Raw genomic sequence first — 113582 nt, forward strand, 5'->3', positions numbered from 1 at the left:
TCGGCTCGGCGCGACCCACGAGGTCGGCCTCATAGCTCAGTAGATTTGAACCGGGGAGCGTCAGCGACCGGGGTTCAAATCTACCTCCCGCTATTCTCCTGAAAACTACACCCCAAGCAGCGCGGTTTATCGCGTTGCGGCGGCCCGTTTTACGTGGCAATCGCAACAGGTAGTTTGAACCAGAGAATCGAGCGAAGCGAGATTCGCGTCGTTCAAATCTACCTCCCGCTATTGTTTTGCCGACCGCAACTCCTGAGCGCCGAGTCTCGGCTCGGCGCGACCCACGAGGTCGGCTTCATAATCAGTCAGTCGAACCGGTGAGCAACACCTCATGTTCCGAGTGAGGTCCGCTCTCCCCGACCATCAAGAGAAGACCGGGTTCGGAACGAGGAGACTGGCAACTCAGTTGTCGGCCAACTTACCGTGTTTCTCGGAGACGACCGACCCAACTGCCGACCGCAACGCCTTCCAATCGACTCGACCGGAGTCGAGTCGGGCGTACTCCTCTCGGACGACCATCTCGAACACGCGTGCGTGAATCTCGGCGGTTGTGGGTGTCTTTTGGGACGTTTCGACGGCTTTGATAGCGCGACCGACTCGCGCGTCGGTGACGAACTCGTCGGCGAGTTCCGCTGGCTCGCCTCGTATCGGCTCGTGGTCGTCCATCTCGTCGAGGACGGGGCCTTCGATGAGCGCGCATCCGCCACGCCGGTTCTCGATGACGACACCTGCGGCGGGTCCGGCGTACCACGCGGATTCGGGGATGTCGAGTCGCTCCGGGTGGAAATCTCGGACGTGTAGTTCCTTCTGGAAGGTGTTCACCGGTGTCAGACCCAGCCGTTCGAACACCTGCTCGGCTTTGTCGATGGGGAACAGCCGCTCTTTGGTCCCGTTCCAGATGGCCCAGCCGAGAACTGCCGGGAGTCGCTCCCAGTCGTAGTCGATACCGACATTGCACGGTGCCACACCGAAGAAGACGTACGCTCCCGGCTCGTCAACCGCGTCGTGGAACGCGTCGCGGTCGAACTGCTCTCGAACGTGCCGAACGGCGTATTCGTACGGCGGAGGCACGTCATCGAAGACTCGGTCTCGGTCGCCGAACAGTAGACGCCCCGACGGTTTCATCTGAAACCGTAACCGAGGACCAGCGACGTACTCACGGAGCCACAGGTGACCGCTCGACAGCAACTCATCTGGGGCATCTTCGAGATGAGGCGTCGATGGATACGGTTGCATGAGTGATTCGTTCCACTACGAGACGGATAGTCTTGGGTGTGCGCGCTGGCACACCTTGCACACCGTGTGCCGCGTTCCGAGCACCCACGGGGAGCGCCTTCGCCGTCGAGCTCTCCCGAGCCGACTGACTCGCCAGTACACCTGAAGGGATTATCCCGCTCGACGACTGAGAACGGGTATGCAGTTGTTGGACGAACCGACGAGGGCGTCCGAGAGCGAGGCTGTGACGGCTCGGAACGGAGGCCGAACGGAGGTCCCGGTGGCGTGACCGAGAAGTCACTCCCTTCCGAATACCTCTCGCCGCTCGCCACGCTCGTCGACGAGGTGCTTGCAGGGGTCGGTTACGAGATGGCCGCCGCCACCGACGCCATCGACGACGCCGTGCCCGGTTACGGCGGCCTGTTCGACCCCACGACGACCCCGGGCGAGTTGCGGCGCGCGCTCGATGAACTGCTGGCGTCGGAGCTCGCTCAACCACCCGTTTCTGAGCCGACCGACGACTCGTTCATCCTGTACGTCGACGGCAGTTCGCGCGGCAACCCCGGCCCGGCGGGTGCGGGCGCGGTCATCATGGACTCGGGAGATACCCAGCTCGCCCGACTCGGCCGTCCCGTCGGCTCCCGGACGGGGAACAACACTGCCGAGTACGTCGCGCTCCAACTCGGGCTTTCCGAACTGCTGGCGCGCTACGAGCCGCACCACCTCGAAGTGCGAATCGACTCGATGACCGTCATCCGAGACGTATGGGGCGGTGACGACCCGACGGAGCCGGGAGTCGACGCGTACAGCGAGGCCATCGCCGCGGCACTAGCGAACGTTCCGAACCACCGCTACACGCACCTGGCCGACAGCGACCCGAACCCCGCCGACGCGCTGGCGACGGTTGGTGCCGACATCGCGGCGTTGGGGCCCGGGTAGCGACGACACAACCAGTTGTCCTTGAGCGGTCGTTGACCGCCAGAGTTCCTTTCAAAAAAGAACGATTTTGACAGTCCGGACAGAGGTGGCTAGTCGTGCCCTCCGAAACAACCACGCGGCGACGACTCTTAGCGACCGGCGGCGCGTTGCTGACGGCGACGTTTAGCGGCTGTTCGCAACTCAGACCAGAGTCAGAGACCGACGCTCGACAACTCGTCCTGTCGCTGTCCCCGCTCGACGGGCCGCTCCGCGAGCGATACGTCGTCGACCTGACCGAGACGCGGCCGCCGTGGGACGAAACGGCATTCAACATCACCCTCGACGGCGAGGAATACACGACCCAACATCACACGCCGTTCCTCGCTCGAGGGGACGACACCCCGACCTACGCGCGACGAAACGGGACGTACTACCACCTCGATTCACTCGTCGTCGGCGAGGAGACCGTCACCCACCCAGTGCTCCGGCTGTTTGAAGTCGGCCGCCCCGACGAACTCGAAACCGTCCCAGACCACGTCACACACTCGTCGCTCCCCGAGGCCGACCAACGAGCGGTGCGAATCGCGTATTTTGCCGCACGGGCGCGAGGTAACGCTGGTGGTGTTCCGCGCGGGCTCGTCCAGCGCGACGGCTACGTGTACCGAGACGACGATGCAGCGGGGGCAAGTGATCTCCTCGAAGAAGCCGGTCCGTCCCACGTCGAGTATCGAGACGCAGTCTACGAAGTCGAAGTCACACGAGAGACGTTTCACGAAGCGGTCTACCGAGCCGACGTCGACCCGGTCGCCGACTCGGCGTCCGAAGTCGAGACGGTTCTTCGAGCGTCACTACTCGACGCGCGAGTGACGCGGGCGGACCTCTCGCAAGCGGAGCGTGAAATTCTCCGGGAAGCGACGGTGGAGTCCTACCGCGAGTCGTACCCGTACTCCACCGCGTTCGCATCGCTACTGAAGCGACTCGGCCACTGGTCGTATCTCGATGGCAACGTCGAGAAAGACGCGGGCGTCGAGACGGGGTCGGAGCGTCGGTTCCTCCTGTACGACGAGCGCTACTTCACGTACGGGCTCAGATTCACGTCCGAGTGACGCGTCCGTGCCGGTTGGTTCGGACCGAACTAACTTGGCCGCAGGAACGCTCGTAACCGAGACCGCCGGACTCAATGTTCACGGCCAACAGTTTGATGTTCACTCAAACGCGACTTCGCGCGACTCTCCTGCCGATATCAGGGCTAGGACAGGCATAACCGTCGTGAACCCTTTTTACTAGAGAGTTACCTATGGATATCTCTGAGATACTCTCGACGAAGTTCACCGAGTTCGACATCGGAACCCCCCTCTCGAAAGTCGCCGGAGCGTTCGAGAATCAGGAACTCGACGCCGTCATCGTAACGGACGGAGACGAATATCGCGGCATCGTGAGTCGCCGACAGCTGGCGTCCTCGTCCAACCAGCCGTCTGCGAAGGTCGGATCGCAGGTTCAGCACGTCCCGACTGTCGACCGAACCGAGGATGTCCGCGAGGTCGCGCGACTCATGATCGGAAGCGACGCCAAAACACTCCCCGTACTTCGCGACGACCGTGTCGTCGGTGTGGTGACTGGTGATGCCATCCTCGAAGCCGTGCGTCCGTTTCTCGACGCGGCGGTCGTCGACGACGCGTACACGGCGGAACTGATTAGCGCGACCCCCGAAACCACGATCGGGAAAGCGCTCAATCTGCTTCGAGAAGCCGGGATCGCTCATCTCCCAGTCGTCGATGGGGACGACCTCGCGGGCATGCTGAGCCTGTACGACGTCATCGAGTTCACGACGTGGGGCGGCAGCAAGAGCCAGGGCGGGTCGTCGGGTGGTACTGGTGGCCGCGGCGGTGGCAGACAGAACCGTGGCGGGTTCGGGGCGCGGGAGGGCGATTCCGACCGAATGCTCGACCTCCCGGTACGGAACCTGATGTCCGACGCAGTCTTCACCGTCAAGCGGAGCGCTCCGCTCGACGAGGTCGTCGAGACGATGTTCGACCAGGAGATCTCCTCGCTCGTCGTCACGGCCGACGAGACCGGCGACCCGGTCGGAATCATCACGAAAACGGACGTCATCGACGCACTCACCTGGGAACGTGACGACCGCAACGCCGTGCAGGTGTTCGGCCTCGAGTTACTGGAGGGGATGGACTACGACGATGTCTCCGCCCTAATCGAGGATATGACCTCGAAGTACGGCGACATGAGCGTTATCAAGGCCAGTATCGAACTCAAGGAACACAAAGAACAATCCAGGGGCGTACCGCTGGTACTGGCACGAATTCGACTGGTCACCGATCGCGGCTACTTCACGGCTGACGGAGAGGGGTACGGTGCTTCCCACGCTCTCCGTCTGGCTGCGAACGCCGTCGAACGCCAGCTCCTCAAGGGGAAAACCTACGGCCAGTCGAAGAAGCGTCCCGATATCGACGATCAGGCACAGCTCTACGGCTGGTGGCTCGGCAGGTAATCGCTAGTATCTACGAACGGGCAACCGTTGCTGGCTGGAACTCCTTTATCCGTCAAAGTAAGACCGGGCCGTCATCTGAAAGTGGCTCCGTCCGGGCTTACTCGCGGGTCTGACGGATGAACTCGTCGAGTGCTTCTTCGATGAGCGTCGCAACCCGCTCGCTGTATCTCCAGAGTGCAGCGTTGAGCCGCTCTTCGGCCTCGTCCTCGAGATCGTCGGCCCCACGGAGGACGGAGTCTTTGGTTATCTGTGGGTGGTACACACAGACGACTCCGAGTGAGGTATCCGAACTCGAAGTTCCAGCGGTGTGGATTCCGTATTGGTCAGTTCCCCAGACACCATCCCCGCCTTCTCGCTCCAGTTCGGAGTCGAGCGCGTCGAGCAGTTGTACCTCTTCGGACGAGAGGATGGGGTCGTCACCTTCGAACAGTTCAGTGTACGCCTCCATTCGGGCGTTTCTCGTCCACTGGTCCAACTGGGACCGCGCGCGGAGGACGAGCTGACGCTCGTCTGGGAATTCTGCCATAGTTCTAGATGGACGGCCAGGTCAATCAACGTTCGTACGGTGGATCAGAGCGCCAGGGATGATGATGAGCCTGCGTTAGGTACATCCAACCGTGCGATTGCCACGACAGACCTGTGCTAGAAGATTCGTGACGCGGGCGCTTGGACAGGATATGACGGGAGCGACACACTCTCAGCCGTGGTGCAGAAGGCGACTGTTCACTACCTTCTCCAGCGAAGGGAGCCCTCCACGTTATGCACCTGGCCGATCTACACTGATTCATGGCAACAATTGTCTATCGAGGTGTTGATGATACTATCACGGAGGATGTCGACGACGAGCAACTGAACTACCGAGAGGACCACTGGCAGATTCATCACGGCGACGATGAGTTCACGTACATCCCGAGAGAGCGCGTCTATACGGTGCAGATGAACGACCCGCACGTCATAACAGACGAGTAGACACTCTGGAAGAGAACGCTCTGGACCTCGATACTCACGCTCTCTCGTCCGTTCGTTGAGGTGAGAGACGTACGGCCCTGATGAACTCCCGGTGGTTCGACACCTTCGGGCTGACACAACCAATCGAGGAGTGTTCGAAGTTCCCCGGCACCGATTGTCCGTTATTTAAGACCCAAGTCATAAACGGCCACAGACAATCCACCTTAGGGAGGTTACCAACTGATGGGATTGCTTGATTCGTTCGGTTCGTTAGTCAGTAGTATCATCGCGTCGATCGTCTTACTGGTATTCGCAATTGCCAGCTTCTTTGTGACCGTGTTCATCGTGCAGGCCGGAGCAGGACTGGCTGGGTACACACCAAGCGGCGATTTCGTTGTCCTCTCGGCTGCAGTTCTGGCTACTGGCGCAATCGTTGCCGGTGCCACTCCCATGACCAGTCTGGGTGGTACCGAATAGCGCCGCCTCAGTACTGCTCGGTAGGCCACCTGTCTTCATCGAGTAGCAGGTCCTACAATGCGTGAACCCGGTGGAACCTGTACGTCGAGGGAACCAACGGAGCGATATCTTCAACAGTCACCTGCAGAACGCGACATCACCTGTTCTTTATCGGAGTAGCCCGTCTCTGGACGACTCATGCGAGGACTCTCGTATTGATTCTGCCTTTTCAAACCCCGCTCCAGTTCAGTCCTTTGTTCGACGAGACCCTGACGATCATCGCCGGAGCAGTCGTCATCGGAGGAGTGGTCTGGTATCTCGGAACGTATCTTCAGTCCTACGTTCGGCCCGAGATCGCCGAAATCGTGCGAGCGGGACTGCTTCTCGTGCTGGCGACCGTCGTCTCCTCCGTCCTGTTGAACAGGTGGAACGCAACGACTGACGCGCTAGAAATCGCGGGTTTCGTCCAGGTCGGTGTCGATACTGGTGTCCGCGTACTCCTCTCGGTCGTCCTCTTCGTCGCCGCGTATACTGGCACGCGGCTTCTCAAAGGATTGCTTCTGGACGGCGCCCGTTCCAGAACCCGAGTGACATCGGCCCACCAGCGTCGTGTCATCTTCTACGTCGGTCAGATCGTCCTCTATATCCTCGCGGTGTTTGGAACGTTCTCACTCTGGGGATTTCGACTGAGCAATCTCCTGTTGGGTGCTGGCGTCCTCGGGATTATTCTCGGCTTGGCGTTCCAAAGCACGCTCGCGTCGATTCTCGCGGGGTTCGTCCTGATGCTCTCACGGCCGTTCGACGTCGGCCACTGGGTCAGAATCGGGGAGCACGAAGGCTTCATCACCGAAATCACCGTTAATCACGTCCGGCTCCGTAATCTCGACGGAGAGCACGTCATCCTCCCGAACGAGGCCGTCGGAAATCGAACGATCATCAACCGAAGTGTGGAGGGAAAACTACGACAGCGTGTCGAAATCGGAATCGATTACGACGTGGACCCCGAGCGTGCGGGGGCGATCGCGCTCGAGGCACTTACAGACCTCGACGAGATTATGACTCAACCTGCCCCTCAGGTCTTTCCGGTCCGATTCGATGATTCAGCAGTCGTACTCGAACTCCGGTTCTGGATAGAAAACCCAACACCACAGCGAAAGTGGCTGTCGGTCCAGGCCGTCATCCACAGCGTCAAATCTGCGTTCAACCGAGAAGGAATCAAGATTCCCTTCCCGCAGCGGGAGCTCACCAAGCGGGGAGAAGGGGACTCAGTTCGAATCCGGGGTACTGAGCCAACTGATACTAGGAGAGGTCAGTCGAAATGAGCCCAAACAGGGTCGAACGCACCTAGTGAGCACCTAGTGGAACCAGCGGACAAGAAGGGATGTGCTCATCCGAGCGGCGACACACGCGACACGCCGAGTCACAGACGGAAACCGGACGGTTCCCGGGAGTCCGCCGCCTCACTCCGAGAAGTCGTCGTGCTGTTCGTAGATAATGGTCAACCGCCCCGACGCAGGCCGCTTCGCTGCGTCTCGAAGCGTCCGGAACTCTTCCAAGAGTTCATCGGCGTCGTCCGCCTTCTCCCGAACGCTCCGGGATTCTTCTCGTATCGTATCGTACACCTGCTCCAGCATGCGCCGAGCGGCGTACGAATCGGCCTTTGAGTCAATTTCGAAGGACGCCTCGTGGCGGGACATACTCGTAGTTAGTGCGCCACTGGGATAACTTACCTTCATGACATACGGGAGGGTACCGTCCGTTTACTGCGGAGTGTGAACATTCGTCGATGATTACAGCGGACAACACGCCGCCGCCGAAGAAGGAGCGGGTGGTGAGGTGGTCTTCGGTGAGTGGTAGTGCGAGCAGAACGGCCATTAGAGCAAGTCTGTAGTGTGTTCCACGGATCGAATCGGTCGAATTCGCGTAGTAGAGCTGTCCTATTCCAACAGCAGTCTAACTCCTCGAGAGACGATTTTTGTATAGCGTTATACAGTTTATTGCAAAGGCTCGCAAATTAACCGAGCGTTTGCTAAAACTCATTGTCTGGCACCGACAACGACACAACAAAAATAGACAGTTATCAAATACATCTCGCCTTTCACTCGAAATCGGGGCTCACAGAATTATCGAGGGGCCGGTGTTCAGTCTTCTCTCGACGGTTGACCGGTCAGATGCGCCAGTTCAGCGAGAACGAGTCGTTCGTCGCGGTATTGTTCGTTCCGGTCGTGCTGTTGGTCGTCCCGTTCGTGGAGTTTGTGGTCGTCTTCGTCTGCTCGGCCGGCTCACCCGTATCGGCCGTGACGGTTCCGCTCGTCAGTTCGCCCAGCGGGGCCTGGATAGCGTAGCTCGGCGTCTCGACTTGAATCGTGCTCTGGGCGTCGACCTGCACGAACTTCAGTTCGAGCGCGTACGAGCCGTCGGACCCGATTTCGGTCGCTTCGACCTGGTCGGTCTGGGGGTGGAACGCCCACGCCGTCTCGCCGGCGTCGAGCCGACTCGTCTCGCCTTCGATGGTGCGAACCGTGTAATCCCGGTTCGTATCGGACCCCGCGAGCGGGTAGTTGCGGTCGAGCCACGCCTGGAAGCCTTCGTCGATTGCGTACACGTTCTCGAAGCCGGTTGCGAGCAGCATCGCCGCCCGGAGCGACGACAGGTGGTGCGGGCAGTGGCAGTAGGTCACCACGCGGTCCGCCTCGTTCCAGTCGTCCGTGGGGTCGAGCGTCCGACCGTCCGGTGCGGGGCTGAGAACGGATCCGAAGATGTGGGAGACATCGTATCCGGTCTCGCTGCGGGCGTCGACGAAGCGCGCCTCCCCGCGCGCGTACCAGTAGTACGCGTCCTCGATGGGGACGAGAGGGACTTCGACGGTCACGTCGTGCACCTCTCGCGTGAGCGTGTCGTACGAACTCGTGTCGATGGACCGCTCTTCCGGCACGGTGTCGAACTCCGGCGGGTAGCCGTCCGAGGGCTTGGAATCGGTCGGCAGGTCGTCGCCCTCGCGCGGGCCTCGCATCTGATTCTCCGGCGCGGCCGTCGTCGTTTGCGTCGTCGTCTGCGTCGCGTTGGCGGTGGTCGTCTGGGTCGACGTGGACGTCGTCCCTTCGGGGGACCCGCTCGAACAGCCCGCGAGCCCGGCAATCGTCGCTGCACCGGTCAACTGGAGGAACCGTCTGCGGCTCGACTGTCGTTCTGTCATCACCCATCCGTACTGAGCAGTAGTGGTTTATTATATACAGAGTAAGCGCTGTACGCCCGTACTCGCGTGGAAAGACGGACTACGAGCGACGAACGTATCGAGCCGCTAAACCGCCGGTCACGCGGTCTGCTTGAGATACCGTTTCTCCCAGCGACGACGCGTCTCGACCGCTTCGCGGCCCTCGTCAGTGAGTGAGTACTCGTTGGTCCGTCCGTTCTTGCTCCCTTTGTTGACGAGGTCCTTGTCGACGAGTTCGTTCAGGTTCGTGTACACGCGGCCTGTGAGCAGGTCGCGCCCCTGCGTCTTTTCGAGTTCGGTCTTGATAGTCTGTCCCGAGGAGTCGCTCATTCCTCGCACAACGAACAGCAAATCGCGTTGAATCGCGGTTAATTCGTGTACGCACATAGGGGATGCCACGGACGCACCCTACATGAACTTCGGAGATAGTTGTGGTACTAAAGAACCCCTAGAACGGGTGGAACGGTCGTTTCTCGGAGTTTGCTCTCATAACCGACGACGACTGAGTGAATAGACACATCATAAATCGGGGTCGCCCCGACCGCTCGAACGCACGAAATCACGCACACCCGGACGAGCGCGCCATCGTTCCGCGACTGCCGACCAGCGGACGCCGGGCGATGACCGGCCCGCTAACTGCGCCCATCCGGAAGCGAACGCCCCGACCCAGCAGTTCCTTACTCATCCCATAGTAAGGAACCCCGCCGACCACGTGCAGAGTATGTTTGGAACGAGCGGCGTTCGCGGTGCCGTCGGCGAAGACGTGACGGCGGAAGTGGCGCTCTGTATCGGAAGGGCGCTCGGTAGCGAGGTCTCCGGACGCGTCGTCGTCGGCCGCGACGCGCGCGAAAGCGGAACGATGCTCGAACACGCACTCGTCGCCGGGATTCTGGAGTGCGGAATCGACGTACTCCGACTCGGAACCCGGCCGACACCGTCTATCGCCCGCGCCGTCGAGTGGTTCGACGCCGACGCCGGTGCCGTCGTCACCGCCTCGCACAACCCGCCGGCCGACAACGGCGTGAAGCTCTGGACCGCGTCCGGCCGGGCGTTCGATTCGGCCCAGCGCGCCGCCATCGAGCGACGTATCGAAGACGAGGACTACGAACTCGCCGCGTGGGACGGCGTCGGAACCGAGCGAGACCGAAGTATCGAAAACCGCCACCGCGACGCGCTCAAATCGAGCGTCGACCTCGAAGACAACCTCTCGGTCGTCGTCGACATCGGGAACGGGACGGGGCGGCTCACGGCGGACGCGCTCTCGGACCTCGGCTGTACGGTGTCGACGCTCAACGGCCAACGCGACGGTCGGTTCCCCGCCCGTCCGAGCGAACCGACCGACGAGACGCTTCGCGGGCTCAAGTCCCACGTCGCCGCGACCGACGCGGACCTCGGCGTCGCCCACGACGGGGACGCAGACCGGATGATGGCCGTCGACGGCGACGGAAACTTCGTCGACGGCGACGCGCTCCTCGCCCTGTTCGGGCGCGAGGCCGCGTCAGAGGGCGACCGAATCGCGGTTCCGGTGAACACGAGCCTCGCCGTCGACGACGCGGTCGCGACCGTCGGCGCAGACGTAGTCCGGACGCGCGTGGGCGACGTGTTCGTCGCCGAGAGGTGTGCCGAACCGGGCGTCGTCTTCGGTGGCGAGCCCTCCGGTGCGTGGATTTGGGCCGACGAGACGCCCTGTCCCGACGGCCCGCTCGCGGCGTGCAAACTCGTCGAGTTCGTCTCGCGGCGCGGCCCGCTAGCCGACCTCGTGGACGATATCGACGCCTACCCGCTTCGCCGCGAGAGCGTCGAGACGACCGACAAAGCGGGCGTCCTCGAACGCGTCGAAGCGACGGTGCGCGAGGAGTACGACGACATCGATGACCGCGACGGACTCCGTGTCGAGACCGACGACGGGTGGTTCCTTGTCCGGGCGAGCGGAACACAACCGCTCGTGCGGGTCACCGCCGAGGGCCGGTCCGAAGCGGCGACTGACCGACTGTTCGACGAGGCGCTGGCACTCGTCGAGTCTCGCACCGACACCGTTCGCGCCTGAATCGGGGATAATCCTCGTTGAAGGAGGGTGGAGATTCGAGCGTCCCGCGGGGTTCACCACCGAGTGACACCGCCGGACTGTTGGCCAATCGAACAGCGTTGCGGACGCGTAGACTCGGTGAATCTCGTTCTCGTCCCGCGTGGAGTCGAGGAATATCTAAATTTGACCGTCAGAGAGTGTGACACACCTACAAATCGCCGATATTTAGTGCGTTAACTGTACGCACAGATATAAAAAGACTGGACATGTGAAGGCTCGAAGTTTCTCCGTTTTATGACGTTCAGTAAATTGGATACAATGAACTCGAAATTTACTCGTCGCACCTTTCTCACCGCCGCCGGCGGACTCGCGCTGCTCGGAGCTGTCGGAACTCGACCCGCCGCTGCGGGGTTCTCGCCGGGCGTCGTCGGGACCGCGCCGTACCTCCGCGACAGGCTCTACCCGACGATGGGCACCGACGATTCGAACCCGACGCTCGTCGTCTACGTGAACTTCCTGTCGGAGTCCTCGCAGTACTTCGTCCAGCACAACCTCGAAGACATCGTCCGCGAGTACGTCCAGACGGGCGACCTCAACCTCGAACTGCGGTTCCTCTCGTACAGGCCGGACGCCATCGACACCTACCTCGTCGGCGACGACGAGGGCGAAGCCCGCGCCGCCCGCGCCGCTCACGGCGTCTGGGACGTCGAACCGGAGAACTTCTGGCAGTTCTTCGAGTTCATGTTCTGGAACTTCACGACCAAGACGTACACCCACGCTCGGTTGGAATCCTACATGGACCTCGCGGGTGTCCGCAACATCACGAAAATCGCCAACCGCGCCTACGAGGACCGCTACGACAGCCTCGTCCGCTCGGCGACCGACGAGGCCGTCCGCTACGGCATCGCTGGCGTGCCGCGAGTTCGCTTGCTTCGAGACCACAAGGACGGCAACTATTCCGACATCCTCGGCTGGATTCGGACCCGTCTCGACCGGGTCGACGCGGGGTCGGTCAGCACCCACTCGCTCCTTCCGGGAACGAAGTACGAAACGCCCGTCTACGTCATCGACTCCGGAAAGCCCGGCCCGACGGCGTTCGTCGTCGGCGGTATCCACGGCGAGGAACCCCAGGGCTACCACGCGGCGGACCATATCAGACATCTCCGCCCGACCGGCGGCAAGATCGTCGTCGTCCCCCACGCGAACGCGCCCGCAATCAGCATCGGTGCTCGGTACACCGAAGACGGCGACCTGAACCGGCAGTTCCCCACGGGGGCGCAGCCCACGTCCCGACTCGCGCGGGCGCTCTGGGACGAACTCGTCTCGCACGACCCCGACGTCGTCGTCGACCTCCACAGCTCCAGCGGCATCTACAAGCACGACGGGAAAGTCGGGCAGGCGGTCTTCCCGACCCGCGCAGCCCCGATGAACGCGGTGAACGCCTGCGACTACGTCAACGAGCAGTACATCGACCTCTCGGAGTACCCGTCGTACTACGACTTCGACTGCGGGAACTCCCTCGATGGTTCGCGACCGCTGTTCGTCCACAAGGTGTACGGCGACCTGCACCTCCCCAGCTACCTCGTCGAGACGACCCGCAAAGGGACGACCCTCGAAGACGCCGTGACGTGGGAAGTCGCCGTCGCTCGCGACCTGCTGTGGCAACACGGCGTCTACCACGGGTGAACCACTACGGCGCGCCTAACGCGACCAACTCGCCGAAAATCGCCGACAACGACCACTTATCTCACGTATAATAACGCCCGTCGTTCGACTACGGCGTGGTATGCAAGCGATTCTACTGGCAGCCGGACGCGGCACGCGAATGCGCCCGCTGTCGAACGAGGTTCCGAAACCGATGCTGAGCGTGGCCGGACAGCCAATCGTCGGCCACACCGCCGCGGCGGCGGTCGAAGCCGGTGCCGACGAACTCGTCGTGGTCGTCGGGTACGGCCAAGAGACGGTGCGCGAACACTTCGGCTCGTCCTACCGCGGCGTCCCGGTCTCGTACGTCGAACAGGACGAACAGCAGGGGACCGCAGACGCGGTTCGCGCCGCCAAGGAGCACATCGACGGCGCGTTCGCCGTCCTCTACGGAGACAACCTCTACGACCCCGCCGGAATCGACGCCCTGTTCGACGCGGCACCGAGCATCGCGTCGGTCCGCGTCCCGAACCCCTCCAACTACGGCGTGTTGAACGTCAGCGACGGCGCGGTGGCGGAAATCGTCGAAAAACCCGACGCTCCGCAGAACGACCTCGTCAACGCCGGCGCGTACGTGTTCCCCGCCGAGGCCCGCGACATGCTCGACGTACCGCTGAGCGAGCGCGGCGAGCGCGAGCTCACCGACGTTCTCGACCGGGTCATCGACCAGTTCAACGTCTCTCCGGTGACCCTCGACCGCTGGATGGACGTTGGACGACCGTGGGAACTCCTCGAAGCCAACGAGTGGAAGCTCAAGACGTTCGACCGCCGCATCGACGGCGACGTGAGCGACGACGCCACGGTCCAAGGCGACGTGGTCGTCGAGGAGGGAGCGACCGTCAAAGACGGCTCCGTCGTCGAGGGGCCCGCCTACATCTCGGCGGGCGCGACGGTCGGACCGAACGCGTACGTGCGCGGTTGCACGTTCGTCGGGCCCAACGTTCACGTCGGCCACGCCGTCGAAATCAAAAACAGCGTCCTCCTCGCGGAGACGAGCGTCGGCCACCTCTCGTACGTCGGCGACAGCGTCGTCGGCCGACGCGTCAACCTCGGCGCGGGAACGAACGTCGCCAACCTCCGCCACGACGGCGAGGCCGTCTCCGTGACGGTCAAAGGCGAACGGGTCTCGACCGGCCGCCGAAAGTTCGGCGCGGTCGTCGGCGACGACGCGAAGACCGGCATCAACACGGCGCTCAACGCCGGGGTGAAACTCTCCGAAGGCGCTCGTACCATGCCCGGCGAGACCGTGGCGACCGACCGATAACGCGACGACAGCGACGAGACGGCCTTCTTCTCACACCGGTTGCGACACCTCGGAACAGTCCGAATCTCTCCGTACCGTCGCATATTCTTGTCAGTCGTCGTCGATGTCGAGGTGCGTCAGTACTGACAGCAGTCTGTGGCGGCGGAGAACGAGCGAGACGACGTCGCGAGCACGAGTCGTCGATCAATCGGGGAGAAGGAACGGGGTGTTCAGGAGTCGGTGAGCATCCGCACCGGCGGACACAGCACGTCGTTGGGAGTGAGGACGCTGTCGTCGTCCGCGGCGTTCATCCACGTGGTGATGTCGTTGATTCGGAGTTTGACTCTGACCGGAAGTTCGTGGATGCTCGGGTAGCCGGGGAAGAGCTTCCGGTCGAGTTCGTTCCGTTCGTACTGCGCCTCCATGTCGGGCCACGGAGAACTGAACGGCTCGATACCGGGGACTTTCCGGCGGACGAACTTCTCGATTTGGTTCCTCCTGAACGAGTTGTGCGGTCTGTCCGGCGGCCGGTGGCGGAAGATGTCCGGGTTGAGTTTCTGCATCGCCGCCATCATCGTGTTCGTGTTGCGCTTTTCGGGCGGGGTCTTCAGGTGCCAGTCGATGAGTTCGGCGTCGGCGGCGACGAACGACTCGATGTAGTTGTCCGATAGCTCGAAGTGGAACGGGACCGACGGCTGGTTTTGGATCCCGATGAGTTCGATACTGTCGTAGACGTTGTCGTATCGGTCCGACCACTTGTCGAGTTGCTCGTCGACGACATCGTTGATGAACTCCATGCTCGTGTCGAACTCGTCGTAACACTCGGGGAAGACGTGGTCACACGCCGGGTGGTAGCCAAACTTCGACGACAGCACCTCAGCGGGGTCCGGGTCAGGGTCCAGACCCTGCAACGGGAACCGATTGCCGAACACTTCGACGACGTTCTGGGGAAGGAAGTGTCCGCGGAGGAACGTATCGAAGAGCAGTCCGTGAAAGACGGTGTCGGCGTCCATCTTTTCGTCACAACCCGCGTGGTGGACGTGGACCGACTCGCGCGTGCCGAGCGAGTACTCGATGACGTCCTCGTCGACGTTGATGTAGTCGTCGTCGGGGACGAGCGTCTCGTGGTCGGCACCGTACTGGTTCGCGATGTTCCGGGCGGCTTCGACCTCGGGGTGGTCGGGCGCGCCGAGCGTGTAGCAGACGTCGATGTCGGGGTGCTGGGCGACGATTGCTCGCGAGTCGTAGCCGCCGCTCAGGAGCACGCCCTGTTTGCCGGGGTAGTTCGCCCGACGGGCTATCGCCCGTTCGAGGCGCGCCGCGAGCTCGTCGACGTAGTCGAACTCGTCGGGGTCGGCGGGGTCGTAGACGAACCGGGAGAGCGTCCCCGACTCGTCGGCGGTGAAGTAGCCGTCGAACGGGATACAGCTGAGTCGGCTGTAGACCGTCCGCTCGTCGACGACGACCCCCATGTGGATGTACTCGAGGAGGCCGCGAGTGTCGACTTCGAGTCCGGTTGCCGCCGAGAGGACGCGCTGTGGGTTCGTACCGAACACCCGCCCGTCGGGCGTGTCGGTGTAGAAACACTGCCACGTGCGGGCGGGGTCCGAAGCGACCATCGCGTCGCCGTCGAATTCGACGAACACGAGGAACGACCCATTGAGTTCACCGAACGCGTCGGCTCCGACCGCGGCGTACCGTTCGAGGGCGTACTCCGCTGTCGGGGTCGAAACGTCATCGGGGGAGAACGCCTCGCCCCAGACGATACAGCTCCCTCGCTCGTCTCGATACGTCGACGAGCGCCCCGGGAACCCGAGCGCGGGGTCGCGGATAGCGACAGTCGCGCGCTCGCCGTCGGCGACCCAGTCGAAACTCGACCGAGACGCGAGGTCGTCGAACGCCCCGTCGTCGTCGAGGACGCCAAACAGTTCTTTGTTCATTGTGGGTGGCTGGTCTCCGTGAGATTATTCGACCGTGACACTCTTCGCGAGGTTTCGCGGCTTGTCTATCTCGCGGTCCAACTCGGTCGCACAGTAGTACGACAGAAGCTGTAGTTGGACGTTCGCGAGGAGGTTCTCACAGACGGGATGTCTGTCGGGAACGTAGAGCTGTTCGTCCGCAGTGTCCATTATCTGGTGGTCCGACGGGCCGAGCGCGACGATAGGCGCGCCGCGAGTCTTCGCCTCCTTGGCGTTTGTCACCGTCTTGTCGCTGCCGTCGGTACAGACCGCGAAGACGGGGGTCCGGTCGGTGACGAGCGCCAGCGGACCGTGCTTGAGCTCGCCGGAGGCGAACCCCTCCGCGTGCTCGTAGGTGATTTCCTTGAATTTGAGCGCGCCCTCCTTGGCGACCGAGCAGCCGAGTCCGCGGCCGATGAAGAAGTACGCGTCCATGTCGAGGTACTCGCGAGCGAGTCGCTTGGCGTCGCTCGTCTGGAGCACCCGTTCGACGGCGTCTGGGAGTTCGGCCAGATCGGAGACGAGTCGGTCGAGGTTGTCCGCGGGGACGCCGGATTCGACGATGTCCGAGAGGTGCTGGCTGAGGAGCGTGAGCACTGCCGCCTGCGACGAGAACGTCTTCGTGGCCGCGACGCCGATTTCGGGGCCGGCGCGGATGTAAATCGGTTCGTCGGCCTCGCGGGCGGCGGTCGACTGCACGACGTTCGTCACCGCGAGCGTTTCGACGCCCTCGTCGTTGACCTGCCGAAGTGCGCTGAGCGTGTCCGCTGTCTCGCCGCTCTGCGTAACCGCGATGAACAGCGTGTTGTCCGTCAGCGACCCCGTCGTCAAGTCGTACTCGCTCGCGCGAATCGCGCGCGCCGGAACGTCACAGCGGTTCAGGAGGCTCGCACCGAACAGCGCGGCGTGGTACGAGGTGCCGCATCCGACGAGTTGGACGGAGTCAATGTCCGAGAGGTCGGTCTCGATGTCGAGGTTGATGTCGCCAGCCTCCTGGTCGAGACGGCCCTCGAGCGTCTTCTGGAGCGAGGTCGGTTGCGTGTGAATCTCCTTGAGCATGAAGTGGTCGAACTGCCCCTTTCCGGTCTCGTCGGGGTTCCAGTCGACCGTCTCGACTTCGCGCCGCACCGTCTCGTCGTTCTCGTCGGTGATGTCGACGCCGTCGGCGCGGACCTCGACGGTGTCGCCGTCTTCGAGGTAGACGACGTTCCGCGTGTGGTCGAGGAAGGCGGGCACGTCGCTCGCGAGGTAGTAACTACTCTCGTCGACGCCGAGGACGAGCGGCGACCCCTGCCGGGCGGCGTAGATGGAGTCGTTGCCGTCGACGACGACCGCGATTGCGTAGCTTCCTTCGAGCGCATCGACCGCGTGCTGGAACGCCGCCAGCGGTTCGTTTCCGCGGTCGAGGTAGTGGCTGACGAGGTTCGGAATGACCTCGGTGTCGGTGTCGCTCGTGAACTCGTAGCCCTCCGCTTCGAGGGTCTCCTTGAGCGTCGCGTAGTTCTCGATGATGCCGTTGTGGACCGCAGCGACCTGATTCGTCTGGTTCGTATGCGGGTGCGCGTTCTCGTCGGTCGGCGGCCCGTGGGTGCTCCACCGAGTGTGTCCGACACCGAGCGTCGCGCTCGATTCGACCCCGTCGATGGTGTCCTTGAGGTCGGAAACCTGACCCGAGCACTTCCATACGTCGAGTCCCGAGCCGTTTTTCACCGCAATACCGGCGGAGTCGTAGCCGCGGTACTCCAGTTTCTCGAGTCCGGTCACGAGCGGGCTGATAGCCCGCTTCTCACCGACGTGAGCGATGATTCCGCACATGTCAGCAACCCTCCGAGGACTGCGAGACACGCGCGGTCCCGGTCGTCGTTGGCTGTGGTCGGTTCAGAGCGGACGGGGTGGAGATGTTCGACTCCCCCAGGAGTTGTTTCTGATGTGTCATGGTTTGTGGGGTCAGCGGGTGAGCTGTCCGTGAAACCACGATACGGGGAAGCGGCCATTACTATAGACGCGCTAAGGGACGGTGGCGACTCCACAACCGAAACAAACGCGTCGCTGTCGTGCGGTTTTTCGGAAACGTGACATCGGCGGGTCGAACGACGAATTAGGCACCGAACAGGTCGTAGAGCGCGCGCCGGGATGGCTTACACGGCCGATAATAATGCCGTTTACGACTAGGTGTGGTGTATGGTTGACCGAGAGACAGACAGACGGAGTATTCTCAAGCTATCCGGCGTCGCGGCCATCGCATCACTGAGCGGCTGTGCGAGCTTCGCCAAGCAGGCGAACAGCGGCGGAGCGGACACGCCGGCGGGGCAGTCGGAACAGCAGACGACGACCGCGCAGCCCGAGACGCGGACGGCCGCAGGCAACGAGACCGACGCGAACGCGTCCGTCGAGATGCGTCCGAAGACGGTGTCCGACCCGTCGTTCGAACTCCAGACGGGTGCCCTCCGGTCGCTGCAGACCGACGCGCGGTATCCGACCATCGGCACGGCCGCCACGACGGTAACGGTCTACGGGAGCTGGAAATGCCCGTACACCCAGGAGTTCGTGCGACAGCAGTTCGGCGGGCTGGTCGAGGACTTCGTCGCGACCGGAGACCTCTCCATCGAGTTCCGGAACGTGGCGTACATGGACGGCGAGCCGTATCTCGGGCCGGACGCGCCCCGGGCGAGCGAAGCCGGGCTCGCGGTCTGGAACATCGACCCCGAGTCGTTCTGGACGTACTTCTCCTACGTCTTCGTGAACCAGCCGCAGGAGCGCCGCGACTGGGCGACGACCGAGAACCTCGTCCGATTCGCCGAGGAGGCGGACACGAACGGCATCGACCAGATTCGGCGGGCGATTCGCTCGCGCGCGTACGCCCAGAGCGTCCAACTGTCCGCCGACAGCGCGGCCGAACTCGGCATCACGACCGTCCCGCGCGTCGCCACCGACGACGAGGTGACGGCACCGACGGTCGACCCCGAAGCCACGAGAGAACAGCTTGAGCGGGTCGCGAACGGCGGGTCGACGTTCGGCGGAACCACAGAGAACAACTCCACGTTCGGCGGCAATTCGACCGAAAACGACACCTCGTTCGGAGAGTCTACGACTGAAAACGACACCACCTTCGGGTCGTCGTCCGGCGGAAACGAGACCGGAGCGACGAACAACAGTTCGACGACGTTCGGAAGCAACGAGACGACCGAGTCGGACGACGACGCGTTCTAGTTCTTCGCGGTTCTGTCGCAGTCTGGTTTTTCGGTGTGAGCCGTCTGCGTCGGCCGGTCGCCGTGCGATGCAGATAACTCGTTGACGGAGATACGCGCCCAGCACCAGGAATCCGCGAGAATTAGTTGACTATGTAAGAGGGTGTCATAGAACGATTAGCACACCAAAGAGCAGGGTGAATGCTGAGGTGGAATGAGCTCAGCGACCCTGCAAGATGATCCTTCGGTCGAGTCGTTCTTCAATGTCGTGGAGACAGAGACCCTAGCGCTGTTCGAGCACCTCTCCTTCGACTTTCTCGAAGAGTTCGACGTGTTCGCCCCGACGCAGACGGGGCGAACACGAGACCACGAGCCACCAGATCTGATGCGTGGCTTTCTCCACTGCTACTACAAGGACATCTACGGCATTCGACCGGTTGAACGAGAGCTTCGGAACACGGTTGTCTGGTTGAGCTGTGGCTTCGATCGACCGCCGTCGAGAGACGCGGTCGATCGCTTCCTCACCGACCTCCAACACGTCGTTGACGATGTCTTCACCCACCTCGTCGAACAGGCCGCCTGCCGCGGCCTGCTTGACTTGACCTACTGCATCGATTCGACCGACGTGAGGGCGATGCCAGCCGACCCAGACGCGTCAACGTGCTACGATCCAACCGACGACGAGTACTACTACGGCTACGGCTGTACGATCGTCTCGACCGGGCAAAAGATACCGATTGCAGCGGAGTTCACCGAGAGCAAACAAGCGCCAGAAGAGACGGCGATGCGCGTCACACGTGACGCGCTCGCCGTCGAGCAACCGATCTGGATGGTTGGTGACAGCGCCTACGACACGCTCGACTGGCACGACCACCTGCTGGCCGCAGGGATCGTGCCAGTCGCTCCGTACAACGCACGAAACACCGACGACCCGAAAGACATCGAGTACAGGGTCGAAGACCGGATCGACGAACACAGTGAGGACGTTCATCTGAAGCAATCGACGCTAGACAAGACGTACAACCGCCGGAGTGGCGTCGAACGAACCAACGAATCAGTCAAGGACTGCGGCCTCGGGCGAACGCACGCCCGAGGCCGCGTTCACGCACGAGCGCAGGTGGTTCCTCGCGCTGTGTCTTCGCCTCGTCGTCGCAATCACCAACTACGAACGTGGAGACAATCCGGGAAGTACCGTGATCACGGTGTGAGAACTCTTCTATGACACCCTCACCATGAACTGGTGAGGTGGGCGTTCTCGCGGCGTCTCGGTCAGTCGTCGTCGGTGGTCGGCGAGTCGCCGTCCGTCTCGCCGCTCGCACCGTCGTCGATGCGGTCGTAGAGCACGGACTCGCCGGGTTTGACCGTGCCGTCGGTCGGGATTCTGACGCCCGCGTTCAGCGAGGCGTTGATGCCGGTTTTCACCCCGTCGCCGAGGACGACGCCGTACTTCCGACGGCCCGAGGAGACGAGTTCGCCCTTGAGCATCTGCCGGACCGGTTCGCCGTCGTGGCGGAGGTTCGCGACCTTGGTCCCCGCGCCGAAGTTCACGTCGCGGCCGAGGAGGCTGTCGCCGACGTACGAGAGATGGCCGACCGTCGCGCCCTCCATCAGGACGCTGTTTTTCACCTCGACCGCGTGGCCGACCTTGGCGTTCTCACCGACGAGCGTGTGCCCGCGGATGTAGGCCTTCGGCCCGACGGTGGCTCCGTTGCGGACGAGCACCGGCCCTTCGATGACCACGCCGGAGCGAACCGTCGCGCCCTCCTCGACGACGACCGGTCCGTCGAGTTCGGCGCGCTCGGACACGTCGCCGTCGATTCGCGGTTCGAGTTCGCCGAGTTTCCACTCGTTGGCTTCGAGGAGTTCCCACGGGCGACCCACGTCGAGCCAGCGGTCGAAGGCGACGCCGCGCACGTCGTAGGCCTCGCAGGTCGCCGCGAGCACGTCGGTCAGTTCGAGTTCCCCGCGGTCGCTCTCGTCCACGTCGAGCCAGCCGTGGGCTTCGGCCGGGAAGACGTATGCACCGGCGTTGACGAGGTCCGACGGCGGGTGCTCAGGTTTTTCGACGACGCCGGTGACGAAGCCCTCGTCGTCGGTGTCGAGGACGCCGTAGGAACTCGGGTCGTCGACGCGGAACGAACCGACCGCAGGCGTCCCCTCGTACAGCGTCGAAAGCGACGGCACGTCGTACAGCGCGTCGCCGTTGAGCACGACGAACGGTTCGTCGGGGTCGAGATGGGGGGCCGCGGTGCGGACCGCGTCGGCCGTCCCGCGCTGTTCTGACTGCACGGCGAACTCGACCGGGACGCCGCCGCGCTCGTCGCCGAAGTAGTCACGCACGTCAGCGGCCTCGTAACCGACGACGAGCGTGATGTCCGTCGCGCCGGCCGCGACGGCGGCGTCGGCGGTGTGCGCGACGAGCGGCCGGTCGGCCACGGGGAGCATCGGTTTGGGTCGGCGGTCCGTGAGCGGACGCATCCGGGTGCCGCGGCCGGCGGCGAGAATGACGGTCTGCATACTCCATTAAGGGACTGCGCGGAAGAAATTCCTTCGGTCCGAGAAGTACCGAAGTTGGGGACCAATCACGACGCTGTGGGTTGCCTCTGATCCACCTACCGGTACCGACTCGAGGTGGTGCGGTCGGTACGGCGTTCTGTCTGTCGCTATCAGTCTAACAAAATGCTTGCGAACTCCGTGCCGGATTCGAGTCCGATATTCGCTCCCTCGCGACGCTGTCGCTCCCGGACGGTTCGAACCACACGGCCCGCGAACGGCGAATGTCTTGGGGTTACGATGGGTTGGAGATTCGCACGAGACGCGGCGCCGTGTGTTAGTGAACAGACGAACGCCAGCGCGTAATAGTTTCGTTCCGCGGCGAGGCGAACCGCGTTCGTGGGCGTTATTACCGTCCCACCCTTCGGCTGTGGAGGGTTACGATGGAGATTCGCACAGGACTCTCTTACGGAGACGTATTGCTGGTTCCACAGCGCTCCCCGGTCGACAGCCGGAGCGACGTGGACCTCTCGACTAACGTGACGCCGGGCTTGCGCCTCGACACGCCGCTCGTCAGCGCGGCCATGGACACTGTCACCGAAGCGGACCTCGCGGCGGCGCTCTCCGGCCTCGGTGGCCTCGGCGTCGTCCACCGCTTCCTCGACGTGGACGAGCAGGCCGAACAGGTCCGCCGCGTCGCCGAGGCGGGCGGGACCGTCTCGGGCGCGGTCGGTATCAACGAAGACTACCTCGACCGGACCGAGGCGCTCCTCGACGCCGGTGCGGACGCTATCGTCATGGACATCGCCCACGGCCACATGGAGCGGTGTCTGGACGCCGTCGAACGGATTCGCGACGAGTTCGACCCCGAAATCGTCGCGGGTAACGTCGTCACGCCGGCGGCCGTCGAAGACCTCTGGGAGGCCGGCGCGGGCTGCGTGAAAGTCGGTGTCGGTCCCGGCTCGCACTGCACGACCCGAGAGGTCGCGGGCGCGGGCTACCCACAGCTCACGGCCGTCTCGGAGTGCGCCGAGCGGGCGCACGACCTCGGTATCCACGTCATGGCCGACGGGGGGATTCGGACCTCCGGCGACGCCGCGAAGGCCCTCATGGCCGGCGCGGACACCGTCATGATGGGGAGCTTCTTCGCCGGGACCGACGAGGCACCGGGCCGCGTCGTCGAGGTCGACGGCGAGACGTACAAGCGCTCCCGCGGGATGGCCTCCACGGAGGCCGCCGCCGACCGCGATGACAAACAGAGCGACGTGGACGCCGGCGAGGGCGTCGAGGCGCTCACGCCCTACAAGGGGCCGGTCGAACCGCTCGTCGAGGAGTTCCTCGGCGGGGTTCGCTCCGGCGTGAGCTACTGCGGCGGTCACACTATCGCGGACGCCCGCGAGAAGGCGTCGTTCGTCCGCGTCGCGGCGAGCGCGAAGGAACGCGAGGGCGCCCACGGCGTCGTCTTCGCCGAGGGGCCCGTTGAGGTCGACGAGGAGGCCGAACGCGAGTTGCAGGCCCCGATGGCCGACTGACTCCGGGAGTCGGGAACCGCCCCCGACGCGATACGACGAGATGGGGCGAGAGTGCGGACCGCCACGCCGGCGATCGCGCTCCCGCAGAGCGACGGCGTTGGCCCTGACTCACCGGCGTCGCCGCGCTCGAAAAATATTTCAGATTCAATAGTATTTCTTCTGTATTTTTGAATATTGGTAGTTATTGAGTTCGAGTAAGTAGCTTCGGTGTGAATTCAAACACTCGGCAGTCGGGGCCACCGCAGGCAGACCAGTCGAGTTCACTTGTCACCCCCAAAAACCGAAATTTCGCTCGAACAACGGGTTAAAGACGTGAAAACGCGTCGTTCGTCTGTTTTGAATCGACGCCGGCACGTTCGAATCTCGGACGGGAGAACTCGGTCACCGAAACGGGTCCGTTGCTCCCATGACGCTCTTCGACGATTACCTATCAATTTTCAATGTGCACTTTGATACTGATAGGTTTGCCGACGAGCACCACAGAACTCGACCGGATCGCGTGACAGCCGTATCTGTGTCACGGGAAACGGGAGTCGGCTCGCTCCTTGGCGTGACAAGGCTAATTTTGTAATGAATTTCTGCGTCGGCCGGCTCGCGTCCGAACAGTTCCGGGAGCAGACCGTCCGGCGTCAAATATCGCTCGCAACCCACCGTAGACGAACACCTGTTCAGTATAGCTGGACGACTACGAGTAGGTCGCGCGGATGCCGATGACGCGGGCGGCCTGCGTCACCATCTCCGGGACCTCCGTGTGGTACCACTCGCCTTTCATCCGGGTGGTCGGACCGGAGACGCTGATTGCGCCGAGGATAGTCTCGTCGTCGGAGAGAATCGGCGCGCCGACCGCCCGCATACCGGTGATGCGCTCTTCGTCGTTGAAGGCGTAGCCGCGCTCGCGAATCGTCGCCAACTCGGCTTCGAGGGCGTCGCGGTCGTCTATCGTCTTCGTCGTCAGGCGTGTCAGTTCGCCGTCGAGAATCTCGCTTCGGCGCTCCTCGTCGCAGAAGGCGAGGTAGGACTTGCCGACCGACGTGGTGTGGAGGTCGACGGTCGTACCGATGTGCGAGTCGGTCTGGAGGCCCTGTTCGGACTTCACCTGGTAGATGTAGACGCCCCGGCCGTTCTCTTCGACCATGACCTGCCCACGTTCGCCGACGGCCTCGACGAGGTCGTCCATCTCGCCGATGGAGGCGTGGTACAGCGCGTGTCGCGTCCGGGCGTGGTCGCCGAGGTCGAGGAACTTCAGGCCCAGCGCGTACTCGTCGCCCTGCCTGACGACGTAATCGAGCTCTGCGAGCGTCTTGAGGTGGTTGTGGGCCGTACTCTTCGAGATGCCGAGGTCGTTCGCTATCTCCGACACCCCGCTCGCGTCGTGGTCTCTGATGTGTTCGACGATGCCGAACGAGGTTTTCGTAGCGCCGATTGTTCCCGTCGCATCGTTCCCGTTCGTGGTCATAGTTAGCAATCAGGGAGTGAGGTAATAATTGTTGGTGTTTCGTTCGGGCAGGCCGAACAAGTGTTCGCCTTAGTACCGAGTTAGCGCGGCCACGATCTCGCGGACCGGCCTCGAACCGACCGCCGAGAGCGCGTCGAGCGCCGCATCTGCGGCGTCGTCGCCGAGGCCGAACGCGAGCAGGTCGCGGTTGCGCGCGGCGAGGTCGGACTCCGACAGCGGGTCGCGGTAGTCGCCGCGGGGGTACTCGCGCTCGCCGACGTATCGGCTCCCGTCGCGGGCGGTCACTTCGACGCGCGCGCCCCAGTCGTCGGGGAAGGCCCGCTCGAACGCCTCGTCCGCGTGGAGGTGGACGCGCTCCGAGAGCGCTTGGACGGCCTCGTCGCCGAGCGCGTCGTCGAGGAAGTGGTCGAGTTCGACGCTCCCGTCCGCGACCCAGCGGGCGAGGACGTACGGCGTCGAGAACTTCGCCGCGGTGAGCGTCTCGGGTCGCGCGTGATTCATATCGACGCCGTTGCGGTAGGTGTACACGTCGATTCGGTCCACGTCGTCGGGCGCGAGTCCGTCCGCGCCGGCGTCCCGTAGGGCGTCGAGCGGGGCGTGGGTGTAGCGACACGACGGGTACGGCTTCTGGTAGGCCTCGGTAATCCACCAATCGTCGCCGAGGGAGTCGAACAGCGCGGCGAACTCGCCGTCTCCGAGGAGCGTTTCGAACGGATCGTAGACGGCTTCCATCGCGGCGGGCGACCCCCGGAGTCCGGCGGCGGCCAGCGTCGCGGCGCTTACGCCGGCCTGCGCGGAGAAGCCGGCGGTGACGTTCCGCGACGGCGCGCCCTCCGCGAAGGGGTCGTGCATGGAGACGACCGCGAGGTTCAGCGCGGTCCGGACCGTCTCGCGCACCTCGTCGGGCGACTGCCCCGCGCAGACGGCGGCGGTCAGCGCCGGCCCGAGGGTCGTCCACGTCGAGTGCGGGTCGCGGACGAGCCATGGAATCGCCTCGTTCATCCGGGCCTTCATCGTGAAGATGGCGTACTCGAAGCGCGCGCAGAGTTCGTACGAGCGGACGCAGGCGTCTACGAACGTCTCGCCGTCCACGTCGTGGGCTTCGGCGACGCCGACCGCGCCTGCGACGATGCTCGCGCCGACGTGGCCGCCGCGGTTGTGGCCCTCCTCTATCTCCTGTGTTATCGCCGCCGTCGCGTTCAACAGTGCCGCCTGCGCCGGGTCGGCGCGGCGGTCGGTCCCGAGGACGGACGCCGGGCCGTCGGCCAGATTCGCGTCGCGGAAGACGCCCACGTGCTGCGGAGCGGCCGCCCCCGCGACGGTCGCCGCGAGCACGTCCGCGACGATTCGCTCGCCGTCGGTGCGCACGTCGTCGGGTAGCTCCTCGGTCAGAAAGCGGTACACCTGTCGTTCCCAGTCGCGGACTGGTTCCTGTGAAATCATGGTCTGAATACGTGGTCGAAAGGCGGCTCAGGCCCGGGTGAGGGCACAGAGCACGCGGGGGGCGGCGGGTTCGGTCGCCGCGGTCCAGAGGTCGTTGACGCCGCCGTCGCCGATGACGGGCGCGACGAGTCGGTCGAACTTCGCTCTGAGTTCCGATTCGGTGAAGGGGTCGCGCTCGCCGCCGCGGGCGGCGCGCACCTCGCGGGCGTACTGCTCGCCGTCGGCCGTCTCGACGGTGACGCGCGCGCCGCGCTCGTCGGGGGCACGGGTCGCGAACTCTTCGGTGGCGACCACATCGACGCGGCGGGCGAACCCGAGCGCGGTCTTCGTGATCGCCTCGTCCATGAACGCCTCCTTGCCGGTCTCACCGGTCGTCAGGGCCGAAGCGACGGCGAAGGGAACCGAGAACTTCGCCTGCAACGCGTTCTCGGGTGCGGGGTCCGACAGCGCGGCCGCGGCGGGGTACGTCTCGACGCTGACCGACTCGATGTCGGCCGCGCCGACGCCCGTCTCCTCGACGAGGAGCGCCACGGCGTCGAGGGCAGCGTGGGTGTAGCGGCAGGCCGCGTGGACCTTGAAGTAGCCCCGCTCGATTTCCCAGCGCTCGCCGAGCGCGTCGGCGAGGGCGCTCCGGTCGGGGCCGTCCGCAGCGACGGGCTCGAGGTGTCGGACCACGCCGTCGTCGAGGCCGGTGAAGCCCGATTCGGCTTGGTCGACTGCGAGGACCCCCGAGAGGTTGCTCATCCCGACGTAGCCGTTCCTGACGGTCGCGCCCTCGGTGGCCGCCTCGAACCGGGTGTGCTGGGCGTAGTTCGCCGCCATGCGCATCGCGTCGAGCGTCGTCTCGGCGTCGAGGCCACGGAGTCGGGCGACGGCCGCGGCGGTCCCGACGCCGCCCCACACGCCGTGGGGGTGGAGGCCGTCGGCGAGCGGGACGACTGCCTCGGCGGTTCGAACCGCCGCCTCGTAGCCGGCGACGAACGCCGTCAGGAACTCGTCACCGCTGCGGTAGGCCGACTCGCCGTCCGCGAGGAGCGCGGGGAGGACGTGAATCGCGGGGTGGCCGGCCGCGAAGCGGTGGCCCTCGTCGAGTTCGAGGACGCTCCCGGCGGCCGCGTTAACGAACGCGGCGCGGTACGCGGTGGTCCGCTCGCCTGCAGTCCCCATGATGGTCGATTCGCCGCCGTTTTCGTCGGCCCACCGGCGCGCCAGTGCGGCGACCGCAGGGTCCGACGCGCCGCCCAGCACCGCGCCGATGGTGTCGGCGACGACGAGGGACGCGCGGTCGGCGACCGACGCGGGGAGGTCGCCCCGGTCGAGGTCGGACACGAACGACGCGAGCGCTTCGTCGGTCATCTCACACCCCGAGGTACGCCTCGACGACGCCCTCGTCTTCGAGGAGTTGGTCGCCGTCGGCGGTCATGCTGATGCGGCCATTTTCCATGACGTAGCCCCGGTCGGCCAGCTTGAGCGTCTGTTGGACGTTCTGTTCGACCATGAGGACGGTCATGCCCTGCGCGTGGATGTCTTCGATGATGTCGAACACCTCCTGAACGAGGTGCGGCGCGAGGCCGATGGAGGGCTCGTCGAGGATGAGCAGGTCGGGTTCGCCCATGAGCGCGCGGGCGAGGGTCAGCATCTGCTGTTCCCCGCCGGACATAGTGCCGGCGCGCTGGTTCTTGCGCTCCGCGAGCCGGGGGAACAGCTCCAGCATCTCGTCGAGGTTCTCCTTGCGGTCCGCCTTCGCCTCCTGGGTCTGCGCGCCGAGTAGCAGGTTGTCGATGACGGTCATGTTGGTGAACAGGTCGCGGTTCTCCGGGACTTGTACGATGCCGCGCTCGACGATTTCGTGGGACGCCTTCGAGTGAATCGGCTCGCCGCGGTAGGTTATCTCGCCGCGGCTCGGCGAGAGGATGCCGCAGATGGTGCGCATCGTCGTCGTCTTCCCCGCGCCGTTCGAGCCGATGAGCGCGACGATTTCGCCCTCGTCGACGTGCATGTCGACGCCGTGGAGCACCTCGATGTCGTCGTAGCCGGCGCGGACGCCGCTCAGTTCAAGCATCGACGTCGAACCCCCCGATGTAGGCCTCGATGACGCGGTCGTCTTCGACCACCGTCTCCGGCGCGCCGAAGGCGATGCCCTTCCCCTGGTCCAGCACTTTCACGTAGTCCGAGATGTTTATGATGGCTTTCATGTCGTGTTCGATGATGAGGAGGCTCGTCCCGCGCTCGCGCAGTTGGCGGAACAGGTCGAGCATCTGCTTCGACTCCGACGGGGTGAGCCCCGCCATAATCTCGTCGAGGAGCAGGATTTCCGGCCGCGTCGAGACGGCGCGGGCGAGTTCGAGGCGCTTCTGTGCGCCGACGGTGAGTTCGCCCGCCTCCTCTTCGGCCTTGTCGGCGAGCCCGACGAATTCGAGAGTCTCCATGGCGATTTCGCGCGCCTCGCTCCGGCGGCGGGTGTGGATGTGCGCGCCGACCATCGCGTTCTCGACGACGGTCAGTTCCTCCAGCGGGCGCGTGATTTGGAACGTCCGCGCCAGCCCCGCCCGCGCGATTTTGTGCGCCGGGAGGCCGGAGATGACGTCGCCGTCGAGCTTGACGGTCCCGCTCGTCGGCGGGAACGCCCCGCTGATGCAGTTGAACAGCGTGGTCTTGCCCGCGCCGTTCGGCCCGATGAGGCCGATAATCTCGCCGCGGTTGACGGTCATGTCCACGTCGTCGAGCGCCTGCAGGCCGGAGAAGCGCTTGCCGACGCCTTCGACCGACAGAATCTGCTCGCCGTCGCGGTCGATGTCGGCGTCGGGCGCGTTCGTCTCGTCTGCCGACATCACTCGCTCACCTCCTCGTCACCGCGGACGCGCTTCCAGAGAGCGCGCGCCTGACTCGGCCAACTGACGACGCCGCGCGGCGAGTAGATGACGATGGCCACGAGAAACGCGCCGTAGATGATGCGGTCGAGGCCGTTGATGTCGGAGAACGTCGTCCGCGCGATTTCGCTGACGGGCGTGACGATGAACGAACCGACGATGGGCCCCAGAAGCGTCCCCGGTCCGCCGACGACGGCGGGGAGGAGCAGTTCGACGTTCTTGAACAGCGCGAACACGGTGTCGGGGCGGATAGTGTTGAAGTACATCGACCAGTAGGCACCGCCGAGGGCGGTGAAGAAGGCGCTGACGGCGACGCCGATGAGCTTGTACCGGAAGCTCGGCACGCCGACGCTGGCGGCGGCCCGCTCGTCCTCGCGGATGGCGAAGAAGTACAGCCCGACCCACGAGTTCTTGATGACCCACGAGACGAGCGTCACGACGAGCAGGAAGCCGACGATGAGGTAGTAGTACGGCAGGTCGTTCTGGAACTGGAAGGCGACGAGGCCGTACTCCGCACCGTAGTCCCGCGGGAACGCTTTGAAGTAGCCGTTGGCCCCGTTGAGTTCAGACATGTTGGTGACGACGAAGCGGAGCAGTTCCGCGAACGCGAGCGTCGCCAGCGCGAAGTAGTGACCCTGCAGTTTGAAGCGGAACGAGAGCGCGCCGATGATGAGGCCGTAGCCCCCGGCCAGTACGCCGCCGACGAGCATTCCGATCCACGGGTTCACCGCGGCGTCGACGACGAGCGCCTGCGTGGCGTACGCGCCGATGCCGAAGAACGCCGCGTGCCCGAAGGAGAACTGCCCGGTGTAGCCGGACATGATGTTCCACGCTTGGGCCGTGTAGGCATAGATGACCGTGAGGATGAGAACTTTCAGGCTCAGCAATGCCGCGAGCTCCATCCCGGCGACGTCGATTTCGATAATCGTCGGGAGCGCCGCGAGCAGGCCGAACAGCGCGACGCCCTTCACCAGCGGGGCGTACCGCTGGTCGTCGAACGTCCGGTAGCGGTCGCGGACGGTCTCGATTGCGCTCACGCCTCAGCACCTCCGAAGAGGCCCTCGGGCTTGACGAGGAGCGTCCCGATGAAAAGCAGGAAGATGAGCACCTGCGCGGTGGTTCCGGGGAGGTAGTAGCCGCCGAACACCTGAATCATCCCGACGATGAGACCGCCGACGAACGCGCCGGGGAACGAGCCGAGGCCGCCGAGGATGACGATGACGAAGGCGTTGATGAGGTACGTCTCGCCCGTGAAGGGGTCGAATCGCTGGAACAGCGCGATGGAGCCGCCGGCCACGCTGGCCAGCGCCGCGCCGATGCCGAATGTGAGGTAGTTGATGCGGCGGACGTTGATGCCGACGTAGCGCGCGCCGTCGCGGTTGTCGGCCGTGCCGCGAATCTTCCGGCCGAGGTCGGTCCGGTTCAGGAACGCCCGCACGGCGAGCATCGTCCCGAGCGCGATGACGAGCGCGTAGAACTGCCCGAGCGGGATGAAGACGCCGCCGACCTGTATCGAACCGAGCGAGAGTTCGACCTGCTGGGGGTCGGGCGTGAACACGATTTCGATGGCCGACTGGATGATAAAGAGGACGCCCAGCGTCGCGATGAGCTGGTTCTGCTGGGGTGCCTCGATGATGGGCTCGACCGTGAGAACGTGGACGACCACCCCGAGGACGAACAGCACGGCGGCGGCGATGGGGATGCCGAGGAACGGACTGATGCCCGCCATCTCGGAGACCAACCACACCGAGTACATCCCGACGACGAGGAAGACGCCGTGGGCGAAGTTGATGACGTCCATCACGCCGAATATCATCGTCAGCCCGAGCGCCGTCAGCGCGTAGACGCCCCCGAGCAGGAGGCCGAACGCGAGCAACTGCAGGAGGACGGGCTCCAAGTTGGTGATGTCGGTCAGGAACTGTACGAACGGGTCGATGAATCGGCCGAGGCCACCGCCCTGCAGCGGCAGCGGCGCGACCGATGTGACTAGGTGTCCCATGCGGTTTCTACGCTCGGGAATTGTTGGCAACCCCCATAAAAGGTGGCTATCTTTCGGGACGGTTCGTTGACGTGACGGGCGCGAGGGGTGCGGTCAGACCTGCGGAGGTGCCTCCGCGTACTCCTCGGGGTAGACGACCTTGACCGAGAGGTCCTGGACCTGGTTCACCGGGCCGAGCGCGTTGACGTTCTCGCCCTGGTCGTCGAACTCGATAGCGCCCATCGCGGAGATGTGGTCCTCGTAGCTGAGACCCTTGAGCGCCTCGTTGATGTCGTCGGGTTCGACGCTACCGGCCTCCTCGACCCCCTGGATGATGACCTCCGCGGCGGTGTAGGCCATCCCGACCGACGCCGAAAACTCCTGGTCATAGTTGTCGAGGAACTGCGAGCGGACCTCGGCGGTCTTGTCGACCGTCGGGTTCAGCGCGTAGTTGTTGTCCAGCACGCCGTTTGCGAACTCGCCGATGTCGCTGACCGCGTCGTCGTCGGTGAACGTCGCGGACGCGGACGCGGTCAGGTACGGCGGTCGGTAGTCTTGGTCCTGCAGCGCCTGTGCGAGCAGGACGCCGCCGGCGACGTAGGTCGTGGCGATGATGGTGTCGGGGTCGGCGCTCCGGAGTCGCGACACCTGCGTGTTGGCGTTCGACGCGCCGAACTCGATGGCCGTCTCCTCGACGATTTCGACGTTCTGCTCGGGGAGGAACTCGCGGAGGCTGTCGCGAATCGCCTGCCCGTAGCTGTTGTTGATGTAGAACAGTCCCGCCGTGTCGATGGTGCCGCCACCGTCGCGGATGACCGTCGGCACGAGGTCCGCGTAGTCGCTCGCCAGCCGGCGCGCCGGGGGCTGCGGCCGGTAGACGTAGTTGAAGTCGCGGCCCTGCAGGATGTTGTCCGCCGCGGCGATGGAGATGACGAACGGGACGCCCTGCCGTTCCGCGACCTGCGTCGCCGCCGTCGTCACCGGCGAGGAGTAACAACCGGTGAGGACGTGCGCGCCCTCGCTGAGCAGTTCCTCGCTGACCTGCCCGCCGAGTTCCTGTGCGCCCTGGTTGTCGCCTTCGATGACTGTCACTTCCGCGCCGTCGAGCGACTCGATGCCACCCTCCTCGTTTTTCCGCATCGCGGCGAGTTTGATGGCGTTGCTCATCCCGACGCCCGTCGCGGCGAGACTGCCCGAAAGCGGGTGGTTCGAACCGATGATGACCTCGTCGACGGACTGCTCGGGCGTCCCCGTCGTGGTCCCCGTGTCGCCGCCGGACCCACCCGAGTCACCGCCGGAGTCGCCGCCCGAATCGCCGCCGCCGTTTCCGGCGTCGTCGCTCGCACAGCCGGCTAATGTCAATGCCGCGACGCTCGCGCCCGTTGCTTTGAGGAAGCGCCGCCTGTTGCTCGTCGAAGACTTGAGAGTCTTACCCATGGCAATCAATCACGAGGTTGGTGCCAATTGTAATAAATGCTATCGTACTCGTGTTGTCACGTTCCGAAGGTATTCCCGCGTCGAACCGGTCGAGCCGGCCAAACCGGCCGAATCGGTCGAGGTGGCGCGTCAGTCGAGCGACTCACGGGCGTGAATGCCCGCGAGGCGGCCGTAGCCGAGCGCGGTCGTCAGTCCGTTGCCGGAGAGGTAGCCGCCCGCGCCGTGACCGCTGATTCCGCAGGCGGTGCCGCCGCCGGCGTAGAGGTTCTCGACGATGCTCCCGTCGGTCCGGAGGACGCGCCCGTCTTCGTCGACGACGAGTCCACCCTGCGTGTGAAAGAGCGCGCCGGTGACTTTGGTCCCGTAGAAGGGCGCTTCCAGTGGGTTCGCGCCGTCGACGCGACCCACCTCGTCCGGTTCGCCCGCCGCGGCGGCCTCGTTGTAGTCGGCGACCGTCTCCGCGGCGCGCTCGCCGTCAGCACCGAGTCGCTCGGCGAGGTCAGCGACTGAGTCGGCGCTGTGGTAGGTCCCCTGCTCGATGGCCTCGTCGAAGTCCTCGAACTGCCCGCGGAGCCGCTCGAAGATGCGCTCGTCGAACAGCTGAATCGCCTGCCCGCCGGGCTGTTTGAGCACCGAGATGGCGAACTCGCTGTAGCCCGCGGACTCGTCGCCGAAGCGCTCGCCGTCCTGATTCACGAGGATGCCTCCGTTCATCGTGACCGCGTACGTCGAGAGCATCCCCGTCTGGCTCGCCACCGTCGCGTGGCCCTGATAGGCGTCCATGCAGGCGAGTTCGCCGCCGAGTTCCGCGCCGAAGCGGACGCCGTCGCCGGTGTTTCCGTCCGCGCCGAAGTACAGCGCCCGCTCGATGTCCGCCTCGCAGTAGTCGGTGACCATTTCGCGGTTGCCGGCGAAGCCGTCGGTCGCGAGGATGACCTTCTCGGCCTCGATGGCCTCGTCGTGGCCGAGGCCGGCGACGACGCCCCGAACCGCGCCGTCGTCGGCGATGAGCTGCTTCACGGGCGCGTTCGTCAGGAGTTCGATGTTCGGCGTCGCCTCGACGCGGTCGACCAGTTCGGCGACGAGGTTCTCGCCGTTTCGTCCCGCCGGCGCGTGCATCCGGTACTCGGAGTGCTTGGGGTATTTGAAATCGTCCACGATGTGGAGCGTGATGTCCCAGTCGTCCACGAGCCAGTGGATGAGGTTCGTGCTCTCCTCGCAGAGGTACCGCACGCGCTCCTCGTCGGCCTCGTAGTCGTTCTTCTCTAAGATGTCGCGGGCCATGTCCGCGGGCGTCTCCTCGATACCCGCCTCGCGCTGGAGTCGCGTCCCCGCCGCGGGAATCATCCCCGTCGAAAGCGAGGTGTTGCCGCCGCACTCGGGCGCTTTCTCCAGCACCGTCACGCGAACGCCGGGGTCCTCGCTGGCCGCGAGCGCGGCGACGAGGCCGGTGCCGCCGCCACCTGCGACGAGCACGTCCGTGTCGATGTCCCACTCGATGTCGTCGACCGAGACGACTTCGGCGACGCCGTCGCTCGGCGTCCGCCGGGCTAGTTCGTCCATGCACTCTGCTAGGTAGACTCTATCGTAAAACTACCGCCTCCGGCGGCGGTGGTGTCGTCACGGCCCCTCCGCGTCGTCTCCGAGTCCGTGGGTTTCAGAGATACGCGCGTGAGTAGAACGGTTCGCTGTTGCATCGCCCGCTGCCGTTCCGCCTCGAACGTTCAGGAAGAACAGACAGTCAGCGATACCGGAGTGAAAAACTATGTGGGTTGAGAACACGCATAGCGCATGGACTCGCCACGAGACATCGTCGAGGAGTTCTTCGACCGCATGGAAGACGACCGCAGGGACACCGTCGGCGACCTGTTCGCCGAGGACGCCGTCATCACCCTGCCGGGAGCGACCTTCGAGGGACCGACCGCGGCCTACGACTTCCTCGCGCACCTCGAACCGCGCTACGAGTGGGCGGCAAAAGAGTTCGACCGCTGGATCGAGGCGGGCGACACCGTCGTGAGCGTCGGGTCGCTCTACGGCGTCGACAACGGCGGCGCGGACTTTTCTGACGTTCGGTACGTCGATATCTACGTCGTCCGCCGGGGCCTCATCGAGCGCCTCGACATCTGGAACGACCTCGCGGTCGACGGCGTCGTCCCGGCCGAGGACGCGGTCGCAGTTCCGGCGGAGGAATGAGCGACCGAACCGCGGTCCTGTTCGCGCTCCGCGACGACCCGTCGCTCGTCGTCCGCGCCGAGGAACTCGGCTACGAGTCGGCGTGGGCCGCAGAGGGGCAGGGCAAGACCGCCTTCGGAAAGCTCGAACGGTGGGCCGTCCATACCGACGAAATCGGCCTTGCGACCGGCATCGTCAACGTGTTCTCGCGGACGCCGGCGGCGCTCGCGGCGGCCGCGGCGACCCTCGACGACCACTCCGACGGCCGCGCGATTCTCGGCCTCGGCGTCGCCCACCCCGGCGTCGTCGAGACGTTCCACGGCGTCCCTTTCGACCGCCCGCTCTCGCGCCTCCACGAGTACGTCGAACTCGTCCGGCGCTATCTCCGCGGCGACGCCGACTCCTTCGACGGGGAGTTCTTCTCGCCCGAGCGCACGAGTTTCTGGGAGGCTTTCGACCCCGTCCGCGAGGAGATTCCCATCTACAACGGCGCGCTCGGCCCCGCGAACGTCCGGTTGACCGGGCAAGTCGCCGACGGCTGGCTCCCGAATCTCTACCCGCGCCCGCAGTTCGAGGAGGCGCTGGAGTGGCTCGATACGGGGGCCGCCCGCGCCGGGCGCGACGCGAGCGACGTGGACGTGGCGATGTACGTCCTCACAGCCGTCCACGACGACCCCGACGAGGCGCGGCGGGCGGCGGCCGAACACGTCGCCTACTACCTGCGGGACGTGCCGGGCTACTACGACCGCGCGGCCGAGCAGGCCGGCTTCGGAGACGAGGTCGAGGCGGTCCGGGCCGCGCCGACGACCGAGGTCGGGGCGCGCGAACTCTCGGCCGACTTCCTCGACCTCGTGGCGCTGGTCGGCACGCCCGACGACGTGCGGGGGCGACTCGGCGAACTCCGCGAGATGGGCGTCGACCTGCCGGTCGTCCGCGCGCCCGCCGGCGTCGACCGCGAGTGGGTGGCGCGGACGCTGGAGGTGTTCGCCCCGTAACATGACCTCGCCGAACCGTGCCGTACTTTTATGCTGGATGCCACCGCATCTCAGGCGAAGCGAGTCATGACAGACCGTATCTGGGAGGACCTGCTCTCCGAACAGGACAGGCAGGTCATCACGAAGGCTGGTTACGACAAGGAGGGCGCCTCGTCGTGGGAGTCCCGCGGCATGGGCGAGAACCCGATGGTTCTCGTCATCGACATGCAGCGGCTCATCGTCGGCGAGAACGTCCCCATCCTCGACGCTATCGAGGAGTATCGAACCGCGATGGGCGACATCGCGTGGGACGCCATCGAACACATCGACCCGTTCCTCGACTTCGCGCGGGAGCAGGGGCTTCCGGTGACGTACACGCGGGTCGTCCCATCGAGCTACGACGATCCCGACCACCCCGACCTCGACATCGTCGACCCGGTCGCGCCCGAGGAGGGTGACACCGTCGTCGACAAGTCCTACGCGTCGGCGTTCTACGGGACCGACCTGCTCTCGCGGCTCGTCCGCGGCGACCACGACTCGGTCATCATCGTCGGCAACTCCACGAGCGGGTGCGTCCGTGCCACCGCGGTCGACGCAAAGCAGAACGGCTTCAGCGTCGTCCTGCCGCAGGAGTGCATCTTCGACCGCATCGAGGCGTCGCACAAAATCGGCCTCCTCGACCTGTGGATGAAGTACGCCGAGGTGCTGGAGACCGGGGCGGTCGAGGAGTGGGTCGAGACGCTATGACCCACGACCTCGTCATCTCGAACGGCACCGTCGTCACTCCCGAACACGGCACCTTCGAAGCCGACGTGGCGGCCGACGACGAGACCATCTCCGCCATCGCCGCGCCCGGCACGCTCTCGGGCGAGACGGAAATCGACGCGACGGGCAAGCACGTGCTCCCGGGCGCGATCGACCCGCACACCCACCACGGCATCTACCGCGGACTGGAGGCGGACGCCGAGTCCGAGTCCAAGTCCGACCTCGTCGGCGGCGTGACCACCATCGGGAACTACTTCCGCCGGGCCGGGGCCTACGAGGAGATTATGCCTGGCTACTTCGACGAGGCGGAGCCGAACTACTACCACGATTACTTCTTCTCGCTCGGCCTGCTCTCGATGGAGCACGTCGAGGAGATTCCCACCATCATCGAGGAGTTCGGCATCACGACGTTCAAGTGGTACATGAACTACAAGGACGCCGCCCGCGAGAAGTTCGGCGTCGACTGCGACATGCACGACGACTTCGGCGACGCGTTCGTCCAGAAACTCGCCGAACAGGACGTGCCGACGACGCTCGGCTACCACTCCGAGAACGTCGAAATCACGAACGCGCTCGCCGGCGGCAACGTCTACGTCACCTCCGAGTCCGACGACACCGACGCCGACGCCGACGAGGGCTACGAGGTGATGGTTGAGGAGTTCCCCGGCTACGCCGAGACGCAGAGCATGGTCGCCGGGGCCGCGCTCGCCAAGGTCCACGGCTACGACGACCGCTTCTACGCGGTCCACATCTCCGCCGGGGGGACGGCCGACGAACTCGCCGCGCTCCACGATGCGGGCTACCGGGCGTGGGGAGAGACGTGTATCCACTACCTCGCGCTCACCACCGAGGAGTGCGACGAGCGCATGAAAGTGAACCCGCCGGTCCGGTCGAAAGCCGACCAAGAGACGCTCTGGGAGCGCCTCGCCGACGGCACCATCTCGACTATCGGCACCGACCACTGCGCCAACCTTGCGGAGAACAAGTTCGGCGAGGGCATCCGCGACAGCCTGCTCGGATTCCCCTCGACGCCCGTGATGCTCCCGCTCATCCTCTCGGAGGGCGTCAACGAGGGCCGTCTCTCGCTGGAGCGCGCCGTCGAGGTCACGAGCACCAACGCGGCGAAGGCGTTCAACCTCTACCCCAAGAAGGGCACTGTCAGAGTCGGCAGCGACGCCGACCTCGCCGTCGTCGACCTCGACGAGACGAAGACGGTCACGCCGGAACTGTTACACAGCGTCAGCGGCTACTCCCCCTACGAGGGTCGGGACGTCACCGGCTGGCCGACCCAGACCGTCGTGAAGGGCGAACTCGCCTTCGACGACGGCGAAATCGTCGGCACGAAGGGTCGCGGCACGCACATCGACCGGCCGGTGTGAACCGGCGGCGACCCGACGCGACTCTGCCGATCCGCCGCCGCCGGCCCACTGACAACGCTGACTGACCGGCCACAGCCGACCGGGCAACGGCCACCCACACGCACTACCAGACGACCACCACACGCGACACAGAACGAGAAGACACACACGACATGACGAACGACACGAACGGACCACTCGACGGCCTCGTCGTCCTCGAAGCCGGGTCGATGATATCCGGCCCGACCGTCGGCCGCTTCATGGCCGACTTCGGGGCGACGGTCATCAAAATCGAACACCCGGCGTTCGGCGACCACATCCGCCGCTTCGGTCCACAGAAAGACGGCGTCGGCCTCTGGCACAAGTACCTCTCGCGGAACAAGCAGTCCGTCACCCTGAACATCTCCACCGACGAGGGTGCGGCGGTGTTCGAAGACCTCGTGAGCGATGCCGACCTCCTCATCGAGAACTTCCGGCCCGGCACGCTCGAACGCTGGAACGTCGGCTGGGAGCGACTCTCCGAGGTCAACGACGACCTCGTGATGCTCCGGATGTCCGGCTTCGGCCAGACCGGCCCGTATTCCGAACGCCCCGGCTTCGGGACGCTCGCGGAGGCGATGTCCGGGTTCGCTTATCTCAACGGCTTCCCCGACTCGCCCCCGCTGCTCCCGCCGACGGGTCTCGCCGACAACATCGCGGCGCTGTTTTCGACGTTCGCGGTGATGTTCGCACTCTACCACCGCGACGTCCACGGCGGCGGCGGCCAGTACATCGACACGAGTCTCATCGAACCCATCTTCGGCCTGCTCGGCCCGCAACCGCTCCGCTACGACCAGCTCGGCGAAATCGAGTCGCGGTCGGGCAACCGCTCGACCTCGTCGGCCCCGCGGAACGTCTACCGGACGGGCGACGACCGCTGGGTCGCCATCTCCGCGAGCGCGCAACCGCTCGCAGAACGGACCTTCGACGCCATCGGCCGGCCCGACCTGAAAGACGACCCGCGGTTCGAGACCAACGAGGACCGACTGGAGCACGTCGACGAACTCGACGCCATCATCCAAGACTGGATGGACGACCACAGCCGCGAGGAGGTGCTCGCGGCGTTCGAGGAGGCAGACGCGACGCTCGCGCCGGTGTACAACGTCGAGGACATCCTCAACGACGAGCACTACGCGGCGCGCGAGGCGTTCCTGACGGTCGACGACCCCGACCTCGGCGAGGCGGTCGTCCAGAACGCCTTCCCGAAGTTCTCGGAGACGCCCGGGCGGGTCGACCACCTCGGCCCGTCGCTCGGCGAGCACAACGACGCGGTCTACCGCGACCGACTCGGGTACGACGAGTCGGTGCTTTCGGACCTCGAAGCGGAGGACGTGATATGAGCCTCCTCGACTCGCTTCCCGAGCGCGTCCACGTCGTCGAGATGCTGCCCCGCGACGGGTTCCAGCGCCTCGACGAATTCGTCCCGACCGACGAGAAAGTCGAGATCATCGACGCCCTCTCGGACACCGGCGTGGACGAAATCGAGGTTTCGTCGTTCACCCACCCGAAGGCCGTCCCGACCCTGCGGGACGCCGACGAGGTGGCGAAGCGAATCACCCGCCGCGACGGCGTGACCTACCGGGCGCTCGTCCCCAACCTCCGTGGCATGGAGCGCGCCGTCGAGGCGGGGGTTGACAAGGTGAACGCGCTCGTCACGGTGAGCGAGACCTACACGAGGAAAAACCAGAACCGCACCCGCGAGGAGGTGCTCGCGGAGATGGACGACATCGTCGAACTCGCCCACGACCACGGCATCGAGGTCGAAGCCGGGATGGGGACGAGTTTCTACTGCCCCTACGAGGGCGCAATCGACCCCGCGGAGACCCTCGCGGTCGTCGACAGCGTCGTCGAGTCCGGCGTCGACGAGGTGACGCTGGCGACGACGATGGGCCTCGCCAACCCGGTCGAAATCACGGAGCGCTTCACCGCGGCGTTCGAAGCCCATCCGGGCCTCGACATGGGCCTGCACCTCCACGACACGAACGGGATGAGCCTCGCCAACACGCTGGCCGCGATGGCCGTCGGCGTCGACCGCTTCGACGCCTCGGTCTGCGGTCTCGGCGGCGGCGTCGTCCTCCCCGGCGACATGTCCGGCGTCGGCAACACGCCGACCGAGGACCTCGTCCAGATGCTCGAACGCATGGGCGTCGGCCACGGCGTCGACTTCGGCCGCATCGAGGCGGCCGCCCACGACGTGTCCGACCGCTTGGGCCTCGGCCTGACGAGTCACGTCCTCGCGGGCGGCACCGTCGAGGGCGTCCTCGACACCGTCGCGGCCGACGGGGAGGAGGACTGAGATGTCCGGCAAGACCCTCGCGGAGAAACTGCTCTCGGCGAAGTCCGGCACCGACGCCCGCGCCGGCGACTACGTCGAGGCCGACGTGGACGTGGCGATGGCCCACGACATCACCGGGCCGCTCGCGTTCCAGACGTTCGACGAGGTGACGGGCGACGACGGCGAGCTGTTCGCGCCCGATCGGACCGTCTTCACCATCGACCACCACGCCCCCGCCGACGGGGTGCAGGCCGCGAACAACCACAACGCGGTCCGCGAGTTCGCGGCGAAACACGGCGCGCACCAGTTCGACGTGGGCGACGGCATCTGCCACGCCGTCCTCGTCGAGGAGGGCTTCGTCGGTCCCGGCGACCTCGTCATCGGCGCGGACTCCCACTCGACGACCTACGGCGGCATCGGCGCGTTCGGGACCGGCGTCGGCTCGACCGACCTCGGAACCGCGCTCGCAACGGGCGAACTCTGGTTCCGCGTCCCGAAGACCCTGCGCTTCGAGGTCGACGGCGACCTCCAGGACGGCGTGTACGCGAAGGACCTCATCCTGCGCTTCATCGGCGACGTGGGCTTCGACGGCTGTACCTACATGGCCGCCGAGTACGCCGGGAGCACCATCGAGTCGCTTCCGATTCACGAGCGCCTCGTCCTGTCGAACATGGCCATCGAGATGGGCGGTAAGACGGGCCTCGTCGCGCCCGACGAGCGGACCGAGTCGTACCTCGAACGCCAGACCGGGAACGAAATCGACCTCTCGGACGCGTTCGTCTCCGACGACGACGCCGACTACGAGGCGGTCCACACGTACGACGCGGCCGCTCTCGCCCCGCAGGTCTCGAAGCCGTCGAACCCCGAGAACGCGGTGGACGTGACCGAGGTCGCGGGCACCGAAATCGACCAGCTGTTCGTCGGCACCTGCACGAACGGCCGGTACGAGGACATCAAAATCGTCGCGGACATCCTCGCGGGCGAGACCATCGCCCCGAACGCCCGGATGGTCGTCGTCCCCGCCTCGAAGTCCGTCTACCAGCACATGCTCCAGACGGGCGTCTTCCAGACGCTCACCGACGCCGGCGCGGTCATCCAGAGCGCCGGCTGTGGCCCCTGCGCGGGCTACCATCAGGGCGTCCTCGGCGACGGCGACGTCTGTCTCGCCACGGCGAACCGGAACTTCCCCGGCCGCGAGGGGTCGATGGAGTCGTCGGTCTACCTGTCGAGTCCGGCGACCGTCGGCGCGAGCGCGCTGTACGGCGAAATCACCGACCCCCGCGAGGTCGAGACGAAACGCTACGACGACACGGTGTTCGCGGAGGTGCTGCCATGACGGACGCGTTCGCCGGCGACGGCGGCCGCCCGGACCCGGCCGAACCCGGCCGCGCGTGGGTCTTCGGCGACAACATCGACACCGACCAGATAACCCCGTCGCGCTTCATCGTCTCGTCGGACCCCGACGAACTCGCCACCCACGCCTTCGAGGACCTCAGACCCGACTTCTCCGAAGCGGTCGAGACCGGCGACTTCGTCGTCGCCGGCGAGAACTTCGGCAGCGGGTCGTCGCGGGAGCACTCGCCGCTGTCGCTCGTCGGCGCGGGCGTCTCGGCGGTCGTCGCGCAGTCGTTCGCGCGCATCTTCTTCCGCAACGCCATCAACCTCGGCCTGCCGGTGCTCATCTGCCCCGGCGCGGACGCCATCGAGGACGGCGACGAGATTCACGTCGACCTCGACGCGGGCGTCGTGACGAACCACACGCGAGACGAGACCTACGAGGCGGAGGCGCTCCCCGAGTTCCTCCAGTCGCTCGTCGAACAGGGCGGACTGAAAGCCTACACGAAGGCGAAACTCGACGGCTGAGCGGGCACTCGGCTCACGTCATACCGCTTCCGCCGCACCGACCCCGACCGTACAGAGGCACCTGCGAACGCCATTCCGGGACGGCTGTTTTCCACGACTTTCACGCTCCGAGACCGGTTAGCGCTTGCGCGCGTCCCAGTAGAGGAGTCCGGCGGCGACGACGAGACAGACCGCGAGCCCCGCGAACGCGGCGACGTAGCTCGCATAGGTGGCGACGATGCCGACGTAGGCCGGACCGACCGCGTTCGCGCCGAGGAACAGCGCCCGCGCGGCCCCGAGGTCGGCCCCCCGGTCGGCGTCGGGCGCGTTGTCCATGATGATGGCGTCTGCGAGGGGGAACTCCGTCTTGTAGCCGGCCGCGAGCGCGACGACGGAGACGTAGATGAGCGGGCGCGCCTCCACGGCCGAGAGGACGGCGAGCGCCCCCGCGGCCGCGAGCATCCCGACGACAGCGATTGACTCGCGTCGGAACCGGTCGCTCAGGCCGCCGGCGACGGGTTTGATGGTGATGCCGACGGCGAAGACGATGGCGAACGTCGCGCTCGCCAACTGCTGGTCGAAGCCCTTCGCCTCGATGAGGTAGGTCGGAAAGAAGTTGATGAAGCCGCCGACCATGAAGTAAAACAGCCCGAACGCGAGGAGCGTCCGGCGCTGTTCAGCGCTGGCGAAGAGGCGTCGGAGCGTCCCCGAGACGTGGAGCTCGGGCGACCCCACGGCGTAGCCGTCTCTCGACCAGAACGCGTAGAGGAGGGTGAGGCCGGCGAGGGCGACGGCGACCGGCAGGAACGGCGTCCGCCACGTCGCGTAGGTCAGCGCGAGGATGGCGAGCCCCGACGAGACGAGGCCGCCGAGGTCGGTGCCGGCGGCGTAGAGGCCGAGCGCCCGGCCGCGGCGTTCGACGAACAGGTCCGACAGGAGCGCCCGCGAGGGGATGGCGAACAGCCCTTTCCCGAGCCCCGTGATGACCGCGGCGGCGACGAAGCCCGCGAGTCCGCCGGCGAGGCCGAACGTGGCGAACCCGAGGACGAGAATGCCCAGTCCGGGGACGATGAGCGTCGTCCGTGTCCACCGGTCGGAGTACTCGCCGCCGGGGTACTGGGTGATGGCGTAGACGCCCTGAAACAGCGCCAGCGCGATGCCGGCGGTCGCCTCCGTTATCTGTAGCTCCTCGATGATAGTCGGCAGCAGCGGCGACAAGAGAAACCGACCCGTCTGGAGGACCGCCCACGCCAGCGACACGGTGACTAACATCCGACCCGGGTAGCCCGCAAGCAAGCGCTCGTCGGATGTCGGCTGTTGGTTCACACCCTCCGTACACCGACCTGCTACCAATGGGTTACGATTGCGGAACGACGGTTCCGGTTGTCGGCGTCGCGGTCCTCCGTAATGCTGAGCAATCGGTAAATAAATATCAGTTTATTTCAGATTGCCTAGATCGATATGTCGAGACTGAAAGCGCTATAATGGCCGACGAAACAACACAATTTTTACAAATTCTACAATTTCTAGAAATTCTACAGTTTTAAACACTGTATAGTTTATTCACACCCCCGGTTCAGCCCCTCTGTCCCCGATAGCCGCCGCACAAATTTTTACCACCCGCGGCCGCGACGGTTCGGACATGGACGCGACGGCAATCGACCACGTGAACCTCCGCATCCCCGCCGACGGCCTCGACGCCGCGGTCGAGTTCTACCGCGACGCGCTCGGCTTCGGAATCGAGAACCGCGACCTGTACGAATCGGGCGAAAAGCCCTTCTTCTCCGTGCGACTCACCCCGGCGAGCGTCATCCACCTCCGACCGGCCGAGAACTTCGAACCGCCGGCGGAGACCGCCTTCGACCACGTCGCCATCGAGTTCGCCCACGACATCGACGAACTCCGGGATCACCTCGAAGCGGCGGGCGTCGAAATCGACCGCCAACTCGAACCCCTCGGGGCGACGGGCGTCGCGCCCGCGGTGTACGTCACCGACCCGTTCGGCTACACGCTGGAACTGAAAGCCGCGCCGGACGACGACTGAGCCTTACAACACGTACTGCGCGACCGAGTCCATCACTTTTCGCTCCGCCCGGCGCAGGTGTTCCTCGGCGGTGCGCCGCGAGACACCCATCTCGTCGGCGATGGTCGCCGTCTCGATACCGCGCGGGAGGTCGTAGTAGCCGCCGGCGTGGGCCAGTCGGAGCGCCTCGCGCTGGCGGCCGGTGAGCGCGGGCATCGCGTCGGCGGGGGCCAAAAGCGGACCGCTCCCGCTGGCGAACGACACCGCGCGCTTGGACTCGACGCTCACGTCGAAGCCGCTGTCCACGAGGTCGCGGAAGCACGCCGTCAGGTCGTCGGCGGAGACGGCGAGCAGGCGGCAGACCTTCGCGCCGTCGCGGTAGCGAAGCGGCGGCACGAGGAGCAGGCCGTGTTTCTGGACGTAGCCCTCGATGTGGTCTATCTCGTGATCTCGGAGACAGTCGGCGGTGACGACGACCAATTCGTCGCCGCGCTTGACCGACGCCGCCACGCCGACGGTGTCGCCGACGCGGTCGAGCACGTCGCTTCCGACCCCGCCGCTCACGTGGAGCATGTCGCAGTGCTCGTTGCACCACAGTTCGACGCTTGCGGCGTTGCCCGCCGTCGCCGCCGCGTAGGCGCTGTCGTCCCTGATTCGGAGGCTCGCCTCGTACATACGTGGACGGTGGTCCGGCGGCAATATATAAATACCACACCGCACGGTGGGGGAATCGCTACCCGTCTCGCGCCCGAAGTCTGTGGTATGCACGACCAGCAATCGTCGGCACGCCGGAACCGACTCGGCGACCCGAGCGACGAGTGGCGCGCGTACCAGGGCGCGCCCACTGGGACGGACATCGAGTGCAAGGGGTGGCGACAGGAGGCGGCGCTCCGGATGCTCAACAACAACCTCGACCCCGAGGTGGCCGAGCGCCCCGAGGACCTCGTCGTCTACGGCGGAACCGGCCGCGCCGCCCGCTCGTGGAACGCCTACGACGCGATTCTCGCCGAGCTCCGCGACCTCGACGACGACGAGACGCTCCTCGTCCAGTCGGGCAAGCCGGTCGGGAAGTTCCCGACCCACGAGCGCGCCCCGCGCGTCCTCATCGCCAACTCCAACCTCGTCGGCCGCTGGGACGACTGGGAGCACTTCCACGAACTGGAGGCCGAGGGGAAAATCATGTACGGCCAGATGACCGCCGGGTCGTGGGCGTACATCGGCACGCAGGGCATCATCCAGGGCACCTACGAGACGCTGGCCGAGCTCGCCCGCCAGCACTACGACGCCGACCTGCGGGGCAAACTCGTCGTCACCGGCGGTCTCGGCGGCATGAGCGGCGCACAGCCCCTCGCGGTGACGATGAACCACGGGGTCTGCATCGCCGCCGAGGTGCAGCCCGACCGCATCGAGCGCCGGGTCGAGACGGACTACCTGATGGAGTCCGCCGACTCGCTGGATGAGGCGCTCGAAAACGCCAAGGACGCGATTGAGGCGGGCGAGCCCTACAGCGTGGGCGTCGAGATGAACGCCGCCGACATGCTCGAAGAACTGCTCGCGCGCGACGAGATTCCGGACGTGGTCACGGACCAGACGAGCGCCCACGACGAACTCGAAGGCTACTACCCGAGCGGCTACACCGCAGCGGAGGCCGACCGACTCCGCGAGGACGACCCCGAGAAGTACGTCGAAGCGAGCCTCGACACGATGGAGCGCCACGTGCAGGCGATCCTCGATTTACAGGACGCGGGCGCAATCGCCTTCGAGTACGGCAACAACATCCGCGGGCAGGTCCAGGACCACCGTGGGATGACGACCGCCTTCGACTTCCCCGGCTTCGTCCCGGCGTACATCCGCCCGATGTTCTGCCGCGGGCGCGGGCCGTTCCGGTGGGCCGCGCTCTCCGGCGACCCCGCCGACATCCACCGCACCGACGAGGCGATTCGAGAGCTGTTCCCCGACCACGAGTCGCTCATGCGCTGGATAGACCTCGCACAGGAGCAGGTGTCGTTCCAGGGGCTCCCCTCGCGCGTCTGCTGGCTCGGCTACGCCACCGACGACGAGGGACTCACGGAGCGCGCCCGCTTCGCGCTGAAAATCAACGACCTCGTCGCCTCGGGCGAGGTCTCCGCGCCGGTCGTCGTCACCCGCGACCACCTCGACGCCGGGTCGGTCGCCAGCCCGTACCGCGAGACCGAGGCGATGCGCGACGGCACCGACGCGGTCGCCGACTGGCCCATCCTGAACGCGCTTCTCAACACCGCCGCGGGCGCGGACATCGTGAGCGTCCACGACGGCGGCGGCGTCGGCATCGGCAACTCGCTGCACACGAACAACCACGTCGTTCTCGACGGTTCCGACCTCGCGGCGAAGAAGGCCCGCGCCGTCTTCACGACCGACCCCGGCATGGGCGTCATCCGCCACGCCGACGCCGGCTACGAGGACGCACTAGACGAGGCCACCCAGTCGAACGTCCGAATCCCGATGCGGGACCACGACGCGGCCGACCGCGCCGAACGTGCCGACCGCGCGGCCGAAGGCGACGGCCACGCGACCGAGACCGGCGAATCCACCGACCGAGGTGACGAATGACCCGCACCGAACCGCCCGCGTGGGAGGGAACGTCGTCGGACCCGAACGACGAGCAGTTCGGCCACGTCGTCTCCCCGACCGACATCGAGGACACGGGCGACTACCGTGCCGTCCTCGTGGGCGAGCCGTACGACGGGGCCGTTATCGGCCGGCGCGGTGCCCGCGAGGGACCCGCCGCGATTCGGCGTGCCCTCGCCGGCGTCAAGACCCACCACTTCGACGAAGGGCCGGTCGCCGGCGTCGCCGACCTCGGCGACCTCCCGGTCGAGGCGTACAACGACGGGGACGACCCCGCGAACCACGTCGCGGACGTGCAGGCTATCGTCGCCGACGAGGCCGCGGCCATCTACGAGCGCGGCGCGCTCCCGGTCTTCCTCGGCGGCGACAACTCCCTGACGGTCGGGAACGTCACGCCGCTTCTCGGCGGCGACGACTCGGTCGGGGTCGTGAGCTTCGACGCCCACCTCGACTGCCGCGACCCCGCCGGCGGCCCGACGAGCGGGACGCCCTACCGCCAACTGTTCGACGCCGGACTCGACCGCCTCGCCGTGGTCGGGGCGCGACATTTCGAGACCTCGACGGCCTACGCCGACTTCCTGCGCGACGCTGGCGGAACCATCCTCACCGCCGACGAGGTCGGCCGCGGCCCCGTCGAGACGGCCGATTTCGCCCTCGACGCGGTCGCCGCCTGCGACCGCGTCTTCGTCAGCCTCGACGTGGACGTGCTGGACCAGACGGCCGCGCCGGGCGCGAGCGCGCCGACCCCCGGCGGCGTCACTCCCCGCGAACTGTTCTCGATGCTCCGCCGCGTCGCGGCCGACCCCCGCGTCGTCGGCTTCGAGGTCGTGGAGTGCGCGCCGCCGCTGGACGACGAGGACGGCCGAACCGTCAGCGCGGCCGCCCGTGCGGTCGCCCACTTCCTCGCGGGGGTGATGTCGCGTGACTGACGCGGGTTCCACGGCCGGCCTCACAGTCGTCCACGATGCGGCCGAACTGGTCGTCGGCCCCGACGAGGGAACCGGCGTCGTCGTCCTCGAAGACGCCGCCTTCGCCGCGCTCGACGACGAAGTCGTCGCCGTCGGGTCGACAGACGAAGTACTCGCGGACTACCCGCTCGCCGACGCCGACACCGCCGTCGACGCGACCGGCAAGACGGTCCTGCCGGGCTTCGTCGACCCGCACACCCACGCGCTGTTCGCCGGCGACCGCTCCGACGAGTTCGTGGCGAAGCTACGCGGCGCGACCTACGAGGAGATTCTCGCCGACGGCGGCGGCATCCTCCGCACCGTCGACGCGGTCCGAGAAGCCTCCGACGAGGAGTTGGCGGCGAACCTCACGGAACACCTCGACGCGATGCTCGCCCACGGAACGACCACGGTCGAGGTGAAGAGTGGCTACGGCCTCGACACCGAGACCGAACTGCGGATGCTTTCGGCCATCGACGCGGCCGGTTCGGACCACCCGGTGGACGTGGTTCCGACGTTCATGGGCGCGCACGCCGTCCCGCGCGGCGTGGACGCCGAGGAGTACACCAAGTCGGTCGTCGCCGACCAACTCCCCGCGGTCGCCGAACAGGGCATCGCGGAGTTCTGCGACGTGTTCTGCGAGCGCGGCGTGTTCACCGCCGAGCAGTCCCGTCGGATTCTGGAGGCGGGCCGCGACCACGGCCTCGCGCCGAAGATTCACGCCGACGAGTTCGCCGCCATCGGCGGCACCGACGTGGCGGCCGCGGTCGGCGCGGCCAGCGCGGACCACCTGCTTCACACCGACGACGCGGGCCGAGACGCGCTCGTCGAAGCCGGCGTTACTCCCGTGATGCTCCCGGGCACGGCGTTCGGCCTCGGTGCCGACTACGCCGACGCCCGCGCCTTCCTCGACGCGGGCCACGAGGTCGCGCTCGCCACCGATTTCAACCCGAACTGCTTCTCTCGAAGCATGGGATTCGTCGCCACGCTCGCCAGCGTCGGCATGCGAATGACTCCACACGAGGCGATTCGGGGCGTCACGAGCGCCGCCGCAGGCGCACTCGACCGCGACGACGGCACGGGCACGCTCCGCGCCGGGGCTCCCGCCGACGCCGTCGTGCTCGACGTGCCGACCGCGTCGCACTTCTCGTACCGGTTCGACACGAACCCCGTTTCGACCGTGCTGAAATCGGGGGTGGTCGTCCATGAGTGACCGCTCACGCCTCCCCGAGTCGGTCGTCCTCGACGGCGCGTCGCTGACGCCGGAAGACGTGGCCGCCGTCGCCCGCCACGACGCCCCGGTCGACCTCGCCGCCGAGTCGCGCGAGCGGATGCGCGAGTCGCGCGAGCGCGTCGAGTCCGTCCTCGACTCCGGCGAACCGGTGTACGGCGTCAACACCGGCTTCGGCCACCTCGTGGAGACGCATATCGACCGCGAGGACATCGAGCGCCTCCAGACGAACCTCGTCCGCAGCCATGCCGCCGGCGCGGGCCGCGAACTCACCCGCGAGGAGGTCCGGTCGATGATGGTCAGCCGGGCCAACACGCTCGCCAAGGGCTTTTCGGGCATCCGGCCCTCGGTGGTCGACCTGCTCGTCTCGATGCTCAACGAGGGCGTCCAGCCGGTCGTCCGCTCCCGCGGGAGCCTCGGTGCGAGCGGCGACCTCGCGCCTCTCGCGCACATGGCGCTCGTCCTCATCGGCGAGGGCGAAGCCCGCGTCGACGGCGACCGACTGTCGGGCGACGACGCCCTGCAAGCGGTCGGTTTGGAGTCGGTGACGCTCGCCTCCAAGGAAGGGCTTGCACTCATCAACGGGACACAACTCACGGTCGGCCTCGCCGCGCTGTTCGTCGTCGACGCCGAGCGGACCGTCGAGGCGGCCGACGCCGCTGGCGCGCTCGCGACCGAAGTCACGATGGGAACCACGGCGAACTGCGATCCAGCCATCCACGACGTTCGTCCCCATCCCGGTCAGCAGGAAAGCGCGGCCGCGATTCGCCGGCTCACCGCCGGTTCGACCGTCCTCGAATCGCACAAGGACTGCGAGCGCGTGCAGGACGCCTACTCGATTCGCTGTCTCCCGCAGGTCCACGGCGCGGTCAGAGACGCCGTCTCGCACCTCCGCGAGGCCGTCGAGGTCGAACTCAACAGCGTCACCGACAACCCGCTCGTCTTCCCCGCGGGCGCGGTTGACGAGCGTGCACCCGGAACCGACGTGGCCGCCGTCGTCTCCGCCGGCAACTTCCACGGCGAACCGCTGGCGCTCCGCCTCGACTACGCCGCCGGCGCGCTGACCGAACTCGCGGCCATCTCCGAGCGCCGGACCGACCGGATGCTCAACCCGGACGTACAGGAATCGTACCTCCCGCCGTTCCTAACCGAGCGCAGCGGGCTCCGCTCCGGCTACATGATTGCGCAGTACACCGCCGCGGCGCTGCTCAACGAGTGCCGGTCGCTCGGTCGCCCCTCCATCGATTCGACGCCCGTCAGCGGCGGGCAGGAAGACCACGTGAGCATGAGCGGCCAGAGCGCCCTCAACGCCCGCACGGTCGCCGAGAACGTCGCGACCATCGTCGGCGTCGAACTCCTCTGTGGGTCGCAGGCGGCGGAGTTCCTCGACGAGGACCTCGAACTCGGGGCCGGAACGGGGGCCGTCCGCGACGCGATTCGGTCCGTGGTTCCGCCCCTCGACGAGGACCGCCGACTCGACGGCGAACTGGAGACCGCGGCCGACCTCGTCCGGTTCGGCGCGATTCGCGCGGCTATCGTGGACGCCGGGCGCTCCAGCTGAGCGGGCGCGCTCTCGTCTTTATCGGACGGAACTGCGGGCGTCGAATCCGAGACCGACGGGCGACCGTCGTCCCCGACTGCAAAAAACACCCACCGCGACCGCGTCACCGATGCTGACGGTGCTACCGGCACCGCCGGTCGCCGACTCAGAGGTTCCCGTTGATGATGTCGGCGACGCGCTGCCGGTCGAACAGCTGTTCCTCCTCGGGGATCTCGGGGTACGGCCCCTCGCTGTACTCCGGCCACGCGCCGAACTGGTTGGGGTAGAGCTGTTTGGCGGTCATCTCCAACTGGAACAGATTGAGTATCGGTCCCTGGTAGCGGCCGCCCTGCGCGTAGATGCGGTCGTTCTGCACCGCTGCGATTTCGGCTCCGACGGGGTCGTCCTGGAAGCCCGTCCGGATGTCGGGCATGCTCGTGTTCGGGTGCATCCCGCCGAGCGTGAGAATCACGTCGGGGTCGGCTTCGAGGAGCGTCTCGAAGTCGACGGTCGAGCCGGACTCCACGTCGTCGCCGAACGCGCTGACCGGCTTCAGCGGGCGAGTGTGGGCGGTCAGGAAGCCGGGCGTGCTCAGGTTGTACGCGTAGATTGACTCCAGGTCGCTCGGGCCGAGGAGCACGGCGGTCGGGCGGTCGTCCTCAGCGGGGAGGTCCGCCGCAATCGCCGCGAGCAGTTCCTCGCGGACCGCCGTGAGCGCCTCGTACTTCGCTTCCTCCTGCAGCACCTGCGCGACCTTGGCGAATATCTCCCAGAGGCCGTAGTACTCGTAGGTGTCAGTCCACTCGGTCGGCGGCGCTTGATGCCGCGCGCTGAAGCTGTTGCCGAACCACGGACTGATGTTCTCCTCGATTTCGTCGAGGTCGTCTTGGCTCCAACTGCCGAGTGCGGAGACGCTGGCTGGGTCGGCGAGGTGCACGTCGCTGTCGAGTTCGTAGAGCCGCTCTTTCGACGGCTCCCACGACGAGTACAGCCCGGTCCAGTCGAGTTCGACGCCGGGGAGCCGCGGCGTGAACTGGTTCCACAGCGCGTCGTAGTAGTCCGGTGCGTGCATCGAGTTGACGGCGTCGCCGTGGCCGAGCGCGAACGCCATCCCCGCGTGGTGGGTCAGCCGCGTGAAGATGCTCTCGGGGACGTGCTCGAAGGTCACCTCTCCCATCGGGGCCATCGACACCGTGTATGAGTCGGTCTCCGCCGCCGGTCCCGTGGTCGACTCGGTCGCCGTCGATTCGGCCGCGGCGGTCTCCGTCGCGGTCGCACTGGTCGTGGTCGCGTCCGACTCGGACGAACCGGTACAGCCGGCGAGTAGTCCGCCGGCGGCGACCGAACCGCCGTAGGTCAAGAACTTCCTGCGAGTTGGTCCGTCGCTGTCTGCCATCGTATTTTTAGGCCCACCTAATACATATAGGCGTACCGATTTAGGCTCGCCGAAATTCCGAAACGGACTTATCCGTCTGGGAGTGGCTAAAACCATGGACCAAGACCTCGTCGACCAGGCGACGCGCACGCGCCGAGCGTACCTCAAGGGCGGCGGCGCGCTTCTCGCGGGTGGTTTGCTGGCCGGCTGTGCCGGGCAGAACGACGCGGAATCAGCGACGGACGCGACCGAAACGGCCGCGGCGACGGCGGCCACGACCGAAGCGTCTCCCGAGGCAGAGACGGAGGCTGAACAGGCCGGCTACACGGTGTCGATGTCACCGGCCGGCGACGTGACGTTCGAGTCGGTCCCGGAGGACGTGATGGTGTACAACCTCGTTTACGCCGACGCGGCGGTCGCCTTCGGCCACGGCGACGCAGTGAACTCCCTCGGCTTCGACAGCGACGCCGGCGGCCGGACGCTCGACGCCTACTACGAGCGCCTCGACGGCGTCTCGTTCGACCGGAGCGACCTCGCGCAACTCAACTCCGGGTCCGGGAACGTCAACATCGACAAGGAACTCGTCTACGAACTGGACTCCGACCTCCACCTCGTCGACCCTGCGCTCGTGGCCGGCTTCGACGGCTGGGACCAGTCGGATGTCGAGGAGATTCGCGAGCAGGTCGGCCCGTGGTTCGGCAACGCTTACAGCCGTACGCACGCCCAGCCGCCAGAGCCGTACGCCGCCGACTACGAGTACTACACGCTCTGGGAAATCGTGGAGAACGTCGGGCAGGTGTTCCAGGAGGAAGACCGCTTCGCGGCGCTCGAAGCGGTCCACAGCGACCTCCTCGACACGATTCAGTCGGACCTCCCGCCCGAGTCGGAGCGGCCGACCGTCGGTGTCGTCATCTACATGGACGAGACGTTCTACCCGACGAAAATCAACGCACCCGGCTTCGCGACCTCGCACATCCGCCCGCTCGGTGTCACCGACGCCTTCGCGGCCGGCGACGTGACGTTCGAGACCTCCTACGACTTCGAGACGATGCTGGAAATCGACCCCGACGTGTTGCTCCACAGCTACGGTATCGACTCGTACTACGACGTGGCGTCGACTCGCGAGACCCTCGAAGACCACCCCATCGGGAGCGAACTCAGCGCGGTCCGGAACGACCGCGTCTTCCCCTCGGGCACGCCGGTACAGGGGCCGATTATGAACCTGTTCCAGACCGAGATGACCGCCAAGCAGCTCTACCCCGACCGCTTCGGCGCGTGGCCGGAGTACACCGGTGGTGCGTATCCCGAGATTCCCGAAGACGAACAACTGTTCGACCGCGAGCGCGTCGCCGACATCATCAACGGGAACTGAGAACTGAGCCGACCGGCTTTCACCGGCCGCTCCTCTCGCCACCCGGCGCTGGCGGGTGTTTGTCCGACCCGCTCGGCCCGCTCAGGCGCTTACCAGAGCTGGACCGCCGGCGTCCCGCAGTCGTCGCAGACGATGGCGTCGTTGTCTTTGTAGCTCCCCGTCACGAGGTCGCCGTCGCAGTAGGTGCAGTCCTCTTCGTCGAACGAATTGAGCAGGTACGCGGATTCGGCCATATCCGACGATTCGGCTCCAGTCGTAAGAACATTTCTCCGGTTCGATATATCGCGGTCCGTGACACTCCCGAGAACTGTCCGGTTCGAGCCGCCGTTTCGTCGGCGACGGCCACGGCTCACGACGCGGGACTGCAAAACGGTGAATCCCGGGGGAACGGTGGTGGGATGCCCGGTGCGGTGGTGGTGATGGATTGTCCGGGCGCAGGAAGCTCCCCGGAGGAGGTGGGGACGCGTTGAGGGGGAGGCGAGCCGGACTTAGTAGCCCAGTTGCTCGCGGATGAGGACGACGGTGGTGCGGCCCTCTTCGACTTCCTGCCGGAAGATGAGCTGCTTCGCAATCATCGATTCGACGCCGTAGGCCTCCTTCGCGCGCTCGTTTTCGAGGGGGTACGCGACGGATTCGAGGCGGTCGAGCGCGTCGTCGAGCGTCGGCACGATTTTGTTGACGCCGCTGACGATGACGACGTTGCTGGCGGCGAAGGGGTACGCGCCGATGCGGCTCCCGGAGAGGTCCGCGGCGACGAGGTCGCCCGTCTGCGAGATGGCGTTGATGCCGCCGAGGAAGTAGTCGGCGGTCTGGGAGTCGCGGCGGGCGGCCTGTCGCTCCGCGTCGTCGTCGATGCTCCAAATCTGGTCCGGCAGGCTCTCCCACTCGTGGTCGCCCTCGCTCAGATAGTCGTCGAACCCGATTTCTTCGAGGGTGGTCGAGTGGCCGTTCATCACGGAGACGCCGGCGGGGATGTGCGACTGCAGGGTTTCGAGCGCCTCGTCGGCCGTGTCGACGACGACGACGTCGAACCCGCTCGCTTCGAGGTTCTCGACGGTCGCTTCGACGGTCTCGTCGTCGGGGAGTTGGTCGAGTTCTGCGTCGATGTCGGCGTCGTCTGCGTAGTCGGATTTCTGTTGAGACATGTGTGAGTGTGGTGGTGGAGTTCGGTGGGTGCTCCGACGAACGTGTGTAGCGCCTATCGGGTGTTAAACGCTCGCTGACGGTGGTGTCAGGTGGTTACAGACGTGTTACCGGGATCGCTGGCGACCGGTCGCCGATGTGGTGACTCCCCTCCGCGACTCCCCTTACTCTAGCCCGAGCGCATCGCAGAGCGCCGCAACGTCGAGGTTGTCGGCGACGAGCGCGGCGGCGCGGTCGTAGGGGTCGCCCGACGCGCCGGCGTCCGCGTCCCCTTCGGCCCTTCCCATCCCGCGTGTCGCCCCCGACGCTCCCGCCGTCGGTCGGTCGCGCCCGGCCGACTCGTACACGGCGTCCACGAACGCGTTCCGCGGCGAGTCGTTGGCGAACAGGTCGTGAATGTACGTCCCCGCGACCCGCCCGAGCGCCGCGCCGTCGCCCGAAACCGGGGTCGCGTCGCCGACGATTCGGCTGTCGCCCATGTGTATCTCGTAGCCGTCGACGGCCCCCGTCGCGCCGGCCAGCGGTCCCGCGCCGTCGAACTCGACCGAGACGGGTTCGACCCGCTTGTCGCGGGAGAATCGCGTGACTACCGGCAGCAGACCGAACCCCTCGACCGTCTCGTCGGCCGCCGTCCCCTCGATATCGGCGTTCTCGATGGTCTCGCCGAGCAGTTGGTAGCCGCCGCAGATGCCGACGACCGGGCCGTCGAAGTCCGCGAGTTCGTCGCCGAAGCCGGCGTCTCGAAGTGCGAGCAGGTCGTCGACCGTGTTCTTGCTTCCGGGGAGGACCACCCCGTCGATACCGTCGAGTGTCGCGTCGAGCGGGAGGTAGGCGACCCGGACGCCCGGCGTCTCGGCCAGCGGGCCGAAGTCCGTCGCGTTCGAGATGCGCGGGAGTCGCGGCACGCCGATAGTGACCGCGTGCTCGGCCGCGACGCCGTCGTCGTCGCCGACGGTGGCGCGCTCGCCTTCCGCGGGGAGCGCGAGGCTGTCTTCCTCCGGGAGACCGGGGTCGTCGTAGGGAAGCACGCCGAGGACGGGCACGCCGGTCCGCTCCTCGATTTCGTCGAGCCCCGGTTCGAGGAGGCTCGGGTCGCCGCGGAACTTCGTGATGACCGCGCCGACGACTCGCTCGCGCACGTCTTCGGGGAGCAGTTCGAGCGTTCCCAGCAGGCTGGCGAAGACGCCGCCGCGCTCGATGTCGGCCGCGATGAGGATGTCGGCGTCGGCGAAGCGGGTGGTCTCGATGTTCGCCAAATCGCGATCGTGGAGGTTTATCTCGGCAATCGAGCCGGCCCCCTCGGCGACGACCACGTCCGACTCGGTCGCCAGCCGACGATGCGATTCGACCGCCGCCTTGCGGGCGTCGTCCCAGTGGGTCGCGTAGTAGTCGCCCGCGGAGTTGAGGCCGACCGCTCGGCCGTGGACGACCAGTTGCGAGGTGCCGTCGCCGTGGGGCTTGAGCAGGACCGGGTTGTGGTCGGTCGTCGGCGCGACCCGCGCGGCGCGGGCCTGCACGTACTGCGAGACGCCGATTTCGCCGAAGCCGTCGCCGTCGGCGGTCGCGACTGCGCGGGCGTTGTTGCTCATGTTCTGCGCCTTGAACGGCGCGACCGAGAGGCCGCGGTCGGCGAACAGGCGACAGAGTCCGGCCGCGACGGTGCTCTTGCCCACGTGGCTCGCGGTCCCCGCGACGAGGAGGGTCGGCGTCGTCATCTGCCGGGAGTCAGGGCCGCGCGGTTCAAAGGTGTTCGTTTCGGCGGCGCGAAGGGGAGTCCGCGCCTGCTCCAGTGGAGGGGCCAAACCACTCGCCGACGACCTTCCCCGCCATACTGTGGTGGTCACGTCGGTTTTGTGAAATGTTGCCGGAAGTGGTGCGTTTAGTTCGCTCGACTGCCCGGTCTATCATGAATGAAGAAACAGTTACTCGTGACGGACTTCCTCGACCGGGCTCGGACGTACTACGGCGATTATGAGGCCATCGTCGGCGTCGACGGTGAGCGCTTTACCTACGCGCAGTTCGGCGAGCGGGTGGACAGGTTTTCAGCAGCGCTCCAATCCCACGGCGTCGAGAAGGGCGACCGGGTCGCGGTGCTCGACCCGAACACGCACTACCACCTCGAAGCGGCCTTCGGTGCGATGCAGTGCGGCGCGCTCCACGTCCCGCTGAACTACCGACTCACGACCGAGGACTACGAGTACCTGCTCTCGGACTCCGGCGCGAGCGTAGTCTACGCCGACTACCAGTACGCGGGCAAAATCGAGGCCGTCCGCGACGACGTGCCCGCTGAGGTGTTCGTGACGAACGACCCCGCCGCCGTCGACGGCGACTGGCTCGACTTCGAGGCGTTCCTCGACGACGCGGACGCCGACGACTACGAGCGCCCCGAGATGTCCGAGGACGAACTCATCACCATCAACTACACCTCGGGGACGACCGGCGACCCGAAGGGAGTCTGCCGCACCCACCGCACCGAGTCGCTCCACGCCCAACTGGTGACGATTCACCACCACATCGCGGACGACGACGTGTATCTCTGGACGCTCCCGATGTTCCACGTCAACGGCTGGGGCCACATCTACGCCGTCACCGGCCGCGGCGCGAAACACGTCTGCACCCGCGGAGTCGACGCCGAGCACGTGTTCGACGCCATCGCCACCGAGGACGTGTCCTTCTTCTGCTGTGCGCCGACCGTGCTGTCCATCCTGCGCGAGTACGCCGAGGAACACGACCCGGCTTACACCGGCGACAACCCGGTCCGCGTGACCGCCGCCGGGAGCGCCGCGCCGAGCGCGACGATTCGTCACACCGAATCCGAGTTCGGCTGGGAGTTCACCCAACTCTACGGCGCGACCGAAACCGGCCCGCTCATCGCCACCTCGGACGCGAACCGTCTCATCCCCAACGAGGGCGGCCTGCGCTTCTCGCTCAAACAGCGGCAGGGCGTCGCCCCGCTCGGGACCGACCTGCGCGTCGTCGACGAGGACGGCGAGCGGGTCCCGCGCGACGACGCCACCATCGGCGAGGTGGTCGTCCGCGGCAATCAGGTGATGGAGAAGTACTGGAACAAGCCCGACGAGACCCACGACGCGTTCAACGACCGCCTCGAAGGCTGGTACCACACCGGCGACCTCGCCGTCGTCAACGAGGACGGCATGATAGCGATTCAGGACCGCAAGAAGGACATCATCATCTCCGGCGGAGAGAACATCTCCTCGGTCGAACTGGAGGACACGCTGTTCGACCACGACGCCGTCGGCGACGTGGCGGTCATCCCCGCGCCGTCCGAGAAGTGGGGCGAGACGCCGAAGGCGTTCGTCGTCCCCGCGAACGGCGACGTGGAGCACCCCGGCGTCACCGCCGAGGAACTGACCGAGTACACCCGCGACCGCCTCGCCGGCTACAAGGCCATCCGCGAGTTCGAGTTCGTCGAGGAGATTCCCAAGACCGCGACCGGAAAGATTCAGAAGTACGAACTCCGCAAGCGCGAGTGGGACGACGAAGAGCGGATGGTCGGTCAGGGGTAGGTGGCGACTCGTCGCCCGCCGAACCCTGACTCAGCCACCCGTCAGACCGTTTCGATTTCCGTCTTCCGATAGTCCGACCGTTCGCCCGCAAGATATTATTGGCTCTCTGAATATCTCGTATCTAACATGTTTCCCCCGAGTTCAGGGAGCACCTCCGCCGGCGAGATTCTCTACGTTGCGGCCGACGGCGCTGCTTCCGATTCGGTCGTCTCAGCGCTTCGGGGCGCCTTCGAGCGTCCGGTCGCGCATGCTGAGAGCGCCGACGCCGCGCGCTCTGCGCTCGCCGACCGGCCCGTCTCCTGTCTCGTCGTCGCCGCCGCCCTCCCCGACGGAACCGACTTGGACACGCTCGTCTCCTCCGACGACGACGCTCGCACCGGGTTCCCGGTGGTCGTCTACGCCGCCGCCGGCGACGAGGCGTTCGCCGCCCGTGCCGTCTCGCTCGGCGTCGACGACTATCTGGTCCGCGACGACGCCGACGACTCCCACGCGGACCTCGTCAAGTCGGTCCGGTCGCTCGTGGACTCCGATATCGGGGACTCCCGTCCCGACACACGGAGTCACCGCGTCATCGTCGAGGCGATGGAAGACGGCGCGTTCGTCCTCGACGAGGACTGCCGCGTCGAGTACGTGAACCCCCGAATCGAGGCGATAACGGGGCGAACCTCCGAGTCGCTCCGCGGCGAGCAGTTCGAGTCGCTCGTCGACGCCGGCCTGTTCCCCGCCGACGAGTACGAGCGGTACCAGAACGCCGTCTCGCGCGTCCTCTCCGAGGGCACCACCGAGCGCCTCGACGTTCGGTTCGTCGACGCCGAGGGCGACCCGCGGTTGTTCGAACTCTTGCTTTCGCCGGCCGCCGACGGTGAGAAGGTGACCGGCGTCGTCGGCATCCCGCGAGACGTGACCGACCGCGAGGTCGCCACCACCCAGCGGGGCGAACTGCTCGAACGCATGACGGACGCCTTCTTCGCCCTCGACACTGACTGGCGTTTCGTTTACTTCAACGACCGCGCGAGAACCGTCTTCAGCGAGATCCGAGAACCGGACCTCGGCGAGTGCATCTGGGACCTCTACCCGTCAGTCGTCGACACCGAACCGTATGAGAAGTACCACGAGGCGATGCGGACGCAGGAGCCGGTGACGTTCGAGACTTACGCCGAGCAGCACGACGGCTGGTTTGAGGTCCGGGCGTACCCCTCGCCGTCGGGACTGTCAGTCTATTTCCGCGACGTGACGACGCGGAAGCGCTACTTCCAGGCCCTCGAATCGACCAATCAGCGCCTCGAGACGCTGCTGCAGAACCTGCCGGTCATCCTCTCGGCGTTCGACTCCGAGGGCGTGTTCACCTTGTCCGAAGGGGCCGGTCTGGAGGCGCTCGGCCGCGACTCCGGCGAGGTGGTCGGCCGGTCCGCCTTCGACCTGTACGACGACACCCCCGCGGCCACCGACGCCATCGCCCGCGGCCTGTCGGGCGAGGCGGTCGACACGCGAATCGAGTACCGCGGCGCGGTCTACGACGTGTGGTACCGCCCCGTCTTCGACGACGACGGCGAGGTGTCGAAGCTCCTCGGCGTCGCCATCGACGTCACCAATCGCGCCCGGTTGGAGGACGGTCTCCGGTCGCTACAGGTGGTCACGAGAGATCTCATTCTCACCGAGAGCGTCGAGGAGGTCGCGGCGCTGGCGGTCGAGGCCGTCCCCGAACTCGTCCCCGATACCGAGGCCGCCATCTGGCTCGCCGACGACGGCGGGGGGCTGTCGCCGGCCGCTTCGACCGGCGACGGGTTCGAGTCGGCGGTTCGAATCGAGACCGTCCCGGGCGGTTCCGATTCGGACGCGATCACCCGAGTCGACTCCGCGGCCGTCGATGACCGACTCCTTCCTCCCGAGTCGGACGCGGCGTCGGTCCTCCGCGTCCCGCTCGGGAGCCACGGTCTTCTCGTCGTCTCGACCGACGCCGACGCGTTCCTCGACGTGAACGTGGACCTGCTCGAACTCTTCGGCTCGACGGCCGCCACCGCGCTCTCGGGAACCGTCCGCGAACAGGAACTCCGCAACCGCGAGGCGGACCTCGCCGCGGCCAACGAGCGGCTCGACGATTTCGTCTCTATCGTCGCCCACGACCTCCGAAACCCGCTCGCGGTCGCCACCGGTTACCTTGACCTCGGGATTGAGTCGGGCGAGCGGGCGCACCTCGAACGCGCCGCCAACGCGGTCGAACGGATGTCCGAGCTGGTCGACGAGGTTCTCGACCTCGCTCGCCAGCGGACGCCCGTGGTCGACGCCAAACCCGTCGACCTCGCCCGCATCGTCGACCACGCGTGGCGCTTCGTCGACACCGGCGACACGACGCTCGTCCGCGGGGAACTGTTCGTCGTCGAGGGCGACGACGGCCGCCTGCTCAGGCTCTTCGAGAACCTCTTTCGGAACGCCGTCGAGCACGCGGAGCCGCCCGACGACCCGCTCGCCGTCCGCATCGGAGCGCTCGACGACTGCACCGGGTTCTACGTCGAGGACAACGGCGTCGGAATCCCCGAAGAAATCCGCGAACGCGTCTTCAACCACGGCTACACCACGACGCCACGGGGAACTGGTTACGGCCTCGCTATCGTCCGCGACATCGCCGACGCCCACGGCTGGTCCGTCTCGCTCGCCGAGTCAGTTGAGGGCGGCGCGCGGTTCGAGTTCGTGACGCAGTCGGGACGACCGACGACGACCGATTCAGAGGGTTCGAACGACTGACGCACAGGAGACTCATCGCCGAACGGACTCTGTGGCGGCGGTTCCGAGCCCCACCGTGCTCGATTCGCCCGACAACTGAGTTTTGCGTCCGAACCGACGACCGAATCAGAGGGTATGGGTTCTCAAACGCTGACTTTCGGTCGTTCTCGATTCCTTAGATTCGGAAATCACGCTCTCTTTATATGCTCTGGGGGGTCGTTCGTTCACTTGTTAGGTGAAAGACAATGGCCGCTAACTCACAAATCGAGATGCTGGGGAACAGAATGGACTTCGACTACTCGCAGGGCGTCACGGGCTACGTGCTCGTGCTGACCCGCCTCATCACCGGCTACTGGTTCTTCCACGCCGGTGTGACGAAGCTCGGCGGCTTCAACGCCGCGGGCTACCTCGCGAACGCCCCCGCCGCCTCGCCGCTGCAGGGCTTCTTCGCGTGGGCCGCCGCGACCCCGTGGCTCCTCGAGTTCACGAACTTCATGATTCCCGTCGGTGAGACGCTCATCGGCCTCGGGCTCATCGTGGGTGCCCTCGTCCGGCTCGCCGCCTTCTTCGGTGGCGTCCTGATGGTGTTCTTCTACCTGGGGAACGCCGACTGGGGCCACGGCCTGGTCAACGGCGACCTGTTCGGCCTCATGATGTTCGCCATCGTCGGCACGCTCGCGGCGGGCCGCATCCTCGGCCTCGACGCCATCATCGAGAAGATGGAGTTCGTCCAGCAGCGCCCCGTGCTCAAGTACCTCCTCGGCTGAGCGGGACCTTCCTTCCCCCGCGCGGCCCTGTCGGTGCGCCGCGGTGACCCACCAACTCCACCGCACCCGGCGCGCTTCGACGACCGAAAGAACGTGTGAACGACGAGACTGATTTTACCGGATTACTTCCTGTCGAGCCTGCTGAGGCCCTGCCAAATCGCCTCGATGAGCCGCGCCTCTCCGCCGAGTTCACCCGTCGCGTCGTCTTCTCCCGCCGTCTCGCCCTCGTCCGCCGTCTCCCCGCCATCAACGTCGTCCCAGCCGCGGGCGATGGCGTCTTCGAGGACCGAAAGCGAGTGGTTCTCGAAGTTGTTCATACCCCGGAACGATTCGAGCGCCGCCGCGGCCTCGTCGTCGAACTCGCCGCTCGGCGTTCCGTCGTAGAAGCCGAGGTCCGACAGCGTTTCGAGGACCGATTCGGCCGTCTCGCCCGACAGCGACTGCATTTCGGCGGGCGCTTCGCGCTCCAAGAGCGTGATGTCGTACAGTTTGAACACGCGTTCGAGCTCGTCTATCGGGTGGTCGTGGTCGTCGACGCGCACGTCGACCCAGCGGTCGTTGCCGCCGTCGTAGCCGCCCTCGGGCTTGGCGATGTACATCGCCGCCGACTGCTCGCCGCGCTTGTCGCCGCCGGCGTCGTTGCCGGCGTGGAGCGCCGCGAGCAGGCGCTCGGGGAGGCCGCCGTCGGTCGTCTCGAACGCCTCGGCCATCGCGTCGAGCGTCGCCTCGTTTTCGAGGATGTTCCCCTGAACGGTGTAGTTGTCTCCTTGGACATCGCCGGCCACGTCGAAGCACTTGTCGCCGGTGAACGCCGCAATGCTCCCGTCCGCCCCCACGACGCCGACCTGCCTGCTCGGGGCCTCGTCGTCGGCGTCGGTCAGTTCGTCGACGACTTCCTCCGCCGAGTGCCCCTCGCGCAGGAGGTCCAATCCGTCGGGGCCGTAGGCGACGTTTGCGAAGCTCTGGGTGGCGATTGCGCCGGCGTCCGCGCTGACGAACGGGACGACAGAGCCGACGCTCACGAACTTCGACTGGACGGCCACGCCGACGGCGTCCTGTTCGGGGTCGCGGGCGACGATTGAGAAGGTCGACGGTCGCGGTGTCATGGTCGGAACCGACGGACGCCGGGCGAATAAGGGTTCACCTCTCGGCGGAACCGTTGGAGAGGAGTGTTGTCGTCGCGTCGTCTGCTCGGCGGCCGCGCTCTCCGGCATGGGCTACGCCGAGATGCGGTCAATGTGCGACTCGATGGCCGCCCGGAGCGACTCGATGGACTCGTCGGGTTCGAACACCGTCAGCCGGCGGGCGCGCGTCCCAGTCAGAATCGAGAGGAACAACTCGGCCTCGGCGTCGAGGTCGATCGCTTCGAACTCGCCGGCCTCGACTCCGCGTTCGAGAATGTCCCGCAGGTGCGCCGTGAGTTCGTCGTCGATGTGGCGGTACTCATCGCGGTAGTCCTCGTCGTGCCGGGCGTTCATCCGCAGTTCGAACATCGATAGTTGGAGTCGGTAGGCCTCCTCGGAGAGCGTCTCGGGCAGGAGCGCGTCGACCAGCGTTTCGAGTTCTTCCCTGGGCGTGCGGTCCCCCCGCGGGAGGCCGTTCAGGAACTCCGCGAGGACGTAGTCGAGGAAGTCCACCAGTAGCTCGTCTTTCCCGTCGTAGTGGTAGTACAGAAGCGCCTTGCTGTTCTCGAACTCGTCGGCGATGTCCTGCGTCGTCAGGTTGCCGTAGCCGTGTTTCCGTAACGCCCTGTACGTCGCCTCCATGATGCGCCGCTTCGCCGGCTCCAGCTCATCGGCGCGCCCGTCCCGCGTCATGCTAGGGGGTTCTCGTTGGACGGAAGTGTCGTTTTCGGGTCGGTGCGGTCGGCGTTTGGGTTCCGACTCAGTCCCGTGCCTGCAACGCGAACAGGAGCGCCACGGCCCCGACGAGGAGCGCGAGGAGCGCGACAACCGACCGTCCGCCGGTGACGCTGGCGTATATCCCGTAGCCGAGCGTCGCACCGGCCGCATACACGAGAGCGCTGCTCAGCCCGTGGACGGTCTCGATTCGGAGCGTCGAGGGTTCTCGGCCGACCTCTCGTGCGATGCCGAACCCGTGTTTCCCCACGTCCCACGCGAGGAGTACGAGGAACGCGGCCGCGAGCAGGAACGGCGGTGTCAGACCAAGGACGCCCGCGAGCACGACTGCCCCCGCGAGGAGCGCAATCCCCGGCGTGTAAACCGATTCGATGCCGAACGTGAGGGCACCGGCGAGCGAGAGCACCCCCAGCACGCCCATCGCGAGCGCGGGGACCGAGACCGCGGTAATGACGGCCGCACCGGTCGCGGCCACGAGCGCACCGCCGCTACTCCGGAGCGGCGGGGCGCTATCCGGACGTCGTGGCATGGCTTCGGCCATCTCTCGTCACCTCCCGTAGCGGCTCGGACGGGTCCCAATCACTCGCGGGAATGCCGACCGCTCGAAGCCGCCGCAGCCGGCGCTCCCTCGCGAGCGACGCGTATCCTGACTCGTAGCCGCGAGCGCGCGAGGGAGCGGTCGGGTCGGGACTGAGAACCGAAACGGGGTGCCCGTGCGCGTCGAACCGCCGCGCGGCGGTCACACTCGCGTCGTCGGAGAGCGGCGAGACGAAGACGATCCGCGTGTCCGCCCGTACCCGCCGGTGAATCTCGCGAACCGCCGCGGACGCGTCCACCTCGCCATCCGGAGCCTCCCACCCGAACGCGGGATGGGTCGCCAGCACCTCCCGAAGCCGGCGGTGGTGGTCGCCTCCGCGACCGGGCGAGAGCCGACAGGACCGCGGTGAGAGCGCCGCGAGACCGACCGGCACGCCCGCGGAGCGGAAGCGAGAGACGAGGGCGGCGGCGGCGACGCCCCGTTGGACGACCGGCTCACCGTCACCACCTTCGCCGCCCCCGTCGCTCCCATCGGCCCCGTCACTCCGTGCGACGTAGGCCTCCGCTCGCGCGTCGACGACGACCAGCACTCGCTGGCGTCGGTGTTCGTGAAACGCCACCGTCGAGAACTCCCCCGTCTTGGCCTTCCGTCTCCAGTCGATTCGGGACGGGGGGTCTCCCGGCCGGTACTCTCTGACCGAGTGGAACTCGATGCCCGGGCCCGGGGCATCCGACCGCGACCGACCCGCTCGCGTCGTCGGTCTCGCGGGGGCACGACCCGAAAGCGGTTCCGCCGGCGGGCGACACGAAACCGCCGTCTCTGTGTCGACGAGCGCTTCTCGCTTGCGTACCCCGAGAGCGTCGCGTGTGACGACGAGCGCCGGGTCGAACGCGTGGTTGCCACGGACGGCTTCGACCGTGTACGTGACGCTCGCGCGCTTCCCCGGTCGGAGCGCGGTCGCGAACTTCGGCGACCCGTCGACGACGGTAAGACCCGGCGGAACCCCGTCAACGAGCCGGAGGTCCGCGAGCGTCGTGTCACCGACGTTCCGAACCGAGAGGGTCACCTCGACCTCGTCGCCGACCGCGGGTTCGCTATTACTGACTGCCCTCTCGACCGTTACCGCCCGCGACGGGGTCGGGACCGCGCGGGCGTACCCCGAGACGGTAATTCCGAACAGCGCGAGGAGGAACAGCCCCGGTCGCAACGTGACGATTCCGAGCCCGCCGACTGCGAGCGCCGCGGCGGTCACTCCGCGGGCCCGGTCAGTCGCTGACTCGTGTTCGCGGCTCACCTCGCCGTCCGGGAGGTATCGACTCGTCCGCACGGCGGGTTCGTCCTCGAACGCCGTCCGAACGTCGGCTGACGGGGCCGGCGTCACGTCGCCCGCACCGGACCGCTTCGACAGCGCGGTGACGGCGTGACGCGCCCGACGAGCGAACGGTGGCTCGCCGCGGACCAGCGCACGGACGTATCCCGAGGGCGACAGCGACGGGACGAGGTCGCCGGCGAAGAACGCCGACGCGAGGGGGTCGTCCGTCCAACTCCCATCGTCTAGCCACGTTTCGACCTCGCTCGGGCTCGCCCCGTCGGCCCGCGAGAGTGCGCTCGTCGCCACGTCCCGGAGGTCGTCACGGAGCTCCCGACGGTTTTCTGGTTCCGCGTCGCGTCGGTCGGTCCACCCGATTGCGTCCACTCGCTGGGCGAACCCCGTCCCCGGCGGGTCGTAGCGCGGACGACGCTCCGGCGAGGGGAACGCGCCTGCGGTGGCTGCCCTTCCCTCGCCGTCGCCCGGGGTGTCGCCTCCGAGAGCGTTCAACAGTGAGCGGGCGGCGAGGACGACGGCGGCGACGCCGACGACGGCGACGGGTGCGGTTCGGGCGCCCCCTGTGAGTGAGACGCCGCGGGCGATGCCCGGGGAGGCGATGAGCAGTACGCCGACGAGGCCCGACGCGAGACCGACGAGCAACAGCCCGCGGCGAGTGCGGCTCACGGCTCGCGCCCGCCCGGCCAGTCCTCATCTCGCCGCAGCGCGTCGAGCGCGCCTTCGGCTCGTCGCTCGCGCTCGTCGGTCGGCCGCTTTCCGCCGTACCGAACTGCGCGGAACAGCTCGGTGAGCGATTCAACTGTGTCCGCGGGCAGGCCGGTATCGACGGCCGTCCGGGCGAGTTCGGCCGGCGTCTGTCGCGGGGTGGCCGCCGCGCCGAGCGCGGACACCATCGAGAACCACGCTTGGGAGACGCCATTCGTCGGCGGGCCGCCCCATTCGGACGGGTCCGGCGCGCGCCGGTCCGATGGTTTGTGGTCCGCGCCGCCGCGCTCCTCGGTCACCTCTGACGCCCGCGCGTCGTCGTCGGTGAATCGGCGGAAGACGAGCATCGCCGCACCGACGACGAGTGCGCCTCCGACGGCGAGGCGCGAGTGCAGTCCGTCGGCCGGCGACGACTGCTCTCCGAGACCGCCGAGTACACCGTCGCTCGGGAGTACTAGCCGGCCGACTGAGGGTCGGTCCGGACGGTCAGATTGCTCACTCGCTCCTGACTGCTCGCGGAGCGTTACCGACCCGTCGGCCGACTCCGAGACAGCCGGTCCGTCCGGTCTCGCGACGTCGAGCGTCCCTGCGGCGAGTCCGAGCGTGGCGAGCGCGAACACGGTGACGGCGAGGGCAAAGATGTGGGAGGTTCGCATGATGTGCGGACTGTGTCGGGCCGTCACCGCCTCGCGACGAGTCCGATGAGGGCGAACAGGGCGACCAGCGCGCACCCGAGCAGTACGCCCGAGAGGTCCGACGACGCGTCGAGACTGAGCCAGAGTCCGCTGACGAGACAGACGAGCGCACCAGCGGACACGACTGATTCGAGGCGACGGCCGGCAGTCGCTCCCGACCGCACCCGACTGCTCACTGAGCGCCCGAGCACGACGAGCGGGAACACGCCCGCGACGATGACGGCGAGGTGAATCGCCACGACGCCGGCGATTTCGAGCGGCGGGACGACGCCACTGGTGGCCGTCCCGAGGGCGTACGTTCCAAGCAGTCCGACGAGGAGGGCCGCGAGGAACCGTTCGATACTGTTCGCCGAGACGTGGGGGAGGGGGGCTGTAACGGGGAACATGCTCAATAAATTTCAACTCATTGTTAAAATATCCACGCCTTCTCACCCCCTTACGCGAATTCTAGGCGACCCTAAAACGAAGTAGTTTTGTTGTTTTAGGCTAGCCTAAAAGCATGGCAGATAACGATGACTGTCGGTCCGGGCCGACTCGCCGTGACTACGTAAAATTCGGCGGGACGGTCCTCGGTGGGGGACTCCTCGCGGGGTGTGCGGGCGGCGGCTCCGACGCGACGACCACCGCTTCTGACGCCGTATCGACGACTGAGGCGGAAACCAAAGAAGTGACTGAGACGCCGGAAACTGAGACGAGCGACGGGTCGTACTCGGTGTCGATGGCCCCAGTCGGTGCGGTCGAGTTCGACGCCGTGCCGGAACGCGCCCTGACCTACTACCCGGTCTCGGCCGACGCGGCGGTCGCCTTCGGCCACGGCGACGCCATCACCGGCATCGGCTACGACAAGGAACTGTTCGGCAACACGGTCGGCTACTACTACGACGCGCTTGACGGCGTGGACTTCGAGTGGGAGGACCTCGGCCGCGTCACGCCGGCGTCCAACCCGAACGCCCTCGACAGGGAGCTGTTCTACGAACTGGACAGCGACGTTCACTTCCTCGACCCGTGTCTTCTCCGGAGTAGCTCCTTCGACTAGACCGAAGACGAGGTGGCGTCAATCGCGGCCGACGTGGGCCCGTGGTTCGGCAACTACTACAGCCGGACAAACGCCGAACCGCCGGAACCCTGTCGCGACCGCTACGAGCACTACACGCTCTGGGACTACCTCGGTCATATCGCGGCGGTGTTCCGGGAGGAAGCGCGCTACCGGGCGTTCAAGTCGCTCCGGGACGACCTCGTCTCCCGGATACGGGCGGACCTCCCACCGGCGTCCGAGCGACCGTCGCTCGCGGTCGTCGCCGACACCGGCGGGACGTTCTGGCCGTACGACTTCACGGGAGACGGCTACCTCTGGGCGCACCTCCGCCCGTTCGGGATGCAGAACGCGTTCGCGGCGACCGACGCCGAGACCAGGTCGGGCGGTTCGTACGACTACGAGGCGATGGTCGAGACCGCGCCCGACGTCGTCCTCCGGTACTGGGGGACCGCGCTCGGCGACTCGTTTCGCTCGAACCGCGAGGAGGTGCTTTCGGACCCCCTCGCGGACGAGGTGCCCGCGTTCCGCGACGGTCGATACTACCCATCCGGAAACGGGATGCAGGGACCGATTATGAACCTGTTCCAGACCGAGATGACCGCCAAACAGCTCTTTCCCGACCGCTTCGGCGCGTGGCCCGGCTACGGCGACGGCGAGTCGTACCCCGAGATTCCGGCGGGAGAACGCCTGTTCGACCGCGGTCGCGTCGCCGACATCGTCGCCGGCGAGTTCTGACGAGCGGCCTCGCGACTGCCGGTCGAAGCTGGTCGTCGCCAGCGCATCGTAGATATCTATTATTAGATTCGAAACCAACCCGTGTATTCACAGGTCCCTAACTATAGAGGTCGAACTTATGTATCGTCCCGGTAGTTACTATTTGGTAACTACCGATGACTCCTTCGGAATCCCCACATGTCGTCTACGTAGACGACGATTCGGCGCTCTTGGACCTCGGCGAGACGTACCTCCGAAAGTTCTCTTCGTTCGAGGTGACGACCTGTGCGGATCCCGAAGCCGTGCTCGATATCGTTCGTGATTCTGATATCGACTGCGTGGTCAGTGACTACGACATGCCGGCGATGACCGGCGTCGAACTCCTCGAAACGGTCCGCGAGGAACACGGTTCGCTTCCCTTCATCCTCTTTACTGGCAAGGGGAGCGAGGAAGTCGCGAGCGACGCCATCTCTGCGGGCGTCACCGACTACCTGCAGAAACAGCCCTCCACCGAGCAGTACGAACTGCTCGTCAACCGCATCGAAAACAGCGTCTCGGAGCACCGGGCAACCCGTCGTGCAGAGCGCTACGAGACCGTCCTCGAAGCCCTCGGCTACCCCGTGTACGTCGTCGACGAGCGCGGCCGCTTCACCTACGTGAACGACGCCTTCGCGGACCTCTCGGGCTACGCCGTCGACGAGGTTCTCGGAAGCGGCCCGGAGCTCGTGAAAGGCGACGGAGACGTTCGGAAGGCGGCCGGCGAACTCGGGGGGATTCTCTCGTCGCGCGGCCCCGACACGACCCAGTTCGAAATCGAGATACGGACGGCTGACGGCGAGGCGGTGCCGTGCCGCGACCACATGGGCTATCTACCCTACGAGGGCGAGGAGTTCCGCGGTTCGGTCGGCATCCTTCGGGACATCTCCGGCGAGCGGGCGCGCCGGGACGAACTCGCGCGCGACGAGCACATCATCCGCGCCGCGGGCGACCCGGTCTACTCCCTCGACGCCGACGACCGCTTCGAGTACGTCAACGACGCCTTTGTCGACCTCGTCGGCCACGACCGCGAGCGTGTCCTCGGCTCGCACCTCTCGTCGTACCTCCCCGACGCGGACTACGAGACCTACGAGTCGCTCCGGGCGTCGCTCGGCGACGGCGCGGAGACTGACCGACTCACCTTCGAAACCCAACTCCTCGCGGCGGACGGCGACGGCCGCGACCGCGTGCCCATGGAGTGTCACCTCACGCTCTTACACGACGACGGCTGCGAGGTCGTCGGCACGACGGGCATCCTCCGGGACATCTCCGAGCGACTGGCCCAGGAGGCCGAACTGTCGCTGATGCGCCGCGCCATCGACGAGGCCTCGGTCGGCATCACCATCACGGGCCCGAGCGGGGACGACTGTCCCATCGTCTACGCCAACGACGCCTTCGAGGATCTCACCGGCTACGACACCGAGGAGGTCCTCGGCGAGAACCACCGCGTCCTGCAGGGACCGGACACCGCCGAAGAGGACTGCGAGCGGTTCCGCGAGGCCATCGCCGACGAAGAGCCGTGCAGCGTCGAACTCCTCAACTACCGCCGCGACGGGACGCCGTTTTGGAACCAGTCCGAGATAACGCCGGTCCACGGCGACGACGGGACCGTCACGAACTACATCGGTTTCCAACGCGAGGTGACGGAGCGCAACGCCCGACAGCGCCTGCTCGAACGGCAGAACGAGCGCCTCAGCGAGTTCACGCGCGTCGTCTCCCACGACCTCCGGACCCCGCTGACGACCGCGCGGGGCTACTTCGACATCGTCGCCGAGTCGCCCGGTGACGCGGACGCCGAGGATCTTCGAAAGCTCGGACAGAGCCTCGACCGGGTCGGGGAGTTGCTCTCGGATCTCACTGCGCTCGCCACGCAGGGCGAGGCGGTCGTCGAGACGGAGCCCCTTGACTTCCGGCGCGTGGCCGAACGCGCGTGGGAGACGGTTCCGACCGCCGACGCCGAACTGCGGTTCGACCGGACCGACGGCGGTGCGTCGCAGACGATACCGGCCGACGAGAGCAGACTCCGACAGCTCCTCGAAAACCTGTTCGAGAACGCCGTCGTCTACGGCGGTCCCGAGGTGACGGTGACGGCCGGTCGGACTCGAAGCGGGTTCTTTGTCGAGGACGACGGCGAGGGCTTCCCCGACGGAACGCCCCCTCACGAGTGCTTCGAAGCCGGCGTGAGCGAGCGCCGCGGCGGCGGCCTCGGCCTCGCCATCGTCAAGCAGATCGCGGCCGCCCACGACTGGACGCCCGCCGCAGAGCACGGTTCGACCGGAGGCGCGCGGTTCGTCTTCACCGAGTCGGCGACGGCCGCGGGACCGTCCGCGCAGCGCCAGCGGAGCGGCGACTGACGCAGTACCGCCGGCCTAACAAATTCTAAAATTTTCACACTTTTTGGACGACTGGTTCCGGTTCGTCACGCGTTCGCGGCTCGCGGCGGTCGTCCGCACATCCTTAAGAACCCCTCCGAGAGTTAGACACTCATGGTCACGAATCGCATCACGGTGTCGCTCGACGAGGACGCCCAGTCGGCGCTCGACGGCCTCACCGGGCGGACCGACAAGGCGCAGAGCGAGCTTGTCCGCGAGGCGCTCGTCTTCTACGCGGCTAACTTCGAGGCGGCGACGACCGACGCCGGGCCGAACCTCGAAGCCTACCACCAGATGCTGTCGAGCGGCGAGCACGTCCTCCTCGACGTGGACTTCCTGCACACGTTTCTCGACTACGTGGAGGACGACGACGGCGACCCGGACCCCGCGTTCCTCGACGCCGTCGACCGGGTCGCAGCGTTCCACGCCCACGAGTACCGCGACCGGTTCGAATCGCTGGGCGAACTCCTCGACTGGCTGTCGTTCTGCGGCTTTCTCACGGTCCGCGCCTCCGAGGGCGACACCTATCACGTCGTCTTTCCCACCGAGTCGGTCAAGTGGTTCATGTCGCGGTTCATCGCGCTCAGCACCGAGCAGTCCCCGTTCGACATCGAGGTCGAAGAGGGTGTCTCGAAGGTGCTTCTCACCGAGGTTCGGTGAGGTTCGAACCCCGCGCCGACCCGGTTCGGTCGCTGGTCTATACTCACCGCTGACTTCACACTCGTTCATACTCCTTCACACGCGTCCTCCCTGCCGTAAACGGCGTTCTCAACCGGGATTTATCAATCAGAGTTTGATACGCTAATCCACCTCACAGGTAGAACCATGAACTTCATCGAACGTCTGAAATCTATCGGCCCGGGCGCGATGGTCGCCGCCGCGTTCATCGGTCCCGGCACGGTCACGACCGCGAGCGTGACGGGTGCTCGATTCGGCTACGCGCTCGTCTGGACTATCGCCTTCTCGATTATCGCCACCATCGTCCTCCAGGAGATGAGCGCCCGACTCGGCCTCGTCTCCCGCGAGGGACTCGGCGAGGCGCTCCGGGGGCAGTTCGACAACCCCGTACTGTCCGGGGTGAGTATCGTGCTCGTCGTCAGTGCTATCGGCATCGGAACGGCCGCCTACGAGACCGGGAACATCCTTGGCGGCGCGGCCGGACTTGAGGGCTTGACCGGTATCAGCGCCAACCTTTGGGGGCCCGCGATGGGCCTCGTCGCCGGCGCCCTTCTGTGGTCCGGCAAGTACAAACTCATCGAGAAAGCGCTCGTCGGCCTCGTCTCCATCATGGCCGTCTCCTTCCTCATCGACGCCATTCTCATCGGTCCCGACCTCGGCGCGCTCGCCCGCGGGTTCGTCCCGAGCGTCCCGGAGGGGTCGGCGTTCCTCATCACCGGCCTCATCGGGACGACCGTCGTCGGCTACAACCTCTTTCTCCACGCCGGGAGCGTCCAAGAGCGGTGGGCCGGCCCCGAGGAGTTGAACGAATCGCGGGCCGACACGATTCTCTCTATCGTCCTCGGCGGCTTCATCACCATCTCGATTCTCGTCACCGCCGCGGCGGCGTTCCCCGTCGGGACGAACATCCAGAACGTCAGCACGATGGCCGAACAGCTCGAACCGCTCGTCGGCACGCAGGCGAAGGTGTTCTTCGGCATCGGACTGTTCGCCGCGGGCTTCACCAGCGCGACGACCGCTCCGCTGGCCGGCGCGTACGCGACGGCGGGGGCGCTCGGCTGGGACACCGACCTCAAGTCCACGAAGTTCCGCGCTGTCTGGGGCTCGATTCTGCTCGTGGGTATCGTCTTCTCCGCGGTCGGCTACAGTCCCGTGCAGGCCATCGTCTTCGCGCAGGTCGCAAACGGCATCCTCCTGCCCATCGTCGCCGTCTTCCTCATCTACGTGATGAACGACCGCGACATCCTCGGATCGTACGCCAACACCACGCCCCAGAACGTCGTCGGCGGGCTGGTGACGCTCGTCGTCGTCTGGCTCGGTCTCCGAACGCTCTATACGGTCGCGACCGATATGGGGGTGTTCTGATGGACGCAGAAACCCGCATCGGCGTCGACGTCGGCGGCACCTTCACCGACGTGGCGCTGTTGACACCCGAAGGTCGCCTCGTCACCGCGAAGGTTCCGAGCACGGACGACCAGAGCATCGGCGTCGTCCGCGGTATCGAGAAGGCCTGCGACGACGCCGGCATCGACCCGGCCGAGGTCGACGCGTTCACCCACGCGATGACCGTCTCCGTGAACGCCCTCCTCGAAGACGACGGGGCGAAGACCGCGCTCGTCACCACCGAGGGCTTCCGCGACGTGCTCGAAATCGGCCGACAGGCCCGCCCCGACCTCTACGACGTGACCGCCGACAAGCCCGCCCCGCTCGTCCCGCGCCGCCGCCGCTTCGAGGTGACGGAGCGGGCGACGGTCGACGGCATCCAGACCGAAGTCGACGAGTCGGAGGTCCGCGCGCTCGCCGACGACATCCGCGACGCCGGCGCGGAGAGCGTCGCCGTCTCGCTCCTGCACGCCTACCAGCACCCCGAAAACGAGCGCGTCGTCGCCGACGTGCTCCGCGAGGAACTCGACGCGCCCGTCTCCGCCTCCCACGAGGTGCTCGCCGAGTTCCGCGAGTTCGAGCGCACCTCGACCACCGCGGTCGACGCCTACGTGACGCCGGCCATCGACAGCTACCTCGGCCGCCTCGAATCGCGGGCCGCGGACCTCGGCGTCCCGGTCCCGAAAATCATGCAGGCCAACGGCGGCATCGCCCCGGCTTCGACCGTGCGCGAACACGCCGTGACGACCACGATGTCCGGGCCGGCGGCGGGCGTCGTCGGCGCGGCGGAGACCGCGACCGACTCCGGCGACGATCTCGCCGGCCTCGTCACCTTCGACATGGGCGGCACGTCGAGCGACGTGAGCCTCGTCCGCGACGGCGAGGTCGAGCGGACAACCGACGCCGAAATCAACGGCCGGCCAATCAAGACGCCGATGGTGGACGTGAACACCGTCGGCGCGGGCGGCGGGTCCATCGCGTGGGTCGACTCGGGCAACGCGCTCCGGGTCGGGCCGCGCTCGTCGGGCGCGAACCCCGGTCCGGCCTGCTACGGCCGCGGCGGGACCGACCCGACCGTGACGGACGCGAACGTCGTCCTCGGCTACATCGGCGGCAGCTCCGCCCTCGGCGGTGAACTCTCCTTGGACGTGGACGTCGCCCGCGACGCGCTCGCGGGGCTCGCCGACGAGACCGGACTGGACGACGCGCTCGCGGCCGCTCGCGGCGTCTACCGCGTCGCCAACGCCAACATGACGCGGGCGATTCGCGCCGTGACGGTCGAGCGCGGCCACGACCCGCGGCAGTTCGGCCTCGTCGCCTTCGGCGGTGCCGGCCCGATGCACGCCGCCGCGCTCGCCGAGAGCCTCGACATCGAGACCGTGATTGTTCCGCGGGCCTGCGGCGTCCTCTCGGCGTACGGTCTGCTCGCGGCCGACCAGAAACACGACTCGGTGCGGACGCTCCGCCGACCCCTGTCCGGCCTCGACGCCGCGGCGGTCGAAGCCGCCTACGACGACCTCGAAGCCGACACGCTCGAAGACGTGGCTGACCCCGACGACGCGGCGGTCCAGCGCGCCGCCGACCTCCGGTACGTCGGCCAGAGCTTCGAACTGACCGTCCCCGTCGGCGAGACGTTCGACGCCGAGGCGGTCGAAGCGCGGTTCCACGAGGCCCACGAGAGCGCCTACGGCTACCGCCTCGACGACCCGGTCGAACTCGTCAACGTCCGGGCGACCGCTGCGGTCGAACGCGACTCCCTCGACGTGACCTACCGCGGCGGCGGCGACGCCCGCAAGGACACCCGCGAGGCCTTCTTCGACGGCGCGTTCCGCGAGACGCCCGTCTACGACCGCGACGGCCTCGGCGCGGGGACGACCGTCGAGGGACCGGCCATCCTCGAACAGCACGAGAGCACCGTTGTCGTGCCGCCGGCGTGGGGTGGGACGGTCGGGGCCGACGGAACGCTCGTCCTGACCAATGGGGGTGACGGCGAATGAGCGACCGCGAGGTCGACCCCGTGACGCTCGAAATCATGCGCAACCAGTTCGAGAGCGTCGCCGAGGAGATGGGGCAGGTGCTCATCACCTCGTCGTACTCGCCGAACATCAAGGAGCGCCGCGACTGCTCGACGGCGCTGTTCGACGCCGACGGCCGCCTCGTCGCACAGGCCGAACACATCCCGGTCCACCTCGGCGCGATGCCCGAGGCCGTGGACACGGTCCTCGACTACGACCCGGAACCGGGCGACGTGTTCGTCCTCAACGACCCCTTCGAGGGCGGGACGCACCTCCCCGACGTGACGATGGTGTCGCCGCTTTCGGTCGACGGCGAGGTGCTCGGATACGCCGTCTCGCGGGCGCACCACGCCGACGTGGGCGGGATGACGCCCGGAAGCATGCCCGCCGGCGCGCGCGAAATCTATCAGGAGGGGCTCCGACTCCCGCCGGTCAGACTCGTCGCCGGCGGCGAGACCAACGACGACGTGCTGTCGCTGCTCCTCGCCAACGTCCGCAACCCCGGCGAGCGCCGCGCCGACATCCGCGCGCAAATCGCGGCGAACGAGCGCGCCGAGGAGCGACTGGCCGACCTCGTGGCGGACCACGGCCGGCCTCGCGTCCTCGCGGCGTTCGACGCCGTGATGGACTACTCCCGGAACCGCGTCACCGCGGAACTTCGCGACCTGCCGGACGGCGAGTACCGCGCCCGCGACGTGCTCGAAGGCGACGGCGTGACCGACGACGACATCCCCATCGAGGTGACCGCGACGGTCGACGGCGACACCGTCGCGTTCGACTTCGACGGCACGGCCGACCAGGTCGCCGGCAACGTCAACGCGCCGCTCGCGGTCGCGAAAAGCGCGGTGTACTTCGTCGTTCGATGCGTCACCGACCCCGAAATCCCGCCGAATCAGGGCTGTTACGACCCCATCTCGGTCGAAGTTCCCGACGGCTCGCTCCTCAATCCCGACGCCCCCGCGGCGGTCGTCGGCGGCAACGTCGAGACGAGCCAGCGCGTGACCGACGTGGTCTTCTCGGCGCTCGCCGACGCGGCCCCCGAGCGCGTTCCCGCGCAGGGACAGGGGACGATGAACAACCTGACCATCGGCAGTCGCGCCGGCGGTTCGGACGGCTTCACCTACTACGAGACCATCGGCGGCGGGTTCGGCGGCCGCGCCGGCGGCGACGGCATGGACGGCGTGCAGGTCGGGATGACCAACACGCTCAACACGCCGGTCGAGGCGCTGGAAGCCGAGTACCCGCTTTTCGTCGAGGCGTACGGCCTCCGTGAGGGAAGCGGCGGCCGCGGCGAGTTCCGCGGCGGCCTCGGCATCGTCCGGTCGGTCACGGTCGAGGCGGACGCGACCGTCTCGCTTCTCACCGAGCGCCGGCGGGTCGCCCCTCGCGGCATCGCGGGCGGCGAGGACGGGGCGACGGGACAGAACCTAGTCGACGGCGAGACAGTCCCGTCGAAGACGACCCGCGACGTGTCCGCCGGCACGACCGTCACGGTTCGGACGCCGGGCGGCGGCGGCCACGGCGACCCCGATGACCGCGACGCCGACGCGGCCCGTCGGGACCACGAGGACGGCAAGACGGAGTAGCGTCGGTCGGTCTGCTGGGCTTTGGTGCAGGGACACAGGGAGTCCTCGCCCCGCCGTAATCAGCCGTTATAGATATTCCACACCACTGATCACTCGTTCGATATTCAGTGTCGTAATCTCTTATGACGAGTTTTGGTCCGATGAAACTGTGCTCAGACGAATCCGCACAACAAATTCTACAATTTTTAAAATTTGTGGGCGGCCCCATCTGTCGTGTCAGGAATCAGGACTCGATAACCGTTATCTCCTCGACGGGCCACTGGCTGAGTAGTTCGACCCCGTCGTCGCGGACGACGACCATCTCCTCGACGCGGACGCCCTGTCTCCCCGCCGGCTCTTGGGTCTCGACGGCCATCGTCATCCCCGCCTCGATTTCGATGGGGTGGTCCGGCGAGAGGCCGCGCCAGATGAGCGGTACCTCGTACAGTTGAAGGCCGAGGCCGTGGGCCCAGTGATTGGTCGTCAACTGCCAGTGGTCGTCCGCGCCGTACCAGTCGGCGTGTTCGCCCGCCATGTCCGGGAACGCCGCCGCGATCTCGTCGGTAGTCTTCCCCGGCTCGATTTCGTCGAGGACGGCGTAGAGGTTGTCGCGAGCCGTCTCGTAGGCGTCGCGCTGTTCCTCGGTCGGTTCGCCCATCGAGAAGGTCCGGTAGTAACACGACCGGTAGCCGAGGTAGCCGACGTTGTAGAAGTCGGCGTAGACGAGGTCGCCGGGGCGAATCAGTCGGTCCGTGGTGTTCGCCTGATGCTTCGGCCACGTGTTCGGTCCCGACGTGAGGTACCCGCCCTGCGCCATCGCGCCGTGTCGCCAGAGTTCGCGGACGGCGTCGCCCCACACCTCCGACTCCCGCGCGCCCGGTTTCGCGTTCTCGACGATGGCCTGAAAGCCCGCCTCGCAGATGGCCGCGACCTGCCGCAGACACTCGATTTCGTCTTCGGTCTTGATCTTTCGGGCGTCCTCCATCACCGCCGCGCACTCGGCCGGCCGGGCGTCGATGCCCTTCGATTCGAAGGCGTCGAGCAACCCCGCGTGGCCGGTGTCGATACCCATCGCCTCGTTCGCGAGGCCGTACTCGTCGAGGGCGTCGACGACGGTCTGGGCCATCTTGTCGAGGAGGAACGAGCGGGCCGAGTCGCGGCCGGAAGCCCGCGGGACGTTCCCCAGTCCGGGACAGGCGTAGCGAACGTCGGTCAGCCACGGGCAGTTGTACCGCTGGTTGCTCGCGTGGTCGGCGGTGTCCCAGTGGACGACCGTGCCGTCTTCCAGAAGCAGCGAGTAGTGGTCCGCGCCCGACCCGCCGGTCATCGCCAACCCGGTCACGTACCGGATGTTCGGGTCGTCGATGAGGAGCATACTCCCGAGGCCCGCCTCGCGCATCCGCGAGAGGGCGCGGTCCTTCCGCACCTCGCGCATCCGCTTCACGTCGATGCGCTGTTCCCAGTCGACGGCCATCGTCCCGCGGGTCCCGCTCATGAACCCCCGCTCGTGGAAAGGCATACGCCCACCACTCGTGACTATCACATTAATTTGTTGTAGACGAGCGTTGGGAACATACCTCATGATTTATTGTCTCATACGTGAATCGGCAGGTGTACGCATGTACAAGCACGTAGCCCTGCTTGTCCGCAAGGCGGGGATGAGTCACGACGAGTTCGTCACGTACTGGCAGGACAACCACACGCCCATCGCCCGCGACATCGAAGGCGTCGTCCGCTACCAGACGGTCCTCCCCATCGACGCCGAGGCCTCCGAGTTCGACGGTCTCGCGGAACTCTACTTCGACGACCTCGGCGTCCTCCACGACGCGCTCGGCAGCGAGGGCTCGCGCGACTACGACCCGGCGAAGGGGACGGCGAGAGAAGCGAGGGCCGACGTGGACAACTTCCTCGACGTCGAGCGACGCCCTCGAATCATCGGCGAGGAGGTCGTCGAGAAAGACGAGACCGGCGGCGACACGACGGGACTCTACAAGCACTCGGCGTTTCTCGTTCGCAAAGACGGCATGAGCCACGACGAGTTCCTCGACCACTGGGCGAACACCCACGTCCCCCTCGCACGCGAGATTCCCGGCGTGGTCCGGTACGCCCGCGTCGTCCCGACCGATCCCGAACGCGCCGAGTTCGACGGCGTTGCAGAACTCTACTTCGAGAGCCTCGATGCGCTCCGGGCGGGCCTCGGTCACGAATCCTCGCGCGACTACGACCCCGACCACCCGAAGGCGAAAGCGCCCCGCGAAGATGTGGACAACTTCCTCTCCATCGACGACCGCCCGCGGTTCGTCGGCCGCGAGACGGTCCAGAAAGACGTGACCGGGGGCCGCTGAGCGATGTCGCGCGACTACCGCGCGCAGGTCGAGGCCGCCTTCCCCGAACTCGCCGACATCGAGGACGACGGCCTCCGCGACCGGGTCAGAGAGGCGTGGTGTCTCGGTCTCGCCCGCGGCGGTTGGCGCGACATCGAAGACATCCCCTACGCGTGGAACATCCACGAGGTGACGAACGCCGAGCACGTCCGCGGCGTGACGCGCATCGCCGTCGGCGCCGCCGAGGAACAGCGGGACTTCCACGGCGCGGACCCGGAGTTCGACGTGGTCCGCGCGGCCTGTCTCCTCCACGACGTGGGCAAGTGCTACGAGTACGTCGACTTCGTGGACGACGACGCGCTCGACGACCCCGACCCCGAGTACGCCAGCGGGGAGATTCCGCACTCGCTTTCGGGCTACGCCCTCGCCCACGAGGTCGGCTGCCCGCTCGCGGTCCAGCGCGCCATTCCCCACTTCATCGGCGAGATTCCGACCCGGACGCTCGAAGCCGAACTCGTCAAGAGCGCGAACTCGGCGTCCTCGAACGCCATCACGCAGGCCGCGATGGGAATCAGCCTACAGGAGTGGGTCGAACGGTACTCCCAGACCCAGTAGTCCGACGCGAACCGCCGCGACACTCGTCAGCATACCTATTACCCCGCGCTTCGTAGCTCGCGCCGATGTACGAGCGCGTCAACCTCGCCGACCTCGAACCGCACGACGTGGAGAACGCCGACGCCCGGGTCAAGGCCGTCGGCTACGAGCTTCGCCCGCGGAAGATGCGCCCGTCGGTCTGGTCGTTCGACGCGGGCGGGTCGGGACCGATGCACTACCAGCGCGAACAAGAAGAGCTGTATCACGTCCTCTCCGGCGCGTTCGAACTCGTCTTCGCCGGCGACGACGGCGAGGAGACCGACGCCCTCGACCTCGAACCGGGCGACTTCGTGGTCGTCTCGCCCGACGAGGTTCGGCAACTGCGCTGCGTCGAGGCGGGCGAGGTGTTCGTCGTCGGCGCGCCGAACGCGAAGGACGACGGCGTCGTCGTGGAGTGAGTTGGCGGCGCGCCCTCCGCACTCGTCGGAAACGCGACGAGTGCCGTGTTATAAGGGCGCTCGCGACAATTCGGTAGTATGGTCATTCCCGGTTACGACCCGGACGACCTCGACGACAGACTCGAGGAACTGCTCACAGAACGCGACCTCGCGGAGTATCTCACGCCCGACGAGCGCGAGCGCTACGACTCGGGCGAGAGCCTCGTCGACCTGCTGTCGCCCGACGATATCCGCGACCTGCTTGACGGTCCCGAGACCGAGGGTGCCGACGACGCTCGGCGGCCGTGACCGACTCCGCGGCGGCGTTTCGGCCGGTCGGACCTTGGCCCGTCGGGTCTCGGTTCAGACCGGCTCCAGTCCGTTTTCCTTCCGAAGCACGTTAAGGTAGTCGCGGAACCCGGATTCGAGGTCGTACTCCGGGTCGTAGCCGAGGTCGGCTTGCGCCTTGGTCATGTCGAGTTCCTGGGTCCACGGGAGTTCACCCTCGTCGGAGACCGTGAGGTCGGCGTCGGGGAGGAGGCGCTTCACGGTCTCCGCGGCCTCCCGAACCGTCGCCAACTCCCCGCGGACGTTGTAGACGCGTTGGGTGAGGGCGTCTTCGGGCGCGAACGTCGCCTTGCGGAACGCCTGCGCGATGTCGCGGACGTGTTGCCAGTCGATAACCTGGTCGCCGTAGTCGACGCTGAAGGGCTCGCCGAGCGCCGGTTTTTCGACGATGTTCGCGAGGAACGCGGACCCGCCGGTCTTGCGGTACGGGCCGTAGGCGACCGTCGGCCGGAGCGCGACGTGCGAGACGCCGAAGTCCTCGTAGTACACTCGGGCCTGATGCTCGTTGTACTCCTTGGTCGCCCCGTAGAGCGTGTCGGGGTAGACGAGGTCGGACTCGGTCACGAAGTCGTCACCGTAGTTCGCGGGCGGGGCGTACACCGCCGCCGACGACGCCCACGCGACGCGCTCGACCTGCTCGGGGAGGGCGCGCGCGGCCTCGAAGACGTTGTTCGTCCCCTGGACGTTCACGTCGAGCGCGGCCCGCGGGTTCTCCCGCGCCGTCGTCGTCAGGAGCGCCGCGAGGTGGACGATGTGCGTCGCGCCGGTCTCTCGCACCGCGCGGAACACGTCGGTCGGGTCGGTCACGTCGCCACGGCGTATCGTCACGTCGTCCGCGACGCCGAGTCTGTCGAGGATGCGCGGGTCGGTCGAGCGGTCGTAGGCGACCACGTCGTGGCCGGTCGCGACGAGGTCCGACGCGACGTACGAGCCGATGAAACCGGTCCCACCCGTAACCATCACGGTCGATGATGACATGCTATCGTAGTTCTACCTGCGCGCGAGAAAAGTGTTTCCCGGGGAGCGGACCCCGAGAGGGTCGTCGACGGCCGACTCGTCACCGCGTGCTACTCGTGAAGTCCGCCGACCGACGCGTAGAACGACGACTGGAGCGTCGCGGCCATGTCCTGACTGCGGTCGATGCGGGCGTCGATGACCGTCGGGAGGTTGTGCGTCTTCGCATCGGCGAGCGCGTCGCCGAGTTCCCCCGGCGTCTCGACACGGACGCCCGTCGCGCCGAACGCCTCAGCGACCCGCGCGAAGTCCGTGTCGTGGAACTCGACGCCCGCGATGTCGTCGGGCGCGTGCTGCATCTGTCTGACCATCCCGAGGCTGGTGTCGTTGAGGACGACGAACGTCGGCGCGACACCGTGTTCGACCGCCGTCTCGACGCTCGTCATCGTCATGGCGAAGCCGCCGTCGCCCGCGACGCCGACGACGTGCTTGTCGGTTGCCAGCGCGGCCGACACCGCGGCGGGCGTCGCCCAACCCATGCCGCCGACGCCGCCGGAACCGTAGTACGTCTGCACGGCGGGCACCTGCAGGTAGTTGAGCAACCAAAAGCGGTTGTTGCCGGAGTCGGCGGTGACGATGGTGTCCTCGTCGACGACGCGCTCGATTTCCTTGACGGCCCGCTGGGGGAGGATTGGCGCGGCGTCTGACTCGCATTCGGGCGCGTGGAACGACTCGCGGGCCTCCCGCGCTCGGTCCTCGGCCCAGTCGTTGCCAGTGCCGGCGGCGGCCGCGAGTTCGCGCAGCGATTCGGACGCGTCGCCGATGAGTCCCACGTCGGCGGGGTAGACCCAGCCGGCGTTCCGCGGGTCGATATCGGCGTGGATAATCGTCTGCTCGTCGGGGCGGATGAAGTCGGGGGCCTGCCAGTTGGTGTCCATCGGGTTCATGCGACAGCCGACGACGAGGAGCGCGTCGGCCTCGCTGACGAGTCGGTTCGCGCCCTCGTGACCGAACGAGCCGATGACGCCGCCGGCGAGGCGGTGCGTCTCGGGGAACGTCGATTTCCCGAGGTAGGAGGTGACGACCGCGGCTTCGTAGGCCTCGGCGACCGCCGCCAGTTCGTCGTACGCGCCCGACGCGTGGACGCCGTTGCCCGAGACAATGACCGGTCGCTCGGCCGCGTCAAGCGCTTCGACAGCGGCGGCGACGTCGCGCGCCGTCGGCGCGGCGGTCCACGTTCTGGTCTGCGTCTCGTCGTCCCAGACCGGTGGCACGGACTCGTCGGGGAACGCCTCGGTGACGGCGTCGCCGTCGAGGACGACCGCCGTCGGACCGGGCCGGCCGGCGACGGCGTGTTTGAATGCGAGTTGCAGGCTCCGGACCGTCTCGGTCGGGGTCCGCGGGAACCAGTGTTCCTTCGTCACGGCGTCGAGAATCTTCGGGAGTTCGAGGCCGCCGTAGTCGCCGCGGGACTGCTGGTAGGGCGCGAGCGTCGAGTAGTTCCCGCGCTCGGAGGCCTCGGTGATGACGACCATCGGCGACGAGGCAAGGCGCGCTTCCATCTGTCCGATGAGGCCGAGGCTTCCTATCCACGGCCCCTGTCCGGCGAGAACACCCGGTTCACCAGTCAACCGACCGTGCATCTCGGCCATGACGCTCGCCTCGCGCTCGTCGCGGGGGCGCACGAGGTCGATGTCCGACTCGGGCAGCAGGTCGAACAGTTCGATGACGCGGCCGCCGGGGTAGCCGAAGATTCGCTCGACGCCGAGCCGTTCGAGGCTCTCGACGAGTCGTTCGCTCGTGTTCATGGATTTAGGACCTGTCGAGGTGGACCGTCTCCTCGACGTAGAGCGTCGGCCCCCGTTCCATGTCGGCGAACGACGCTGCGTCGGCGTTCACGCGCTGGCCGACCTCGGAGTCGAACGCCGCCTTCAGGGCGGCCATGTCCTCGAAGTAGAGTTCGACGATACCGTCGTACTCGGACCGCTCGGGGTCGGTCGGGACGCTCGTCGCGTACTTCACGAGCCCCGGAAGCTCCCTCGCGAGGTCCGCGTGGCTCCCCCGCCACCGCTCGACGAACTCCTCGTGCGTGTAGTCGTCGTCCCGGACGAGCATATTTACCAATTTAATCATGCACGTCTGCTATCCAATCGGACGCTACTTTGCTCTATCGCCGACTCGCGGTTCGAGCGGCCGTTAGAGGCGTTCGAACGAGTGGAACTACCGTTCGAACTGTTCGAACAAGATTTATCACGAACGAACACCGAAGATAGGTGATGACAGACGACGAACAGCGCCGACCGGTGACGACGGCCGCCACGTCGCTCGGTATCCTCGAACAGCTCAAATCAGGGGGCCCGATGGGGCCGACGGGGCTCGCCTCGGAGCTCGGGTTGGCCAAGAGCACGGTCCACCGGCATCTGAAGACGCTCGAACGCGAGGGGTTCGTCGTCCCCGGCGACGACGGCTACCGGGTCGGCCTTCGGCTCCTCGACTTCGGCATCTACGCGCGCAACCAGCACCAGCTGTACGAGGTGGCCAAGCCGAAACTGGACGAACTCGCCGAGCAAACCGGCGAGAAAGTGTGGTGTGTCACGGAAGAACAGGGCCGTGGGTTCCACCTCTACGGCGCGGCCGGCGCGCACTCGGTGCGGACGCCGGCCCGGGAGGGGACGCGCTCGTACCTCCATCAGCTCGCCGCCGGCAAGGCCATCCTGTCGGCGTTCTCGGACGAGCGCGTCCGCCACATCGTCGACCGACACGGCCTCCCGGCGAAGACGCCGCAGACGATAACCGACTCGGACGCGCTCTTCGAGGAACTGGCGACGATTCGCGAGCGCGGGTTCGCGCTCAATCGCGAGGAAATCGTCCCGAAACTCCACGCCGTCGGCGTCGCCGTCACCGACAACGAGGGCCACCCCGTCGGGGCGATAAGCATCTCGGGACCCTCGAACCGGCTTCGAGGTGACCGACTGACCGGCGACCTCGCCGACCTCCTCCTCGGCGCGGCCAACGAGGTCGAAATCAACCTCAACTTCTCTTGACCCGGTGTCTCGTCCCGCCGGTGCACCGAGTATGCGGAACGTTCGTTCGAATCATTCGAACTCACTCAGCGGACGCTCTCTCGTACGAAGTCCGAGAATCGCGCTTTCGAGGTGCTGAGACGACGATTCAATTCCGGTGATTTTTGTTCGAACTACTCGAACATATTGTGTTATATGCTTATTATATTATTGTAGATTGACGCGATGGGAACGCGAGTAATTACAAAATTACACCTGTCACGGACTGTGGCGTGGGAGACGAACCATCCGTCTGCTGTCCGGTGGACCGGACACGTCGTCGTTGGGCCTCGTTTGTCCCGAAACCATCGTTTATCCGTAATTCGAGACTCGGTGTTCGGTTCGTGCTCGAGACGGCCTCGATAGCGACTGCTGATACGACGGCGTAACTCGATTACTGACTCGCGTTCGAAAGGACGGAACGCTCGGTCCACCACCGCTGCGCCCCCGATTCGGCCTCGATCGCGGGCGGGTCGCTCCCGAAGACGTGTTCGCGTCGTGAAACTAGCGCTCGTGCCTGCGCTGCGAGTTCTCGCCCGACGATCGCGGCGGTTCCGAAGCTGTTCGAGCAGTTCGAACGGCACGGTCGAGGGGTCTATCGCTCGCGCTCGTGCCATTCGGGTTCGCGGTCCTCGAAGAACGCGTCGATACCCTCGTCCTTGTCTGGCGAGCCGAACAGTTGGGCGAACAGTTCCGCCTCGTACTCGATGCCCTGTTCGAGGTCCGTCCGCGACGCGGCCTTGACGGCCTTCTTGGCGAACTCCAGGGCCACGGGGCTCTTCGTCGCCATCTGCTCGGCGAGTTCGTACACCCGGTCGTCGAAGGTATCGTCGCCGTGGACCTCCTCTACGAGGCCGATGTCCGCGGCCTCCTCGGCGGAGATGAGCTCGCCCGTCAGGATGAGCCGCATGGCGTGTCCCTCGCCGACGAGACGCGCGAGTCGCTGGGTGCCGCCCCCGCCGGGCATGATGCCGAGGTTGATTTCGGGTTGGCCGAGTTTCGCCCGCTCGTGGGCGATGCGCACGTCGCAGGCCTGCATCAGTTCGCAGCCGCCGCCGAGGGCATGGCCGTTCACGCGGGCAATGACCGGCTGTCGGAGGTCGTCGACGCGCTCGTACACTCGCGGGCGCTTGCTCGCCTCGCGCTGTTCGAGCATATCGCGCTCGCGGAGCTCCGTTACGTCCGCGCCGGCGACGAACGCCTTCGCCTCGTCGGAGCCGGTGAGGACGACGACGCGGGCGCTGCTCTCTTCGATGGCGTCGAGGACGCGCTTGAGTTCTGCCCGGAGCGTCGCGTTGAGCGCGTTCCGCGCGTCGGGGCGGTTCAGCGTCACGGTGACGACGCCTTCGACACGGTCACCGACGACGGCGTCGACCGTCTGGCACTCGGCGTCGACCGACTCGATGGTCGGCGTTCCGCCGTCGGCTCGGGGGCCGCCCACCTCTCGGTCGTCGGTGTTCGGGCTGTCGGCGCTCGGGTCGTCACCGCTCATCGGTCCATCACGTCCTCGCTCGCGCCGACGATTTCGCCGTCTTCCCAGACGTAGAAGCCCTCGCCGGTCTTCTTGCCGAGCTTGCCGGCGCGGACCTTTCGCTTGAGAATCTGCGGCGGGCGGAAGCGCTCGCCGAGTTCCTCGCGCAGGTACTCGAGGATGTCGAGTCGAACGTCGAGGCCGACCACGTCGCCGAGTTCGACGGGTCCCATCGGGTGGTTGTAGCCGAGTTCCATCGCGGTGTCGATGTCCGCGGGCGACGCGACGCCCTCCTGAACCATGCGCATGGCCTCGACGCCGAGGGCGACGCCGAGCCGCGAGGAGGCGAAGCCGGGCGAGTCACCGACCTCGACGGCCGTCTTATCGATGCCCTCGACGAACTCTGTGGCGAACACCAGCGTCGACTCGCTGGTCTGTTCTGCGACGACGACTTCCACGAGCCCCATGATGTGGACCGGGTTGAAGAAGTGGAGTCCGAGGCCGCGCTCGGGACGTTCGAGGGCGCTCAGTATCTCGGTCACGGAGAGCGACGACGTGTTCGACGCGATGACGGCGTCATCGTCGACGAGGGATTCGACCTCCGCGACCGTCTCGCGCTTGAGTTCCATGTCCTCGGGAACCGCCTCGACGACGAGGTCGGCGTCGGCGACCGCCGCCTCCAGCGAGGTCGTCCCCGAGAGCCGGTCGAGCGTCGCCGCCATCTCGTCGGGCGTCACCTTGTCGCGGTCGACGCCGCCCCGGAGGTTCGACTCGATGGCGTCCAGTCCGTCTTCGACGTACGCCGCTTCGATGTCACGCATCGTCACCTCGTGACCGGCCATCGCGGCCACCTGCGCGATGCCGTGGCCCATGGTTCCCGCACCGAGTACACTCACTTGCATCACCGAAAGGGGTTCGGGAACCATCATAATCGTTTGCCCTCGTTAGGACCGGGCCGACCCCGACAACTCCGGCGGTGTCCTAACCTACCGTCGTGCCGCGATCGGGACGACCTTGAACCCGTATCTGACGACGCCCTCCTGCTCGTAGATGCGGCGCGGGACGGCCCCGACGCGGTCGCCGATTGCGGGCGTTCCGGCGGGCGAGTGGACGACCTGCGCGGGCGCGCTCACGGCTCGGCCGTCGGCCTCGCCGCCCTCGCCGCCCGGCCCGTCGAAGGCGACGACGGCGACCGGGAACGACCCGGCGCGCTGCTGTTGCTCGACGAACTCCGGCGGCGCGCCCCCCTGTCCGATAGCGGTCGCGGCCTCGACGGTCCCCGTTCCCGGGAGCGTCACGTCGTCGTACTCCGCGAGCGCTCCGCACTCGGCGCACGCGCCCTCTGGCGGGAACGAGAGCGCGCCGCACTCGGTACACTCGCCGGCGACGAGGCGGTGGCGCTGTGGAATCGTCCGCTTCCACGCCGGCACGCTGACGTACGCGCCGCCGCCCGCCGGCTCCTCGCCGGTGATGGTCCCGCGCCGCCGGAGCGCCTCCGCGTAGGTGAGTTCCACGTCGCCGTCGAGGGCCGCTTCGACCGGGACGGCGGAGGTGGCGGAGGTGGCGGAGGCGGCGGAAGCGGCATCTGACACCCCCGTACTGAGCACGAGCGCGGTCGCACCCGCACCGCCGCCGTAGCCGACGAGAAGTACCGAGGTCGCGGGGGACTGCCCATCCGACTCGTCGCCTCCCGCGTCGCCCGCGGAGTCGAGCGCCGACGCGAGTCCGAGAAACGGCCCGGCGGCCCCGGCGTCACCGGTTCGTGAGACGACGCTCCCGGCTGCGATTCGCGCCGGTTCGACGCCGAGCGCGTTGGCCGCGCGGTACGGGAGTTTCCCGTCCGGCGCGGTGAGCGCCACGGCGTCGGGGTCCAGTTCGGCGGCGTCGACGCCGAGGGCCTCGACCGCCCCGGCGACCGCCCGCGTGTAGGCGTCGCGCTCGTACTGCGTGACGCCGATGGACTCCGTCTCGGCGCTCCCGAACTCTCGGAACCGCGTGCCGGGCGCGGGGTCGCCGAACTCGCCCACGGCGTCAACGACGAGCGGTCCGTCTTCGGCGAGGACGAGCGCGGCCGCCCCTGCCCCGGCACCGGCTGCCTCGTCGCTTTCGGGCGCTCCTCGCGGGCTGTCGGCGACGACGACGAGTGCCGGACTGCTCGCGCCGTCGCCCACGTTCTGTGTCGCCTCGCTCGTCGCCGCCAGCGCCACCGCGCCGGCGCGGGTGCTCCCGCTGAACTGCCGGGTCGGAACCGACGGGCCGACGCCGAGGAGTGAGGCCAGCCGGACCGCGCTTTCTTCCTCGTCGTTCGGCGGCGTCGTGGTCGCAAGGGCGAGGTGGTCGATGTCACCGGCGTCCACCCCGGCCGCGCGGAGTGCGCGTTGGCCCGCCTCGGTCGCCATCGTCAGGGTGTCTTCGTCGGCATCGGCGACGGCGACCCGTTCGACGCCCGGCGCGCCGCCGTTGCCCCACGCCTCGCGGTAGGCCGACGCGGGGAGGTACAGTCGGGGAACGTATGCGCCGACGCCGGCGATTCCGAGGGTCGTCCGAGTCGGGCCGTCGGCGCTCATAGCGCCCCTCCTTCGAGGACGTGGACGACGGCGGCACCGCCCGACCCGCCGACGTTGTGGGTGAGGCCGACGTTCGCGCCCGCGACTTGCCTGTCCCCTGCCCGTCCGGCGAGCTGTTTGTACGCCTCGACGACCTGCCCCGCGCCCGTCGCGCCGATGGGGTGGCCCTTCGACTTCAGGCCGCCGGAGGGGTTGACGGGCAACTCGCCGCCGAGTTCGGTCGCGCCCGAATCGACCAGTTTGGGCGCGTGCCCGCGCTCGCAGAGGCCGAGGTCCTCGTACGCCAGCAACTCGGCGATGGCGAAGCAGTCGTGGACCTCCGCGAAGTCCACGTCGTCGGGGCCGAGACCGGCCATCTCGTAGGCGGCCGCGGCGGCCCGCTCGGACGATTCGACGGCGGTGTAGCTGTCGCGCTGGAAGAGGCCGACGCGCTCGGAGGCGGCACCCACGCCCGCGACGCGGACCGCGTCGTCGCACGCGCTCGCCACGTCCTCGCTGGCGACGAGAACCGCGGCCGCGCCGTCGGAGGTCGGACAGCAGTGATAGAGGTTCAGGGGGTCGGCCACGACGGGCGCGCTCCGCGCGTCGTCGAGCGAGCATTCGAAACCGAGGTGCGCCTTCGGGTTCTTCGCGCCGTTCGCGTGGTTCTTCACGGCGACCTTCGAGAAGTGGTCCGGGGAGGCGTCGTAGGCGTCGAGGTACGCCGAGGCCATCTGGGCGTAGACGCCCGCGAACGTCGTCCCGGTGAGCCGCTCCCACTCCGTCTCGCCGCTGACGCCGAGCCAGTACTTCGCCACGTCGCCGCTCATGTCGGTCATGACCTCGTAGCCGCCCGCGAGGGCCACGTCCGCCATCCCGCTTTTGACCGCCTGCACCGCCTGTCTGACCGCGTAGCCGCTCGCGGCGCAGGCGTTTTCGATTCGGGAACAGGGGACGCCGTGGAGTCCGACGTGCTCCGTCACGGCCGGCCCCGATAAGCCGAGTTGCCGCCCGCCGACACCGAGCGACCCGACGACGGCCTCGTCGATATCGGCCGCCTCGACGCCGCCGGCGCTCCCCAGCGCCTCCTCGAACGCGGTCGCGAACAGCGACCGATAGCTCTCGTCCGGAAACGCGCCGTACTTCGATTGGCCCGCTCCGACGATGTATGCGTCTCGCATGATAGTCGATTACGTATCCCTCGCGAAATAGGTTCGCCCCGCAGTGCAGTCGGGTGACCGCATCATTTTTATCATATTCTATCATCGAGTTCAAACGTACATGGTATTCGATAGCACGGAGACCGCCTCGCGGGAGGAACTCCGCGAGGTGCAGGATGGTCGCCTGCGGGAGACGGTTCGGAACGCGTACGAGAACGTCGAGTTCTATCGCGAGACGTTCGACGAGGCCGGACTCTCGCCCGCGGACATCGGGAGCGTCGAAGACCTGTCGAAACTGCCGTTCACGACGAAGGAGGACTTCCGCGACCACTACCCCACGGGGATGTTCGCGGTCGACATGGACGACGTGATTCGCGTCCACGCGTCGTCGGGTACGACCGGCAAGCCCAAAATCGTCGGCTACACCCGCGAAGACCTCGACGTGTGGAGCAAGGCCGTCGCGCGGTGTCTCGTCGCGGCCGGCGTCGGTTCGGACGACGTGGTTCAGAACGCCTACGGCTACGGCCTGTTCACCGGTGGTCTCGGCCTCCACCAGGGCGTCGAGGAACTCGGCGCGACGGTCATCCCCATCGGCGGCGGCAACACCCAGCGACAGGTGGAACTGCTCTCCGACCTCGGAAGCGACGTCATCGCGTGTACCCCGTCGTACGCGCTCTATCTCGCCGAAGTCGCAGACGACATGGGAATCGACATCCGCGACCTGCCGCTTCGGACGGTCATCTTCGGCGCGGAGCCCTGCACCGAACCGATGCGAAACGAAATCGAAGCGCGACTCGGCGTGACCGGCATCGACATCTACGGCCTCTCGGAAATCGTCGGCCCCGGCGTCTCCGTCGAGTGCGAGGCGCAGGACGGCCTGCACATCTGGGAGGACTACTTCTACCCCGAGGTGGTCGACCCGAACACGGGCGACCCCGTCGAGGAGGGCGAGGAGGGAGAACTCGTGTTGACGACCCTCGCGAAGGACGCGTTGCCGGTCCTCCGGTATCGGACGGGCGACCTGACCACGCTGGACTACGGTACCTGTGAGTGCGGCCGAACCTGCGTCCGCATGGACAACATCACGGGCCGGTCGGACGACCTGATAATCGTTCGCGGCGTGAACTTCTACCCGAGCGAGATCGAGTCGGTCGTCCTCGAGTTCGACGAAATCGCGCCGCACTACCGCATCGACCTCCGCCGCGAGGGGACCCTCGACCGGGTCGAAATCACGGTCGAACTTGTCGAGGAGTTCGGCGGGTCGCTGTCGGACCTCGAAGGGCGGATTCAAAAGCGGCTCTCGAACGTGCTCTCGTTTACGCCCGACGAACTGAATCTCGTCGAGTACGGCGACATCGCGCGCACCGAGGTCGGAAAGGTCCAGCGCGTCTACGACCACCGCGGCCAGTAACGCGCGCCGTCAGCGACCGCCGGGCTTGTAGACGCGCCCCCGAAACGTCGCGATTCGCTCGCCGTCCCCGCCGGAGACGACGACCTCGTACTCCGCGGTCCGTCCCCCGAGGTGCGTCTCCCGGGCGACCGCGCGGAGCGTCTCGCCCACCTCGGCGGCCGCGAGGTACGAGATGTTCGTCTCCAGTGCGAACGCGGCGTCGCCGTGGCTGTTCGAGGCGGCCGCGAAGGCCGCGTCCGCGAGGCTGTACACCGCGCCCCCGTGGGGTGTCCCGTGGAAGTTCAGGTGGTCTTCGGCCACGGTCAGCGTCGTCTCCGCGTACCCGTCGCCGACCTCGGCGAGGTCGATGCCGACGCGCCCGCAGTAGGGGTCGTTCGAGGCGCGCTCCCGTATCTCCGCGTAGTCGTCTTGCTCCGACATGCGACCACACGTCGTCCTGCGCTCCCCAAGTAGACATCGACTGTCAGGAAAGATAGGTATGTAAACTACTTTATCTGCTGGCGGTGACGGTGAGGTATGGCATACAGCTACGAACCGCACTACTTCGAGGACTTCGAGGAGGGCAAAGAGTTCCAGAGCGTCGGTCGCACCGTCACCGAGGCGGACTTCATGATGCACTCCGCGCTCTCGGGCGACTGGACCGAACTCCACACGAACAGCGAGTACGCGGAAGACACCCAGTTCGGCCAGCGAATCGCCCACGGGCCGATGACGTTCGTCCAGTCGACCGGCTTCGTGTACCGGTCGGGCATCGTCGAGCGCACCGCCATCGCCTTCCTTGGGATGAACTACATGGACCTGCCGAACCCGGTGTTTATCGGCGACACGCTCTCGCAGACGATGGTCGTCTCGGAGCGGAAGGACCTCGGGAGCCGCGACGACGCCGGCTTGGTCGTCCTCGAAATCGAGATGACGAAGCAGGACGGTACCGTCGTCCTCGAAGGCGACATGAAGTTCCTCATCAAGACGAAGTCGGCCGCAGAGTAAGGCGGCTTCCCGACCCCTGGACTCACGAATCTAACCGCTCGCCGTGGACGAACAACGCGTCGTCGGCTCCCTTCTCGCCGTAGTCGTCGTGGTACTCCATCAACTGAAAGAGCGCGCCGGTCGGGTTTCGCGGCGAGACGAACGCCTCGGTCCAGCCGTCTTCCACCGCGTACCCCACGACACGCTCGCCCGCGGTTTCGAGGGCGGCGACCATCGCGTCGATGTCCGACACCTCCAGCGTGACGTGGTGGAGGCCGGGGCCGTGCTCGTCGAGGAAGGTCGTCAGAAACGATTCTCCGTTGACGGGCGCGACGAGTTCGATTCTGGAGGCGTCGCCGAGGACGTAGGTCGCCCACTCGAACGAGCCGTCCGCGACCGTCTCGCGGTGGACGCGCTCGCAGCCGAGCGCGAACAGCGTCGGCTCGGCGGCCTCGACGTCATCGACTGCGATTCCCACGTGGTCGACGCGCGCGGCCGGCGGCGCCGGCTCCGTCGCGGCCGCGGTCGTCGAATCCGAGGGTACCGAGTCGTCGGGACTCATCTCTGACGAACTCGGTGTTCCTAACTATTAATAGCTAAGGTACGAACGCAGAGTCATGGAACTCGGGACGGGACTGTTCACCTGCCAACGGCGGCCGGACGACGACCGGCCGATGGCCGACCTGTACGACGAGATGCTGACGCTCGGTCGCGAGATAGACGACGCGGGCCTCGACAGCGCCTGGGTGTCCGAACACCACTTCATGCCGGACGGCTACCTCTCGGGGACGATGCCCGCGCTCGGGGCGCTCGCGGCGGCGACCGAGTCGGTCGAACTCGGCACGTGTATCGCGCTCGCGCCGCTGTACGACCCGATTCGGCTCGCAGAGGACGCGGCGACGGTCGACCTCATCTCGGGCGGGCGAACAACGCTCGGCCTCGCAATCGGCTCGAACCCCCGCGAGTTCGACGCCTTCGGCGTTCCGCGAGACGAGCGCGTCGACCGCCTCGCCGACACGGTCTCTCTCCTCCGCGACTCGTGGTCAGACGGTCCGATAGCGCACGAGTCGCCGTTTCACGAGGGTGCGACCGGTGTCGACGTGACGCCCAAACCGGCACACGACGTGCCCCTCATGCTCGGCGGCGCGGCCAAGCCCGCGGTTCGCCGGGCGGCCCGGACGGCGGACGCGTGGTGCGCGCCGTCGTCGCTCTCTCTCGGCGGCCTGCGCAAGCGCGTCGAGGACATCCGGAGCGTCCGGGAGGCCGAGGGACTCGACGGTGAGTTCACGATATACGTCCTCCAACACGGTTTCGTCGGCGACTCGAAGGCCGAGGCGTGGGACGCGATGAGAGACGGCTACCTCTACCTCCAGCGCCGGTACGCCGAGATATTCTCCGGCGACGAGGTCCCCGAACTGTCCGACGAGCGCCGGGCGGAACTCAAAGCACAGGCCATCTTCGGCACGCCCGACGACGTGGTCGCGGAACTCGACCGCTACCGCGACGCTCTCGGCGACGACATCCACTTCATCTTCCGCACCTACCACCCCGGAATCGGCACCGACCGGATGGTCGAGTGCGTCCGCCGACTCGGCGACGAGGTCCGTCCGCGACTCGCCTGAGAGGGACGAATCAGTAGTTCAGGGCCGAACGCGACGTTCTTGTCGCCGTCGAAACGCAAACATTTAAACGTGAAGTTTTTCATGTTACATGTGAACATACACACCATGAGAGACGATTGTTCAGCGGACAGCGGCGCACAGCCGCGTCCGTCGCGGCGACGGTTCGTACAGGCGGCTGGGTTGGCGGGCGTGACCGGGCTGACGGGCGTCGCCGGCTGTCTCGGTGGCGGTGGGGGCGGCGGGTCGAACGCCATCACCTATGGAGTGATTAGCCCGATGACCGGCCCGTACGGCGGCCTCGCGGTCGGCCAGCGAAACGGGGCCGAGTTAGCGATACGGCACGTCAACGAGAACGCGGACATCGACGTGGAGATAACGGGCGTCTACGAGGACACCGAGGCGGACCCCTCGACCGGCCGGCGGAAGGCGCAGTCGGTCGTCGAACAGGACGGGGCGTCGTATCTCATGGGCGCGATATCGTCCAGCGTCGCGCTCGCGCTCAACGAGTTCGCGGCCGAAGAGGAGATTATCTACAACCCCGGCGGGGCCGCGGTTCCAATCACGGGGTCGAACTGCAACGAGTGGGTGTTCCGCGCCGAGACGAACACGGCGCAGATGGCCGAAGCCGTCTCCGACTACACCGCCGAGAACCTCGGCACCAAGGTGTGGTTCCACATCGCCGACTACGCCTACGGCGAGTCGGTGATGCAGCGCGTCGAGCGCCGCATGCGCGACGGCCACGACATCGAAGTCGTCGGCCGGAGCCGCTCGCAACTCGGCTCGACCAACTACAACTCCTACGTCAGTCAAATCGCCAACTCCGACGCCGAGGTGGCGGTTCTCGGCATGACCGGCGGTGACCTCATCAACTTCGTCAAGCAGGCGGCGAGCCAGGGGCTCAAAGAGAGCGTGAACCTCATGTCGCCGACGATGACGTTCTCGGTCGTCCGCGGCGCGCTCGGCGAAGCCGCCTACGGCACCTACGGCGGAGTTCGCTACCTGCCGACGCTCGAAACGGGCGACAACCAGTCGTTCGTCGAGGCCTACCGGAGCGAGTACGACTCTCTCCCGGACAACTTCGCGCGGGCCGCGTACATGTCCATCCGGATGACTGCGCGGGGCATCGCGGAGGCCGGGTCGACCGACCCCGCGGAGGTCAAGGAGGTGCTCCCGGGCCTCGAAATGGACACGATTCTCGGGCCGAACCAGTTCCGCGACTGCGACCATCAGGCGATGAACCCGGTGTGGCCGGGCGAACTCGTCGCGCCGGACGGTGGGAGCGGTCCCGCGACCGTCGAACTCGGCGAGATGATCGCCGGGGCGGACGCGCTCCCCGACTGCGGCGAACTCGGCTGCTCGCTCTAGCATGTCGGTCGCTAGTGCCGTCGCCGAACAGGTCCTCAACGGGCTCGTCGTCGGGATGGTGTACGTCCTGCTCGCGGCCGGACTCTCTATCATCTTCGGCGTCATGGACGTCATCAACTTCGCCCACGGCGAGCTGTTCGCTCTCGGCGCGTACTTCGCGTTCGCCATCGCCGGCCCTCTCGGCGGCGCGGGCTTCTGGGTCGCGCTCGTCGTCGCGCCCCTCCTCGTCGGCGTCGTCGGGATGGGCATCGAGCGGCTCACCGTCAAGCGGCTGTACGGCCGCGACCCGCTGTACCACATCCTCCTGACGTTCGGGCTCGTCCTCATCATCAACGACCTCATCACGTCGGTGTGGGGCAAGTCCGCCCAGCCGTTTCCGGTTCCCTCGGTCCTCGACCAGCCGGTCGCGCTGTTCGGGTTCAACTACTCGCTGTACAACTACGGCATCATCGTCTTCGGCTCGGCGCTGGCGCTCGGCACGTGGCTCCTGTTGAACCGCACCCGCTTCGGGATGATAATCCGCGCCGGCTCCGAGGACCGCGAGATGGTCCGTACCCTCGGCATCAACATCGACCGCTACTACACTCTGACGTTCGGGTTCGGCGCGGCGCTCGCCGGCGTCGCCGGCATCGTCCTCGGCGCGTACCAGAACGTCAGCCCGACGATGGGGAGTTCGGTCATCATCCCGGCGTTCGTCATCGTCGTTCTCGGCGGCCTCGGGTCGTTCCGCGGGGCCGTGGTCGGCGGTCTGTTCGTCGGTCTCGTCCAGACGTTCGCCCGGACGTACACGCCGTTCTTGGAGGGACTCATCGTCTTCCTGCTCATGATTGCCGTGCTCGTCGTCAAGCCGACGGGGCTGTTCGGCACGAGCGTCGGCGCGGGCGACCACCACGACGGTGCGCTCCTTCACGGCTCCGGCGGCGGCGTGCTGTCCGCGGAAACCCGCGCGAAACTCGGCTACGCCGGCGTTGGCGCGCTCCTCATCGTCCCGCTTCTCGCGGAGGTGACCGGCGTCACCTACTCCGTGACGCTCCTCGAAGACATCCTCATCTGGGCACTGTTCGCGCTCAGCCTCGACCTCGTGCTCGGCTACGCGGGCCTCGTCTCGCTCGGTCACACGCTGTTTTACGGGGTCGGCGCGTACGCCTCGGTTCTCACGCTCATGCACGTCTCACCGTCGGTGTTCGTCGCGCTCGTCGTCGCCGTCGCCGTCTGCGCGGCCATCGCGTGGGGCGTCGGCTACCTCTCGATACGCGTGTCCGGGGTGTTCTTCGCCATGATAACCCTCGGGTTCGCGGAGCTGTTCTACAACGCCGTGTTCAAGTTCGACTTCACCGGCGGCTCCGACGGCCTGTTCGGCGTCGACGCGTTCTACGGTCTCGCCGGCCTCGGCATCGACCCCGGCGAGTTCACGGTCCCGCTGGGTCCGTTCGTCCTCGACGGCGGCGTCGTCCAGTACTACTTCCTCCTCGCCGTCGTGGTCGGGTCGTACCTGCTGGCCCGCCGCCTCATCCGCGCACCGTTCGGCTCGGTGCTGCAGTCCATCCGCGAGAGCGAAGAACGCGCCTCGTTCATCGGCTACGACGTGACCGCCTACAAGCGCCGCGCCTTCGTCGTCTCCGGCGGCCTCGCGGGGCTCGCCGGCGGGCTGTTCGCCGCCAACAACGGCTACGTCGCGCCGTCGTTTCTCCACTGGATAAACTCGGGCGAGGTAATCGTGATGACGGTCCTCGGCGGCATGGGGACGCTCTACGGGCCGATGCTCGGCGCGGGCGTCTTCGTCGCCGCGGAGGACGTGCTCTCGTCGTACATCGACCAGTGGCAGCTCGTTATCGGCGTGCTGTTCGTCCTGTTCGTCATCTTCGTGCCGCGGGGGCTCGTGTCGCTCCCGCAGACGGTGGCGGACCACCCGATTTTCGAATCGGCCGTCGGCGACCGCGTCGGCGAACAGGCCGGCGTCACCGACCCGGAGGTAGACCGCCATGAGTGACCCTATACTGCGGACCGAGAACCTGACGAAAGAGTTCGGCAAGCTCGTCGCCGTCGACGACGTGACCCTCGACGTGGAACGCGGCGAGTTCCGGAGTCTCATCGGCCCGAACGGGGCCGGCAAGACGACGACGTTCAATCTCTTGACCGGCGCGCTCCGGCCGACCCGCGGTACCGTGACGTTCAACGGCGAGAACGTGACCGCGCTCCCGCCGCACGAGCGCGTGCGCCGCGGCCTCGGCCGGTCGTTCCAAATCACGAACGTCTTCTCGGGGCTCACGGTCCGCGAGAACGTCCGCCTCGCCGCGCAGGCGGCCCGCGAGGGCGGTTTCACGCCGGTCGAAGAGTACCTCCGGCGAAGCGACGCCTTCAACGACGTGAACGAGCACACCGACCGCGTGCTCGACCGCTCCGGCCTCTTGGGCCGCGGCGACGAACCCGCGGACGTGCTCGCCTACGGTGACAAGCGCCGGCTCGAAATCGCCATCGTGCTCGCCACCGACCCCGACATGGTGCTTCTGGACGAACCGACCGCCGGCATGAGTGCCGAGGAGACGCGGGCCACGATGGACCTCATCGACGAGGTGCTGTCGGACCGGACGCTCCTGCTCATCGAACACGATATCGACCTCGTGATGCGGGTGTCCGACCGCATCACGGTTCTCCACCGCGGCGAGGTACTGGCCGAGGGGACGCCCGAGGCCGTCTCGGAGGATCCGGAGGTCCGCGAGGCCTACTTCGGGGGTGTCGAGGCGTGACCGACGAACCGCTCTTGTCCGTCCGCGGACTCGTCTCGGGCTACGGGTCGACCCGTGTCCTGCAGGGCATCGACCTCGACGTGCCTCGGGGGTCGGTCGTCACGCTCATCGGGCGCAACGGCGTCGGCAAGACGACGACGCTCCGGAGCATCCTCGGGAACGTCCCGCCGTCCGAGGGGACTATCACCTTCGACGGGACGGACATCACGACGCTGTCGCCGGAGAAGACCGCCCGCGAGGGCATCGCACTCGTCCCCGAGGAGCGCCGCGTCTTCCCCGGCCTGACCGTCACCGAGAACGTCGAAATCGGCCGCATCGGCGGTCGTCGAGATGTCGAGAAACCGAGTGTCGACGCCATCGTCGACGAGTTCGAGAACCTCGCGCGCCACCGGAACAGCCGGGGGGCGAACCTCTCGGGCGGCGAACAGCAGATGCTCGCTATCGCCCGCGCGCTCGTCTCCGCGCCGGACCTCCTGTTGCTCGACGAACCGACCGAAGGGCTCGCGCCCGCTATCGTCAAACAGGTCCAGCGAAAAATCGAGGAACTGAACGACGACGGCGCGACCATCCTTCTGGTCGAACAGAACGTACAGGTCGCCCTCGACGCCGCGGACTACGTCTACATCCTCGACAAGGGCCGGGTCGTCCACGAGGGCCCCGCCGACGAGGTCGCGGCCGCCGACGAAGTGCTCGACCGGTACCTCGGCGTCTCGATGGCCGACTGACGGCCACCGGTCTCGTCGGCCGCCCGGCCGTGGCCGACCGACGAAACGAACTTAACGCACCTGTGCGAACTGGTGGCATGGACATCGAAGAGTTCTTCGAGAGCATGCCGTTCGCGCGGCTTTTGGGCGTCGAAGTCACCGAGGCAGTAGACGGGCACGCGGAGGGTCGAATCGAGATGCGCGAGGAGCTGTCATGGAATGCCGACCGGGTGATGGCCCACGGCGGCGTGACGTTCACGCTTGCGGACACGGTCGGTGGTGCGGCGCTCGTCAGCGAGGTCGACCAACCCGTTCCGACTATCGACATGCGAATCGACTACCTCAACGCGGGAACCGGAGACCTCCGCGCCGAGGCCGACGTGGTCCGACTCGGTGGCGACGTGGGAACCGTGGACGTGGACGTGTACGCGACGGACGGGAATCACGTGGCGACCGCGAGGGGAGTCTACAAGACCGGTTGAGTCCCCCGCCCGCCGCGAAGTTAGTAATCAACAATAGTTAATATTGTGCGCGAAAAGGGTATTTCGTAATGGAATACAGTGGCCCGACCAGTCTCTACATCGACGGGGACTGGGTAGCCGCGGCATCGGACGAGACCATCGAGACGCGCGACCCGGCGACCGAAGCGCCGTACGCCGAGGTCGCCCGCGCTGGCGAGGCGGACGTCGACGCCGCGGTGCGGGCGGCGAACTCGGCGGGCGCTCGCGGCGGCGAGTGGGAGACCACGAGCGCGGCCGAGCGCGGCGAGAAACTGCGCGCGATGGCCGACTTCATCGAGGCGCGGAAAGACGAGATCGCGCTCGTCGAGTCCCACGATAACGGCAAGACACCGTTCGAGGCCGGTATGGAGGTCCAGATGGTCGTCGACACCTTCCGCTACTACGCCGGGTGGACCGACAAGGTGACCGGCGAGTACAACCCCGTCCCCGGCCGGCGCGTCAACTACACGACCCGCGAACCGCTCGGCGTCACCGGACACATCGTCCCGTGGAACTACCCCTTCCAACTCGCGGGGCGCAGTCTCGCGCCGGCGCTCGCCTGCGGCAACACGGCGGTGGTAAAGCCGTCCAGCCAGACGCCGCTTTCGGCGCTCTACTACGGCCTCGCGGCCGAGGAAGCCGGCCTCCCCGACGGCGTGGTGAACGTGGTTCCCGGAAGCGGGTCCGAGGCGGGGTCGGCGCTCGCGTCGCACCCCGACGTGGCGCACGTCACCTTCACCGGCAGCACCGACGTCGGCAAAGGCGTCATGGCCGACGCCGCGGCCAACGTGACTGGGGTCACGCTCGAACTCGGCGGGAAGGGCCCCAACGTCGTCTTCCCCGACGCCGACCTCGACGCCGCCGCCAAGGGCGTCCACTACGGCATCTTCATGAACGCCGGCCAGATGTGCTGGGCCGGCTCGCGCCTGCTCGTCCACGAGGACGTTGCCGACGACCTCGTCGAGCGAATCGTCGCGCGCGCCGAGTCGACCCCGCTGGGATCTGGCATCGACGACGACGGCCGGATGGGACCGGTCGTCAGCGAGTCTCACCGCGAGGACGTGTTGGAGTACATCTCCCTCGGCGTCGAGGAGGGAGCGACCGTCGCCTGCGGCGGGGGCGTCCCCGAGGACAAGGAGACCGGCTACTTCGTGGAACCGACGGTTCTCACCGACGTGACGAACGACATGACCGTGGCCCGCGAGGAGATATTCGGCCCGGTCCTCGTCGTCACCGAGTTCTCGGACCGAACGGAGGCAGTCGAACTCGCCAACGACTCGCCGTACGGGCTTCTCGCCGGCGTCTGGACCGACGGGCTCTCTCGTGCTCACGGCGTCGCCGACGCGCTCGACTACGGAATGGTCAGCGTCAACGAGTACCCGGTCACGTTCCCGCAGACGCCCTTCGGCGGCACGAAACAGAGCGGCCACGGCCGCGAGCAGGGTGCGGAAGCCGTCCGCGAGTTCACGCAGGCGAAGAACGTGAACCTCAACCTCGGCTGATTCGCCCGCGAATTCGGCCCGCAACTCGCTGCAGTTTCGGGCCGCAACCCGCAATCCGCTGAACGCTTCGGCGTTCACTCCGTTGCCCGCTGAACGCTTCGGCGTTCACTCCGTTGCCCGCTGAACGCCCCAGCCTTCGACCCGCCGCCCCCGGACCGACCGCCGCGGCGCTCCGCGGACGTCGGTCCCGAAAAATCGCGCGTCTCCAGTCTCTCCGCCGACGCTATTCGAATCGCTGGAACGGCTCTTGACAGTCGTTACAGAAGTGCATCGACCGGCACAGTCCCGGCCCCTTCGGGTGCTCGCGGACGGTGTTCGTGCCGCCGCAGTACGGGCACTCCGCGCCCGACGTTTCGCCCCCCGTCTCGGTGCTGGGGTCGAAGCGGCGCATCGCTCACACCCCCAGTCCGAACTTGCGGAGGGCCTCGCGGCCCGCCTCGGTCACCATGTCGACGGTCCACTCCGGCGTGAACCGGAGCCGGACAGACGCCTCGTCGACGCCGGCCGCCAGAATCGCGCACTGCACGTCGTTTTCGAGGTAGTCGCGCGCCGGACAGCCGGTGTAGGTCAGCGTCATCTCGACGATACCGAGCGTCTTCGCCTCGCCGTCTTCGCCCTCCCGCTCGACGACGCGAACGTCGTAGATGAGGCCGAGGTCGACGATGCTCACCGGCATCTCGGGGTCCTCGATTTCGTAGAGGGCGTCCCAGATGTCGGCTTCGACGCCCGTGGCTCCGACACCCGTCTTCGGGAAGCCCTCGGGAACCGCGCCGTCGACGTACTCGGTGTGGCCGCAGGCGGTCGCGTCAGGGGCGTCGTCGGCGCTCACGTCAGACACGCTCCCTGCCGATTCGCGCCGGCTCGGGCGCTTCGAGCTCCTCGTACGTCCGCCGGAACTCCGCGGCCAGTTCGTCCCAGTGGTCGGTGTGGGTGCCGTCGCGACCGCGGGCGCTCGGGCGTTCGACCTCGTCGGGTTCGGGCACGTCGAGCCCGAGCGATTCGAGGTACGGGATGACCGTCTCCAGCCACTCGATGCGGAGGTCGGCGGTGGACATCGTCCGGAAGCCGTTGTCGATGATTGCCTCCTCGTGGTCGGGCTCGGCGAAAAGCGAGAGCGCGTGGGGGAACAGCCGGTCGAGCGCGTCCTGCACGCGGTCGCGGCTGTCGCCCTCGGCGAGGCGGTCGAGCCAGCTCTGGGCGTTTTCGAGGTGGTAACGCTCCTCGCTCAGCACCTTGCCGACGCGGTCGGCGAGCGGCGCGTAGCTGGTGTCGACGAGCGCGTCGAGACGCAGGCGTTCGGCGGCGTCGTAGAGGTAGCACCGCAGGATGACGTCGGCCCAGTCGCCCTCCGCGAACGGGAGTTCGACCAGCGTGGCGTGCCTGAACTCGTCGGCGGGGCGCTCCCAGATGAGTTCCGCTTCGGTGTGGCCGAGCTCTTCGAGCAGGTCGTACCACAGCCGAGCGTGGCCGAACTCGTCCTGCGCGACGTTCGCCAACGCGAGGTCGGACTCCAGCGTCGGCGCGTAAATCTGCCACTCGATGAGGCGCTCGCCGTGGACGTACTCGTCGTCCGCGAGGCGGAACAGCAGCTCTTCGAGCGCGGCGCGCTGTTCGGCGTCGAGGTCTTCGGGGTTGAGCGTCGCTGGCATGGTTAGCTGTCCGCCTCGAGCGATTTCTCCACGTCGGCCTGCTCGGCCTCGCTTTCGGCGACTTCCGGCGCGGCCGGTTCGATGTCCGTGTACGAGGTGGCCCAGCGGTAGGTCTTGTCGGTCGTTCCGCCGAAGCTCGTCTCGTCGGCGTCGATTTCGCCGATTTCGTCGTGCGGGACGACCCACAGGCTGTGGGTCTTCATCCGCCGGCCGTGCTGGACGGCCGCGAACTGCAGCGCCAACTCGCGGTCCGGCGCGTGGACGTTGCCGCAGTGTTTGTGGTACGCTCCCGGTTTATCCTGTCTGAACACTTCCCAAATCATGGCTCTCAGTCCGCCGCCTGCGGGGTTCCGGCCCCCGACGCGCCCTCCCAGCTGTGCATCGATTCGCGCACCCACTCGACCGCCGCTTGCGCCTGCGAGCGGGAGTTAATCTGCTCGTGGCTCCCCTCGGAGGCGTTCTTGGCGATGGTCCAGAACTCGTCCCAGTTCAGGTCGTCCTCGTTGACGTGGTAGGTGTCGAGTTCCTCGTCGTACTCGATGCGCGGGTACTCGGGGACGACGAGGCCGTACTTCTCGGCTTTCGGGACGTACGTGTCGAGGAAGGTGTCGCGCAGCTCGTCGTTGGACTTCGTCTTCAGGCCGACCTCCTGCGCGAAGTCGTTGTGGACGGATTTGTCGTTGGTCGGGCCGAAGAACTGGATGATCCGCGGCCACCACGTCTCGAAGGCGGCCTGCGTCTTCTCTTGTGTCGCCTTCGACCCGTTCATCAACTCGGAGAGGATGGATTCGCCGTGTTTGACGTGGAAGCCCTCCTCGAAGCACACCTTGTCCATCGCGTGGGCGTACGGCGTCCACGACGTGTTTTTGAGCGTCGCCTGCCGGTGCATGGCCGCGCCGTCGACGAAAAACGCTATCATCGGCACCTCGTGCCACGACTCCATCGGGTAGTGGAAGCAGTTGAGGAACTTCCCCTCACCGCGGGCGAGTTCGTCGAGCATCTCGTCGCGCGTCTTGACGCCGAGGGACTCGGCGGCGCGGTAGAGCAGTTGTGCGTGGCCGATTTCGTCCTGTACTTTCGCCGAGAACGCCAACTTTCGGTCGATGCTCGGCGCTTGCCGGATGAACGGCTTTTCGAGATACCCGCCCATCACCTCGCTGTTCGCGTGGAACTGAATCATCCGCGTCGCGGCCTTGCGGTACTCCTCGGGCATGTCGTCTTTCGGAGCGAACTGCCGCGGGCCCGCTCGTTCTTTGACGGTTTCGAGGTCCATTGGTCTATCAGGAACTATCATCTATAACTACTTACGAATTGACCCGTCCATGGCCTGCCTTTTTATATCCCTGTCGCGTACATACACGCCGATGATAGCGGAGTGCTTGGTGGCCGAGTTTCGAATCGACGGCGACGACTGCCCGTTGGCGCGGGCGACCGACGCGGTCCCCGTCGCGGTCGATGCGAACGCGCCGCAACTCCGCGCCGACGGCAACGTCCTGCTTCACTTTTCCGCCCCCGCGGACGACCGACTCCCCGAGGCCCTCGACGACGACGACGCCATCCGCTACCTCCACGTCACCCGCGGCGACGACACGTACACTTTCCGCTGTCTCTCGAAACACCCCTGCGTCGTTCACGAACTCGTCGACGCCGGCTTCCTCGTCGAGTCGATGCGGTACGACGACGGCGGCGCGACGATGCGCGGGGCGGTCGTCGGCTACGACGTGCTCCGCGGCGTGATGGAGACGGCCGGCGGCACTGTCGGCATCCAACTCCAGCGCGTCTACCCCCTCCGGGCGGACGAGGAATCACCCATCGGTCGGGCGTGGGACCTCACGCCCGCGCAGGAAGCCGCTCTCCGGGCGGCCGTCGAGATGGGGTACTTCGACCTCCCCCGGAGTATCACGGCTCAGGACGTTGCGGACGAACTCGGAATCAGCAAGTCGGCGTTCCTCGAACGGCTCCGCAGGGCACAACAGTCGGTGTTCGGGGCGCTGCTCGCGTGAGCCGGGATCGACGTCGACTCGCTCGACTCGCTCGACTCGCCCGGCAGTCCGCCGGCGAGGCTATTTACCCCGCGTCCCCGTAGCGCGGGTATGCGAGTCGACGACGCCGACGGCGTCCGGACCGTGACGTTCGACAGACCCGAGGCGAAAAACGCGTTCACCGCCGACGTGGCCCGAGAGCTCTCGGCGGCGCTCGAACAACTCACGCCCGAGGCGTTCGACGCCGCGGTGATAACGGGTGACGGCGACGCCTTCAGCGCCGGCGGTGACATTCGGGCGATGGCCGAACGCGACGAGACCGCCCGCGAGGCCTACGAGCGCGTCCGCGGCACCCTCGGCCGCGTCGCCGAGGCGATTCTCACCGCCCCGGTGCCGGTCGTCGCCCGCGTCAACGGCGACGCCGTGGGCGCGGGAACCTCCGTCGTCGCCGCCTGCGACTTCGCCTACGCCGCCAGCGACGCCCGGTTCGGCGCGTCGTTCGTCAACGTCGGTCTCGTCCCCGACGCGGGCGCGACAGTGACGCTTCCCCGGTTGGTCGGCCTCCGCGCCGCGAAGGAACTCGCCTTCACCGGGAAACTCATTTCGGCCGAGCGCGCCGCGGCACTCGACCTCGTGAACGAGGCGGTCGAGCCCGCCGACCTCGATGCCGTCGTGGACGAGACGGTGGAGACGCTCGCCGCACAGCCGACGGAGACGCTCGCGCTGGCGAAAGAAGCGATACACGCGAACCTCGGCCGGTCGTGGGCGGACGGCCTCGAACGCGAGGCCCACGCCCAGACCCTCGCCTACGACACTGACGCCCACGAGGAGGGCGTTTCCGCGTTCTTGGAGAAGCGGCCGCCGGAGTTCGACTGAGTCGGGGGCCCCGGCCTTGGCCCGTTTTGGTCCCGTTTCACTCACCCGTTCTATCTCGCCTCGTCTCGTCGTCCTCCCCTCAGTCGAGTCCGAGGAACCGCTCCGCGTTCTCCCAGAGGAGCTTTCGCTTTACTTCCTCGGGGGCGTCGAAGTGCTCCTCGAAGGATTCGAACCACCGACCCGGCCGAATCATCGGATAGTCGGTGCCGAACATCACCTTGTCTTGGAGGACAGTTTTCGCGTAGTGGAGCACCTGCTCGTCGATGTACTTCGGCAGCCACCCCGAGAGGTCCATGTAGACGTTGCCCTTCTGCTGGCAGATGGCGAGTTGCTCTTTCTCCCACGGGTACGCCGGATGGGCGATGAGAATCTGGAGGTCCGGATGCTCGGCGGCCACGTCGTCGATGAGCATCGGGTTGCCGTACTTGATTTTCAGGCCGCGGCCGCCGGGCGAGCACGCCCCGAGCGTGGAGTTCCCGCCGTGGAAGACGACCGGGACGCCGAGGTCCTCGATGGTGTCGAACAGCGCCGCGTGCTCGTCGTCGCTCGGGTCGAACCCCTGGGCGATTTGCTGGAACTTGAACCCCGAGAGACCGAGGTCTTCGACGCACCGAACCGCCTCCTCGACGCAGTCGTCTTTCAGCGGGTCGACGCTCCCGAAGCCGACGAAGAAGTCGGGGTGTGCGTCTCTGACCTCGGCCACGTAGTCGTTCGGAACCGGGGGATTCCCGGTGTTCGTCTCGGCGTCCCACCCGAGGAGCACCGCCCGCCCGATGTTGTGCTCGCGGTACTCGGCTATCATCTCCTCGTAGCTCCACGTCTCCATCTCCGCGCCGAACCTGTTCGCCGCGTCCCGCATCATCTCCCCGCCGGCGTCTTCGAGGAACTCCGCGGTCGGCTGATGGGCGTGCGTGTCGATGATGCGCGGCTCGTCGAGCCAATCCAACACGGTCATTCGTGTATGACTATCGCCGAGCGATAAAAATCGAACGGACGGAGCCGACCGAATGATGGCGCGGCGGCGTTGGCGTACCGCCACGGGAGGCGATTCGACGCGCAGCCCAATCAGTCACCGGCCAATCCTGTTTGGGTCCTGCTCAGTCGTCGTCTCGGTTCGAACCCTCTCCTCCGTCCTCGGCGAGGGCGCGCGTTCGCGGGTCGATGGCGGGGTCGCGCTGCTGTTTTCGAGCCCGACGCTTCGCCGCCCCGACGAGCGAGTCGTCGTCCGATTGCGTCTCGACGAACGTCTCGTCACCAATGGCGTTCTCGACGATATTTCGAAGACTTCCGAGTTTCTCGCGGTCATCTGGTGACCGACTCCGTGTTCGATCGCTGATGTGTCTCGACCCGTGGACGCCTTCACCTGACGACGTGCGCTGAGTGAACTGCGTTGCGTCGGTTATCATCAACTGTACTTGGTCTTTCGCGCGGTAGTGGTGGTCCTTCGCACCAGCGAACTCGAACCGCGCGCCCTCGCCGAGGTACGGGTGACTCACGCCGTCGGGGACGACGAACGCGACGCCTTCGGGCGCGCTCTCGTCGGTGAGGTAGCCGAGGATGTCCGGCGTCCCGGGGTCGTTCTTGTTGACCCACGCGACCTCGTCGACGGTCGCCTCCACGGTCACGTACGCCCCGCTCCCAGTGAGCTCCGAGAGCGTTCGGGTTGGCTTCTGAGTCTCGGTATCGCCTGAATCTGTGTTCGAGGCCGCTGTTCCTTCCCTGTCTACCGACGATTCCGTGGCCTTGGAACTTGAGCTCGATGGGTCATCTCCGATTGAGGCGAAAAGGTAGTTCACCTCATTGCCGCGCCCCCTCATGTAATTTGAGACGGTGATACTGACTCGTTGGGGACCCGACGAAGCCGAGAGCGAACTGTCGTCCTCGAAGATACATTTCACCTCAGAATCGGACTCGGTTGATTGTAGAAACCACGCACCGTCGCGCTTTTCGACGGTCAGTTCTCCCGTCGAACCGGATTCGGCGAACCAGTCCGTTGACATACTATCGGTTCGAACTCGGAAGAACATATGTGTTTCTCAGATTAGAGAACCGAATCCGGACGGGTCGTCAGCCCGACTTCGTGGCCGGGACATCGTCTGAACCCTATCTGCTCTCGCCGACCGGCGAGCCTAGTTGAAATGCCGAAAATAATATTCATTTGATATTTTCTCAAAAGAAGGCAGCGTGTCGTTGGGATTTTCCCGTAACAAACATTTTAGTAAATATTATTTCAAATGCTTATTGTGTTTCTAATTCTATCGTCGCCATCCTAATAAATGGGTTGCTGTCGACTGTACCCGTAATTTAACTCGGGAAGAAAAGACGAGTACCTTGGAAACGTACTCTATGTTTATTTCATTTCGGTCGTTATGGCGCGTATCTGAATCCCTATGTCGCTCCCAATTTGGTGTGGCAATCTTTTTATTGTTCTATTCCTCTCCGCGGATACGACTGCGCCCCACCCCGGGTGTTCCGCGCGATAATCGTCGCCGTCGCGGACCGTCGCTCGTCGCGCGGCTCCGTCGACTCGTCGTAGTAGAGCACGGTGAGGTCGAGGCAGGCCCGGAGCAGTTCGTTGGAGTCGAAGCGGTATCTGTCGGTGCTCGGCCCAACGGTCGCCGGCGGGTCGGCCCGCAGATGGTGCTGGTAGAACAGCACGCCGCCGGGCTTCAGCGCCGCCTTGATGTCCGCGAGGCGGTCCAGCGTCCGGAAGTAGCTGATGGTGACGAGGTCGTACGTCGACTCGGGAAAGTCGTGGGTCGTCGCATCGGCTTGAACCGTCTCCACGCGGTCGGCGAACCCGCGGGACCGAGCGCGCTCGTCGATGATGCTGAGTCCCTCTCCCGACTGGTCGAGCGCGTCGACCCGGTAGCCGTTTTCAGCGAGAAAGAGCGTGTTGCGCCCGTTTCCGGCGGCCACGTCGAGGGCGCGACCGTCGGGAAGTTCGTCGAGGTACGCCCGCAGCACCGGCGACGGCTCGGGGTCGGTCGGGTACGTTCCGGTCCGGTAGCGCTCGTCCCACTCCATAGAGGCGCTACGCGGACCGCCGTGTTCAAGTTACGGCGTCGTTCCCGGCGGACGGGACGGCGTCGAACGCTCACGTGGAACCGACGGCGGAGCGCCGGACCACCGGAAGCACCAGCGCTTTCCGCGCCAGCGACGTGGGGAGAGCCGTGACCACGATTCGCCCCGACGAACTCGACGCCCGCCTCGCCGACGGGGACGACCTCTTCGTCCTCGACATCCGCCCGGAGTCGAACTACCAGCGCGGCGCAATCGAGGGGTGCCAAAACATCCCCGTCTACGACGACCTCCGGTCGGGTGACGACGCCCCGCTTCGGGGTCGGCTGGACGAGATTCCGCGAGACCGCGACGTGGTCGTCGTCTGTAAGATGGGCATCGTCGCGAAGCGGGCGACGGGGCTCCTCCGCGAGGAGGGATACGACGCGGCGACGCTCGCGGGCGGGATGAGCGGGTGGAACGGCTACCAGCGCGGGTCGCTGGGCTACAAACTCCGGTCGCTCATTTGGCGACTGTTCTGAGGCCGTCGAGGAACTCCCGAAGGGCGTCCTCGAAGAACGCGGGGTTGTCGAGGTTCGACGCGTGGCCCGCGTCGGGAACCGCGCGGACCGTGGCGGTCGCAATCCCGTCGCCGAACGCCGCGGCGTGCCTGCGCACGAACGGGAGTTCGTTCTCGCCGTACAGAACCAGCGTCGGGACGTCGATGTCGCCGAGGACGACCGACGAGTCGGTGAACCGACTGATCGCCCGAATCACTTTGGCGAACTCGTCGGTCGCCATCGGCGGGCCGCGCTCCCGAAGACGCTCTACGTTTCCGTAGTCGCCGCCCGCGGCCGTTCCCGACAACCGCTCTTGGAACCAGACCATGACCTTCTCCACGCGCTCGTAGCCGACGAGTCGAACGAACGGAATCGTCAACCGCGGGACGACGAGTCGCTGGAACCGTTCGAGACGGTCGAAGACGACCGGGGAGAACGTGTCCGCGAGGACGAGCCCCGAGAGCCCGTCGGGATACCGCATCGCGTACGCCTGCGCCACGCAGCCGCCGGTCGACAGCCCGCAAATGACGGGCCTGTCGAGGCCTAACTCCGAGACGAGCGCGGCGAGGTCGTCGGCGAACAGTTCCATCGAGTACGTCGCCAAGTCGGACCCGCCGGTTCGGCCGTGTCCTCGAACGTCGTACGAGACGGTGGTGTAGTCGTCGCACAGCGCCTCAGTCTGGCGGTCCCACTGGCCGTGGTCGAGAATCGCCCCGTGGACGAAGACCACCGGCGGCCCCTCGCCTCGTCGTTCGTAGTAGGTGTCGATACCGTTCGTTCGGGCGAACGCCATGCGACCTAGTGGCGCGCTGAGAGCATGAGCACGCGCCCCTATGTATCAGACTGCTTATATTCTCATCGCCAGTACGGTCACTTATCCGTCTCCGGCAGAGAGTAGGCGGTATGACGATAGAAACCGGCGACTCCGTTTCGCTCGAATACGTTGGAAAGCTCCCCGACGGCACGGTTTTCGACACGTCGCGGCAGGACGTGGCCGACGCCGAAGGGCTCTCCGAGGCGCAGGGCGACCGCGACTACGAACCGCTCGTGGTCGAAGTCGGCGCGGGGACCGTCATCGAGGGCCTCGACGAGGCGCTCGTCGGCATGTCCGTCGGCGACGAAGAGAGCATCGAGATTCCGCCGGAGAAGGCCTACGGCGAGCACGACGAAGATCTCATTCGCGAGCACGAGACCGAACAGCTCCGCGAAGTGCTGGGCGACGAACCCGAGGAAGGGCTGTACGTCCAGACCCAGCAGGGCGGTCTCGGCGAAATCGTCCACGCCGACGACGACGTGGTGCGCATCGACTTCAACCACGAGCTCGCCGGCGAGACGCTCGTCTTCGACGTCGAAATCGTCGACGCGAACTAAGCCGCCGTCTCGCGGTTCGTTGCGGTTCTTCTCCCGCTATTCGCGCCACCGAGCGACGGCGTACACCACGCCCCCCACGAGAATCAGGACCGCGCCGACTCCGGCGACCCCGAGGCCGACGACGAACGCGCCCCCGACGCCGAAGCCGTCGACGTGCACGTAGGCGGTGATGCTGTGGAGCGTGCCCTCTTTTTCGACGAGCGCGGGGAAGCGGTCCACGAAGGCGTCGTTCACCCGCGGTCGGTAGCCGAAGTCGTCGCCCGAGGAGTTCCGGAGGATTCTATCGACCGTCTCTCTCGCTTCCGGTGAGAGGCGTTCATAGCTGTACGCCCCTCGCTCGACGGTGGTGTTGGCGACGCGCTGGAGCGTGACGTTTCGGGCGGTGACGAGCGAGCCGTTTTCTTCCACGCTGAGCCGGTAGTACTGCTCGCGGTCGCCGTAGGCGTCGTGGACGAACGTGTTGTTCCGCGCTATCGCGCGGAGGTCGGCTTGCGCGCCCGCCGCCGTCGTCCGGGCGGTCCCGTTCCGCATCGCCGTCGCCAGCGCCTCGCGGGTCTCGTTCGGCGCGCGGTACTCGCCGGCCGAGTATCGGTGGCTGACTTGGTGTACCGAAATCGAGACCGTCCGCCCGTGGCGACTCACGATAGTCTCGACGTCCGATTGGTTCGCGAGCGACACGGTCTCGGCTCGGTACGACTGCGAGGTTTGCGGCGGCGGCGACGTCGCCTCCGCGAGCGCGGGCAGGTACACCGGCGCGGGGAGACAGACGAGACCGACCACCGCGAGGAGGAGGGCGAGTTTCCGGAGACGCATCGTCGGATGTTCCGCCGAGCGCGGTAAGTGTTTTTTGTCGCTATCAGGTGTCCACGCGTCCGCAGTCTCCTACTCGTCCAGCCGCGGGTGGGCGTCGAGGCAGTCTCGAACCCGCTCACGCTCCTCGCGGGCCGAGGCCAACTCGTCGGCAACGACGCCCCGCCGGAGGCGGTCGCGCTGGTCTTCGGTGAGTTCGGCGCGGGCGACCGCAGCGGTGCGGAGGTGGTCGTACGACTCGTCGTACGTCAGTTCGTGGACCTCGCGGGCCCGCGCGACCGCTTCGTCGCCGGCGAACCGACTCACCACGGTGACGAGTTCCTTCGTCCGCCAGCGGAGTTCCGAGGCGGGCTCCGGCGGCCACGACACGGTCAGTGGGTCGGCGTCGAGCGTCTCCAGAAACCGCTTGTTCGTCCCGACGGCCGCGGAGAACCGCTTGGGGTCGTCCACGTAGTGGTCGAGTTTCGACCGCGAGTAGCCGGCGTACTCGACGAGTGTGGGAATCGGCTCGTCGCCGATGGCGGCGGTTTCGAGGTACTCGCGGAGTCGCTCGGGAGGACTGGGCGTCTCGACGAGCGGATAAGACTCCGCGGCCGCCAGCCACGCGAGCACCTCGCGGGCGGGCGACTCGGCGCGGAACCGGTCGAACGCCTCGGTCACGGCGTCGTCGTACCGTTCGATGGGATCGCGGAGCTCGTCCACCGGCGCGTCGATGTCGACCTCGCCGAGCCGTTCTACGCGTTCGAGGCGTTCGATTCGCGCGTCGAGTTCGTCTGCACGCTCCTGCACTCGGCGGTGGGCGTTCCGGTAGTCGTCTTTCGCCTCGTCCAGTTCGTCGAGAAGCGCCGCCTCCTCGCGGGCGGGGGCCAACTCGCGTCTGGCCTGCTCGAAGTCCGACGCCGACAGCGACGACGTGATGCCGGTCGTGAGCGAGTCGTTTGCGTCGATGAAGGCGTCGCTGTGGCGCACGTCCGCGGGGACCTCCTCAAGTCGGTTCGACAGCGCCTCGCGGAACGCGACGTAGCCTTCGAGGTCGTCGGTCGCCTGCTCCTCGTAGCGGTCGAGAATCCCCGTCACGTCGCGGACGGCGGACGCGAGCGTCCGAAGCTCCTCGCGGCCGATTTCGTCGACCGCCTCGCGTCGGCCGCGGAGGGTGTCGGCCGCCGTGCGGAGCGCCGCCACGGGGTCGTCGGCGAGCGCGGCGTCAGTCACGCCGCGGCACCTCGGGAGGGCGTCCCGTTCGCGGAATCGGTGTCATGCCCGACGAGTCGGTGCGCGAGGGTTGAAAACTTGGTGACCGAGGAAGACGGCGGGCGGTCGGCCGAAGTCGGCCGAGTCAGCGCCCGTCCCGGCCGGTCGCCACGTCGAACGCGGCGGCGACCGCGACCGCGAGCACGCAGAGCACGACCGACGGCGACAGGGAGAACAGGTCGACCATCCCGGGGAACGTGGTGACGACGAGGAGCGAAACGGTGTAGTAGACGCCGGCTACCGCGGCCGACGTGGGGGCTGGCGCGGCGCGCAGTCGGGGAAGCGCGAGCATCGCACAGAGCGCGACGCCGCCGGCGACGACGACCGAGCCGAAGAGCCCCGCTCCGGCGATGTCGGCGCGCGCGCCGAGGAACGTCCCGAGGCCGAGCGTCGCGTTCAGATAGGCCGCTCGGCGGAGGAGAAAGCCGTACCCCGCGTCGGGACCGAGACCGATTTCGTTGTCCTCGATGCGGTGCCACGGCGCGCCGACGGAGACGGCATCCATGCGGAGCGCACCGATGGCGAGACAGGCGACCGCCAGCGAGACGACGGCCGCGGTCGTGACCGCCACGGGCGTCGAGACGGTCATGAAGGCGACCCAGAGCATCGGCAGCGCGAGGAGGAGGTGCTGTCCGAGCCCGAAGTAAACCGTCGCGTCGAGCCACGCGTCGACGCCGGTTTCGTCGTCGTCTCCGCTCTGTCGGCGGTGGCGTCGCGTCCGCGTGCTGCCGCGGGGGGACTCGTCTGTCGGTGCCATGACCGTTCGATTGTGACTATCGAGTGATAACTGTGTGGTGCGGTTGGAGCTAGCGGTGCCGGCGATGGGGGAGTCCGCGGTCGCCGTCCGGCGAAAGGACTTACCGGCGACCGGGTGTATGACAAGCCATGTACGAGCGCATCCTCCTGCCCGTCGACGAGAGCACGTCGTCGAGCGCGGTTCTCCACCACGCCAGCGAACTCGCCCACTGGGACGACGCGGAGATACGACTGCTCTTCGTCGCCGACACGACCCGCGACAGCGTCACCGTGGTCGGGAACGACGTGGTCGACGCGCTCGAACGCGAGGGCGAGAGCGTCGTCGAGGAGGCGGCGGAGACGCTCCAGAACCTCGGCGTCGATTACTCGACGGACGTGGTGCAGGGCAACCCTGCCCCCACCATCGTCGAGTACGCCGACGAGTACGACTACGACCTCGTCGTGATGCCGACCCGCGGGCGCAAAGGCATCTCCCGACAGCTCCGCGGGAGCGTCACGGAGAAGGTCGTCCGCCTGTCGGACCGGCCGGTACTCACCGCCCGCATGAAGCCCGACGAGGAGCTGACGTTCCCCTACGAGCGCATCCTCATCCCGACCGACGGAAGCCGCTCCGCGAAACGAGCGACGAGCCACGGCCTCGCACTCGCAGCCGAACTCGACGCGACGGTTCACGTGCTGTCGGTCGTGGACGACTCCGCGCTCGGCTTCGACGTTCGGTCGATGCTCTCCGGCGAAGAGAGCGAGCGCGGCGCGAACGAGGCGATTTCGAAGGTCGTCGAGGAGGCGAACGAACGCGGCGTCACGAAGCTCGCCGAGACCATCGAACACGGCTCGCCGAGCGAATCGATTCGGGAGTACGTCGAAGGTAACGACATCCACGCCGTCGTGATGGGGACCACCGGTAGAAGCGGCGTGGACCGAATCCTCCTCGGGAGCGTCGCCGAGCAGACGGTTCGGAGCGCACCCGTCCCCGTCATCACGGTGTCGCCCGGCGAGGAGTAACCCGAGCGGGTCGCGGGCGGCGGGGTCGTCCGTCTCGGGATACAGCTATTACCCACGGGCGACGTATCGGCGCAGTAGCCGTGGTCGAACAGGACCGTCTCGGACGCCCGTCCAGCCCCGACAGCCGGAGGTCTCGATAGCGATGCTCCGCGCGACCATCCTCCTCGAACTGAACGAGGACTACGTGCTGTCGCACGTGAGTGACCTCGTCGACGGGCCGGTCGTCGTGACGAACTGCGAGGTGCTCGGCGAGACGGACATCCGCTTCGTCGTCGACGCCGGAGAACACCGCGACGAGATGGCCGACCGGCTCGCCGCCAGCGAGGTGGTCCGCGACCTCGAACTCGTCGGCGACGACCAACTGCTCATCACCAAGCGGTCCTCCGGCGCGCTCCCCGTCATCCGCGAGAACCACGGGATGCTCCA

General features: G+C 66.7%; 104 protein-coding genes and 2 pseudogenes (1 of these 106 running past the window's edge). 55 read left to right on the forward strand and 51 right to left on the reverse strand.

Features of this window, described 5'->3' with window-relative positions:
• Nucleotides 1-402: 402 nt before the first annotated feature.
• Nucleotides 403-1125 (reverse strand): hypothetical protein, encoded by a 723-nt coding sequence (locus AM590_RS03135; protein WP_058826178.1) that lies wholly within the window; start codon nt 1123-1125, stop codon nt 403-405.
• 375 nt (nt 1126-1500) lie between these two features.
• On the opposite strand from AM590_RS03135, the gene AM590_RS03140 reads away from it, so the two are divergent.
• From AM590_RS03140 to AM590_RS03150, 3 genes are all read left to right on the forward strand, one after another.
• Complete coding sequence (locus tag AM590_RS03140; RefSeq protein ID WP_058826179.1) at nt 1501-2154, forward strand: ribonuclease HI family protein; 654 nt, start codon at nt 1501-1503, stop codon at nt 2152-2154.
• Nucleotides 2155-2249: 95 nt separating this feature from the next.
• Complete coding sequence (locus AM590_RS03145; RefSeq protein WP_082677641.1) at nt 2250-3239, forward strand: hypothetical protein; 990 nt, start codon at nt 2250-2252, stop codon at nt 3237-3239.
• A 191-nt stretch (nt 3240-3430) separates the two neighbouring features.
• A complete protein-coding gene (locus tag AM590_RS03150) occupies nt 3431-4639 on the forward strand; it encodes a CBS domain-containing protein (protein ID WP_058826180.1) in 1209 nt (402 codons plus the stop codon).
• 97 nt (nt 4640-4736) lie between these two features.
• Here AM590_RS03150 and AM590_RS03155 read toward each other — a convergent pair whose 3' ends face one another.
• Nucleotides 4737-5165, reverse strand: a complete 429-nt coding sequence (locus tag AM590_RS03155) for a hypothetical protein (RefSeq protein ID WP_058826181.1) — start codon at nt 5163-5165, stop codon at nt 4737-4739.
• A 260-nt stretch (nt 5166-5425) separates the two neighbouring features.
• Between AM590_RS03155 and AM590_RS03160 the strand changes: the two genes are divergently transcribed.
• The 3 genes from AM590_RS03160 (at nt 5426) to AM590_RS03170 (ending at nt 7365) form a co-directional block, all read left to right on the forward strand.
• Nucleotides 5426-5608 carry a hypothetical protein gene (locus AM590_RS03160; protein ID WP_058826182.1) on the forward strand — a complete coding sequence of 61 codons (183 nt, stop codon included), beginning with the start codon at nt 5426-5428 and terminating at the stop codon, nt 5606-5608.
• Between the two features lie 222 nt (nt 5609-5830).
• Nucleotides 5831-6064, forward strand: a complete 234-nt coding sequence (locus AM590_RS03165) for a hypothetical protein (protein WP_058826183.1) — start codon at nt 5831-5833, stop codon at nt 6062-6064.
• Nucleotides 6065-6297: 233 nt separating this feature from the next.
• On the forward strand, nt 6298-7365 hold the full coding sequence (locus tag AM590_RS03170) for a mechanosensitive ion channel family protein (RefSeq protein ID WP_058826184.1): 1068 nt from the start codon (nt 6298-6300) through the stop codon (nt 7363-7365).
• 138 nt (nt 7366-7503) lie between these two features.
• Here the strand turns inward: AM590_RS03170 and AM590_RS03175 are convergent, their stop codons facing one another.
• The 3 genes from AM590_RS03175 to AM590_RS03185 form a co-directional block, all read right to left on the reverse strand.
• The gene (locus AM590_RS03175; protein WP_058826185.1) at nt 7504-7740 is read right to left on the reverse strand and encodes a hypothetical protein; all 237 of its coding nucleotides are present in this window, start codon (nt 7738-7740) and stop codon (nt 7504-7506) included.
• 470 nt (nt 7741-8210) lie between these two features.
• Complete coding sequence (locus AM590_RS03180; protein WP_058826186.1) at nt 8211-9239, reverse strand: rhodanese-like domain-containing protein; 1029 nt, start codon at nt 9237-9239, stop codon at nt 8211-8213.
• Between the two features lie 117 nt (nt 9240-9356).
• Complete coding sequence (locus AM590_RS03185; protein ID WP_082256459.1) at nt 9357-9587, reverse strand: helix-turn-helix transcriptional regulator; 231 nt, start codon at nt 9585-9587, stop codon at nt 9357-9359.
• Between the two features lie 391 nt (nt 9588-9978).
• Between AM590_RS03185 and glmM the strand changes: the two genes are divergently transcribed.
• The 3 genes from glmM (at nt 9979) to glmU (AM590_RS03200) (ending at nt 14251) form a co-directional block, all read left to right on the forward strand.
• Complete coding sequence (gene glmM, locus AM590_RS03190) at nt 9979-11304, forward strand: phosphoglucosamine mutase (RefSeq protein ID WP_058826289.1); 1326 nt, start codon at nt 9979-9981, stop codon at nt 11302-11304.
• A 297-nt stretch (nt 11305-11601) separates the two neighbouring features.
• Entirely contained in the window at nt 11602-12969 is a 1368-nt protein-coding gene (locus AM590_RS03195; protein WP_058826187.1) for a succinylglutamate desuccinylase/aspartoacylase family protein, read from the forward strand.
• A gap of 100 nt (nt 12970-13069) precedes the next feature.
• The gene (gene glmU / locus AM590_RS03200) at nt 13070-14251 is read left to right on the forward strand and encodes a bifunctional sugar-1-phosphate nucleotidylyltransferase/acetyltransferase (protein WP_058826188.1); all 1182 of its coding nucleotides are present in this window, start codon (nt 13070-13072) and stop codon (nt 14249-14251) included.
• A 209-nt stretch (nt 14252-14460) separates the two neighbouring features.
• Here the strand turns inward: glmU (AM590_RS03200) and AM590_RS03205 are convergent, their stop codons facing one another.
• Nucleotides 14461-16170, reverse strand: a complete 1710-nt coding sequence (locus AM590_RS03205) for an asparagine synthase-related protein (protein ID WP_058826189.1) — start codon at nt 16168-16170, stop codon at nt 14461-14463.
• A 24-nt stretch (nt 16171-16194) separates the two neighbouring features.
• Nucleotides 16195-18003 (reverse strand): glutamine--fructose-6-phosphate transaminase (isomerizing), encoded by a 1809-nt coding sequence (gene glmS, locus AM590_RS03210; RefSeq protein ID WP_058826190.1) that lies wholly within the window; start codon nt 18001-18003, stop codon nt 16195-16197.
• Nucleotides 18004-18369: 366 nt separating this feature from the next.
• Between glmS and AM590_RS03215 the strand changes: the two genes are divergently transcribed.
• Entirely contained in the window at nt 18370-19398 is a 1029-nt protein-coding gene (locus AM590_RS03215; RefSeq protein WP_058826191.1) for a thioredoxin domain-containing protein, read from the forward strand.
• 192 nt (nt 19399-19590) lie between these two features.
• A pseudogene (locus AM590_RS03220) lies at nt 19591-20584 on the forward strand (transposase).
• Nucleotides 20585-20645: 61 nt separating this feature from the next.
• Here the strand turns inward: AM590_RS03220 and glmU (AM590_RS03225) are convergent.
• A complete protein-coding gene (gene glmU / locus AM590_RS03225) occupies nt 20646-21893 on the reverse strand; it encodes a bifunctional sugar-1-phosphate nucleotidylyltransferase/acetyltransferase (RefSeq protein ID WP_058826192.1) in 1248 nt (415 codons plus the stop codon).
• 419 nt (nt 21894-22312) lie between these two features.
• Between glmU (AM590_RS03225) and AM590_RS03230 the strand changes: the two genes are divergently transcribed.
• Nucleotides 22313-23401 (forward strand): guanosine monophosphate reductase, encoded by a 1089-nt coding sequence (locus AM590_RS03230; protein WP_058826193.1) that lies wholly within the window; start codon nt 22313-22315, stop codon nt 23399-23401.
• Between the two features lie 685 nt (nt 23402-24086).
• On the opposite strand, the gene AM590_RS03235 is transcribed toward AM590_RS03230, so the two are convergent.
• The 9 genes from AM590_RS03235 to AM590_RS03275 all read right to left on the reverse strand — a co-directional run bounded on the left by AM590_RS03235 (nt 24087) and on the right by AM590_RS03275 (nt 34148).
• Complete coding sequence (locus tag AM590_RS03235; RefSeq protein WP_058826194.1) at nt 24087-24857, reverse strand: IclR family transcriptional regulator; 771 nt, start codon at nt 24855-24857, stop codon at nt 24087-24089.
• A gap of 69 nt (nt 24858-24926) precedes the next feature.
• Complete coding sequence (locus tag AM590_RS03240) at nt 24927-26300, reverse strand: MmgE/PrpD family protein (protein WP_058826195.1); 1374 nt, start codon at nt 26298-26300, stop codon at nt 24927-24929.
• 27 nt (nt 26301-26327) lie between these two features.
• Nucleotides 26328-27656 carry an MmgE/PrpD family protein gene (locus AM590_RS03245; protein WP_058826196.1) on the reverse strand — a complete coding sequence of 443 codons (1329 nt, stop codon included), beginning with the start codon at nt 27654-27656 and terminating at the stop codon, nt 26328-26330.
• Nucleotide 27657: 1 nt separating this feature from the next.
• The gene (locus AM590_RS03250) at nt 27658-28362 is read right to left on the reverse strand and encodes an ABC transporter ATP-binding protein (protein ID WP_058826197.1); all 705 of its coding nucleotides are present in this window, start codon (nt 28360-28362) and stop codon (nt 27658-27660) included.
• Nucleotides 28355-29131, reverse strand: a complete 777-nt coding sequence (locus tag AM590_RS03255; RefSeq protein WP_058826290.1) for an ABC transporter ATP-binding protein — start codon at nt 29129-29131, stop codon at nt 28355-28357. The genes AM590_RS03250 and AM590_RS03255 overlap by 8 nt, the downstream gene beginning before the upstream one ends.
• A complete protein-coding gene (locus AM590_RS03260; RefSeq protein ID WP_058826198.1) occupies nt 29131-30207 on the reverse strand; it encodes a branched-chain amino acid ABC transporter permease in 1077 nt (358 codons plus the stop codon). The genes AM590_RS03255 and AM590_RS03260 overlap by 1 nt, the downstream gene beginning before the upstream one ends.
• Nucleotides 30204-31169: a branched-chain amino acid ABC transporter permease gene (locus AM590_RS03265; RefSeq protein ID WP_058826199.1), complete on the reverse strand. Its 966-nt coding sequence runs from the start codon at nt 31167-31169 to the stop codon at nt 30204-30206. Before AM590_RS03265 ends, AM590_RS03260 begins: the two co-directional genes overlap by 4 nt.
• Before the next feature lie 93 nt (nt 31170-31262).
• Entirely contained in the window at nt 31263-32585 is a 1323-nt protein-coding gene (locus AM590_RS03270) for an ABC transporter substrate-binding protein (RefSeq protein ID WP_058826200.1), read from the reverse strand.
• A gap of 129 nt (nt 32586-32714) precedes the next feature.
• Entirely contained in the window at nt 32715-34148 is a 1434-nt protein-coding gene (locus AM590_RS03275; protein ID WP_058826201.1) for an FAD-dependent oxidoreductase, read from the reverse strand.
• Between the two features lie 228 nt (nt 34149-34376).
• Here AM590_RS03275 and AM590_RS03280 point away from each other — a divergent pair, with 228 nt between their 5' ends.
• From AM590_RS03280 to AM590_RS03315, 8 genes are all read left to right on the forward strand, one after another.
• Nucleotides 34377-34778, forward strand: coding sequence for a nuclear transport factor 2 family protein (locus tag AM590_RS03280; RefSeq protein WP_058826202.1), 402 nt, complete (start codon nt 34377-34379; stop codon nt 34776-34778).
• Nucleotides 34775-35752 carry an LLM class flavin-dependent oxidoreductase gene (locus AM590_RS03285; RefSeq protein ID WP_058826203.1) on the forward strand — a complete coding sequence of 326 codons (978 nt, stop codon included), beginning with the start codon at nt 34775-34777 and terminating at the stop codon, nt 35750-35752. Before AM590_RS03280 ends, AM590_RS03285 begins: the two co-directional genes overlap by 4 nt.
• A gap of 66 nt (nt 35753-35818) precedes the next feature.
• On the forward strand, nt 35819-36478 hold the full coding sequence (locus tag AM590_RS03290; RefSeq protein ID WP_058826204.1) for an isochorismatase family protein: 660 nt from the start codon (nt 35819-35821) through the stop codon (nt 36476-36478).
• The gene (locus tag AM590_RS03295; protein ID WP_058826205.1) at nt 36475-37875 is read left to right on the forward strand and encodes a dihydroorotase family protein; all 1401 of its coding nucleotides are present in this window, start codon (nt 36475-36477) and stop codon (nt 37873-37875) included. Before AM590_RS03290 ends, AM590_RS03295 begins: the two co-directional genes overlap by 4 nt.
• A gap of 152 nt (nt 37876-38027) precedes the next feature.
• Nucleotides 38028-39233 carry a CaiB/BaiF CoA-transferase family protein gene (locus tag AM590_RS03300; RefSeq protein WP_058826206.1) on the forward strand — a complete coding sequence of 402 codons (1206 nt, stop codon included), beginning with the start codon at nt 38028-38030 and terminating at the stop codon, nt 39231-39233.
• Nucleotides 39230-40189: a hydroxymethylglutaryl-CoA lyase gene (locus AM590_RS03305; protein WP_058826207.1), complete on the forward strand. Its 960-nt coding sequence runs from the start codon at nt 39230-39232 to the stop codon at nt 40187-40189. The genes AM590_RS03300 and AM590_RS03305 overlap by 4 nt, the downstream gene beginning before the upstream one ends.
• A 1-nt stretch (nt 40190) precedes the next feature.
• The gene (locus AM590_RS03310; RefSeq protein ID WP_058826208.1) at nt 40191-41504 is read left to right on the forward strand and encodes a 3-isopropylmalate dehydratase large subunit; all 1314 of its coding nucleotides are present in this window, start codon (nt 40191-40193) and stop codon (nt 41502-41504) included.
• Nucleotides 41501-42031, forward strand: a complete 531-nt coding sequence (locus tag AM590_RS03315; RefSeq protein ID WP_058826209.1) for a 3-isopropylmalate dehydratase small subunit — start codon at nt 41501-41503, stop codon at nt 42029-42031. The genes AM590_RS03310 and AM590_RS03315 overlap by 4 nt, the downstream gene beginning before the upstream one ends.
• Nucleotides 42032-42148: 117 nt before the next feature.
• Here the strand turns inward: AM590_RS03315 and AM590_RS03320 are convergent, their stop codons facing one another.
• Entirely contained in the window at nt 42149-43282 is a 1134-nt protein-coding gene (locus AM590_RS03320; protein WP_058826210.1) for an MFS transporter, read from the reverse strand.
• Nucleotides 43283-43652: 370 nt separating this feature from the next.
• On the opposite strand from AM590_RS03320, the gene AM590_RS03325 reads away from it, so the two are divergent.
• The gene (locus AM590_RS03325) at nt 43653-44054 is read left to right on the forward strand and encodes a VOC family protein (RefSeq protein ID WP_058826211.1); all 402 of its coding nucleotides are present in this window, start codon (nt 43653-43655) and stop codon (nt 44052-44054) included.
• Nucleotides 44055-44057: 3 nt separating this feature from the next.
• Here AM590_RS03325 and AM590_RS03330 read toward each other — a convergent pair whose 3' ends face one another.
• On the reverse strand, nt 44058-44708 hold the full coding sequence (locus AM590_RS03330) for a helix-turn-helix domain-containing protein (protein WP_058826212.1): 651 nt from the start codon (nt 44706-44708) through the stop codon (nt 44058-44060).
• 87 nt (nt 44709-44795) lie between these two features.
• On the opposite strand from AM590_RS03330, the gene hutU reads away from it, so the two are divergent.
• The 4 genes from hutU to hutH are packed head-to-tail and all read left to right on the forward strand — an operon-like array spanning nt 44796 to nt 50379.
• Nucleotides 44796-46622 carry a urocanate hydratase gene (gene hutU / locus AM590_RS03335; RefSeq protein WP_058826213.1) on the forward strand — a complete coding sequence of 609 codons (1827 nt, stop codon included), beginning with the start codon at nt 44796-44798 and terminating at the stop codon, nt 46620-46622.
• Nucleotides 46619-47569 (forward strand): formimidoylglutamase, encoded by a 951-nt coding sequence (hutG, locus tag AM590_RS03340; RefSeq protein WP_058826214.1) that lies wholly within the window; start codon nt 46619-46621, stop codon nt 47567-47569. The genes hutU and hutG overlap by 4 nt, the downstream gene beginning before the upstream one ends.
• Complete coding sequence (gene hutI, locus AM590_RS03345) at nt 47562-48800, forward strand: imidazolonepropionase (RefSeq protein WP_058826215.1); 1239 nt, start codon at nt 47562-47564, stop codon at nt 48798-48800. Before hutG ends, hutI begins: the two co-directional genes overlap by 8 nt.
• Entirely contained in the window at nt 48793-50379 is a 1587-nt protein-coding gene (gene hutH, locus AM590_RS03350; protein WP_058826216.1) for a histidine ammonia-lyase, read from the forward strand. The genes hutI and hutH overlap by 8 nt, the downstream gene beginning before the upstream one ends.
• Nucleotides 50380-50524: 145 nt before the next feature.
• Here the strand turns inward: hutH and AM590_RS03355 are convergent, their stop codons facing one another.
• Nucleotides 50525-51754, reverse strand: a complete 1230-nt coding sequence (locus AM590_RS03355; RefSeq protein ID WP_082677643.1) for an ABC transporter substrate-binding protein — start codon at nt 51752-51754, stop codon at nt 50525-50527.
• Between the two features lie 94 nt (nt 51755-51848).
• On the opposite strand from AM590_RS03355, the gene AM590_RS03360 reads away from it, so the two are divergent.
• The gene (locus tag AM590_RS03360; RefSeq protein WP_058826217.1) at nt 51849-53105 is read left to right on the forward strand and encodes an ABC transporter substrate-binding protein; all 1257 of its coding nucleotides are present in this window, start codon (nt 51849-51851) and stop codon (nt 53103-53105) included.
• A gap of 89 nt (nt 53106-53194) precedes the next feature.
• Here AM590_RS03360 and AM590_RS20730 read toward each other — a convergent pair whose 3' ends face one another.
• From AM590_RS20730 to AM590_RS03370, 3 genes are all read right to left on the reverse strand, one after another.
• The gene (locus AM590_RS20730; RefSeq protein WP_172795746.1) at nt 53195-53338 is read right to left on the reverse strand and encodes an HVO_A0556 family zinc finger protein; all 144 of its coding nucleotides are present in this window, start codon (nt 53336-53338) and stop codon (nt 53195-53197) included.
• Nucleotides 53339-53593: 255 nt separating this feature from the next.
• Complete coding sequence (locus AM590_RS03365) at nt 53594-54250, reverse strand: lactate utilization protein (protein ID WP_058826218.1); 657 nt, start codon at nt 54248-54250, stop codon at nt 53594-53596.
• Nucleotides 54251-54412: 162 nt separating this feature from the next.
• Nucleotides 54413-55963: a cobyric acid synthase gene (locus AM590_RS03370; protein ID WP_058826219.1), complete on the reverse strand. Its 1551-nt coding sequence runs from the start codon at nt 55961-55963 to the stop codon at nt 54413-54415.
• A gap of 195 nt (nt 55964-56158) precedes the next feature.
• On the opposite strand from AM590_RS03370, the gene AM590_RS03375 reads away from it, so the two are divergent.
• The 3 genes from AM590_RS03375 (at nt 56159) to AM590_RS03385 (ending at nt 61263) form a co-directional block, all read left to right on the forward strand.
• Nucleotides 56159-57775, forward strand: a complete 1617-nt coding sequence (locus tag AM590_RS03375) for a long-chain-fatty-acid--CoA ligase (RefSeq protein WP_058826220.1) — start codon at nt 56159-56161, stop codon at nt 57773-57775.
• A 126-nt stretch (nt 57776-57901) separates the two neighbouring features.
• Nucleotides 57902-60517 (forward strand): PAS domain-containing protein, encoded by a 2616-nt coding sequence (locus AM590_RS03380; protein WP_058826221.1) that lies wholly within the window; start codon nt 57902-57904, stop codon nt 60515-60517.
• A 263-nt stretch (nt 60518-60780) separates the two neighbouring features.
• The gene (locus AM590_RS03385) at nt 60781-61263 is read left to right on the forward strand and encodes a DoxX family membrane protein (protein WP_058826292.1); all 483 of its coding nucleotides are present in this window, start codon (nt 60781-60783) and stop codon (nt 61261-61263) included.
• Nucleotides 61264-61385: 122 nt separating this feature from the next.
• Here AM590_RS03385 and AM590_RS03390 read toward each other — a convergent pair whose 3' ends face one another.
• From AM590_RS03390 to AM590_RS20335, 6 genes are all read right to left on the reverse strand, one after another.
• On the reverse strand, nt 61386-62369 hold the full coding sequence (locus AM590_RS03390; protein WP_058826222.1) for a DUF1028 domain-containing protein: 984 nt from the start codon (nt 62367-62369) through the stop codon (nt 61386-61388).
• 111 nt (nt 62370-62480) lie between these two features.
• On the reverse strand, nt 62481-63080 hold the full coding sequence (locus tag AM590_RS03395) for a TetR/AcrR family transcriptional regulator (RefSeq protein WP_058826223.1): 600 nt from the start codon (nt 63078-63080) through the stop codon (nt 62481-62483).
• Nucleotides 63081-63147: 67 nt separating this feature from the next.
• Complete coding sequence (locus tag AM590_RS03400) at nt 63148-63573, reverse strand: hypothetical protein (RefSeq protein ID WP_082677649.1); 426 nt, start codon at nt 63571-63573, stop codon at nt 63148-63150.
• 58 nt (nt 63574-63631) lie between these two features.
• Nucleotides 63632-65653, reverse strand: a complete 2022-nt coding sequence (locus AM590_RS03405) for a DUF58 domain-containing protein (RefSeq protein ID WP_058826224.1) — start codon at nt 65651-65653, stop codon at nt 63632-63634.
• Complete coding sequence (locus AM590_RS03410) at nt 65650-66348, reverse strand: DUF4129 domain-containing protein (RefSeq protein ID WP_058826294.1); 699 nt, start codon at nt 66346-66348, stop codon at nt 65650-65652. Before AM590_RS03410 ends, AM590_RS03405 begins: the two co-directional genes overlap by 4 nt.
• Nucleotides 66349-66371: 23 nt before the next feature.
• Nucleotides 66372-66773 (reverse strand): hypothetical protein, encoded by a 402-nt coding sequence (locus AM590_RS20335; RefSeq protein ID WP_058826225.1) that lies wholly within the window; start codon nt 66771-66773, stop codon nt 66372-66374.
• 113 nt (nt 66774-66886) lie between these two features.
• Between AM590_RS20335 and AM590_RS03420 the strand changes: the two are divergent.
• The 6 genes and pseudogenes from AM590_RS03420 (at nt 66887) to AM590_RS03445 (ending at nt 76207) form a co-directional block, all read left to right on the forward strand.
• Nucleotides 66887-68158: pseudogene (locus tag AM590_RS03420) on the forward strand (ABC transporter substrate-binding protein).
• Nucleotides 68159-68313: 155 nt separating this feature from the next.
• Nucleotides 68314-70527, forward strand: a complete 2214-nt coding sequence (locus AM590_RS03425) for a PAS domain S-box protein (RefSeq protein WP_058826226.1) — start codon at nt 68314-68316, stop codon at nt 70525-70527.
• Between the two features lie 132 nt (nt 70528-70659).
• Complete coding sequence (locus AM590_RS03430; RefSeq protein ID WP_058826227.1) at nt 70660-71205, forward strand: ribbon-helix-helix protein, CopG family; 546 nt, start codon at nt 70660-70662, stop codon at nt 71203-71205.
• 165 nt (nt 71206-71370) lie between these two features.
• A complete protein-coding gene (locus tag AM590_RS03435) occupies nt 71371-72588 on the forward strand; it encodes an Nramp family divalent metal transporter (RefSeq protein ID WP_082677645.1) in 1218 nt (405 codons plus the stop codon).
• Nucleotides 72588-74603 (forward strand): hydantoinase/oxoprolinase family protein, encoded by a 2016-nt coding sequence (locus AM590_RS03440; RefSeq protein ID WP_058826228.1) that lies wholly within the window; start codon nt 72588-72590, stop codon nt 74601-74603. The genes AM590_RS03435 and AM590_RS03440 overlap by 1 nt, the downstream gene beginning before the upstream one ends.
• Nucleotides 74600-76207 carry a hydantoinase B/oxoprolinase family protein gene (locus AM590_RS03445; RefSeq protein WP_058826229.1) on the forward strand — a complete coding sequence of 536 codons (1608 nt, stop codon included), beginning with the start codon at nt 74600-74602 and terminating at the stop codon, nt 76205-76207. Before AM590_RS03440 ends, AM590_RS03445 begins: the two co-directional genes overlap by 4 nt.
• A 223-nt stretch (nt 76208-76430) precedes the next feature.
• Here the strand turns inward: AM590_RS03445 and AM590_RS03450 are convergent, their stop codons facing one another.
• Nucleotides 76431-77681, reverse strand: a complete 1251-nt coding sequence (locus AM590_RS03450; protein ID WP_058826296.1) for a Xaa-Pro peptidase family protein — start codon at nt 77679-77681, stop codon at nt 76431-76433.
• A gap of 124 nt (nt 77682-77805) precedes the next feature.
• Here AM590_RS03450 and AM590_RS03455 point away from each other — a divergent pair, with 124 nt between their 5' ends.
• The 4 genes from AM590_RS03455 to AM590_RS03470 all read left to right on the forward strand — a co-directional run bounded on the left by AM590_RS03455 (nt 77806) and on the right by AM590_RS03470 (nt 79850).
• Nucleotides 77806-78531 carry an EthD family reductase gene (locus AM590_RS03455; RefSeq protein ID WP_058826230.1) on the forward strand — a complete coding sequence of 242 codons (726 nt, stop codon included), beginning with the start codon at nt 77806-77808 and terminating at the stop codon, nt 78529-78531.
• Nucleotides 78532-78534: 3 nt separating this feature from the next.
• Nucleotides 78535-79125, forward strand: coding sequence for an HD domain-containing protein (locus AM590_RS03460; protein WP_058826231.1), 591 nt, complete (start codon nt 78535-78537; stop codon nt 79123-79125).
• 65 nt (nt 79126-79190) lie between these two features.
• Nucleotides 79191-79562: a cupin domain-containing protein gene (locus AM590_RS03465; protein WP_058826232.1), complete on the forward strand. Its 372-nt coding sequence runs from the start codon at nt 79191-79193 to the stop codon at nt 79560-79562.
• Nucleotides 79563-79640: 78 nt separating this feature from the next.
• A complete protein-coding gene (locus tag AM590_RS03470; protein WP_058826233.1) occupies nt 79641-79850 on the forward strand; it encodes a hypothetical protein in 210 nt (69 codons plus the stop codon).
• A gap of 54 nt (nt 79851-79904) precedes the next feature.
• On the opposite strand, the gene AM590_RS03475 is transcribed toward AM590_RS03470, so the two are convergent.
• The 3 genes from AM590_RS03475 to AM590_RS03485 form a co-directional block, all read right to left on the reverse strand.
• Entirely contained in the window at nt 79905-80849 is a 945-nt protein-coding gene (locus AM590_RS03475) for an NAD(P)-dependent oxidoreductase (RefSeq protein WP_082677650.1), read from the reverse strand.
• A 107-nt stretch (nt 80850-80956) separates the two neighbouring features.
• Nucleotides 80957-82651, reverse strand: a complete 1695-nt coding sequence (locus AM590_RS03480) for a thiamine pyrophosphate-binding protein (RefSeq protein ID WP_058826235.1) — start codon at nt 82649-82651, stop codon at nt 80957-80959.
• Nucleotides 82652-82655: 4 nt separating this feature from the next.
• Nucleotides 82656-82958 (reverse strand): EthD family reductase, encoded by a 303-nt coding sequence (locus tag AM590_RS03485; protein ID WP_253246161.1) that lies wholly within the window; start codon nt 82956-82958, stop codon nt 82656-82658.
• A 161-nt stretch (nt 82959-83119) separates the two neighbouring features.
• Here AM590_RS03485 and AM590_RS03490 point away from each other — a divergent pair, with 161 nt between their 5' ends.
• Nucleotides 83120-83887 carry an IclR family transcriptional regulator gene (locus tag AM590_RS03490; RefSeq protein ID WP_058826237.1) on the forward strand — a complete coding sequence of 256 codons (768 nt, stop codon included), beginning with the start codon at nt 83120-83122 and terminating at the stop codon, nt 83885-83887.
• A gap of 613 nt (nt 83888-84500) precedes the next feature.
• Here AM590_RS03490 and AM590_RS03495 read toward each other — a convergent pair.
• From AM590_RS03495 to AM590_RS03510, 4 genes are all read right to left on the reverse strand, one after another.
• Nucleotides 84501-85397: an enoyl-CoA hydratase/isomerase family protein gene (locus AM590_RS03495; protein ID WP_172795747.1), complete on the reverse strand. Its 897-nt coding sequence runs from the start codon at nt 85395-85397 to the stop codon at nt 84501-84503.
• The gene (locus tag AM590_RS03500) at nt 85394-86278 is read right to left on the reverse strand and encodes a 3-hydroxyacyl-CoA dehydrogenase family protein (RefSeq protein ID WP_058826238.1); all 885 of its coding nucleotides are present in this window, start codon (nt 86276-86278) and stop codon (nt 85394-85396) included. Before AM590_RS03500 ends, AM590_RS03495 begins: the two co-directional genes overlap by 4 nt.
• Nucleotides 86279-86362: 84 nt before the next feature.
• On the reverse strand, nt 86363-87943 hold the full coding sequence (locus AM590_RS03505; RefSeq protein WP_058826239.1) for a zinc ribbon domain-containing protein: 1581 nt from the start codon (nt 87941-87943) through the stop codon (nt 86363-86365).
• On the reverse strand, nt 87940-89103 hold the full coding sequence (locus AM590_RS03510; RefSeq protein ID WP_058826240.1) for a thiolase domain-containing protein: 1164 nt from the start codon (nt 89101-89103) through the stop codon (nt 87940-87942). Before AM590_RS03510 ends, AM590_RS03505 begins: the two co-directional genes overlap by 4 nt.
• Nucleotides 89104-89203: 100 nt before the next feature.
• Here AM590_RS03510 and paaK point away from each other — a divergent pair, with 100 nt between their 5' ends.
• Entirely contained in the window at nt 89204-90493 is a 1290-nt protein-coding gene (paaK, locus tag AM590_RS03515; protein WP_058826241.1) for a phenylacetate--CoA ligase PaaK, read from the forward strand.
• Between the two features lie 9 nt (nt 90494-90502).
• Here the strand turns inward: paaK and AM590_RS03520 are convergent, their stop codons facing one another.
• Nucleotides 90503-90913, reverse strand: a complete 411-nt coding sequence (locus tag AM590_RS03520; RefSeq protein WP_004064410.1) for a PaaI family thioesterase — start codon at nt 90911-90913, stop codon at nt 90503-90505.
• A gap of 96 nt (nt 90914-91009) precedes the next feature.
• Here AM590_RS03520 and AM590_RS03525 point away from each other — a divergent pair, with 96 nt between their 5' ends.
• Nucleotides 91010-91480, forward strand: coding sequence for a MaoC/PaaZ C-terminal domain-containing protein (locus tag AM590_RS03525; RefSeq protein WP_004040870.1), 471 nt, complete (start codon nt 91010-91012; stop codon nt 91478-91480).
• 22 nt (nt 91481-91502) lie between these two features.
• Here the strand turns inward: AM590_RS03525 and AM590_RS03530 are convergent, their stop codons facing one another.
• Nucleotides 91503-92021 (reverse strand): VOC family protein, encoded by a 519-nt coding sequence (locus AM590_RS03530; RefSeq protein WP_058826242.1) that lies wholly within the window; start codon nt 92019-92021, stop codon nt 91503-91505.
• 55 nt (nt 92022-92076) lie between these two features.
• Between AM590_RS03530 and AM590_RS03535 the strand changes: the two genes are divergently transcribed.
• From AM590_RS03535 to AM590_RS03565, 7 genes are all read left to right on the forward strand, one after another.
• Nucleotides 92077-93081 carry an LLM class flavin-dependent oxidoreductase gene (locus AM590_RS03535; RefSeq protein WP_058826243.1) on the forward strand — a complete coding sequence of 335 codons (1005 nt, stop codon included), beginning with the start codon at nt 92077-92079 and terminating at the stop codon, nt 93079-93081.
• Between the two features lie 180 nt (nt 93082-93261).
• Nucleotides 93262-94446, forward strand: a complete 1185-nt coding sequence (locus AM590_RS03540; RefSeq protein ID WP_082677646.1) for an ABC transporter substrate-binding protein — start codon at nt 93262-93264, stop codon at nt 94444-94446.
• A gap of 1 nt (nt 94447) precedes the next feature.
• A complete protein-coding gene (locus AM590_RS03545) occupies nt 94448-96436 on the forward strand; it encodes an ABC transporter permease (RefSeq protein WP_058826244.1) in 1989 nt (662 codons plus the stop codon).
• Nucleotides 96429-97193 (forward strand): ABC transporter ATP-binding protein, encoded by a 765-nt coding sequence (locus AM590_RS03550; protein ID WP_058826245.1) that lies wholly within the window; start codon nt 96429-96431, stop codon nt 97191-97193. Before AM590_RS03545 ends, AM590_RS03550 begins: the two co-directional genes overlap by 8 nt.
• Nucleotides 97190-97918, forward strand: coding sequence for an ABC transporter ATP-binding protein (locus tag AM590_RS03555; protein ID WP_058826246.1), 729 nt, complete (start codon nt 97190-97192; stop codon nt 97916-97918). The genes AM590_RS03550 and AM590_RS03555 overlap by 4 nt, the downstream gene beginning before the upstream one ends.
• Before the next feature lie 77 nt (nt 97919-97995).
• Nucleotides 97996-98379, forward strand: coding sequence for a PaaI family thioesterase (locus tag AM590_RS03560; RefSeq protein ID WP_058826247.1), 384 nt, complete (start codon nt 97996-97998; stop codon nt 98377-98379).
• Between the two features lie 68 nt (nt 98380-98447).
• Nucleotides 98448-99899: an aldehyde dehydrogenase gene (locus AM590_RS03565; protein WP_058826248.1), complete on the forward strand. Its 1452-nt coding sequence runs from the start codon at nt 98448-98450 to the stop codon at nt 99897-99899.
• 223 nt (nt 99900-100122) lie between these two features.
• On the opposite strand, the gene paaE is transcribed toward AM590_RS03565, so the two are convergent.
• From paaE to paaA, 5 genes are read right to left on the reverse strand one after another with little or no spacing between them, the layout of a single operon-like run.
• Nucleotides 100123-100290, reverse strand: coding sequence for a 1,2-phenylacetyl-CoA epoxidase subunit PaaE (paaE, locus tag AM590_RS20735; protein WP_172795748.1), 168 nt, complete (start codon nt 100288-100290; stop codon nt 100123-100125).
• A gap of 3 nt (nt 100291-100293) precedes the next feature.
• Complete coding sequence (locus AM590_RS03570) at nt 100294-100737, reverse strand: metal-sulfur cluster assembly factor (RefSeq protein ID WP_082677647.1); 444 nt, start codon at nt 100735-100737, stop codon at nt 100294-100296.
• Nucleotides 100730-101548, reverse strand: coding sequence for a 1,2-phenylacetyl-CoA epoxidase subunit PaaC (paaC, locus tag AM590_RS03575; RefSeq protein WP_058826250.1), 819 nt, complete (start codon nt 101546-101548; stop codon nt 100730-100732). The genes AM590_RS03570 and paaC overlap by 8 nt, the downstream gene beginning before the upstream one ends.
• 2 nt (nt 101549-101550) lie before the next feature.
• On the reverse strand, nt 101551-101871 hold the full coding sequence (gene paaB / locus AM590_RS03580) for a 1,2-phenylacetyl-CoA epoxidase subunit PaaB (RefSeq protein WP_004040859.1): 321 nt from the start codon (nt 101869-101871) through the stop codon (nt 101551-101553).
• A gap of 5 nt (nt 101872-101876) precedes the next feature.
• Nucleotides 101877-102821: a 1,2-phenylacetyl-CoA epoxidase subunit PaaA gene (paaA, locus tag AM590_RS03585; protein ID WP_058826251.1), complete on the reverse strand. Its 945-nt coding sequence runs from the start codon at nt 102819-102821 to the stop codon at nt 101877-101879.
• Between the two features lie 91 nt (nt 102822-102912).
• Between paaA and AM590_RS03590 the strand changes: the two genes are divergently transcribed.
• The gene (locus AM590_RS03590) at nt 102913-103551 is read left to right on the forward strand and encodes a helix-turn-helix domain-containing protein (protein WP_058826252.1); all 639 of its coding nucleotides are present in this window, start codon (nt 102913-102915) and stop codon (nt 103549-103551) included.
• A gap of 90 nt (nt 103552-103641) precedes the next feature.
• Nucleotides 103642-104406 carry an enoyl-CoA hydratase/isomerase family protein gene (locus AM590_RS03595; protein WP_058826253.1) on the forward strand — a complete coding sequence of 255 codons (765 nt, stop codon included), beginning with the start codon at nt 103642-103644 and terminating at the stop codon, nt 104404-104406.
• 79 nt (nt 104407-104485) lie between these two features.
• Here AM590_RS03595 and AM590_RS03600 read toward each other — a convergent pair whose 3' ends face one another.
• From AM590_RS03600 to AM590_RS03610, 3 genes are all read right to left on the reverse strand, one after another.
• Entirely contained in the window at nt 104486-105361 is an 876-nt protein-coding gene (locus AM590_RS03600) for an amidohydrolase family protein (RefSeq protein ID WP_058826254.1), read from the reverse strand.
• Between the two features lie 142 nt (nt 105362-105503).
• A complete protein-coding gene (locus tag AM590_RS21075) occupies nt 105504-106031 on the reverse strand; it encodes a hypothetical protein (RefSeq protein ID WP_253805840.1) in 528 nt (175 codons plus the stop codon).
• Nucleotides 106032-106827: 796 nt separating this feature from the next.
• Complete coding sequence (locus AM590_RS03610) at nt 106828-107433, reverse strand: bifunctional 2-polyprenyl-6-hydroxyphenol methylase/3-demethylubiquinol 3-O-methyltransferase UbiG (protein ID WP_058826256.1); 606 nt, start codon at nt 107431-107433, stop codon at nt 106828-106830.
• 146 nt (nt 107434-107579) lie between these two features.
• Between AM590_RS03610 and AM590_RS03615 the strand changes: the two genes are divergently transcribed.
• Nucleotides 107580-107948: a rhodanese-like domain-containing protein gene (locus AM590_RS03615; RefSeq protein ID WP_058826299.1), complete on the forward strand. Its 369-nt coding sequence runs from the start codon at nt 107580-107582 to the stop codon at nt 107946-107948.
• Here AM590_RS03615 and AM590_RS03620 read toward each other — a convergent pair.
• Complete coding sequence (locus AM590_RS03620; protein ID WP_058826257.1) at nt 107929-108759, reverse strand: alpha/beta fold hydrolase; 831 nt, start codon at nt 108757-108759, stop codon at nt 107929-107931. The two genes, AM590_RS03615 and AM590_RS03620, sit on opposite strands and share 20 nt — an antisense overlap.
• A 110-nt stretch (nt 108760-108869) precedes the next feature.
• Between AM590_RS03620 and AM590_RS03625 the strand changes: the two genes are divergently transcribed.
• Complete coding sequence (locus tag AM590_RS03625; protein ID WP_008093880.1) at nt 108870-109337, forward strand: peptidylprolyl isomerase; 468 nt, start codon at nt 108870-108872, stop codon at nt 109335-109337.
• 36 nt (nt 109338-109373) lie between these two features.
• Here AM590_RS03625 and AM590_RS03630 read toward each other — a convergent pair whose 3' ends face one another.
• The 3 genes from AM590_RS03630 to AM590_RS03640 form a co-directional block, all read right to left on the reverse strand.
• The gene (locus AM590_RS03630; RefSeq protein WP_058826258.1) at nt 109374-110150 is read right to left on the reverse strand and encodes a hypothetical protein; all 777 of its coding nucleotides are present in this window, start codon (nt 110148-110150) and stop codon (nt 109374-109376) included.
• A 69-nt stretch (nt 110151-110219) separates the two neighbouring features.
• Complete coding sequence (locus tag AM590_RS03635; RefSeq protein WP_058826259.1) at nt 110220-111359, reverse strand: hypothetical protein; 1140 nt, start codon at nt 111357-111359, stop codon at nt 110220-110222.
• Between the two features lie 124 nt (nt 111360-111483).
• The gene (locus AM590_RS03640; protein WP_058826260.1) at nt 111484-112155 is read right to left on the reverse strand and encodes a hypothetical protein; all 672 of its coding nucleotides are present in this window, start codon (nt 112153-112155) and stop codon (nt 111484-111486) included.
• A gap of 128 nt (nt 112156-112283) precedes the next feature.
• Between AM590_RS03640 and AM590_RS03645 the strand changes: the two genes are divergently transcribed.
• Together AM590_RS03645 and AM590_RS03650 are read left to right on the forward strand one after the other, a co-directional pair.
• Nucleotides 112284-113156, forward strand: a complete 873-nt coding sequence (locus AM590_RS03645; RefSeq protein WP_058826261.1) for a universal stress protein — start codon at nt 112284-112286, stop codon at nt 113154-113156.
• Nucleotides 113157-113298: 142 nt separating this feature from the next.
• Nucleotides 113299-113582: the start of a helix-turn-helix domain-containing protein gene (locus AM590_RS03650; RefSeq protein WP_004967876.1), read on the forward strand. 355 nt of this gene lie beyond the right edge of the window; only the first 284 of its 639 coding nucleotides appear in the window; the start codon lies at nt 113299-113301; its stop codon lies beyond the right edge, outside the window.

Origin of the sequence: Haloferax sp. Q22 (genome assembly GCF_001482285.1) — an archaeon.
Classification (GTDB): domain Archaea; phylum Halobacteriota; class Halobacteria; order Halobacteriales; family Haloferacaceae; genus Haloferax.

Excerpts from the sequence above, each read along its gene's own strand:
- AM590_RS03355 (WP_082677643.1), bottom strand. The coding sequence starts at position 51,754 with ATGGCAGACAGCGACGGACCAACTCGCAGGAAGTTCTTGACCTACGGC.
- AM590_RS03465 (WP_058826232.1), top strand. The coding sequence starts at position 79,191 with ATGTACGAGCGCGTCAACCTCGCCGACCTCGAACCGCACGACGTGGAG.
- AM590_RS03305 (WP_058826207.1), top strand. The coding sequence starts at position 39,230 with ATGAGCCTCCTCGACTCGCTTCCCGAGCGCGTCCACGTCGTCGAGATG.
- AM590_RS03630 (WP_058826258.1), bottom strand. The coding sequence starts at position 110,150 with ATGCGTCTCCGGAAACTCGCCCTCCTCCTCGCGGTGGTCGGTCTCGTC.
- AM590_RS03450 (WP_058826296.1), bottom strand. The coding sequence starts at position 77,681 with ATGAGCGGGACCCGCGGGACGATGGCCGTCGACTGGGAACAGCGCATC.
- AM590_RS03395 (WP_058826223.1), bottom strand. The coding sequence starts at position 63,080 with ATGACGCGGGACGGGCGCGCCGATGAGCTGGAGCCGGCGAAGCGGCGC.
- AM590_RS03165 (WP_058826183.1), top strand. The coding sequence starts at position 5,831 with ATGGGATTGCTTGATTCGTTCGGTTCGTTAGTCAGTAGTATCATCGCG.
- AM590_RS03380 (WP_058826221.1), top strand. The coding sequence starts at position 57,902 with ATGTTTCCCCCGAGTTCAGGGAGCACCTCCGCCGGCGAGATTCTCTAC.
- AM590_RS03285 (WP_058826203.1), top strand. The coding sequence starts at position 34,775 with ATGAGCGACCGAACCGCGGTCCTGTTCGCGCTCCGCGACGACCCGTCG.
- AM590_RS03245 (WP_058826196.1), bottom strand. The coding sequence starts at position 27,656 with ATGACCGACGAAGCGCTCGCGTCGTTCGTGTCCGACCTCGACCGGGGC.
- AM590_RS03445 (WP_058826229.1), top strand. The coding sequence starts at position 74,600 with ATGAGCGACCGCGAGGTCGACCCCGTGACGCTCGAAATCATGCGCAAC.
- AM590_RS03470 (WP_058826233.1), top strand. The coding sequence starts at position 79,641 with ATGGTCATTCCCGGTTACGACCCGGACGACCTCGACGACAGACTCGAG.
- AM590_RS03215 (WP_058826191.1), top strand. The coding sequence starts at position 18,370 with ATGGTTGACCGAGAGACAGACAGACGGAGTATTCTCAAGCTATCCGGC.
- hutU (WP_058826213.1), top strand. The coding sequence starts at position 44,796 with ATGCACGACCAGCAATCGTCGGCACGCCGGAACCGACTCGGCGACCCG.
- AM590_RS03560 (WP_058826247.1), top strand. The coding sequence starts at position 97,996 with ATGGACATCGAAGAGTTCTTCGAGAGCATGCCGTTCGCGCGGCTTTTG.
- paaK (WP_058826241.1), top strand. The coding sequence starts at position 89,204 with ATGGTATTCGATAGCACGGAGACCGCCTCGCGGGAGGAACTCCGCGAG.
- AM590_RS03520 (WP_004064410.1), bottom strand. The coding sequence starts at position 90,913 with ATGTCGGAGCAAGACGACTACGCGGAGATACGGGAGCGCGCCTCGAAC.
- AM590_RS03155 (WP_058826181.1), bottom strand. The coding sequence starts at position 5,165 with ATGGCAGAATTCCCAGACGAGCGTCAGCTCGTCCTCCGCGCGCGGTCC.
- AM590_RS03235 (WP_058826194.1), bottom strand. The coding sequence starts at position 24,857 with ATGACCACGAACGGGAACGATGCGACGGGAACAATCGGCGCTACGAAA.
- AM590_RS03205 (WP_058826189.1), bottom strand. The coding sequence starts at position 16,170 with ATGAACAAAGAACTGTTTGGCGTCCTCGACGACGACGGGGCGTTCGAC.
- AM590_RS20730 (WP_172795746.1), bottom strand. The coding sequence starts at position 53,338 with ATGGCCGAATCCGCGTACCTGCTCAATTCGTTCGACGAAGAGGACTGC.
- paaA (WP_058826251.1), bottom strand. The coding sequence starts at position 102,821 with ATGGACCTCGAAACCGTCAAAGAACGAGCGGGCCCGCGGCAGTTCGCT.
- AM590_RS20335 (WP_058826225.1), bottom strand. The coding sequence starts at position 66,773 with ATGTTCCCCGTTACAGCCCCCCTCCCCCACGTCTCGGCGAACAGTATC.
- AM590_RS03495 (WP_172795747.1), bottom strand. The coding sequence starts at position 85,397 with ATGAGCGGTGACGACCCGAGCGCCGACAGCCCGAACACCGACGACCGA.
- AM590_RS03150 (WP_058826180.1), top strand. The coding sequence starts at position 3,431 with ATGGATATCTCTGAGATACTCTCGACGAAGTTCACCGAGTTCGACATC.
- AM590_RS03620 (WP_058826257.1), bottom strand. The coding sequence starts at position 108,759 with ATGGCGTTCGCCCGAACGAACGGTATCGACACCTACTACGAACGACGA.
- AM590_RS03195 (WP_058826187.1), top strand. The coding sequence starts at position 11,602 with ATGAACTCGAAATTTACTCGTCGCACCTTTCTCACCGCCGCCGGCGGA.
- AM590_RS03330 (WP_058826212.1), bottom strand. The coding sequence starts at position 44,708 with ATGTACGAGGCGAGCCTCCGAATCAGGGACGACAGCGCCTACGCGGCG.
- AM590_RS03280 (WP_058826202.1), top strand. The coding sequence starts at position 34,377 with ATGGACTCGCCACGAGACATCGTCGAGGAGTTCTTCGACCGCATGGAA.
- AM590_RS03505 (WP_058826239.1), bottom strand. The coding sequence starts at position 87,943 with ATGAGCGCCGACGGCCCGACTCGGACGACCCTCGGAATCGCCGGCGTC.
- AM590_RS03240 (WP_058826195.1), bottom strand. The coding sequence starts at position 26,300 with ATGATTTCACAGGAACCAGTCCGCGACTGGGAACGACAGGTGTACCGC.
- AM590_RS03160 (WP_058826182.1), top strand. The coding sequence starts at position 5,426 with ATGGCAACAATTGTCTATCGAGGTGTTGATGATACTATCACGGAGGAT.
- AM590_RS03180 (WP_058826186.1), bottom strand. The coding sequence starts at position 9,239 with ATGACAGAACGACAGTCGAGCCGCAGACGGTTCCTCCAGTTGACCGGT.
- AM590_RS03645 (WP_058826261.1), top strand. The coding sequence starts at position 112,284 with ATGTACGAGCGCATCCTCCTGCCCGTCGACGAGAGCACGTCGTCGAGC.
- AM590_RS03135 (WP_058826178.1), bottom strand. The coding sequence starts at position 1,125 with ATGAAACCGTCGGGGCGTCTACTGTTCGGCGACCGAGACCGAGTCTTC.
- AM590_RS03175 (WP_058826185.1), bottom strand. The coding sequence starts at position 7,740 with ATGTCCCGCCACGAGGCGTCCTTCGAAATTGACTCAAAGGCCGATTCG.
- AM590_RS03460 (WP_058826231.1), top strand. The coding sequence starts at position 78,535 with ATGTCGCGCGACTACCGCGCGCAGGTCGAGGCCGCCTTCCCCGAACTC.
- AM590_RS03230 (WP_058826193.1), top strand. The coding sequence starts at position 22,313 with ATGGAGATTCGCACAGGACTCTCTTACGGAGACGTATTGCTGGTTCCA.
- AM590_RS03270 (WP_058826200.1), bottom strand. The coding sequence starts at position 32,585 with ATGGGTAAGACTCTCAAGTCTTCGACGAGCAACAGGCGGCGCTTCCTC.
- AM590_RS03550 (WP_058826245.1), top strand. The coding sequence starts at position 96,429 with ATGAGTGACCCTATACTGCGGACCGAGAACCTGACGAAAGAGTTCGGC.
- AM590_RS03360 (WP_058826217.1), top strand. The coding sequence starts at position 51,849 with ATGGACCAAGACCTCGTCGACCAGGCGACGCGCACGCGCCGAGCGTAC.
- AM590_RS03530 (WP_058826242.1), bottom strand. The coding sequence starts at position 92,021 with ATGAGTCCCGACGACTCGGTACCCTCGGATTCGACGACCGCGGCCGCG.
- AM590_RS03440 (WP_058826228.1), top strand. The coding sequence starts at position 72,588 with ATGGACGCAGAAACCCGCATCGGCGTCGACGTCGGCGGCACCTTCACC.
- AM590_RS03500 (WP_058826238.1), bottom strand. The coding sequence starts at position 86,278 with ATGCAAGTGAGTGTACTCGGTGCGGGAACCATGGGCCACGGCATCGCG.
- AM590_RS03610 (WP_058826256.1), bottom strand. The coding sequence starts at position 107,433 with ATGGAGTGGGACGAGCGCTACCGGACCGGAACGTACCCGACCGACCCC.
- hutH (WP_058826216.1), top strand. The coding sequence starts at position 48,793 with ATGAGTGACCGCTCACGCCTCCCCGAGTCGGTCGTCCTCGACGGCGCG.
- AM590_RS03535 (WP_058826243.1), top strand. The coding sequence starts at position 92,077 with ATGGAACTCGGGACGGGACTGTTCACCTGCCAACGGCGGCCGGACGAC.
- glmS (WP_058826190.1), bottom strand. The coding sequence starts at position 18,003 with ATGTGCGGAATCATCGCTCACGTCGGTGAGAAGCGGGCTATCAGCCCG.
- AM590_RS03370 (WP_058826219.1), bottom strand. The coding sequence starts at position 55,963 with ATGACGACGCCGACCCTCCTCGTCGCGGGGACCGCGAGCCACGTGGGC.
- AM590_RS03480 (WP_058826235.1), bottom strand. The coding sequence starts at position 82,651 with ATGAACACGAGCGAACGACTCGTCGAGAGCCTCGAACGGCTCGGCGTC.
- AM590_RS03565 (WP_058826248.1), top strand. The coding sequence starts at position 98,448 with ATGGAATACAGTGGCCCGACCAGTCTCTACATCGACGGGGACTGGGTA.
- AM590_RS03300 (WP_058826206.1), top strand. The coding sequence starts at position 38,028 with ATGACGAACGACACGAACGGACCACTCGACGGCCTCGTCGTCCTCGAA.
- AM590_RS03385 (WP_058826292.1), top strand. The coding sequence starts at position 60,781 with ATGGACTTCGACTACTCGCAGGGCGTCACGGGCTACGTGCTCGTGCTG.
- AM590_RS03365 (WP_058826218.1), bottom strand. The coding sequence starts at position 54,250 with ATGTCTCAACAGAAATCCGACTACGCAGACGACGCCGACATCGACGCA.
- paaE (WP_172795748.1), bottom strand. The coding sequence starts at position 100,290 with ATGCGCCGCTTCGACCCCAGCACCGAGACGGGGGGCGAAACGTCGGGC.
- AM590_RS03265 (WP_058826199.1), bottom strand. The coding sequence starts at position 31,169 with ATGGGACACCTAGTCACATCGGTCGCGCCGCTGCCGCTGCAGGGCGGT.
- AM590_RS03275 (WP_058826201.1), bottom strand. The coding sequence starts at position 34,148 with ATGGACGAACTAGCCCGGCGGACGCCGAGCGACGGCGTCGCCGAAGTC.
- AM590_RS03485 (WP_253246161.1), bottom strand. The coding sequence starts at position 82,958 with ATGCTCGTCCGGGACGACGACTACACGCACGAGGAGTTCGTCGAGCGG.
- AM590_RS03325 (WP_058826211.1), top strand. The coding sequence starts at position 43,653 with ATGGACGCGACGGCAATCGACCACGTGAACCTCCGCATCCCCGCCGAC.
- AM590_RS03430 (WP_058826227.1), top strand. The coding sequence starts at position 70,660 with ATGGTCACGAATCGCATCACGGTGTCGCTCGACGAGGACGCCCAGTCG.
- AM590_RS03640 (WP_058826260.1), bottom strand. The coding sequence starts at position 112,155 with ATGGCACCGACAGACGAGTCCCCCCGCGGCAGCACGCGGACGCGACGC.
- paaC (WP_058826250.1), bottom strand. The coding sequence starts at position 101,548 with ATGCCAGCGACGCTCAACCCCGAAGACCTCGACGCCGAACAGCGCGCC.
- AM590_RS03315 (WP_058826209.1), top strand. The coding sequence starts at position 41,501 with ATGACGGACGCGTTCGCCGGCGACGGCGGCCGCCCGGACCCGGCCGAA.
- AM590_RS03185 (WP_082256459.1), bottom strand. The coding sequence starts at position 9,587 with ATGAGCGACTCCTCGGGACAGACTATCAAGACCGAACTCGAAAAGACG.
- AM590_RS03490 (WP_058826237.1), top strand. The coding sequence starts at position 83,120 with ATGACAGACGACGAACAGCGCCGACCGGTGACGACGGCCGCCACGTCG.
- AM590_RS03310 (WP_058826208.1), top strand. The coding sequence starts at position 40,191 with ATGTCCGGCAAGACCCTCGCGGAGAAACTGCTCTCGGCGAAGTCCGGC.
- AM590_RS03525 (WP_004040870.1), top strand. The coding sequence starts at position 91,010 with ATGGCATACAGCTACGAACCGCACTACTTCGAGGACTTCGAGGAGGGC.
- AM590_RS03510 (WP_058826240.1), bottom strand. The coding sequence starts at position 89,103 with ATGCGAGACGCATACATCGTCGGAGCGGGCCAATCGAAGTACGGCGCG.
- AM590_RS03295 (WP_058826205.1), top strand. The coding sequence starts at position 36,475 with ATGACCCACGACCTCGTCATCTCGAACGGCACCGTCGTCACTCCCGAA.
- AM590_RS03545 (WP_058826244.1), top strand. The coding sequence starts at position 94,448 with ATGTCGGTCGCTAGTGCCGTCGCCGAACAGGTCCTCAACGGGCTCGTC.
- hutG (WP_058826214.1), top strand. The coding sequence starts at position 46,619 with ATGACCCGCACCGAACCGCCCGCGTGGGAGGGAACGTCGTCGGACCCG.
- AM590_RS03290 (WP_058826204.1), top strand. The coding sequence starts at position 35,819 with ATGACAGACCGTATCTGGGAGGACCTGCTCTCCGAACAGGACAGGCAG.
- glmU (WP_058826192.1), bottom strand. The coding sequence starts at position 21,893 with ATGCAGACCGTCATTCTCGCCGCCGGCCGCGGCACCCGGATGCGTCCG.
- AM590_RS03410 (WP_058826294.1), bottom strand. The coding sequence starts at position 66,348 with ATGCGAACCTCCCACATCTTTGCCCTCGCCGTCACCGTGTTCGCGCTC.
- glmM (WP_058826289.1), top strand. The coding sequence starts at position 9,979 with ATGTTTGGAACGAGCGGCGTTCGCGGTGCCGTCGGCGAAGACGTGACG.
- AM590_RS03390 (WP_058826222.1), bottom strand. The coding sequence starts at position 62,369 with ATGACACCGCGACCGTCGACCTTCTCAATCGTCGCCCGCGACCCCGAA.
- glmU (WP_058826188.1), top strand. The coding sequence starts at position 13,070 with ATGCAAGCGATTCTACTGGCAGCCGGACGCGGCACGCGAATGCGCCCG.
- paaB (WP_004040859.1), bottom strand. The coding sequence starts at position 101,871 with ATGATTTGGGAAGTGTTCAGACAGGATAAACCGGGAGCGTACCACAAA.
- AM590_RS03425 (WP_058826226.1), top strand. The coding sequence starts at position 68,314 with ATGACTCCTTCGGAATCCCCACATGTCGTCTACGTAGACGACGATTCG.
- AM590_RS03255 (WP_058826290.1), bottom strand. The coding sequence starts at position 29,131 with ATGTCGGCAGACGAGACGAACGCGCCCGACGCCGACATCGACCGCGAC.
- AM590_RS03320 (WP_058826210.1), bottom strand. The coding sequence starts at position 43,282 with ATGTTAGTCACCGTGTCGCTGGCGTGGGCGGTCCTCCAGACGGGTCGG.
- AM590_RS03625 (WP_008093880.1), top strand. The coding sequence starts at position 108,870 with ATGACGATAGAAACCGGCGACTCCGTTTCGCTCGAATACGTTGGAAAG.
- AM590_RS03475 (WP_082677650.1), bottom strand. The coding sequence starts at position 80,849 with ATGGTTACGGGTGGGACCGGTTTCATCGGCTCGTACGTCGCGTCGGAC.
- AM590_RS03455 (WP_058826230.1), top strand. The coding sequence starts at position 77,806 with ATGTACAAGCACGTAGCCCTGCTTGTCCGCAAGGCGGGGATGAGTCAC.
- AM590_RS03595 (WP_058826253.1), top strand. The coding sequence starts at position 103,642 with ATGCGAGTCGACGACGCCGACGGCGTCCGGACCGTGACGTTCGACAGA.
- AM590_RS03600 (WP_058826254.1), bottom strand. The coding sequence starts at position 105,361 with ATGACCGTGTTGGATTGGCTCGACGAGCCGCGCATCATCGACACGCAC.
- AM590_RS03590 (WP_058826252.1), top strand. The coding sequence starts at position 102,913 with ATGATAGCGGAGTGCTTGGTGGCCGAGTTTCGAATCGACGGCGACGAC.
- AM590_RS03435 (WP_082677645.1), top strand. The coding sequence starts at position 71,371 with ATGAACTTCATCGAACGTCTGAAATCTATCGGCCCGGGCGCGATGGTC.
- AM590_RS03375 (WP_058826220.1), top strand. The coding sequence starts at position 56,159 with ATGAAGAAACAGTTACTCGTGACGGACTTCCTCGACCGGGCTCGGACG.
- AM590_RS03250 (WP_058826197.1), bottom strand. The coding sequence starts at position 28,362 with ATGCTTGAACTGAGCGGCGTCCGCGCCGGCTACGACGACATCGAGGTG.